The following is a 115,343-nucleotide window of genomic DNA, read 5'->3' as shown; positions in this document are numbered from 1 at the left end:
TGCCAATTACCAGCCCGGCCATCTGACCGCGGTGGGCGCCGCGTTCCGCGGTCCGGATCATCAGTGGTATGGCCTCAATATCAGCTTCCCACACAAGCCAAGTGAGAAAAGCCGCGATGTAGCGCGGTATGCGCCGCTGTTGCTCGACCTCATCGCGAAGATCCGTGCGGCCTGCGGCATCAGGGACGATGGAGCATAGTGGATGCTCCGGAGACAACGGGCTTTGGGTTGCGGGGCGCCAGAGGATCACCTGTTGAACCCCCATCGAGACGTCAGGGCGCTCGGGCATCCGGCAACGAGCCATCCCTCTGGTAGGCGAAGGCGTCGACAGGGCAATGGCGCAGGACATCCAACGACTGGTCGAAAACGAACCCGGCATTGTGCGGGCCGGGCGGCCCCTCGCGATGTATCTCGGGCCGGACGAAGGCCTCGTTACGTTGGATGTGGAGTTCGAAAAGGATACGGATTCGCACGATATCGCGCACACCGTGGAGCGCACCGAACATGCCATCAGATGCTCGCACCCAACGGTCAAGCGAATCCATATTGAAACCAGGCGCCTGGCGATGATCACACATCAGGTAAAAGACGCGTCATAACGTGAGGCAATGCGCCCGGTGGAAGCAGCAGAACGCGTGTGGTCTTCGCGTGTATCCTAGTGCCGACGAAACAACGTTTCGGAGCACAGTGATGGTCTACCCTATCGGACCCAAGGTGGCCGACATCGACGACGATGTTGGCGTTCAGTTTGACTATTTGATTGCAGGTACCAGCCAGGCTTTCCTGGTGACGCGCCAGGCGTTGGAAGACCATTTCAAGCTTGATGTTGCCGGGCTCGGCGGGGACCAGCGCGACGCGGCGCTACATGAGGCGTTCCTGGAGGGCTGGCAACGGATACGAAACGTGGCTGCCCGGCGAAGCGGAATGCCGAATGATGGCCGCATTATTCTGGACACCGGCGATTTTTGAATTTCCTTGGCGCCCGGATGTGAACCTCGCGCCGGCATCTTTTTCATAAGCTCAAAAAAGAACCCGCCACTGTGGGGCAGGGCGGGCTGGTAGCAGTTCTGGGCGGGCGCGCACGGAGGACTCCAATTGCGACGCCCAAACCAAGGGTAATGAACGGCCCACGATTTGCCCATCGGCCAAATGGTTCACGCTTTTGGATGGTGGCGTTATCTCGCACCGACGCATATCGAGACAGCCCTGATCTCCATCAAAAAGTGATTGAAAAGTAACAATTGGTGGGCGTGCTGTTGGCGTTTCAATTAGAAACCCAGCAAAAACAGGCACTTATTACGAGGCCTGGCATTCCGTCAAACGCAGCCAGCATTCAGCAGCACCCCCAATTCGGGTACAGACAAGGCGGTCGTAGCGGCGAATAAAAAGGCAATTAACCGCCGATATCCTGCCTCACCATCCCATTATTGTGGCTCATGAGGCATGTTTTGTGCCTGTGGGCTGGCTTGCAGGGCGTTCACGAGGTCGGGCTGAATTCCTTTCTGCATACCTATCCGACTTTTGGATGGCATCCGAGACAGCGCCTCCGTTCGTTAACTGGGCGCCGCCTCACCATTGCCTTAGTTATGTCCAAAATATTGATCTCGGCCGAGCAGGCTACCCGATTGCTTCCACGCCGCAGGAAGATTCACACCTTTGTCCGCGTGTTTGGTTGGATGGGCGGCTATGTTGACCGCGAACGTCTGCGCAAGGTGTTCAGCGCTGCGAGCAGCGTGGAGCTGTCTGCTGAAGCCGCATGTTTTGATCATCTTCTGGTTGTGCGGCTCGATGGCGCAAGAACATATATCGAGACGAATCCCAAGGCCGTCGCCAAGCTTGGCCTGTTGCCGCGCGCATCCGCTTAAGCCTGTCTGATCTCTTCCTGGGATCGCCGCGCACTCCCTCCTGTCGCTGTAGTGACTGCCATTTCCTGACAACAGGGAATCATGCCTGGCGGGCCGGCAAGGATTGCGCAAATCCGCTAACAGGTTTTGTCATGTTGCCCCAGGATGGGAGCTGGCATGACTTTCTCATGCCCGATGCGGTCGTCTACGGGTCTGTGGCAATGGCGCGGGCGTTAGCCATCCGCGCCAAATGGATGACGCAAACTGTCATGCATTGCCATGCCGTCCCCCGATCGACAGCCAAGGAATGGCAGCATGCCGACGCCGTCAGGGCGGACGCGTGTGGCGGGCGAACTGTTGGCGCCGGCGGCAGGCTTGGGCTTTGGTTTGGGCTTTGGCTTAGCCTACGCTTGCCCGCGCCGCTGCCAGGCAATCCAGGCGGCGTCCCGCAGCAGTCCTGAAGTTTTCGAGTTCTTCCCTTTTTTGATTTTGGCGCTCATTTCTCTGGAGGAAAACCGATGTCGCCCGCCAATCTTCATTCCCAACCGACAAAATCTGTCAGTCGCATTCAGTCTGCGCCGTTACCAGCGTGGATCTCGGATCGAATGGCTACCCATTTCGTCGACAGAATGGAAAAGCTCTGGGGAGGCGATCATCTGCTGCACGGTCGCGTCCCGGGGCCAGACGCCTTGCACCTGAGCAGTAATGACTATCTATGCCTGCTGGGAGAATCGGCGCTGATGCAGACGCAGGCGCGGGCGCTACTGGACGAGGCGCCGGAGCTGCTGATGTCTTCGGTGTTCCGGCACGGCGACACGCCGCAACAGCAAGTCGAACGAAAACTCGCCAATCTGATGCAGGCCGAAGATGGCCTGATCGCCCAGTCAGGATGGGCGGCCAACGTCGGATTGGTGCAGTGTATTGCAGGGCCAGGGGTACCGGTCTATATCGATATGAACGGTCATGCCTCGCTGTGGGAAGGCATCAGTGCGGCGGGGGCACAGGCGGTGCCGGTGCGCCACAACGACTTCGCCCATGCCGCACGCCAGATCGAGCGTCTGGGGCCAGGCGTCATCATGGTGGATTCCGTCTACAGCACCACTGGCAGCGTGGCGCCCCTGGAAGCGTATGTCCAGATGGCGGAAGCGACGGGCAGCGTGTTGGTGGTCGATGAGTCACATTCCCTGGGCACGCACGGGCCGGCAGGCGGTGGGCTCGTTCCCGCGCTAGGGCTGTCCGAGCGCGTACACTTCCGGACGGCGTCGCTGGCCAAGGCCTTCGCCGGCCGTGCGGGGTTCGTGGCCTGTTCGACCAGATTCAAGGATTTCTTTGCGGTAGAGGCGCGTCCGGCGATTTTCAGTTCCGGGCTTCTGCGCCATGAAATCGCCTGGTTCGACGCCGCGACGGATTTCATCGCGCGCGCAGACGATCGCAGGGAGCGCCTGCATGCCATCACCCGGACCACTCGGGCGGCAATCACCGAACTGGGCTACAACATCAGCGACGGCAGCGAGCAGATTATCGGGCTGGAGGCAGGCACGGAACCCCAGGTCATGGTTCTGCGCAACGCATTGCAACGGCATGGCATCTTTGGTGCCGTTTTCTGCTCGCCTGCTACCCCCAAGAATAGGGCATTGATGCGCCTTACACTGCATGCGAAACTCAACCCCTCCGACATTGACCGGCTGATCGACGTTCTCGCGAAGATTCGAGACGAGGTCAGCCTGGCGGAGTGGTCGTCAACGCGCCGTGCGCATCGCGGCCATACCCGTTCACCAGGCAGCACAGCGCCGTAATCTTCCAGGAGTCAGAAGCTCGAGATGGAAGCCACGCAAGAGCAAACAGGAGACGAATCGTTGTGGGTTCGACTCGTCAAGGATGCCCGGCGTGCCGTATTTGAGACGGCCTCCAGGACCACGTTGCTCGACGAGGAAACCGTCGTGCGCCTGCGTCGCATCCAGATGGTGGGCGCGCTCGGGGTTATCGGCCACCCGCTTTACTACGTCATCTGGTCCTATGTCTTCCCCCAGGCTTACGAAAACCTGTGGCTCCGGCTGATTTGCACCGCGCTGTTCGTGCCGCTGCTGTTCGCATCCGCGCTGTCGCACAAGCGATGGCTCCCGACCTATGCGCTATTTGCCATCACCGTCGGGATGCCGTTCGCTTTCATCTTCTTCTACCTGGAGAACAATGGTTCTCTGGTCTGGGCAGAGTCGGTCATCATCGCCGTGGTGGTCCTGTACCACTTCAGTTCGGCGTTCGCGACGATAGCCTTGCTTTCGGGAGCGGCCGGCGCATTTGCATTGTTTGTGGTGGCCGGTCACTCCATCGCAGGCATTCCCTGGCAACCGTTGCTTTTGCAACTGCCGATCATTACGTTCGTCATTGCCGTGCTCGTCGTGATCAAGCTGGATCGCCAGTTGCTGGTCGAAGAAAAGCGGCGGGGGATGGCTGTGGCCTTGGCAACGGTCGCGCACGAACTGCGCACGCCGCTGATGAGTCTGACGATGACCGCAGCGGGACTCAAAAGCAGGTTGCCGGCGGCGCTGGACCCGCAGGCAGCGCATCGGGAGGGGCTTTTGCAGGCCATTGGCCGCTTGCAGGCCGATCTCGCGCATGTCAGCAGCAGCATCGATTTGCTGGTGGCAAACTCCAAGGACCCGAAGGCGGCCAAGCAGGAGGTGTTCGACCTGGTGCACTCGGTTCGCGAGAGTATCGGCCGGTTTCCGTTCGAACCTGCGCATCAGGATATGGTCACGATCGATGCGTCGGCACCCCTGCACGTGCTGGGTAACGCCCAACTGTTCGAATTGGTAATCACCAATCTGACCAAGAATGCGCTCGAGGCAATCAAACGGGCGGGCAAGGGCAAGATTCTGATCCGGTGCGAGATGCGGGGCAGCGATGTTTATGTCCTTTTCCGGGATACCGGGCCAGGTGTCCCGGCGCACGTACTGGCTCGCATGTTCCAGCCGTTCTTTTCCTATCCCGCGCACCGGGGAACTGGTATCGGCCTGGCTTTTTGCAGGGACGTCCTGCGCAGTTGGGGCGCTTCGATTTCCTGCCGATCCGTGGAGCATGAGTTCACGGAATTTGAGCTTCAGTTCCCGAAGCACAAGGCTTGACGCCGGCAGCACCCCGAGCCTGACGGGCGATGGTCATTTTGCTATCGGCGGACGGTCGCCGCTGCATCCCGCGCAGAAGCGGGATATCGACGCTGCGTGGCGGATCACATCCATTGATGTGATGCTATAAGCTCATTAGGGTGAGAAAAGGTCTGGCAAACGCTTGCGTTCCAACCACCGGCACGCCATAAGGATCAGGATTTATCCGTATTTTTTGTTGACATTATGGCGAATAACCCCTAGTTTTGGTACATGCCGCCACGTCGCCCTCCAAAACACACTCCCATTCTGGTCAAAGGCTGTCTTGAGCGCCTCGGCCAGCGCCTGATCATTGCCCGGAAACTGCGGGAGATGACTCAGGAGCAGCTCGCCGCACTCTCGGATGTATCCCCCTCAACGCTGAGGGCCCTGGAAGACGGTAGCGACGGCGTTTCCATCGGCAACTTTCTCAAAGTGTTGCAAGGTCTGCAGTTGCTTGAGCAAATGGAGGGATTGCTCGATCCGCGGCTGGATCCCGAAACCGTGAACTTTGCCGAACGGCAAGTCGGCGGACGCTGATGCCGACCGTACCCGTCTGGGCCTGGCTCCCCGGCCACGATTCCCCCTCGCATGTTGCCGAGCTCACGGTCGAGCGCACCGCCAGGTTTAACTACCGAAAAGAGTATCTGGATCACGCGGAGGCCATCCCTCTCGATCCGGTTCAGCTCCGTCTCGTGCGCAGCGCGCGTGGAATTGCCGTATCTGCGGCAGACGGTCTCCCAGGGGTCATCAGGGACGCCAAGCCCGCTGGCTATGGAGCGGACAGGCTGAACGCCCACGCTGGCACGGACCTTGGACCACTCGAACTCCTCGAGCGCGGCGTGCCGGATGGTGTGGGGGCGCTGGAGGTCTGCTCGGACATCGAGCGCAAGCTGGCCTGGATCCCGAAGGAACTGGATGATCTCAAGCCGCTCGCAGAGGCGTTGGATGACATCGCGCCTGCCAGCCGGGCGCTACGGCGGTTGAACGACGATCTCGATACCAGCGCCGGGGGCGAGCGACCCAAGGCGACACTCGTGCACGCTGGCCGTCTATGGTTGGCAAAGATGCAGGACCGAGGCGACCGGGTTGCCATGCCTGCTCGCGAGTTCGTGACCATGACCCTGGCGAATTTGGCGGGGCTCGATGTCGCCCCCGTGGTGCTGCACACTTTCGGTTCTCATCAGGTCTTGCTCGTCGAACGATTCGATCGCACGGGAGATCCCTATCGGCCGCAGCGCCGCCTTTTCGCAAGCGCTCACACGGTGCTCAGACTGCCGCTGGACGCTGTCCGGGGTGATCCGCGCCGCTCGTATCTGAACTTTGGCGATGCCTTGCGGGTCTGGTGCAGGGGCCGCGAGGACCTAAGCCTCCAGCTCGGCGAATTGTGGCGCCGCATGGCGTTCAACGCATTGGTCGGCAATACCGACGATCATCCCCTCAACCACGGCCTGCTGCATGAAGGCAATGCCCAGCGCGGTTGGCGTCTGGCGCCAGCGTTTGATATCACGCCTGTCATGTCCGTTGGCCCGCAACCGCTTGCCGACGGACCCATACTTTCCATGGCCACCAGCGCGGACGGCTCCGCTCGAACTGGTGTGGGGCAGCTGATTGCCGCCGCCAGCCATTTCGGCGTGAGCGCCGAGGTGGCCAGGGAATGGATTCAAGTGACAGCCGGTTTGATCGCAGGCCGCTGGGAGCCGATGCTAAGAGATGCCGCCCGGCCAATCGTCGCGGACGTCGGCATGCACGACCGTCTGATTGCAGACGCTCGTGTGGCTTTCTCGTTTAGTGAGTGGGTTCAAGACAATCTCTGACCTCGCGCCCGGTCTCCCGGCTGATCCGAGTCATCTCTCAACGACAGGCGGCGCACATCCGGCCCGCCGCTACGTCGCCGTGTCCAGCGCTAACCTTGCTCCCGGATAACAACTGAGCCAGAAATTCTCACGACACAGTTTGTGCGATCACAAATGCTATTGTGATAAGAAGGCTTATCTTCATAGCTGCCATTTTTGCGTTAATTTTCCGGGTCTGGCGCCGCAGTGGCACCAGTTCCCGTTGTCGACGGCATTGCCTTTCAGGGAGAAAACGAGCCCGCCGGAATGTCTGTCGTGCGGGCCGTCAGCGTTGACGGGGGCTTGCGCGAGTACTGGCGCGGCGGGGGAGGGGGAGTTGGCCCGATGGGCCTTTGACTTGACCGTGGCGATTCCGAGCACGCTAGCGTTGGCGCGTTGCAGCGACCGTTAGACGGCCGGGGCGGGTGACGCTTAGCGATAGTCACCCAGCACAGTAGCGCGGGTGAATTCCTCGATATTGTCGAGCAGCGCGTCCAGTGCGGTGCCGGATGCGTCGACATCACCGCGCGCGATGGCCGAAGCGACTGCCGCATGTAACTTCGACATGGTCGGCAAGTCAGCGGCCTCCTTGTAGTGCAGATACCAGAAGCGGCGCGACAGGCCGTGCATCAGTCGCATAGAGCCTTCCGCGAATTCGTTGCGGGCTGCCACCAGGCATAGCTCGTTGAATTCGCGATCCGATCGGACAAATGCTACGTCGTCGCCGTTGCGCGACGATTGCTCGAATTCCTTGGCCAGTCGCTTGAAGTGGTCGCGTTGTTCGGGCGTGGCCCGGCGCGCTGCGCTCCGGCAAATCAGGCGCTCCACCTCGCGGCGGGTTTCCAGTAGCCGCAACTGCCGCGCGACATCCATCGGCGCGATCAGCAGGCCACGCTGCGGTAGCACCATCAGCAGATGTTCGCGCGCCAGCCGCTGAATCGCCTCACGGATCGGCGTGCGCCCGATGCCCGTCATTTCGCTAAGTTGCAGCTCCGAGATCGAACTGCCAGGGGCGAGCTTCAGTGTGACGATGGCTTCCTCGATCTGCTCATAGGCGAGATCGGTCAACTTGCCGCGCTGGACCGCGGTTTCTTCGGGTTCCTGTACGGCCGCGGGACGGGATCGGGTAGCGGATTTTGCAGGCATGGCCACGGTTTGAGTGCACGAGGTCTCATTGTATATGAGCTGTAGGCAGCTTCTGTGCATCCTCCATTCCGCGCTTGCACCCTGGGGCAATTCTGCTACTATCCATGTAATATATTAGATGTGTGCGGAGGTGCGGATGACTGATGACGTGCTGGTCTCGGGGCAGGGCCCATTGACGGTGGTAGCGGTGCACGGCATCCAGGGCACTCGCGCGGTGTGGCTGCCATTGGCTGAGCAATTGGCCGGCCAATGCACATTTATCCTGCCTAACTTGCCAGGACGCGCCGGCGCGTCAATGCCTGCCGATCCGCACGAGTGCACGCTGCAGGCCTACGCCGAGGTACTTCGCCGGGTCATCTGCACGCACGTGTCGGGCCCGTTCGTTCTGGCGGGCTGGAGCCTGGGCGTTTCGATCGCGCTTGCCTACCTGGCGCAAGCTCGTGTGACTTCCCTGCCCATGCCTGCCGAACTGGTCCTGGTGTCCGGCACGCCGCAGCTCGATCAGGTGGCGTGGTTCCCGACGGTGTCATCGGAGCCGGCGCTACGCGATGCCATTGCCGCGCGCGAACGGCGACTGGGTCTGCGCGAGGCGGCCGACCATCAAACCGTCGCGTGGACCTGGATGTCGATACGTGACACCGACCAGCGTGCCGAACTGCGCCACGTTACCTGTCCCACGCGGGTCATTCACGGCAGCGCGGACGACGATTGCCCTTTGCATCATGGCGAGGCGCTGGCGAACGGTATCCCGGGCGCCGGGCTTTACGTGTTGCAGGGCGCCGGACATAACGTGCTCACGCAGCAGACCGCCGAGATTGCCGATGCGCTGCGCTTGCACTGGCGCGCCAGCAAATCCATATCGGACAAGACAGCCCCCCCTGGAGACAGCATGAGAATGGAAGATCTGGTGTACTTTTGCGCACCCGCACGGCTGATTGTCGGTCCCGGTAGCCGTGCACAGTTGCCTGCGCTGCTGAACCGGCTGGACTACCGGCGCGGACTGATCGTGACCGATACGTTCTTTACGCAAGCCACGCCGTGGGTTGACGAACTGGTCAATGCTGCGCAGGAACAAGGCGTGGAATTGATGGTGTATGACGGCGGCATGCCGGACCCCACCACGACGCTTTGCGATGCGGCCACGGCATCGGTGCGCGATCGGATGCGTGACCGACCGTTCGATCTGGTGATTGCGCTGGGTGGCGGCAGCAACATCGATCTGGCCAAGGCGCTATGCCTGACCTTACCGGATGGCAGGCCGGTGCGCACGTTCCTGGGACGTATCGATGCGCAGACGCCGATCCTGCCACTGGTGGCCCTGCCGACCACCGCGGGCACAGGTTCGGAGGCCACGCCCGGCGCCATCCTGGTGGACCCGGAAAACGCAACGAAGGTGGCTGTGATGGACAACCGGCTACGCCCGGCCATCGCACTCATCGATCCCGAGTTCACCTATACCTGTCCGCCACGTGTCACCGCCGACGCGGGCATTGATGCGTTGACCCACGCGATCGAGTCATACTTGACGCGCGACTCCGCGGATTTTGATCGCGCGGGCGACCCCGATCCGGGCTATAGCGGGCGCAACGCGCTGACCATGCTGTTCGCGCAGGAGTCGATCCGGCTGTGCAGGCAGTTCCTGATGCGCAGCTACCGCCATGGCGATGACGAGGCGGCGCGCTGCGGCATGAGCTACGCGAGCCTGTTCGCGGCGCTGTCGTATGGCAGCGCAGGGTTGAACGCCGTGCACGGCATCGCCTACGCGGTGGCCGGGTTCACACATCTGTCGCACGGCACGACCAATGCGGTGATGCTGCCGTACGTGCTCGATGCGCTGCGCGATGTTCGCCGCGACGAACTTATAGCGATTGCCAGGCTATTCGGCATCGACACGCCCGATCCCGAAAACGCCGCGGCCCAGCTGCCTGTGGTCATGCGGGATCTGGTGCAGGCGCTCGGCATCCCCACCACGCTCAAGGATTGCCGGATTGCCCAGGACGATCTCGACCAGCTCACCCGCGATGCCTTGGCGGTGGACCGCCTGGCCAAGGCGTTGCCGGTGCCCGACGTGGCCGCGCGATATGCCGCAATCGTGCGCCATGCCTGGGCGGGAACGCTGGCCGCTGAAGCGTCGTTGTCGGCGCCGCGGCGCGCGGCCTAGCGCCCATCCCACCTCAACGTCATCACCGCACCACGTCCAGACACGACCGTCATGCGGTAAACCATTACTTGAACATCAAATATGTACAACTAATATATTACGAAAGCTGTTCCCCAAAACGCGCCGCCAATGAGCGCGTTCAACGATACAGGAGACAACCATGGATATGTCAGGCGCCCTCAAGCTGGAGGCAGGCATTGCCGCCCGGCTGGAACGATTGCCGATGACCGGCTATCAGCGTTCGCTGTTCGGCATCATTGCCACGGCGTGGTTTTTTGATTCGATGGACCTTGGGCTGATGACGTTCGTCCTGGGATCGATCAAGGCCGAATTCGGCCTGACGGCCACACAGGCCGGCATGCTGGCCAGTTCCAGTTTCCTGGGCATGTTCCTCGGCGCCGCCGTGGCGGGGCTGCTGGCTGATCGATTCGGCCGCAAGCCGGTGTTCCAGGTCAGCATGATCTTCTGGGGCGTGGGCAGCCTGATGTGCGGGCTGGCGGACAACGTAACCACGCTGATGCTGTATCGCGTGCTGCTTGGTTTCGGCATGGGCATGGAATTTCCGATCGGATTGTCGATGGTTTCGGAAATCGTGCCGGCCAAGAGTCGCGGCAAGTATGTTGCTGTCCTGGAAGGCTTCTGGCCGATCGGCTTCATTGCGGCGGGTGCGCTGACTTATGCAGTGCTGCCCATGATTGGCTGGCGCGGTATCTTCATGGCGCTGGCCGTGCCGGCGGTGTTCGTGTTCGTGGTGCGCCGTATCGTGCCCGAATCGCCACGCTGGCTGGAGGACGTCGGCCGCAAGCGCGAGGCTGACGCAGTCATGGCCGGCATCGAGCAACGCGTGGAACGGGCGTGGGGTCGCGCGCTGCCCCCGGTGTCGGCGGTGTATCAGGGCACCTCGGCATCGAACCGCAAGGTGCGTTTCATGGAACTGTGGGCAGGGCCTTATGCACGCCGCACGATCATGCTCTGGTCGGTCTGGTTCTTTGCCCTGCTGGGCTATTACGGGCTGACCACCTGGCTGGGTGCACTGCTGCAGCAGGCCGGCTATGCCGTGACCAAATCGGTGCTCTACACGGTCTACATTTCGCTGGCGGGCATTCCGGGCTTCATGTTCTCGGCCTGGCTGCTCGAAAAATGGGGCCGCAAGCCCACCTGTGCGCTGATGCTGTTGGGCAGCGCGGTGGCGGCGTACGCCTACGGCCAGGCGGCCGTGCACAAGGTGCCCGTGGAGCAACTCATTGCCGCCGGGCTGTGCATGCAGTTCTTCCTGTTTGGCATGTGGTCGGTGCTTTATGCCTACACCCCGGAGTTGTATCCCACGCGGTCGCGTGCCACGGGTTCGGGCTTCGCATCCTCGATTGGCCGCATAGGTTCGCTGGCGGGCCCCTACCTGGTGGGCGTGCTGCTGCCGGTGACGGGGCAGGGTGGGGTGTTTACGCTTGGCGCGCTGTCATTCGCGCTGGCCGCCGCCGTCGTGCTGCTGCTCGGGGTGGAAACACGCGGCAAGGCGCTGGAAGAGGTGTCGCGCTAGCCGACCGGACGCGGCCACATGCCGCGATGAACGAACGAGATGGGCGCCCCTGTCGGCACAGGGGTTTTTTTTGAATCGTCGTGCATACATATCCAACTGATATGTTAGTTCGGCAATCCGAATGCATTGTATCGACTCTTGGAGACGCATCATGATGACCGAACGTCAACGCAAGTTCAGGGAGCAGTACAAGGCCGATATCAGCCCCCTATACAACGGCCTGCTGCATATCACCGTGATTTACGGCGTGGGAAGCACGGCGTTGTACTGGGCCATCCAGCAGCTGCACAACGTGACGTGGGAGTGGGCGCTGATACTGCCAGTCTTTCTGGCCGGCAATTTCGTGGAATGGGCAATGCACCGCTACGTCATGCATCGTCGTATCGATGTTTTCGCGTTGCGCGCCATCTATGAGCGCCACACGCGCCAGCATCATCAGTACTTTACCGATCAGGAAGCCACGATCGACACCACGCGCGAATTCCGGATCGTGTTCTTTCCCTGGCGCGTGCTGGCCACGCTGGGCATTGGCGGCGGCGTACTGGGATATGTTGCCTCACAACTCTTCAATATCAACGCGGGCTACTTCGTATTCATCACGATGGTGGCGCAGTACCTGATCTACGAAACGTTTCACTACTGCTGCCACGTGCACGACAACTGGTTCGTGTGCAACATGCCGTTCGTCAACACGATCCGACGCCACCATACCGCCCACCACAACATGGGCATCATGATGAAATACAACATGAACCTGACCTTCCCGATCGCGGACTACCTCATGGGCACATCGGACCTGCGCCGTGGTCTGATCGGCCATCTCTTCAATGGCTACAGCGAAGCACACATCAAGGAAGAACTGAAGCCGATCATCCGTAAATTCCGTACCGATCATTCCAACGTGACGCTCGATGGCCCGGTGCTGGACGAGGATGAACGGCGCGCGATGGCGCTGTAGCCCAAGGGCCAGAAGCCTGGGGCCCCAAAGGCACTAGCCGGCGACAGCCTCCTCGCGCATGCGACGGGCTTCGTCGCGCAGGAATTGCTGGTAATCGTCCAGATCCCCCTCGAAGGGCTCGACGCCGCCCTTGGTGACCAGCCAGAACTCGTCACACACGGCACGCAGCAGGGCCCGGTCATGGCTGACCAGCATCACGGTGCCTTCGAACTCGTTGAGCGCCATCCCGAGCGCTTCACGGGTGGCCAGGTCCAAGTGGTTGGTCGGCTCGTCAAGCAGCAGCAGGTTAGGGCGCTGCCACACGATCATGCACAACACGAGCCGCGCCTTTTCGCCGCCGCTCATCGTGCTGACTGCCTGATGGACCATGTCGCCACTGAAGTTGAAGGTGCCGAGGAAAGTGCGAAGCGATTGTTCCGTGCCACTCTGGCCGGGGGCGCGCATATGCGGCGGCGTATCCTTCGCGAGGCGGATCATGTGCTCCATGGGCGTATCGAGCGGGCGCAGCACGTCGAGTTCCTGCTGTGCGAAGTAGCCGATGTTCAGGCCCTTGCCCTCGCTGATTTCGCCGGCAATCGGCGCCAGCGAATGGGCCACCGTCTTCACCAGCGTGGACTTGCCCTGGCCGTTGGCGCCGAGAATGCCGATGCGCTGCCCGGCCAGCACAGATCGGTTGATGCCACGCACGATGACCGTGGGCGGGGTGCCCGGCGGTGCGTCGGCCGGTGCCGGGTAGCCAAAGCTCGCGTCCAGCATCGACAACAGCGGGTTCGGGATGTTGAGCGGCTCCTTGAACTCGAAGCTGAACTCTGCGTCGGCGAGCACCGGGGCGATCTTCTCCATGCGTTCGAGCGCCTTGACCCGGCTCTGCGCCTGTTTCGCCTTGGAGGCCTTGGCCTTGAAGCGGTCGATGAACGACTGCAGGTGGGCGATTTTTTCCGCCTGCCTGGCCATCGCGGCCTGCTGCAATACGAGTTGCTCGGCGCGCATGTCTTCGAACTTGCTGTAGTTGCCGCCATAACGCACGAGCTTGGCGTTGTCGACGTGCACCGTCACTTGCGTCACCGCGTCGAGGAATTCGCGGTCGTGGCTGATCACGACAAGCGTGCCCTGGTAGCGCTTGAGCCAGGCTTCCAGCCATACCAGTGCGTCAAGGTCCAGGTGGTTGGTCGGCTCGTCGAGCAGCAGCAGATCGGACGGACACATCAGCGCGCGTGCCAGCTGCAGCCGCATGCGCCAGCCACCGGAGAAACTGTTGACCGGCTGGGTAAGCTGCGCTGCACTGAAGCCGAGCCCCAGGATCAGCGCCTGGGCGCGTGCCGGGGCGTCGTGTGCCCCTGCGTCGTGCAGTGCCATGTAGGCGTGGGCCATGCGCATGCCGTCGTCACTGGCCTCTGCGGCGGCAACTTCGGCCTGGGCATCCAGCAACGCCGTGTCCCCCTCGACGACAAAGTCAGTCGCGCTCTGCTCGGTCTCCGGCATTTCCTGAGCGACCTGGCCCATCTTCCATGCAGCGGGAATCGAGAATTCGCCGCTGTCTTCGTGCAGCGTGCCGTTAAGAAGGGCGAAGAAGGACGATTTTCCGGCGCCATTACGGCCGACAAGGCCAATTTTTTCACCGGGGTTGAAGGTTACGGATGCGCGGTCGAGAACGACATTCACACCGCGACGCAGCGTGACATTGCGGATGGAAATCATAGGGAGCTACTTCAGATAGGACGAGCATGATAGCCGACCGCAGGGGGAGAGTCGGCTGGCCGCTGTGCGGGCGCGAGAAAAGGATGGCGTGCAATCGCCTGATTTGGCGATTTCTAGGGCCCGAAACAAGCCTGGCGCGGCCTGAGGGTATGCGCCGGCTGGTCTCTTTGGGAGCGGACGCCGAGTGTGCGGTCCGCGCCGCAATCGATGGCAATGACCTTCGAGGACGTCAGCTGTCCGATTTTTCGCGCACGGCGTTGCGCAGGTGCAGGCGCATGAAATCGGCGGCCGCTTCCTGCTGACCGGCCAGCAGCATGTCGATCAGCGTGAGGTGCTCGCGGCAGCGGCGCTCGGCCTGGTCGCGATCCACCGCCTTGCGGTATTCCATCAACCGGCGCAAACGGTCCAGTCGACGCAGACCTTCGAGGATGAATGCATTGCCTGAGCAGGCGGCAATGGTTTCGTGCAGGCGGCTGTTGGCATCGAACAGCGCGGCAGCCGTTGCCGTGTGGGCGCCACCGTTGGCCAGTGCTTCCTGTTCGGCGCGACAGCGCAGCAGGGCTTCGCGGTCCAGTTCGAAGGTCGGTTCCAGGATGCCTGCTGCTTCAATCAGCAAGCGATAGCGGTAACCCTGCTTGTACGTCTCGGCGGAAGTGAGCACCGGCAGGAACATCCACCCGTGACCGGGCAGCCGTTCCACCCATCCCTCTTGCGTCATGCGGCGCAGGATCGCACCCAACTGGGCGCGGGTGACGCCATATCGGCGCATCAATTCGTTTTCGGTGAAACGGTCAGGGAGTTCTCCGTTGAGCCGCTCCTCCGCAATCCTGAAATAGATCGCCTCGCTGTCGTCAACGGGTGCGGTATCGGGCTCATGACCGTTTGCTGAAACGGTTGGGCCGCCCTCGGCAACCGCGTAGCCCCCGTCGGGATGGGCACTGACCACGGCTTGCGTCGCCAGGCGGCGCAGCGCCTCGCGTACCGGCGAGCGCGATACGCGGAACTGCTCGGCCAACGCTCGCTCGGGCAGGCGGGTGCCCGGCGCCATGCCGGCGGCAGCAATGTACTGGTGAATGTTTGCCGCAAGGACATCGGCGAGTTGGCGGGCCATGTGGGAAAGCGTTTCGAACCGGTTGGCAGATGCTATCACATCCGATGATGGTCTTCTGATGCGCCAAAGTTCCACAGTCTTCCGTCATTCCGAACGGCTTTCCGTGTCTCGTATTCAAGGTCGGTGAGGCCGACATCGGGTAAACCATGGAAATGTCCCCTGATCCCTTGTCGCACAAGGTCAAGCCGGCTTTGTTCAGCACTCATGGTTCTTTGTTGCTGCAAAAAACCCTTTACATGGTTCTTTGAATTTATAAAATGCCATCCATCGCGTCACCGGACGGCGGCGCAACTCACAAGAACAGGAGACAACAGTGCATCGCAGACAAGTGCTTCAGGCTGGCCTTGCGGCCATCGGCGGACTTTCCATTCTTGAAGCCATGGCGGCCGATGCAACTGGTGTGCCCTCACAAGGACCTTCCGTGAACCAGGATCTCGTTAGTCACGTCAGCGCTCCCGCGTTCCAGCCACCTGCAGGGAGCTGTGACTGCCATGTCCATATCTTTGACGGTGCGCGCTTTCCGTTTGCCGCCAGGCGTTCGTACACGCCCGCCGCGGCGCGCGTGGCAGACCTGATCGCGTTCGAACAGCGGATTGGTATCGATCGCATCGTACTGGTGCAGCCGAGCGTCTACGGCTTTGACAATGCGGCGCTGCTGGACGCGCTGGGGCAGCTTGGCGACCGGGCGCGCGGCGTGGCGGTGGTCAATCTGGAGAAGGCTTCGCCAGCTGATCTGCAAGCCATGCACGCCAAGGGCGTGCGGGGTATCCGCCTGAATCTGGAGGTCAGCGGCCAGCGCAACCACGAATTCGCGCTGACGCAGTTGAAACGCGCGGAGCAATTGGTTGGCCCACTCGGCTGGGCAGTGCAGGTCTATGCGGATGTCGATGTGATTGCCGAACTGGCCGCGGATATCGCTGGCCTCAAGGTGCCGGTGGTGCTCGACCACTTTGCCGGTATCAAGACCCACAAGAAGGACGAACAAAAGGCCGCGTTCGCAACGGTGATCGAATTGGTCAAGCGCGGCAATGCCTACGTGAAACTGTCGGCGCCATATCGCGCATCGCGTAGCGCGCCCAATTTTGAAGACGTTACCGAATTTGCCCAAAAAATGGTCGAGGCGCGTCCGGACCGCCTGGTCTGGGCATCCGACTGGCCCCATACGGGCAGTTCGGGCAACCGAAACGGCAATCTCGATCAGGTCGAGCCCTTCCGCAAGGAGGATGCAGGGCGCGCACTGAACCAGTTGGCAAGCTGGGCAAGTGCGCCCGCGCTGCTGCAACGCATCCTTGTCGACAACCCGGCCCGCCTGTACGGCTTTGGCCGCGCGGCGTCCTGACCCCGCATCCACGATTCAGCAGGAGTTTTCCATGACCATCAAGACCCCCTCGGGCGCTGTGCTGCTCAAGCCCGATCAACTGCCCAACTATGACCGTGGCGGTGGCGCCAGCACGACGCCGCTGGTTGGCCGCTCCGTTGGCTCGGAGAGTTTCATCACCGGTTACACCTCGTTTGCCGGCGGCGTCGAGATTCCGTTCCACAGCCACAACTGCCAGGAAAGCGTGGTGCTGGTGGAGGGCGAGGCGATGCTCGATATCGACGGGCTCGAATACCGCCTCAAGCCGTTGGACACGACGTTCATTCCGCCCAACGTCCCGCATCGCTTTCGCAACCTGTCGAAGACGGCGCCGATGAAGATCCTCTGGATCTACGCGACGACCGACGCCACGCGCACCCTGGTCGATAGCGGCGAAACACGCCCCGTATCGGCCGAACACCAGACCCCCAAGGCTTAATCCAGAGTTTCCATCATGCGCATTCTTGTTCTCCCGGGCGACGGCATCGGCCCCGAAATCGTTGCTGCCTCCATCGATGTCCTGAAACAGGCCGACCAGGCCTTCGATCTGGGACTGCAGTTCGACTATGAAGAGGTAGGTTTCACCAGCCTTGAAAAGCACGGCACCACGCTGCGCCAGGAAGTACTGGACAAGGCGACCTCATACGACGGTGTGATCCTGGGCACCCAGTCGCACGCGGACTATCCGGCGCCGGACAAGGGCGGGCGCAACATCTCGGCCGCGTTCCGTTGCGACCTGGACCTGTACGCCAATGTACGTCCGTCCCGCTCGCGCGAGTTCCTTGGCAAAGGCGCGAAGAATATGGACCTCGTCATCATGCGTGAGGCGACCGAGGGGTTCTATCCGGATCGCAATATGTACGAGGGCTGGGGCGAGATGATGCCGTCGAAGGACATGGCGATCTCGGTGCGCAAGATCACGGCGCATTGCTCGGAGCGCATTGCCCGCCGTTCGTTCGAACTGGCGATGAAGCGCAAGAAGCATGTGACGGCGATCCACAAGGCCAACAGCTTCCATATGACGGACGGCCTGTTCCTGCGCGAAGTGCGCAAGGTGGCTGCCGAATTCCCCGAGGTGAAGTTCGATGACCTGCTGGTCGATGCGTCGACCGCGTACCTGGTACGCGACCCGTCACGCTTCGATGTGATCGTGGCGACGAATTTCTACGGCGACATCCTGTCGGACCTGGCCAGCGAACTGTCGGGCAGCCTTGGTCTGGGCGGCTCGGTGATGGCGGGCGACAACCTTTGCTGCGCGCAGGCCCAGCACGGTTCGGCGCCGGATATCCAGGGCCAGGACAAGGCCAACCCGACGTCGATGATCCTGTCCGTCGCCATGCTTGCGCAATGGCTGGGCGAGCACCGTGCCAAGCCGAACTTCGTTGCAGCCGCTGCGGCCATCGATGCGGCCGTTGACAAGGTGCTGGCTAACCCCGCCACGCGTACCGCGGACCTGGGCGGCACGATGGGCTGTGCCGCCTTCGGCAAGGCCGTCGCCGGGAGCATCGCGAAAGCCTGATTTCCGTCTCGCCACGGTGCGGTTCGGCACGACTGCCGCCGCGCCGTCCCAAACCAAGAAGAACATCCGGAGACAGCATGCACCCACTCAAGTCATGGCTGGCGGTGACGCTCGCCAGTATGTCGCTCATCGGCGGTGCCAGTGCCAGTGGCGGATATCCGTCGAAGCCGGTCAGCATCATCGTGCCGTTCGCGCCGGGAGGCGGCAGCGACAACGTGTCGCGCTATATCGCCACGCGCCTCTCGGAGAAGACCAGGGCCCAGTTCCTGATCGACAACCGCCCCGGGGCCGGCACCAATATCGGCAACGAAGCGGCGGCGCGCGCAGCACCGGATGGCCAGACGCTACTGTTCGGCCAGGTCGCGTTGTCGATCAATCCGTTCGTCTACAAAAGACTGCGCTACGACACCGAGAAGGACTTCGTGCCCGTGGTGCAGATTGCCACGTCCCCGACCGTGCTGGTTGTGACGAAGCGTTTCCCAGAGCAGGAACTGACGGGCGTCATCCGGTACATCAAGGCCAATCCAGGCAAGGTCAACTTCGCCTCGGGCGGCAAGGGGACCTCGGTGCATCTGGCGGGTGAGCTGTTCCGCAGCATGATCAATGCGGAGATGATCCATGTCCCTTACAAGGGCAGTGGCCCGGCAGTCACCGATCTCATTGGCGGCCAGGTCCAGATGATGTTTGATACCGCAGCGTCGGCACTCCCCCAACTCAAGGGCGGCAAGCTGCGCGCCATTGCTGTCACTGGCTCCCATCGCGTGCCGGAACTGCCCGACGTGCCGACGTTTGCCGAAGCCGGCCTGGCCGGCTTCGATGCTCCGGCGTGGTACGGGTTGCTGGCACCTGCCGGTACGCCGAAACCGGTGATCCAGTTCCTGAACGCGCAGGTCAACGACATCCTCAAGGAGCCAGCGACGAAGCAGCGGCTGGCCCAGCTTGGCGCGGAGCCTGCCGGCGGGTCGCCCGAAGATCTCGCCCGCTTCATGCGTGCCGAGTCGGCCAGATGGTCGACCGTAGTGAAGGCTGCGAACGTAGCAGCCGACTAGCCAAACTCTCAACCCTCTGTCGCATCGGTGCCATCGCGCTGGTGCGCTGCGCCATGGCGGAGTATCCAGCCGCCAAGGGCAGGATTTTGTCTTGAAGAGAAGGACCGTTATGTACTCCCACCCGATGTCGATGGATGCGGATGCGTCGCCCGACGCCGCAAAGCAGGAAGTGCGGCGCCGCGCGATGAGCAAGAACGCCTGGCGCCTGCTGCCGTTGCTGACGCTGGCATTTATCTTCAACTACATCGATCGCACCAGTGTGGGCTTCGCGGCGTTGACGATGAATCAGGATATCGGCCTCACACCGGCCCAGTTCGGATGGGGCGCCGGCATCCTGTTTGCCAGTTATTGCCTGTGCGAAATTCCGAGCAACCTTGCGCTCTACAAGTACGGGGCGCGCCGCTGGCTGGCGCGGATCATGATTACCTGGGGCATCGCGGCGACGGCGACGGCATTGGTACAAGGTCCGACAAGCTTCTATGTGTTGCGCCTGCTGCTCGGCGTGGCCGAGGCCGGCTTCTTTCCCGGCGTGACGTTCTTTCTGGCGTGCTGGTTTCCGGCGCAGTACCGCGTGCGCGTGCTGGCATTTTTCATGCTGGGCGTACCGCTGTCGTCGGTGATTGGCGGCCCGATGTCGAGCCTGCTGCTGCAACTCGACGGGCTGCTCGGCATGCACGGCTGGCAGTGGATGTTCATCGTGCAAGGCCTGCCGGCCGTGTTTATCGGCATCGCCGTGCTGATCCTGCTGCGCGACCATCCGAAGGATGCGCACTGGCTGACCGACGAAGAGCGTAGCGAACTGATCCAGATGCTCGAGGACGAGCCGCGTCAGAAGCCCAAGAAGGCGCTGTTTGGTGCGCTGAAGGATGGCCGCGTCTTGCTGTTGGCCGCCATCCAGTTCGGTTTCGTGCTTGGCTCGTACGGCATCGGCATCTGGCTGCCACTGATCTTGAAGGGTCGTGGCTACAGCACGATTTCCGTGGGCTTTCTCTCGACCATCCCATATATCGCCGCCGTGATTGGCATGCTGATCTGGGCGCGCATCGTGGATCGCAGCGGCAAAACCATCCTGAACCTTGCCCTGGCGTGCGTGCTCGGCGCCGTAGGACTGGCGCTGTCCACGGCGGTCGATGGGTTCACCTGGGAACTGGCTGGTCTCAGTATCGCCATTGTCGCCGTCAGCTCCGCACGGGCGATTTTCTGGACGATCCCGACGCGCTTCCTTACCGGTGTGGCGGCGGCCGGAGGGCTCGCCTTCATCAACTCGATCGGCACACTGGGCGGATTTGCCGGCCCCTACCTGATGGGCTACCTGAAGGAGACGACAGGGCATTTTTCCGCAGGCATCTGGGCATTGGCGCCATCCTGATGGTCTCGGCATCGCTCACCGCATCGCTCACGTTGCTCGTCCGCAAGGACGGAGCCATCTCGAAAACACTTATTCCATAGCTCGGTCTTACGAAGGATAGCCATGTCTCAAACCATTACGACCTACAACCCAAACACCGGTGCCGTCCTGCAAACCTATGAGGGCTGGACTGCCGAGCAGATCGAAACTGCCGTCAGTGTCGGGCATGCCGCAGCGAAGGCGTGGGGTCAGCAGCCGCTGGCCGAACGTATGGCAGCGGTGCGCCGGCTGGCCGATGAATTGCGTCGTCAGGCAAGGCCATTCGCGGAGCTGATGACTGCGGAAATGGGGAAAATCCTGGCGGAGGCCGCCGGGGAGATGGAGAAGTCCGCTGTCACCGCGCTCTACTATGCCGACAACGCTGCCCGTATCCTGGCCGACGAGAAGGCCAGCATCGACGGGGTGGACGCATGGGTCAGCTACGAGCCGATCGGACTGGTGCTGGCGGTGATGCCGTGGAACTTCCCGGTATGGCAGGTCATGCGTTTCGCGATTCCCACGATTGCAGCCGGCAATGGCGTGTTACTGAAGCATTCGCCGAACGTCACGGGCTGCGCGCTGGCGCTGGAGAAGCTGTTTCTCGATGCAGGCCTGCCAAAGCACCTTATCACTACGTTGGTGGTGGCCGAGCCGCAAGTCCCGGCGGTGATCAACGGCCTGATCCAGGACGACCGGATTGCCGCCGTGACACTGACGGGCTCCAATCGTGCGGGTGCAGCGGTTGGCGCGGCGGCAGGGCGCGCATCGAAGCGGTCGGTGCTGGAACTGGGCGGCTCCGACGCCTTCATCGTGCTGGAGGATGCCGACCTCGACAAGGCCGTGGCCGCGGCCGTCAAGGCGCGTTTCAACAACGCCGGCCAGAGCTGCGTCTGCGCCAAGCGCTTCATCGTTGCGGAAGGCATTGCCAAGGCATTTACCGAGCGATTTGTGCTGGCGACCCAGGCGCTGGTCGTAGGCAACCCGAACGATTCGGCCACACAGATGGGCCCGCTGGCGCGTGCCGACCTGCGTGACGCGCTGGACCAGCAGGTGCGTCGGTCGATAGAAGCGGGCGCTGTGCTGCTGGCCGGCGGCAAGGCTGCAGAGGGCCCGGGCAATTTCTATGCGCCGACGGTGCTCGGCAATATGCGGCCCGGCATGGCGGCCTTCGACGAAGAGACCTTTGGCCCGGTGGCTGCCATCGCGGTCGCCAAGGACGATGCGGACGCCGTGCGCCTGGCCAATGCCACGCCGTTCGGGCTATCGGTCAGCGTGTGGTCGGGTTCAAACCAGCGCGCACTGGCCGTGGCCAGGGGCATCAACAGTGGCGCGGCCTTCATCAATGCGATGACAGCATCGGATGCGCGTGTGCCGTTTGGTGGCACGAAGAAGTCGGGGTACGGCCGTGAGCTTGCCGCCGCCGGCATCCGTGAATTCACCAACGCGCGGACCTATTGGTCCGTCGTATCCGCCTGAACGTCTCGGACGTATGCCCTGGACAAACCAGGGCAACTGCCTTGTCCAAGCCTTGACTACCGCCGACAGCCCACTTACCTGCGAGCCATTCGTCTTCCTACGGGATGACTGGCGACGTTGCATCCGGCGTAGCCAGCGTATCGGGTGTATCAGGATTCTGGTGAAACAGCGCCAAGACTTGTCTTCGCAGCCACTTCACGGCTGGGTCCTCGTGATTGCGCGGATGCCATCCCATCGCGAGCTTGTAGTTCTCAGTCGGAAATGGCAGGTCGAAAACATCAACGATCGAAGCAAATGGCAGCATCAACATGCGTGGGAGTGTGCAGACGTAGTCAGAGGTACGTAGTATCTCGGGCACCATCATGACCTGCGGCACGGACAGGACAATATTGCGTTGCCGTCCGTCTCTTTCCAGATAGGCATCCATGTAGCCCCTGAGATTGTTTCGTTCCGGTGTCACCACAACGTGCCGCAGCGCGCAGTAGGCGTCGAGATCGAGCGTGTCGGTGCCGCGAGGATGTGCCTTGCGCTGCGCCATGGCGAAGGGTTCTTCGATCAAGGGCTGGCTACTCAAGCCTTGCGGCACTACCCGGTCGGCATCAATCACCAGGTCGATTTCCGCCTCTTCCATGTGGGTCGCGATGCGTTCCTCATCGGTCACGCTGAATGCAACGCGCACGTTGTCTCCAGCGTTTGCGGCCAGGCGCGCGATCAGTGGCAGGCCAACCACGCTTGTGGCGTTGTCGCTGATCGCCACTTTGAACGTTCGTGCATTTGTGAATGGATCGAAAGTCGGCTCGCTCCGGATGACCGAATCAAGGTTTTTCAGTGCAGAGCGCAGTGGGCCTTGCAATGTCAACGCGCGCGCGGTGGCTGTCATGCCGCGCCCGGTTTGCGACGGAAGCAGCAGCGGGTCATTGAACAACTGCCTGAGCCTGCCAAGTTGCGCCGACAGCGCTGGCTGGCTGATATGAAGCCTGGCGGCCGCTTTCGTCACATTGCACTCGGAAAGCAACGCATCCAGCGAAACCAGCAGATTCAAATCGATTCTGGCGAAGTCCATTAGCTATCCATCTGTCCTATACGACGAATAAAAATAAACGATTTCGCGCATACGTATGCCGGCCTCTATAGTAGGTCAACAACGGATTCGCGGAGATTGGCATGGAAGCGCAAAGAGTTCTGGTGACGGCCGGCGCGTCGGGGATCGGCAGGGAGATTGCCCTGGGTTTCGCGGCGAATGGGGCACAGGTGTTTGTCGTCGACGTCAACGCCGAGGGCCTGGCGGCGCTTGCGCGGGAATCGGCGGCGATCAGAACTGCCGTATGCGACATGTCCAGCCGTGGTGACATCGAGCGCATGGTGCCGGAAGCCGTACAGGTGCTCGGCGGGATCGATGTGCTTGTGAACAACGCTGGTATTTCCGGGCCCACGGCGCCGGTCGAGACATTCGATCCGGACGCGTGGGACGCCGTCATGCGGATCAACCTGGGCGGCACCTTCAATGTCACCCGGCTTGCCATTCCGCACCTCAAACGATCGCGTGCAGGGTCGATCATCGTGATGTCGTCTGTCGCGGGGCGCTTCGGGTACCCCAACCGCAGCGCGTACTCCGTGAGCAAGTGGGGCCTGATTGGCTTTACCAAGACACTCGCACGTGAACTGGGCGAGTTTGGCATTCGCGTGAATGCGATCTTGCCGGGTGCGGTGGCGGGCGAGCGCATCGAGAACGTGCTGGCCGGCCGGGCGCAACTGAGCGGGCGGACGCTGGATGAGGAGCGCAAGGAGGCAATGTCAATCCAGTCGTTGCAGCGGTTTGTCGACCCGCGGGATATCGCCAGGTTGGCCGTCTTTCTGGCGTCGGACGCAGGAAAGTCGATGTCCGGACAGATGCTTCCCATCGACAACGACATGCAGATGGCCTCCTGACCCCGCCCACGCCGGCGACCTTTTCACTCTCAAGGACAAATCATGGCCACATCGCTGCGCGATCAGCTCATTGGCGCCTGGAAACTGGTGTCCTACGTGGAGACGCCCGTTGACGGTTCCGCGCCGTTCCACCCATTTGGCGAGACGCCCCAGGGCATCATCATGTACACGCCAGATGGCTTCATGTCCGCGCAGCTATGTCGCCCGGACCGTGCGCCCTTTGCTTCCGGAGACTGGTTCAACGGGACGCCCGCAGAGTACGAGGCCGAAGCCAGTTCCTACATTGCCTACACCGGGCCATTTCATGTCGATGAAGACAGCCTGACGCTGACGCACTCGATGTTCATCTCGTTGTTTCCAAATTGGGTGGGGCAGACCCAGCCGCGCGTCGTGCGGATCGAGGGCGATCTCCTGAACCTCAGCAGCGCCAGTCCGATACAGTCGTCCGGCAAAACGGTCATGTCATCGCTGCAGTGGAAGCGCGCCACCCGGGCGTGAATCTCGCGACGCGACGATCGACGATTCCTCGGCAGAGATTCCACGAGGCGGCGCAGGCATAGTGACAGCAGACAGGAGGCGGATATGAATCCCCTGGCTCGATTCTCCAACGACAGCACGCTGCTCGCAGAGCTTGAGGCGGTGTACAAGGACCTTCATCAGCACCCGGAATTGTCGATGCAGGAAGTCAGGACCGCCCGGATCGCCGCGGACTTCGTCGAGGCGCTCGGCTACGAAGTGACGCGGGAGATCGGCGTGACCGGGGTTGTCTGCGTGTTACGCAATGGCGAGGGTGCCACGGTCATGCTTCGCGCAGACATGGACGCTCTGCCGATGGAAGAAAATACGGGGCTGCCCTATGCCAGTACCGAACGTGCCGTGGACGAGGATGGCATGGAAGTTGGCGTGGCGCACTCTTGTGGGCACGATTTCCACACGACGTGGCTGATGGGCGTGGCGCAGATCCTGGCAACGCGCAGAGACGCATGGCGCGGCACGGTCGTGCTGGTATTCCAGCCGGGCGAAGAGGTGGCGCGCGGGGCCTCGGCCATGGTCAGGGACTGGGATGACCAGCGCTTTCCAAGGCCAGACATCATTCTTGGCCAGCACGTGATGGTGGGGCCAAGTGGTACCGTCAGCTATCGGCCAGGCGTCATCCTGTCGGCCGGCGACAGCCTGAAAGTGAGACTGTTCGGGCGGGGATCGCATGGGTCGCAGCCGCAGACCTCGATCGATCCCGTGATCATGGCCGCATCGACGACGTTGCGTCTGCAGACCATAGTGTCGCGCGAGATATCGCCGCTGGACAACGCGGTCCTGACCATCGGCTCGCTGCAGGCTGGCACCAAGGAGAACATCATCCCGGACGAGGCAACGATCAAGCTCAACATGCGCACGTTCGACGAAGATGTCCGCGAGTACATGCTGTCGTCGATTCGACGGATCTGTTGCGCCGAATGCGATGCGTCCAACGCCGAGCGGAAACCCGAGTTCACCACGCTCAGCAGCTATCCGCTCACCGAGAACGACGACGGGGCCACGCAAAGGGTGGCGACGGCGTTTGCCGCGGAGTTTGCCGAGCGTGCCTACGAAACCAAACCAGCGTCAGCCAGCGAGGACTTCAGTATTTTTGGCCGGACATGGGGCGTGCCCTACGTGTTCTGGTTTGTCGGTGGCACGGACGCGGACGTCTTTGCCCAGGCAAAACAGGAAAAGCAGATCAACAAACTTCCCAGCAATCATTCGCCAAAGTTCGCCCCTGTCATTCACCCCACGCTTGAAACCGGCCTGCAGGCCATGCTGACAGCCGCCTCGGCCTGGCTGTGCCCGGGGCAAGCGCCGTAATGGAACACAGCCTGTTTGTTGTCGCCGATCTTCTCGGCACCTTCGCGTTTGCGGTAAGTGGCGCAGTCGCTTCCGAACAGCGTCATCTCGATGTGTTCGGCGTGCTGGCGATTGCCTTCGTCACGGCCTGCGGTGGGGGAATCGTCCGGGATGTCTGCCTTGGCGCGCTACCTCCTGCCGGTCTGGCGGATTGGCGCTACCTGGCATGTGCGGCAATGGCGGCGGCGATCGCGATGTGGGCCCGGAAGGTGATCGATCTCATCCGGCATCCGGTCCTGTTCTTCGATTCGCTAGGGCTCGGATTCTTCGCGGTCGTGGGGGCTCACAAGACACTGCAGTTTCACGATAACGTTGAGTTGGCAGCGATGCTGGGCGTGGTGACCGCCGTCGGCGGTGGGGTGCTGAGAGACGTCCTGCTTAACAGGGTGCCGGTGATCTTGCAGAAGGAGATCTACGCGGTCGCTGCGCTTGCGGGCGCTGCGTGCCAGGTGTTCGGCGAAAAAATGGATTGGTCCCTGGCGACGACCCCGTGGTTAGCGACCGCTATCTGCTTTGCCATCCGGGCGCTGGCGTTGCGATATTCCTGGAGCCTTCCCGTGCCAGGAAGGCGGAAAGACGGGGCATAGCCGCCATATTCAGCAATGCCCCAGCAACCCAGTGTGCGCCGCTTCCGACCCTCCTGCGACGCACGGTGCATGGTTGGGAGGCGACCGTTCGCATAGCGCTACGGTCGCCTGCAGGGCCATCGAATTGGTTTTTACAACCGCGGGAACATCGATTCGCCGCATCCCTGTCTACGATTCTGCTACCCGGAGCGATCGGCGCAAGACCTTGCCAACCGTGGACTTCGGCAGGGCCGCCACAAAATCGAAGTCGCGCGGCACCTTGTAGGCGGTCAGTTCGCCGCGGCAGTGTGCCTGCAATGCCGCGGCGCTCAGGGTCGTGTCTGGAGCCGTTACGACGTAGACCTTGAGCGCCTCGCCGGTGGTGGCGTCGGGTACCCCGATGCACGCACATTCGAGCACACCCGGACATGCGCTGACCACCGCCTCGACTTCATTGGGGAACACGTTGAAGCCGGAGACGATCACCATGTCCTTCTTTCTGTCGACGATCCTGAGGAACCCGTCCGGCGTCAGCATGCCGATATCACCGGTCTTGAAGTAGCCGTCGTCGGTGAAGGCGCTGGCGTTGGCGTCCGGGTTGCGCCAGTAGCCTTGCATGACCTGCGGACCCTTGACACAGATTTCACCTGCTTCGCCGTCAGGCACATCGCGGCCGTCATCGTCGATCAGCCTGACGTCAGTGGATGGCAGCGGCAGGCCAGCAGTGCCGTTGTACGCCTGGACAGATGGCGGGTTGAAGGTGACGATCGGGCTGGTTTCAGACAGTCCGTAGCCTTCGCGAATGAAGTTGCCCGTGATCGCCTGCCATTTTTGCGCGGTGGCAGGCATGATGGCGGCGCCGCCGCCCGCACTGAGGCGCAGACGCGAGAAGTCGACTTCGCGGATACGCGGGTGAGCGGCCAGGGCTGCAAACAGGGTGTTGACGCCGGTGATGAAGGTGCAGCGCGACGCCTTGAGAATATCGACAAAGCGGTCCATGTCGCGCGGGTTGCTCACCAGCCAGTTATGCCCGCCGCGCACGAAGACGGAGATGAAATTCACCGTCAGTGCAAAGATGTGATAGAGCGGAATCGCCGTGACGGCGACCTCGTCGCCGGCATCGGGGTCGCCCGGAAAGATGGCCTTGAACTGTGCGACGTTGGCAATCAGGTTCCGATGCGAAAGCGCAGCGCCCTTGGAAACACCCGTGGTCCCGCCTGTGTACTGCAGGAACAGCAGGTCGCTGCCGCGGACTTCAACAGGCTCCAGCCGCAGTTTGCTGCCTTGCGCAATGGCTTGCCCGAAGGGCGTCGCGTTGGGCAGGGGGGCGTGTGTATCGTTTGCGCCCACGGTGACGACCGTCCGTACGCCGCTGGCTGGCAGCGCGCGGGTCAACGTTCCCACCGTGCCGCCTGCCGCGATGATTGTTTCCACGTCGGCGTCGCGGAGTTGGTGCTCCAGTTCGCTGGCGGTGTACATCGGATTGACATTCACCTGGATCGCACCGATCCGTGCGATGGCGATCTGCGCTATCGGGAAGGCCAGGACGTTGGGCAGCATCACGGCAACCCGGTCGCCGGGACGCACACCGGCCACTGACTGCAACCACGCGGCCAAGGCGCGCGATTGCGCGTCGACCTCGGCGTAGGTCATCGTCAAGCCGTCGCAGGTAAATGCGGGCCGCGATGCGTAGGCCTGCATCGCTTCGTCAAGGAGTACGACAAGCGACGGCGCGGCGTCGGCATCGATGGTGGCGGGAATGTCGCCATAGCTGGCGAGCCAGGGTCTTGTCTGCATACTGCGGTAGGAGAGGGCGGGCCGGATGCAACGCGGGTCAGGCGCGCATCCGGCGGCCGGGGTTGCGAGGGAAGCGGTGGGTCAGGGCGTGACGATGTCGAACTGCGGATTGAACTTGTCGAGCATGCCGAGCCATTGCTGTAGTGCGGCGGGATCCCCCTCCACCTTGGCCTGCCCTGCGGCCATGGCGGCAGGCAGCGTGGTCTGGCCAAGCAGCACGCCGATCAGCGTCATGCGCGGCACACTCAGCGTGACCTGGGCGTCCGTCAGCGTGCGATCTGCCTTGTACAGGAAGACCCCGTTCTCGATGCTCAGGCCGTAGCGCTTGCCGGTGTCAGGCTGGATCCAGTTGATCTTCAGGTTCTGGCCTGCCGCCCGTTCGCCGTTCAGGCGCACGGCCAGGAAGTCCAGGAACATCGAATCGCTCATGGCGCGGATCAGGTCGGGGCTGGCAGACTGCGTGCCCTCCAGCTTGGGTACGCCATTGCGCAGTTCGTAGGCGCCCATCAGGTAGGCACTGCGCCAGGATGCGGCTTCGGCCTGGTAGCCAAGCTGTTCGAGCGCATCGGCTTCCAGATCGCGCGCAGCCTGGTTGGCGGGGTCGGCAAACACGACATGCTTCACCACCTGCGCTACCCAGCGATAGTCGCCCTGCGCATACGACTGGCGCGCCTGCGCCAGCACCTTGTCCGCGCCGCCCATGAACTGAACGTAGCGCTTCGCGGAATCCTCCGGCGGCAACGGGTGCAGGTCGGCGGGGTCGCCGCTGTACCAGCCAAGGTAGCGCTGATAGACGGCCTTGCTGTTGTGGTTGACGGTGCCGTAGTAGTCGCGCAGATCCCACTGGCTGGCCAGCGACGGCGGCAGCTTCACCCGTTCGCCGATCTCTGTCATGGTGTAGCCCTGGTTGGCCAGACGCAACGACTGGTCATGGATGTACTTGTAGGCGTCGCGCTGGTTGGCAAGGAATTGCGCAATATTCTCCTGGCCCCATTTCGGCCAGTGGTGCTGGGCAAACAGCACCTCGGTGCGGCTGCCAAAGCGATCGGCGGCTTCATCCAGTGCCTTCCACCACTGGTTGGCGTCCCGCACCTGGGCGCCGCGGATCGTGTACAGGTTGTGCAGGTTGTGGGTGGCGTCCTCGGCGGCGCACAGCGCCTTCCATTGCGGGAAGTACATGAGCATCTCGGACGGCGCCTCGCTGCCCGGTGCCATCTGGAATTCGATCTGCACGCCGTCGATGGTGCGGCGCTCGCCGGTCTTGCTGATGATGTCGGTCGGCGGGATCAACGTCGTCGTACCCAGCGACACGGTCTTGCCAAGGCCGGCGTCTACCTGGCCGCGCGGGCCCTTGGGCAGCAGTGCGCCGAACATGTACTGCGCGCGACGGCTCATCGCGTTGCCGGCGTAGATGTTCTCAGACACGGCTTCTTCCATGAAGCCTTCGGGTGCGTAGATCTTGACCTTGCCGGACTTGACGTCGTCTTCGCTGACGACCCCCTTCACGCCGCCAAAGTGGTCGACGTGGCTGTGCGTGTAGATCACGGCAACGACGGGCTTCTTAGGGCGGAACTTGTAGAACACGTCCGTGGCCGCGCGCGCGGTCTCGGCAGTGAGCAGCGGGTCGATCACGATCAGGCCGGTGTCGCCCTCTATCACGGTGATGTTCGAAAGGTCAAAGCCGCGCACCTGGTAGATGCGATCGGTCACCTTGAACAGACCGTGCTTCAGATTAAGTTGGGCCTGACGCCACAGGCTGGGATTGACGCTTGCTGGCGCGGTATCGTCGCGCAGGAATGCGTAGGCGTCGAGATTCCAGACCACGCGTCCTTGTGCGTTGCGGATTTCACCGCCATCGAGCGTGCCGATCCAGCCGCGCTGCGCATCTTCGAAATCCTGCCTGTTCTGGAAGGGCAACTGTTTGAGGACACCTGCGTTGGCCTCGCGGGTCGGCGCGGTGGCGTCACCAGGGGAAGCTGCCTGGGCGGCCTGGCTGCTCAGCAGGATCAGGGCTGCGGCCAGCACGGCGGACTTGTGGAACATCATGTCTCCAGTCTTCTTTTGGGATTGGGTTGTGTGTGAGGGGCTTGGCGGGACTTAGCGCCAGTCCTGGGCGATCATCTCGGCGCCTTTTTCGCCAATCATGATCGATGGGGCATTGGTGTTGCCGCCAACAAGGGTCGGCATGATCGACGCATCGACTACGCGCAGGTTTTCCATGCCGTGCACGCGAAGGCGATCGTCAACAACCGCCAGGTCGTCGCGGCCCATGCGGCAGGTGCCAACCGGGTGGTAGATGCTGTCGGTACGGCGGCGCAGCAGGGCGATCAGTTCGTCGTCGCTGCGCGCGTGCTTCACATACAGTTCGCGCGGCGCGTAACGCGACATCGGGCCGCTGTTCATGATCTCGCGCGTGAGCTTGTAGCCTTTCAGCAGCGTTTCCACGTCGTGGTCGTCGGCCAGGAAGTTCGGGTCGATGCGCGGCGGAGCCAGCGGGTTGGCCGAGCTCAGGCCAACGGACCCCTTGCTCCGTGGGCGCAGCACGCAGACGTGGGCGCTCATGCCATGCCCAAGATGCTGCTTGCGGTTGTGGTCGTCCACGATGCCGGTCACCCAGTGGATCTGCACATCGGGGCGCGAGAGTGACGGGTCGGTGCGCAGGAAGGCACCGGCTTCGCCGAAATTGCTGGCCAGGATGCCGCTCTGGCTGGCGCGGTACTGGAAGAAGGCGCGCGTCATGGTGGCGGCCCCGCTGAGCGACAGGCCCATCAGCGACTTGTCGTGCGTCTTGAAGGGCAAGATGTAGTCAGGATGGTCGGCCAGGCCCTTGCCAACGCCGGGCAGAGCATGGCGCACGGCGATGCCGTGGGGGCGCAGGTCGGCGGCATCGCCGATGCCCGACAGTTGCAGCAACTGCGGTGACCCGAAGGCACCGGCTGCAACAATCGTTTCGCGGCGAGCCAGCACATCGGTGCTCCGGCCCTTCACGTTCACTTGCACACCCCGCGCCATCTTTCCGTCGATCAGGAGGCTGGTGGCGTGCACGTCGGTCAGTACGGTCAGGTTCTTGCGCGCGCCACGCAGCGGGTGAAGAAAGGCCACCGACGCGCTGCAGCGGCGGCCCTTGCGCGTGGTCAGGTGATAGTGCCCCACACCTTCCTGGTCTGCACCGTTGAAATCGTCGTTGATCTTGTGGCCTGCGGCGCGGCCTGCCTCGATGAAGGCGTGCGTGGCCGGATGCGCGTCGAGCTTGCTGACGGTGAGTTCGCCGCCGGAGCCGTGATAGGTATTGGCGCCGCCGAAATGGTCCTCCGATCGACGGAAGTAGGGCAGCACTTCGGCATAGGACCAGCCCGTGTTGCCCAGCGCGGCCCAGTCGTCGTAGTCGGTGCGATGGCCGCGGATATAGATCATGGCATTGATGCTGCTGCTGCCACCCAGCGTCTTGCCGCGCGGCTGATAGCCCAGGCGGCCGCCCAGTCCCGGCTGCGGCACCGTCTTGAATGCCCAGTTGACATGGCGCGTCGGCAGGATGCCGATGATGCCGGCTGGGGTGTGGATCAGCGGCGAGCGGTCAACCGGGCCCGCTTCGATCAGGCAGACCGTGATGGCAGGGTCTGCGCTCAGGCGATTGGCAAGGACGCAGCCGGCCGATCCGCCGCCTACGATGACGTAGTCGAATTCCATTTTGTTTCTGGGAAGTGGAGGGGGTGTCAGGGGCGGGCGGACAGCCCGTGCTCAATGCGGCCCTGGTGGTGCGGTTTGCGGATGCGGGCTGTGGTGCGATTCGGCTTTCGCCGTGTCGCGAAGAAAGATCCGCAGGGTCAGCCGTTGTACCCAGCTGCCATACGGCGGGTGGAACAGCTCGATCGGAAACCAGCGTCGCTCGGTAAAGACGGCCTTCGCGTGCGACAACTCGCGGAAGCCTTCGGCGCCGTGGTAGTTACCCATGCCCGAAGTGCCTACGCCACCGAAGGGCAGGTCGTGATTCAGCACGTGCCAGCCCCAGTCGTTCACCGTCATGCCGCCCGCGTGCGTGCGCCGCAGCAGCGCCTGTGTCTCGGCCTTGTCATGGCCGAAGTAGTAGAGCGCCAGCGGACGCGTGCCGTGTTGCACGTGCTGGATGGCCTGGTCGAAGGTGCGGTAGGTGAACACGGGCAGGATCGGGCCAAAGATCTCCTCCTGCGCCAGACGCATCTGGGGGGTGACGCCCAGCACCACATGCAGGGGCAGGCGGCGCCCGTCGCCAGGCATGTCGGCGGTCATCACCACGGCGCCGTGCGCACGGGCATCGTCGAGCAAGGCAAGCTGCCGGGCATGGCCGCGCTGATGAATGATGGCTGCGTAGTCTTCGCTGCCCTGCGGGTGCATGCGCCGGGCGGCGTCGATCACGGCGGAAGCAAAGCGCTGCGCGTCTTCCTCGGGCACCAGCGCGTAGTCTGGAGACACGCAGATTTGTCCCGCGTTGACAGTCTTGCCGTGGGCGATACGTCGGGCGGCCGTCGCCAGGTTCGCGCTGCGCGACACGATGGCCGGCGATTTTCCACCCAGTTCCAGGGTGACCGGCGTCAGGTTGTCCGCGGCGGCGCGCATGACTTCGCGGCCCACTGCGGGCGATCCGGTGAAGACGAGATGGTCGAAGGGCAGTGCGGTAAAGCGACGGGCAACGTCATCGGCACCTTCGACCACGCAGACTTCGTCGGCGCGAAACACTTCGGCCAGTAGTGCGCGCAAAGCCGTCGACGTATGCGGCGCGAACTCCGAGGTCTTGATCATGCAGCGATTGCCGGCGGCCAACGCCGTGGCCAACGGGCCCAGCGCCAGGTAGATCGGAAAATTCCAAGGCACCACGATGCCGACCACGCCCTTCGGCTGGTATTCGACACGGGCCGAATTGCCGAGAAACAGCAGTTCCGTATGCCGTCGCGATGGCTTCATCCAGCGCTTCAGTCCGCGCAACAGGTGATTGATGTGCAACACGGATGGCAGCACGTCGACCATCATCGTTTCGGCCTCGGCGCGTGCGCTGAAGTCCGTGCTGGCTGCCGCGGCCATGCGGCCGGCATGGGTCCGGATCGCCGCGCGCAGACGGCGCAGCGCGCCTGCGCGCCGGGCCAGGTCGGGGTAAGGGTGTGTGATGAAAGCGGCGCGCTGCGCCTGTAGCAAGGCCGCCAGCGCGTCGATGTCGCCACCCGCGTCAAGAGACAGATTCGTCGCCATCATTACCCTTTAAATTGAACTGACCGTTCAGTACAATTTCGAGTTTGCGAGTGGGGATGGTGGCTTGTCAAGCGATGTCGGGCCGCCTTAGGGGAAGTCCCGAGGCGGGGCCGGGTCCAAATGACGCCACTGCTACAATGCCCCACCGATTGCATGAGCCGCCCATGACGTCCACATTTCCGGCCTCCGAGGCTCCATCCGTCACCTCTCAGGTTGAGGGCATTCCGTCCGGCCGAATGGCGACGACGAAATACCGCCGTGGCATCGAGACACGCGAGCGCGTGATTGCGCTGGCCAAGAAGCTGATTGCCGAGCACGGCTATACGGAGGTCACGCTAGATCAGATCGCCGCCGTGGCGGCGGTGTCCAAAAGCAGCCTGCTCTGGCATTTCGGCAGCAAGGAACGTCTGCTGGCCGAGGCAGCCATCAGCCTGTTCAAGGAGGTGGAAGAGGCGCTTGAGCTGGAAGACCAGGCAGGCAAGTCGCCATCCGAACGTCTGGACGACATCTTCGAGCGGGTCTCGGAGTACTTCACGCGCAATCCCGAAACCAAGGGCGTGGTGCTGTCGCTGCTGTTTTCGGGCAACGCGCCGCAAAGCGTGCGCGAATACATCCGCGAGGCGTGGGCGGGCCATGTACGGGTGCTGGTCGACAAGCTCGGCACGCCGGAGCGCCCTATGCCGCCAGAGATGGCGCGGGTGATCGTGGCCATCTTTCACGGTTGCTATTGCCACTGGTATGCCAATGGCCAGGCGGAGCCGCTCGCCGACTACATGGCGCCGGCACGTGCGTTGTTGCACGACTGGCTGAGCAAGCCATCGACGCCAACGTCAGGCGCCTGACTGTATTCGATACCAGTCAACCAGGCGCGACCGGAAGCCCCTCCTCATCCAGAAATGGGTTCATGAAAACATTGTGGCGCCTCCGTGGGTCAGATCGGAGCCCACGATACCCGGGCATTGTCGTGGTCAGACGTCTTCGATCGTCGCCTCGATGCGCCCTTCCCGAATGGCTGTGAGGTAGGCGCGGAAATCGCTCCGGTTCTGCGATGCATACTCGGTGGCGAACTCGCAGATGGCGTCGTCGAACGTCTGTCCCGATCCCATGTATCCCGCCATCATTGCCGCGTCGCCAGTTCGCGCATGCGCGCGGGCAAGCGCGTGGGCACACATTCGACCGTACTGCCGGAGCATGCCGCTATCCCAGTCTTCAATGAGGGCGGACATTTTCATGTCCCGCAATTGGCGGATGTAGAAATCCCGGCCATTCCTGCCGCGGGTCCACCCCAGGAACACATCGGTGGCCGCCTGCATCAGGCGTTGCCCGACGATGACGCGCTGGCCGTGGTTGTCGTACTGGCTCTTGCCCGCATAAGGTTCCAGCACAGAAGCGCGAGCCTCCTTGACTTGCAGGAACAACGGGTCGTCGTCTGCTGCCATGAACAAGCATACGGCGCACATTGTGCCCACGCTGCCTACGCCCACGACCTTGATGGCCATATCGAAGAAATGGAAGCGATCGAATAGCACGCGGGTGTGGTCCGCCAGGCTGTCCCGGTAACCAGCAATGGCCTCCTCGTAGCCCGATGACAGTCCGGGCGCCAGATCGTCGGACGGATGGAAAATCAGCGGGGGCTCATCCTTGATTCTTGGCTGTGCTCCCTGCTCCGAGACAAACTTCGGATAGAGATGATCCGGCACCGATTTGCGCCGTTCGGCGGCAATGCGTTCGGCCAGCCGCTTGCGCGTGGCTTCGACCACTTTCGGGTCACCGGTACGATCCTCATATTTGCGCAGATCGATACGGTCGTACCAGACGTCGAGCGCACGCATACCCGCATAGTTGTGCATTCGCTCGCGATATTCCCGCACAGAGTCCGTTGCCACCCGCGCGGCATCGCTCCTGGGTAGTGCGAGATGGTCGGCGGCTATCACGATACTGGCGGTCAGCCGCTTCAAATCCCACTCGAAGGGTGCCGGCAGCGTTTCGTCGAGATCATTGATGTCGAAGATGATATTGCGCTCCGGCGTGGCGAATCCTCCGAAGTTCATCAGATGTGCATCGCCGCAGGATTGCACCCGAATTCCGCTGGAAGGCGTGATGGCCAGGTCTGCGGCCATGATCGCGGCCGCACCGCGATAGAAGGCAAATGGGGAAGCAGACATGCGGCCAAACCGAATTGGCACCAGTTCCAGGATTCGTCCGGCATTCGAAGACTGCAGCAGTGCGACGGGATCCGCGCGGTTCCCGGCGGGCCGCCATCCGGCCTGCGAGGTGCGTGGTATCTGATCCCGCAGCGCGCGGCCTTTTGCGGCGCGCTCGTCAGGCGTCAGGTAAGTGGACGCGGCAGATTCTTCCACCTCGCGCTTCTCGCGCTTCTTGTCGTTTGTCCTGGACATATGGATAGTCCCCTTGTTGTTCTCGCGCGGAAGTCACCCCACGCCGGCTAAACGCCGTCGCACACACCTACGCAGACAGCCGCCACCACCCCAATCGGTAGGCCAACAGCCTGCTTAAGCTTATGAACAACATGGAACAGCGGAGATGAAAAATTTCTCCTGACGTCATTAAGCGCTTTCGAATCGACGTAGTGCCTGATGCGACACAAACCGGCCATCTTTCGAAACAAATAAGAACCGCTAACAGAATCATTCACTTCCATCGGCTTTGGGTAGCTGGAAGTATTCGGGGGAATTCGAGTCTGCAATGCGATGCCAGTGCCGCGCCGGAGATCGCATGCGTGGCGCATGGGCCGCAAGCTGCGGTATTGGGGGAGGCCAGCGGATGAGCAATGTCGTCGCAACGATCAAGCATGAATTCATGGAAATGCTGCCGCCCACCATCTTCTTCCTGGTGGCGCTGCATATCGTCGCGGTGATCCGGGCCTTGATGGTGCGCAGCAGCGGCATCGAACTGGAGACGTCGGCGTCGATCCTGCTTGCAGCGCTGATCCTTGGCAAGGCGGTACTGATTGCGAACATGATGCCGTTCATCAACCGGTTTCCGGACAAGCCGCTGATCTGGAATGTTGGCTGGAAAACGCTGATCTACACGCTGGTGGCGCTGCTCGTGCACTATCTGGAGCGGCTGTACGAATACTGGAAAGAAGCCCCGAGCCTGGCCGCCGCCAATCACACGCTGCTGGTTGAAATGAACTGGCCGCGTTTCTGGGCCATCCAGATCCTGCTGCTGACCCTTATCTTCTCGTACTGCGTTATCGCCGAGATCGTCCGTGTGGTGGGTCGCGAGCGTTTCAGGAAGATGTTCCTCGGACCGCTGCCACAAGGGTCTCGCGCACTCGATTGAACAGGGAAGGCCGCCCGTCGCCGAGCGGCCTGCCACCAACGGCTGTACATCGCTTGGAGTGTATTCATGGCACGCTTACCGGTACTTGGTTTGCTCGCTGTTGCCCTGACGGCCTGCAGTAGCGCACCCCCGTCGCCAGCCAAGGCGCCGGAGAATCCGCCCGCCGCAGCCGTGGCGCCCGCCGCCCCGGCGCCGGCTCCAAAGCCTGACGCCAATGCGGTGGACCCGGCAGCCATCAAGGCATTGCAGGACATGGGCGCGAGCCTGCAATCCCTCAAACAGTTCGAGGTAGGCATCAGCCTGACCGGCGAGCGCGTGCTGCAGGACGGGCAGAAACTGCAGCACACCGCCATCGCGGATCTTGACGTGGTGCGGCCCAACAAATTGCGCGCGACGATGCGCAGCGCCCGTCTGCAGCGTGACCTGATCTACGACGGCAAGACCGTGACGCTCTATCAGCCTGAGCAGAAGTACTACTCGCAGGCCCAGTTCAGCGACAACCTCAACACCCTCGTGGATCGGCTGGGCGAGCGCTATGGCATAGAGGTGCCGTCCGCGGACCTGTTCCTGTGGGGTACGCCCGCCGCCCCGATCGACAACATCGAATCGGCGATGAACGCCGGGCAGGATTTTATCGCTGGCGACCTGTGCGACCACTATGCGTTCAGGCAAGGGCAGTTCGACTGGCAGATCTGGATCTCCACGGGCTCGCGCCCGCTGCCTCGCAAGCTGGTCATTACGAACCGCACTGACGATGCACGCCCACAGTCGGTCACTTACTACAAGTGGAACCTGAATCCGAAGTTCGGCAATGCCACGTTTGCATTCACGCCGCCGGCGGGTGCCAAGGCCGCTGAGTTCGTTCCCCTGAAGTCCCGCTAAGGAGCCCGTGATGACATACGCATTCGGCAAGCTTTCGATGGTTTGCGTGACCGCGCTCGTCCTCGCTGCATCGGGGTGGGTGACGACGGCGGAGGCCCGCCCGGGGGGCGGTGGTCATGCGGGCGGCGGACGCGCCGGGGGTGGAGGTGGCGGTGGCGGACATATGGCGGGTGCGCATGCAGGCGGTGGAGGAGGGGGCGGCGGCGGGCGTCAGGTCAACAACAGCCATGTGGATGCTCGGGCCAACAACGTACGCAGCACCAGCGTCAACAGCGTCAACGCCAACCGCAATGTCAACGTCAATTCGAACCGCAACGTCAATGTGAACGTCGATAACCACGGCGGATGCTGCGGATGGGACAACGACTACCATCCAGTTGCAACGGCTGCGGCTGTCACGGCGACGGTGGCCGTGACGTCGGCAGTGGTCGGCTCGATGGTCCGATCGGTGCCGCCCAATTGTGCGCCCGTGAACTACGGCGGCATGGTCTACCAGCAATGCGGAGGTACCTGGTATCAACCGCAGGGATCGCAGTACGTAGTCGTAAATCCGCCGTACTGAGCTAGATTGGGTCACCAGCGAGACCAACGCGTTTCGCCAAGGAAGACGGCGTCCTGTGAGGATGTATGCACGACTTGATTCGCCATCCCGCCATTCTGTTCGTCGTGCTGTTGCTCTTCATGGGTGGCGCCACGGCAATCGGGGCGCTCGTCTTTCGCCGCATCTGGCCAATTCCCAAGCCGAATCGGGATGACTTCAATATCATCCAGGGCGCTACCTTGACGCTTCTGGCGCTGTTGATCGGGTTCACGTTGTCGATGGCGGTGGGCCGATACGATCAACGGAAGAACCTGGAGGAAGAAGAGGCAAATGCGATTGGCACCGAGTACCTCAGGGCGGAGCTGATGGCGGCCGACGCGTCAACTATCAAGAAACTGCTTGGTCAATACCTCGAACAGCGCATCCACTATTACCAGACGCGCGATCGGGAAAAAGTGCAGGGGATAGAGGAAAAGAGCGCGCGAATCGAAACGGAGATGTGGCGGGTCGTGCGGGACGCCGCTTGCGCCGCTCCCAATCCGATCAGCGCGCTCGCCGTGGCAGGAATGAACGATGTCATCAATTCGCAAGGCTATACCGAGGCAGCCTGGTTAAACCGTATCCCTGTCTCCGCCTGGGGGTTGATGATCATCATCGCGTTCTTCAGCAGCCTGCTGCAGGGATACGGAATACGCGCGGAAGGAACCAAGCTGTTTCTGCTGTTGATCGTGCCATTGACGGTGTCGCTTTCGCTATCCCTGATTGCGGATATCGACAGCCCGCGCGGCGGGCTGATCCGCGTCATTCCGCAGAACCTGTTGAGCCTTCAGAAATCACTGGATTGAATCGAGTTCGTCGCGCAGCATGGTGAATCCGGGCGAGCGCCAGACGTAACGAGTTGTCTTGGACTGGATTTCTAGTCGAATTGCTGATGACATGTTCATCATTTGCCGTGGCGAAAGCGGGAGGCCTTCGAGGTTTATGCCCCACTTTGCGCTACTGCCCGGGGCCATACCACGGAGTCCGCAATGAGCGCAGCATTCGACTGGTTCCAGCACGTACTTCATCTTCATCCAGAAGTCACCTTTTTCCTGGTGCTGGGCCTGGGCTATGCGCTTGGCAAGCTCAAGGTTGGCAGCTTTACGCTGGGCGCTGTCACCGGAACGCTTCTCGCTGGCGTGTTAGTTGGCCAATTGGGGCTCAAGATATCGGGTGAAGTCAAGCAATGCTTCTTCTTGCTCTTCCTGTTTTCCATCGGGTTCCGCACTGGCCCCCAGTTCTTTCGCGGGCTGCGTAGCGATGGCCTGCAACAAGCGTTGCTAGCGGCGATAGTGGCCACGACTGGCCTCGTGGTGGCGTTCGTCGTGAGCAAGCTCTTCGGCTACCAGGCGGGTACCGCGGCGGGCGTGGTGGCCGGATCGCTGACCGAGTCGGCTACCATCGGTACGGCCAGTGATGCCATTTCGCGATTGGCCTTGTCCGAAGCGGATCGCCAGGTCTTGACGAACCAGATCCCTGTTGCCTTCGCTGTTACCTATCTGGTGGGCGTGATCGGCGCGGCGTGGATCCTTGGTCAACTTGCACCGAGGTTGCTTGGCGTGGACCTTCCCGCGGTATGCCGAGACCTGGAGAGCAGTATGGAAGGCAATGCCGCGCAGGCCATTCCGAGCAGGCGGGAGTTCGAGCTTCGCGCCTACAGCGTTGATGAGGGCTCGTCACTGGCGGGCGTGACCATCGCCGACCTGGAAACGGCCATGGGTGGCGAGCGGCTTTTCATAGAACGCCTTCGCCGTGACGGTGTCGTGACGGACGCCACTTCGGAAATTGCCCTGCGCGCAGGGGACACCCTCAGTGTGTCTGGCCGGCGTACCTTATTGGTCGAGCGACTGGAAGGCCCGAATTCTGGATTGCGCGAGATCGATGATCGAGAACTGCTGGACGTGGAAGTGGAGTCGCTGGACGTGGTCATCACATCCAGGGCGATAGACGGCCGCCGGCTTGGCGACCTGGCGCGGGAGGAGGGCGCACGCGGCGTATTCGTGCTGCGCGTGTCGCGTGCGGGCACGCCGCTATTGCTTTCGCCGGAAACCATCCTGAACCGTGGTGATGTCCTTTCGCTGGTGGGCAGCGTAAAAAGCGTGGATGGGGCCGTTGGAAAACTGGGCGTGGCCGACCGGGCAACCAATGCGACGGACATGGTACTGGTATCGCTGGGCATCGTCGCCGGAGCGCTCGTAGGTGTCCCGGCGCTAGCCGTTGGCGGCATCGAGATCGGCTTGTCTCTTAGCGTGGGAGTGCTCCTGGGCGGCCTGGTGTGTGGGTGGCTACGGTCGGTGCAGCCGCGCCTCTTCGGGCGTATTCCGGGACCGACCCTGTGGGTGTTCGAATCCATCGGACTGACCGGCTTCGTTGCCATCGTAGGCTTGAACGCAGGCCCCGACTTCGTCAAAGGTCTGCAATCGAGTGGTCTGTCTCTGGTGCTTGCCGGTGTGGTCACGGTAAGCATTCCTATGCTGACGGGTGTATTCGTCGGACACAAACTCATGAAGATGCATCCTGGCGTCATGCTCGGCGTATGCGCGGGTGCATCGACGGCCACGCCCGCGTTGGCCGCGGTACAGGAGGCCGCAAAAAGCGCGGTGCCGACATTGGGCTATGGCGTTGCCTATGCTGTGGGGAACGTGCTGCTGGCGCTGTGGGGGACAGTGATCGTGGCGCTGGTGTCTTGACGGCAGCGCGGTGCAACAACCGCAGGCGCCCCGGATCGTCAGACGGGGTGCAGCATTCGGCAGCTGAATGCTACGGCCCCGGAGCCGGCCATCCTCCACCAAGACTATTGTCAGGCAAGCCCGAGATCACCGAGGATTGGTAATCCGCCCATTCTTCCTGGGGACGACATGCCGCCACTCCCGGATTCCGCCAATCCATCGCTCCGCGACGAGGTCTTTGCTCTCTGGGACCGGCTGGCCGGGTTCTCCGCAGGCGAAGCCGATGCCGCGCTGACCCATTTACTAACCGCGCTGTGTGGAATGGTCACGGCACAGAATGCCCTGTGGGCTGTCGTTGTGCGACTACCTTCGCTTGCGCGAAAGGACCCCTTGTTCGGCTGGCGTCCACGCCTGGTGCGGCTCCTGCATCCTGTACCCGAGATGGTCGCTTCCGTGCAGGAGCAGTTCGATACGTTATGGTCCGGCAACGTCGATTCGTCACATATCGTGGCCGCTTCGGGGGACGAGCCGTTCCGCGCCAACCTGCTCTTCGAGGCCATGCCCGCCGAATGGTTTGAAGGTGCGCACTATCGCCGCCACTACCTGGAAGTCGGCCACGCCGACAGCATCCAGGTGCGTTGTTCGCTCAACGCTGATGTGCGAATTCATCTCTTCGTGTTTCGCGATCTGCAAGCCCCTCGCTTTTCTGCGCCGGATCTCGAACTTCTGGGCTTCGTGATGCATGGGCTGAAATGGTACTACCGGCAGCAGCTGCTCAGCCACGGCCTGCTTATCGCCGACGCTTCGCTGACGTCAGCCGAGCGAAGGGTACTGCTGGGATTGCTCGATGGTCTGACGGAAAAGCAGATCGCGCAGAAACTCGAGCAGAGTCCGAACACGACTCATGTCCACATCAAGTCAATCTACACAAAATTCAATGTCCGCAATCGCTCGACGCTCACTGCGCTGTGGCTCGGCAAGCTGCGATAACGAACTGTAGAGGCGGTGGAGGAGGATTGCAGCGGCTCGGCTAAGGGGCGAACAGATCCAACCCCGCCAGGGCCAGCGCGCCGCCCAGCGCGATTGCGGCCGTGGAATCCACGAGCATCAGGATGGCACCCGACAGCCAGCAGGCCAAGGTGAAACCAATTGCTGCTTTCATGGTGGCACCTGAATCGTAGATGGGCCGCGACGAGACAAGCTGGCCTCGAACGGAATGACTGCGTCAACAACAGCGCGGAATGCGTCTTCGCCAGGGAGGCATCACTAACATCAAGCCCTGACGCTCTGCCTGGCACCCACCGACGCTGCCAGCCAGATGCCGAGCAGGACGGCAACGAAACTGACAACAAGGCGCGCACTCACCGGCTCCTGCAGGAACAGAACACCGCCGAGCGCTGCTACGGGCGGCACCAGTAGCTGGATCGTGGCCGCGGACATTGCGGGCAGTTTTCGGATTACCGACCCCCACACGGCAAAGCCGAGAGCGGATGTCACGGCGCCTGAGGCCACGGCGAGGGCCACTCCGGCTACGCTCGCGTGGGCGTGGCCGTGAAGCAGCCAACCGAGGACGATGCAGATCGGGGTCGCGCGCAGGAAGTTTCCCGCCGTTGTCGCGAGTGGACTTGGGGCTCGCCTGCCTCGCAAGGTATAGATCCCCCAGGCCACGCCTGCCCCAACCATCATAAGTAGGCCAGAGAGTCGCGGAACGCCGACGCCGGGCGTGGTCAGGTACAGGAGTCCGACAATAGCCAGGAGATAACCAATCAGCGCCAGGGCGTGGAAGCGTTCACCTTTGAGGAGACAGGCAATAAATATCGTCAGTTGTACCGTCCCGAACAACACGAGCGCACCGGAACTGACGCCGAGGGATAGATACGACAATGAGAACAGGATCACGAAGATCCCCAGTGCCGTAGCCGATATCCAGTCAGGGGCAGGACTGGGCTGCCGGGCAGCCCCCGGTCTCAGTTTCGTCACGACCAGCAACGTCGCGGCTCCGGCCAGCAGCCGGATATCGGAGAAAGTCGCTGCGTCGATGTCGTAGTTGAACAGCGCGACGCGGCACAGTAGCGCGTTCGAGGCAAATGCAGCGATCGCAACCGCGCCCTGCAAGGCACAAGCCGGCGTGATTGCACTCGCGTCTGCGGGAGCCAGATAGGCATTCATCGCCCTTCCTTTCTTCAGCATCGCAAGCCTTTGGCCGGCGCATTACGCCGCGCTTCTTGCGTCTGCTGGAGAGTAGGTGGCTCGACAACGCCCGAAAATAACCTGAATAGGTGACCGCGTGCTGGCGCCTGCGAAGGGATCAGGACGGCACACTGCGATCCAGCACTTTACCCGGCACCGGCGCAACATCCGATGGTCGCCGTACAGGGTGGCTAGCGCTTGACCGGTGATCTACCGGTTACTCGTTCGATCAAAACCGATGCCCATCCGCACTCCCGCATTGAATCGGATGCCACCGTGCAATAAAGACCCGCTCCTGTGGACCGAGAACCAGTATCCGTTCGCGACGAAGATTTTTCATAACCCAACGCGTCACGCAGGCCGGCCCAACGCGAAGAAAATGTAATCGTCTGTAAATGTCGCGCACCACGGCCCTCCTTGACGAGTCCAGCGGCGTCGGGCTTTGGTACGATCGCGCTCTTTCCGCCAGCCACCCGCCACCGTGAATAGCCGCTACATATTGTTGTTTCGTGAGTCTTGCGCACGGTGGCTCGCGACACTCAAACCACTGGCCACTATCGCCTTCGCGCAAGCCAGAATCATTCTCCAGAGCGGGCTGCATCGCCTGCGACGGCCAACGCGGCGCGGCATAATCCTGACGCTCGCAGCATTGCCGGCGGTCTTTCTGCTGTACATGCTTGCGCTCGTGCCTTTTACCCCGAGTATCGGCGACATCCGGAAGGCCCGTGTCGATCAGCCGGCCCTGATCGTCTCGGCGGATGGCAAGCTGCTTGATGAATTCAAACCGGTCAATCGCGAGTGGGTGTCGCTCAGGCAGATCTCACCATCCATGGTGGATGCCCTCATCGCAACGGAAGACCGCCGCTTCTACGAGCATCATGGCATCGACTGGAAACGGACCCTGTCGGCCGCGCTGCATACCTTCTCTGGCGACCGGCAAGGTGGATCGACAATCACCCAGCAACTCGCGCGCAATCTGTATCCCGACGGGATCGGGCGCGCGCCAACCCTCACGCGAAAACTGAAGGAAGCGATCACCGCATTCAAGATCGAAGCGGTTTATAGCAAGGATCAGATCCTTGAGACGTACCTGAACACGGTGCCATTTCTGTACAACGCATTTGGCGTGGAGATGGCCGCACGCACCTATTTTGGCAAATCGGCCGGCCAGCTCGATGTGATCGAGAGCGCCACGCTCGTTGGCATGCTGAAGGCAAACAGCACCTACAACCCGATCCTGAATCCGGAGCGTGCTCTGCAGCGGCGGAACACCGTGCTTGGACAAATGAACAGGTATGGGACGCTCAAACCAGATGCTTACAACCAGTTGACTCGACAACCGCTACGCGTTGACTTCGAGATGCAGACCGCCCCGCTCGGCGCCGCACCGCATTTTTCCGCACAGCTGCGCAAATGGCTGATCGCATGGGCAGACCGTAACGGGTACAACATTTATGCAGACGGTCTGGTCGTGCGCACCACCATTGATTCCCGCCTGCAAGCGATGGCGACGCAAGCCTTGGACTGGCAAACGAAGCAATTGCAGTGGATTGCGAGCGGCGCATGGAACGAGCGCACTGGCTGTTGGCCGGGCCGCGACCTGTTCCAGGCATTCATTCGACAGACTCCTGAGTACCGCGCTGCACGGGATGCCGGCCAGTCGGATCCAACTGCACTCAAGAAGCTCGGCACGAACCCGACGTTCGTCCGTGCGTTATGCCGGAGCAAGACGCAGGTCCAGGCGGGCTTTGTCGCGATTGACCCGCGCAACGGCAATATAAAGGCATGGGTAGGCAGTCGAAACTTCAGTGACGTGCCATTTGACCACGTGCAGCAGGCCCGGCGTCAGCCGGGTTCAACTTTCAAACCATTTGTCTACGGCGCAGCCTTCGCAGACGGCGTACGGCCGAGCGATACGATTGTTGACCAGAATGTCGCGATTCCGTTGAACGGGCAGGGTATCTGGCGGCCGACGGATGTTGAGCCAGCGACTAACCGACCTATGACGCTGCGCGACGCGCTCGTATATTCGCGCAATCGCGTCACGGCTCAGCTAATGGAAAGGGAGCGGCCGGAGAAGGTCGCGCGCCTTGCGCGAGCAATGGGCGTGCGTGACAGCCCGCTCGACGCGGTGCCATCCCTCGCGCTTGGTACGAGCCCGGTTACGCTCAAGGAAATGGTTTCGGCGTATGGGACGATTGCAAACCGCGGTGCTTACATGGAACCGCGTATGGTCACGCGCATCGAGCGTCGCGATGGCACGGTGCTGGCCGACTTTCCAAGCGCGCCTCCGGAACAGGCATTGGCCGCCGGCGCAGCGCAAACGCTCGTCGATGTCATGCGCGACGTAGTCAGCCGAGGCACTGGGGCAGATATCCGGCGGCGCTTTGGGATTCGTGCCGATGTGGCCGGCAAGACTGGCACTACGCAGGACAACACGGATAGTTGGTTCATCCTGATGCATCCGCAACTGGTCGCGGGTGCGTGGGTGGGCTTTGACGACGGACGTGTGACGCTTGGCGACTACTGGGGCCAAGGCGCGCATAGTGCGCTACCGATGGTAGGCGCGTTCTACGATATGGCGCTGCGCGCGCGAGTTATCGATCCAGATGCAAGGCTTGGCCCCGAGGTCAGACCGCCCCGTACCGCTCATGCAAGGCAGCATCGGCAATTCCTCTTCTGGAAATTCTGATATGTCCTTGCCTGACCTGACGGCATGACGAGCGGCGGAACTGTAGTCGTTCCTGGAGCAGCATCGGCGCCGCCGCGCGACCGTACCGGACAGGAAAGGCAGGTGGTGGTCCAACCATCTCCAGGAAGACGGGTTTAACCCCTGGCGTCTTGCGGGCAGCCTGACACAGCCGGTCAGAACGCCGTGAATCGCCAGGATTTGTTGATTGCCACACCGTTTCGCGCGCCAGCGAAAGTCGCTGTGTAGGTGCCGGCAGCGATGGGCTGAGTGGGGAGCAGGAACACCACGCCTCGATACAGACCCGCGTCCTCGATGGCCGACGCAACCGAACCGGCCTTCGACTGCACGGGCACGAGGATGCGAGCCGGTACGCGACTGCCACCTGGCCCCGTCAGGATGAAGTTTGAGACCGTCAGTACATCGGATGGCTTTTCAACGTTGACGCGGAACATGATCGGCGGACCGGCTTTGGCCAGATCAGGCGCTGGATTGGGGGTCTCCTCGCCAGGAATGAACACGCCGTAGACATTGGCGTTGTCGGCCGGGTAGTGCGCGCCAGCGCCGGGAGGGAGTTGTTGGCCACCCCATTGGGCGAGGCCGTAACCGCCAGTTCCGGCTGCAGTCACCACGCCAAAGTTGGCGACGCAGTAGTTGTCACGCATGGCGAGACCGATCGTCTCCTGGTTGCTGGTAATCCCTTGCAAGTGGTAAACGGAGTTCGCCATCGCGGCAAGGCAGCGGGCAAGCTCGCCGTTGTAGGCATTCTGTCCGACCCATTGCTGATGCGAGCCGCCTGCGTTGAGCACCTGCAGGTACGGATCGGGGCTGGTGAAGCCGGGATTGCCGGGGACTTCCGTGTGGCTCATCACTGTATTGAGCTTCATGTACTCCAGGTGGTTCTCGGCCGCAGCATCCAGGGCAGCGTCCTGTCGCAAGGCGCCTACGCCCATCGCGACACGAAGGGCGTTGAGCGCATTGAAGAATTCGAAGCGGGGGTCGATTCTGGGGTATGTCGATGTGTGCGCGATCACGGTTTGGGTTGCCGAGGACGGCTTCTTCCCGATGATCGATGCGTGTGCCAGGTGTGAAGCGATGGTTGGAGGGGTTGCGCCAGCACTACCCATGCCGGCGCAGGCCGCGATGAAGGTGGATATCGCGGCGGCTGCAAAAAGGCTCTGCTTCACGTTTTCTTGATGGTTTCAGGTTGTACAAGCGGCGCCATGCATGCTCGAGTGAGCATGGCAAAGCCGCTTCCCGACGCTTAACGTGAAAGGTCATCGATTCGTGGACAGGAACGTGCGCCTTTGGCCCGGCAAGCTGCAGGAAGTGCGCGCGCACGGAACCCGTCATTGAAAGTGTGCAGTCTCAACGTCGCCGAATGGCCGGCCTCTGCCACGGGCGCGTCCTGGCAAGGGCTTGTGGCGGGCGTCATAGGCAACTACCGACCATCCCCGCTTTTTACCTTCCGCAGTCACCATGGGCGTCCCTGATTGACGCCGCTTGTTCGACGTCCATTCCAACTACCTTGAAGACGCGTTGGAATGTTCAGGGTGCGTGACCTTGCGGTGGCGGAGCATAGGGCTTGTAGTTGGCAGGTGGGGCGGTTGGTGGTGCCGCGAGCATCTGGTTGTACACCGGGACTCGGTGTCCACTGACGTACATGCACTGAATGTAGACCGTGTCATATTGATCCTGCGCATTGCCAGCGGAGCCTACGTCGCCGGCAGCGGCAGCCGCTCCGGATGTCGCCGGTGTACTGGAGGCTTGGCCTGAATTCACGCCCCCGATCCGGTGCAGCGCCACTTGCCGACAGTTGTGGTCATCACCAAGAAACTGGTCGAGCGTCTTGTTGGTGCCAGGGAGCACCATCACGCTGGGGCCCGATGGCATCGACGTGCAGGCGACCACAATGAGCGCGGCAGCCATCAGGCCACAAATGGAATACGGCTTCATCAGTACCTCGGCCTCAGGAGGGCGGCCGGGCCGGCTCTGTTTGCCAACCCCCCGGACATTCCTTGACATATGGGTAATAGCCACTGGGCTGGTCGCAGCGGAACCACCACGCATTTGCCGATGCATCATCCGAACCATCGCCCTTTTCGATGTAATGAACCGGGGGCGTGTAGTAACCGGAGTAGGTAGCGGGATACGGCCAGTCCGCATAGGGATATCCCCACCACCAGCCGGGCCAGGCGCCGCCGACGAAAAAGACGGCTGCGTGTCCGTGCCCATGATGAAACCCGTCATGCTGAAAGCCATCGTGGTGAAAGCCACCTTGCATGCTTCCGCCGTGCATACCTCCACTGTGCATACCTGCACCACGACCGCTGGCCAACGCCGGACCGCCAGCGGCCATCGCTGCTCCGGCCACTAGTGCCAAGGCGATTTTGCAGAACCCCCGAGCGTCCATGATGTATCTCCTGCCCGACTATCTGGGTGTCCGACTCACATGATTTCCCCCCCTCGTTTGGCGTTCGGATGGTGCGCCGTTACTGTGTAAACCGATGAAACGCAGAATTTATTCCTTCCTGTGATGGTATGCGGCGCGCGCGATGAGTCGCGCGATCTCAACAACGAACGTAGTGCGCCAAACAGTCCTTCGGACGTTGCTAGGCTCCAGCGCGTTGCACACGCGAAATTCCCGTCGCATACACGGCGTGGCCGATTGCAGGCCCCGATTGCAGGCCCCGATCGCAGGCCCCTGTACTCGGCCCAGATAACAACAACGACACGTGAACACTGCCCACCTGTTGAGCCCCATCCGGAGTGCAAGCCCCAGCAAGGCAAGAAAGGGGCAGAACAGCTTGCTTTGTCACTCGCATTATTCAACCCATTGTTGCGATGCAAGGGAGTCAGAATGGCTATACGCCGACCCCCTATCAGTTGCGCGGGTTGACATGCCTGAACGCCGCCAGGATGGCCAGGTCATAGCTGATTTTCAGTAAGCCGCATGCCAGTAACGGTGCTCCGATCCAGCCTGCTGCCATAAGTGCCCCCGCGAGCACCGGACTGACCGCCGCGGCCAGGCTTCGCGGAACGGCGGTCAGGCTTGCGGCGGCCGTACGCTCGGCCGGCGTCACCACCGCCATCACAAAAGCCGTTCGGGTGGGCACGTCCATTTGCGATAGCGCACTGCGTGCGAGCAATAGCGCCAATGTCAGTGCCAGCGACGGAGCAAATGCCGCTGCAATCAGGAAGGCGCTTGAGGGGATGTGGGTGAAGACCATGGTGTTCAGCAATCCGATCCTCCGTGCGAGCGGCACGGCCGCAAACTGCGAAGCCGTCGTCAGCAATCCCGCCCAGAAGAAGAACTGGCCGGTTGCGCCCGTTGACAGTCCGAACCGCTGCATCAACCAAAGTGAAAGCAGTGCATTGACTACCAGGCCGCCAGCAAACGCATCGACGCTGAACAGCGTTGCCAGACGAAGCACGATCTTGCGAGAGGGGCCCAGTGGAGCGGTCGGCGCGACAGACCGTGGATGAGGCTTGGGAAGTCGAGCATAGAGCGCCCATAACGCAACGCCGGTCAAGGCATAGATGCCAAACATCAAGCGCAGCGCAGTCTGAAAGGACATGCCAGCGTGAACGGATATCCATGCCGGAAGGCCAGCGGCTAGCGCGCCAATGGCTGCGGAGAAGGAACCTGCAAGGCTATATCGAGCAAACAGCGCCGTACGAGCTTCGGGTGTTGCCGCCTCGGAAAGTCGGGCTTGCTCCAGCGGCAGGAACACGCTGACATCGCCAGAGCTCGGATTCAGCGTGCCGACAAAGGCAACGATCAACAGTGGCCAGAGCGATGTCAGGCCAGCAAAGCCCAATCCGGTCGCCGCCATTAGCGCCGCGGCCAGGATCAGCAGACGGCGCTGTGAAAAGCGATTCCCAACAAGTCCGACAAGGATGGTGCCGAGCGCGGAACCAATCAGGGTCACGCTGCTGATCAGCCCGACAGAAAACTGACCAAAGCCAAGGCCCAGCAGGTACGCTGGCAGGAGTACTGCTACATACCCGTCGCATAATCCGCGCAACGCTCGGCCTATAAGAAGTGGCTTCACGCTCGCGTCGATGCCTGGCGGAAGCACAAGGCTGGCGAGCCTCGTACGGACGGTTGCAGGTGCCGACATGCCAGCCTCACCTTGTGCGGGCTATACCCGATCTTCGGCCGTTCACGTGTGAGCTATTTCATGGCTCTATCCGTAATGGTTTGCGAACCGTCGGGTGATTACCTTCGACCCATCCTTCGATACCGCCAACGAGATAGGTCGCATCGAAGCCAACTGCCTCAAGTAGCGCCGCACAGTCCTGACCGACGTGATGACCGTGGACGCAATAGACCGTGACAGGGCGCTTTTCGTCGAGCGTGGCGATCCAGCTTCCAAGTTCGTCGGGATTGCGCCAGATGGCCCCTGCAATCATTTTTTCACTTGCATCGAACGCTGCCTTGCGCCGGACGTCGATCAATTGCGGTGCATCAGCGGATTGCAGGGCTGCGGCGAGTTCCAGCGAGGATGTGGCGTTTGGCATGGGAGCACCTGGTTCGGTTAGTTTCGTACGGAGGTCGCGAAGCGGTTGGCGGCCCGTTGCCAATGGACGTTCTGCATAAATGCGTCCACGTATGCGGCCGCCTTCGCGCCGTAGTCCATGTGGTAGGAGTGCTCATACATATCAAGCGCCAGGATCGGTTTACCCCCGGCCAAGGTATGGGCATGGTCCGAGGCCCATTGATTGATCAGCCGGCCGTCGCGCGGCGAGTAGGTAAGCAACACCCAGCCCGATCCGCCGCCGAGCGCCTTGCCCATCGCGGTGAATTCGGCCTGCCAGCGTTCGATCGAGCCGAAATTACGTTCGATCCCCGTTTTTAGAGCACCGTCCAGCAGACCGCCGTCACCGAGGCTGTCGAAGTACACCTCGTGCAAAATCATGGAATTGGTCGCAATGAGTTCCTCGCGCTTCAGTCCATTGAGCATGAACACGGGGGTAGTCGCCATATCGAGCGCCGCCAGTTCCGCCGTGATGGTGTTCAGTCGCTTGACCGCGCCCCCGTAGTTGTTCTCATAGTGGCTGACGATCAGCTTCTCTGAGAGGCCCGGCAGCGTTTGCGGGTCGCAAGGCAGCGGTTTCATTTCGTAGGTCATAAGGGCCTCCTGTGGCATCTCAGTGATGCACCAACGGATAAGCGACCAGGCCGATCAAGGCTGCTCCGGCAACGATCATGGGTTCGGAGAGCTTCTTGAATTTCAGAAGCAGCGCCACGGTGACAAGGGCCAGCAACGCCGTCGGGATGTCAACGATCGACCGCTTCGCCAGTACGATCACCGCGCCGGTAATTGCGCCAATGGCTGCTGCCGTGACACCGTCCACAAACGCCAGGATGGCGGGTAGTTTTCCGTACTTTTTGAAATACGGTGCCGGCAGAACTGTGAAGAGGTAGCACGGTAGAAAGGTTGCGGCCGCAGCCACGCACGCGCCAGGCAGCCCGGCGACCAGGTAGCCGATGAAGCCAACTGTGATGACAACCGGTCCGGGTGTGATCATGGCGACCGCGACTGCATCGACAAACTGCTTGTCGTTCAGCCAGTGGTGCTCCGTCACCACGCCACCGTACAGGAACGGCACGATGGCAAGGCCCGACCCGAAGACGAAGGCTCCCGCCTTGGCAAAAAACACGCCGATCTGCGAAAGCATGGGCCAATCCAACGTGCTCATCATGCCGCTTGCAGCCGGCAACGGGGTTGCCGCCAGCGCATTCAGCTTGCCCTGGCGCAGCCACTTCGGCGGCGCACGCCAGAGCCAGACGAGAATGCCGGCTGCGAGGAACAGCCACGCCACTTCCGATTCAGTAATGACCGTAACAGCCACCAGCACAAGATAGATGAACCAGAGCAACTTGTCCTTTCCGACGCTCTTTTTGGTCAGCTTGTGCGCGCTGATCGCGATGATGCCAATCACTGCAGCGCCTACGCCATAGAACACCGCCTGCATCCAGGTCAGGCCACCAAAGCGCATGTACGCCCAACCGAGTGCCAGCACCATTAGAAATGACGGCAGCACGAAGGCGACGCCGACGAGCGTCGCGCCAACGATGCGATAGTGGACGTATCCCAGGTATATCGCCAGTTGAGCGGCTAGCGGTCCCGGCGCCAGTTGCGCCAGGGCAAGGCCTTCCTTGTAGTCGGCATCTGTGATCCACTGCTTTGCCTCGACGAGGTCGCGGTGCATGTAGCCGGCAAGCGCCACAGGACCGCCAAAGCCGAAGGTGCCAAGCCGCAGGAAATACATCACCAGTTGGCTCAGCGTATAAGTGGGAGCGCTGTGTACCGAACCTGCTGCGGTGGTTTCGGGTGATTGGGGCGCGTTCATCTTGTCTGTGTATTCGTCTGGAGCTCTGTGGATTGGCAACGACTAGCGCTTGCGCGCGCTTGAGAAGTGCGTATATAGCGAGTCGAGGACGTAGCCGACTTCATCCAGCAGTGCGTCGTCGTTAGGGAGGCGATCCCGTGCACCAGCCAGCATGGCCTCGAAACCACTGGCTTCTGCAACGGGTGTGCCGCCGACATCCAGCACATGGATCATCTGGCCGAGGCGGGCAAGCCCTTTGTCCTCGTCGAGTCCGAAGCTGGCCAGTAGCACCTCAAACGAAACGCGGTCGCCCATGTGTGTGAAGGTCGCGCCATCAAAGTCGAATCCGAGCGCGTCGTCCGGGCACTGACGGATATCTTCGAGCCAGAGAAACGCAGCATGAGGATCGATAAAGCGCCGGATCAACCAGGCGCAGGCAACACGGTCCACCCATAGATGCCGACGGGTCGCCCACTGGCGCCCTTGGTACTGGGTAGGGTCACGCCGCGGAATATGGCCGGCGACTCCGTGCGGCTCGCCCGGCGAAAGCATGATGTCGATCGCGGCATTAAAGTCGCGCCACTGCGCTTCAGCACGGACGGACGCCTCGTTAGGGAAAAAATCGATCTTGCGGATAGCGTCGATGACTCGACCGTGCCGGCGTGCCACGCGCAGCAGCTCAGCCTCATCCGCATCGGACAATGTTGAACGGGCGCTGGATAGTTCGGCCATCCATTCGGCATATTCGGTCGACCGGTCGAACAGCGCGCGATACTCCGCCTCCTGCCGGTCGTCAGCGGCCTGTACGGACAGCATCCAGACCTTGCCATCCTCACTGGCCGCATCTGTGGCCAGTGCCTGCAAAGGTGCTCGCAGTCCTGGCAGATTGGGGAGTAGATAGGCCCCGTCGCGCAGTGCTGTGGCTCCAAGCGCCTTGATGCCGCGCCAGAATCGCATGCGAGCAGTGGAGGCAGATGTTGGCAGGCTAACGACAAGCAATAGCCAGGCAGTCTCGGGGGGAGATGGAAGAGCGTTCATGCAGCCAGCTTAGCGGGCTGTATTCACTACTTCAATGTTGTAGCGATCTCTACAAAGTACGTGAGACGTTGCTTTTCCCACCACATAAAGTTGCTCATGAGGCATATCGCATTGGTCGTGGTGGGAGATCTTCTGGTCGGCGGGTGCTACATCGGGGGCGGCAACGACCGCGCGGCCGTCGGGCGATACGGGCTCAATATCGATGCGGTCCGGAGCATCGTATTTTCTGCGAATGGTGGCGACGACGTGGAGGAGGTGATGGATCGGTTGGCACGCTTTCCGATCAGCGTGCCAACCCGCGCGACTATCGAGACTCGGTCGAAGCGTTGCGCAGTTTGCCCGTCGGCGCAGATTTTGGAAACGTAAGAATGAACCGCGTTTTGCCGGCGGATGATTCGGCCAGGATGTTGCCGCCATGGGCGTCCAATATGGCCTTGGTGATTGACAACCCCAATCCCGTGGATTCCGCGCCTTCGCGCGCTCTGGACTTGTCGGCACGAAAGAATCTGTCAAAAAGGTGTGGAAGGGCGTCCGGACTGATCGCCTCGCCCTCGTTCTCGATCAGGATGACGGTTGCGTTGGAACCTTCGGAGGTTCTCACCAAGATCTGCTTGCCGCGTGGTGTGTACCGAATGGCGTTGGAGAGTATGTTGCTTAACGCGCGGCGCAGCATCAAGCGATCGCCAACGATACTTCCCATCCCTTCTGCGAGCAGCTTGATCCCCTTGTCTTCGGCCAGCGCATCGTAGAAATCAAAGAGCGCCCGTACTTCGTCGTCGACCCGGATCACATCTTCATTCGGCAGGGTGATGCCGTGTTCCATCTTGGCCAGATCGAGCATGTCCGACACCATCCTGCCCAAGCGCTGCAACTCTTCGGCATTCGATGCCAGCACTTCCCGGTACTTGACGTTCTCTCGCGGCAGGGACAACACAACTTGTGTTTGTGTCAGAAGATTGGTGATCGGCGTGCGTAGTTCGTGGGCAAGGTCAGACGAGAATTCAGAAAGCCTTTGAAAGGCTGCCTGCAGGCGCTCCAGCATGGCATTCAATGTTGCCGCGAGATCGCCCATTTCGACGGGGACAGTATCGACGGGCATCCGCGCGTCCAGTTTGTTTGCTGTCACACCGCTGGCACGCGACGCCATCATGCGCAATGGCAATAACCCGCGCCTGGCGACCCCCCAGCCCATCAGGCCACTGGCAATCACGGCCATGGCGACGTACAGGCCGAGAGACTGGCGAAAGGCGTGCATGAAGTGTGCGTGGATCTCGGTGTCCTGCCCTACGACGACAGTCAGTGGACTGAGTGCGGAGCCGGGCAACGCCAGCTGGGCTTTCAAGCCGCGGTACCCCCTGTCGTTTTGGTGCCAAGTGAAGGTCTGGTCCCCCGGGGCATCCCGACCCATCGCGCCTTGTGCGTTGTGGAAGTCAAAACCTTCGGTCGCATACAGGATGTTGCCGTCGGCGGTACGTACCTGAGCGACGAAGCCGGGGTGGTGACCCACCATTTCGCTTAGGCGCCCCTGCAGTTGCTCGCCTGGCGTGTCACGCGAGACCTTTTCAATCAAGCGGACGTTGTCCCGGAGGTTCATGTAGTCCTCGGTAGCGAAATGCCTGTCCATCGCCAGCCAAATCAGGCTACCCAAGCCAAGAAGGACAACTGCAGACGAGAGCGAGAACAGGATGGTCAATCGCATCGTCAACGACAGACGATGTGTCATGCTCGTCCCTCGTCTGGTTCCTCCAGCACGTAACCCATGCCGCGCACCGTCTGAAGTAGCTTCACTTCGAATTCGTCGTCGATCTTTGCCCGCAGTCTGCGGATGGCGACGTCGATGACATTGCTGTCGCTGTCAAAGTTCATGTCCCAAACTTGCGAGGCGATCAGAGACCTGGGTAGCACCTCGCCGCGCCGGCGTGCGAACAGCTCCAGCAAGGAAAATTCCTTGCTCGTAAGCACGATGCGCCTGCCGGCGCGCGTGGCCCGGCGGCGCGTCAGATCCAGAACCAGATCGCCTACGTGGACGCGCTCCATGGCGAGCTGTACGTTGCCGCGGCGCAGCAGGGTGCGGACCCTGGCAAGAAGCTCGGAGAAGGCAAAGGGCTTCACCAGGTAATCGTCGGCACCCAGTTCGAGGCCTTTGACGCGGTCCAGAACGCTGTCACGGGCGGTAAGAAACAGTATGGGCACCGAGTTCTTGGCAGCGCGGATGGATTGCAGGATGCGCCAGCCGTCCAGGTCGGGCAGCATGACGTCGAGGATGATCAGGTCGTAAGCTTCGCTCGTGGCCAGGTGCCTACCATCGACGCCATTGCGCACCAAGTCGACCACGAAACCCGCTTCGGTCAGGCCCTGGCGCAGGTATTCGCCAGTCTTCAGCTCGTCTTCCACGACCAGCAACTTCATTCCAAATCTCCCTGTGGTGGGCTTTGAGTCCTCCCAAGGCACTCAACGGCGGAAGTCTACCGACACCGCCGCGTACATGACAGCAACCTTACCGGAATGTAATGTTCGAGTCAGTTGGTGGTGAGTCCGGGCTCGCTATTCTGCACATCATGGTTGCCGACCCAAGCGGCATGATGACAGCGAGAAAAAGGGAATAATCAATGCGACGCGACAGATCGCCACGCCTAATACTGCCAAGTCTTCCGCGCCGCCGCTTCGTGCAAGGACTGGCCGCCGGCGGCGTCGTTGCCGGGCTATCCGGCGTGGGATTGCCGGTTTGGGCTCAAGCACCTGAGCGCGCTGCGGAAGCCGCGTTGGGGCGTGCACCCGTCCTGAGCGGAACCGACTTTGACCTGGTGATCGGAGAGTCAGTCGTCAACTACACTGGCTCGCCGCGCATTGCCACCACCGTCAACGGCATGCTGCCCGGACCAACACTGCGTTGGCGTCAGGGCGACACCGTCACGATCCGGGTAACGAACCGGTTGCGCGAGCCTACGTCCATCCACTGGCACGGCATCATTCTTCCTTTCGAAATGGACGGGGTGCCTGGCATCAGCTTTTCGGGTATCCCGCCCGGTGAGACGTTCACCTATCGATTCAAGGTGGCGCAGTCGGGAAGCTACTGGTACCACTCTCACTCGGGCTTCCAGGAAATGACGGGCGTCTACGGAGGCTTGATCGTCGATCCGGCTTCTGGCCTGGATGGCGTTCAGACCGACAGCGACCACACGGTGCTGCTATCGGACTGGACTGACGAAGATCCAATGCGCGTTCTGTCCAAGTTAAAAGTCCAGAGCGATTACTACAACTACAACCAACCAACGGTCATTGACTTCTTTCGCGATGTCTCGTCGGATGGCCTGAAAAAAGCGCTGGCCAAGCGGCAAATGTGGAACGAAATGCGGATGAATCCGACCGACCTGGCGGATCTGTCTGGTGCAACCCTGACGTACCTGACCAACGGCATCACGCCCGCTGGCAATTGGACTGGGCTGTTCAAAGCTGGCGAAAAAGTGCGGTTGCGCTTCATAAACGGTTCGGGCAATACGTTCTACGACGTGCGGATTCCTGGCCTGAAGCTGAAAGTCTTCCAGGTGGATGGGCAGAACATCGAAACGGTGACGGTTGACGAGTTCCGCTTCGGTCCGGGTGAGACGTGCGACGTCGTGGTCGAGCCAAGAGACGACGTTTATACGATCTTTGCGCAGTCGATGGACCGCACCGGCTATGCGCGCGGCACGCTGGCGGTCCGTCCCGGCCTTTCTGCACCCGTGCCGAGCCCGGATGCCGTGGAGTGGCTGAGCATGACGGACATGATGGGTAGCATGGGCGGTGGCACGGGCACTGCGGCGATGGAAAGCATGAGCCATGGTACCCATGGAGGCCACGGCGGGCACTCCGCTGTCAGCCCCACGAGCAAGAGCGGCACGTCGTCGCTGAAGATACCGAGCACCGTGGCGCGCCACGCCCGGACCGAATACGACGCCAAGACCGACATGAGAGTCGATATGGCACGTACCAACCTCGACGATCCCGGCATCGGCCTGCGCAACAATGGCCGACGGGTCCTGACGCTTGCCGATCAGCACACGATCGGCGGCCCGATGGACATGCGGGGGGCTGGGCGCGAAGTCGAGTTGCACCTGACTGGCAATATGGAGCGGTACTCCTGGTCCATCGATGGCGTCGAGTATGGGAAATCCACGCCCATTCACTTCCGGCATGGCGAACGGCTAAGGGTCATCCTGCACAACGACACGATGATGACCCATCCCATGCATCTGCATGGCATGTGGAGCGAACTGGAATCGCCAGACGGCACCTTTCTTGCCCGGCGCCACACCATCGCCGTGCAACCGGCACAGAGAATCAGCTTCCTTGTCACCGCGGATGCGTTGGGCAGATGGGCCTGGCATTGTCACCTCATGTTGCATATGGATGCGGGCATGTTCCGCGAGGTGGTGGTCGCATGATCTTCAGAAGAAAAACAATGAGTTCTTCATTGACCACGCTCGCCGCCGCATTGATCGCATCGGCGATGTTTACCGGGGCACGGGCCCAGACAACCAAGTCGCCTGACGACGGTATGGACACCATGCAGGGCACGGATCACGGGCAGATGCAGGGTATGGACCACGGTCAGATGGAGGGCATGGACCACGGCCAGGTGCAGGGCATGGACCACGGCTCGATGCAGGGTATGGACCACGGCTCGATGCGTATGCAGGGCGGCAGCGCCCCGGCTGACGCGCGCGACCCGAACGGCTATTCGGACGGGTATCAGCTTGGCGCGGGCAAATACGCGCTCGGCCCGCATCGGTCTCTGCACATGGCAGACGAACATATCTTCGGGTCGGTGCTAGTGGACAGACTGGAGTGGACGCACGGGAACGGTAGCAACGCAACCGCGTACGAAGCTCAGGCCTGGATCGGCAGCAGCTTTGACAAGTTTGTCATCAAGGCCGAAGGCGATCTGGTGAAAGGGCGTTTTTCGGAGGCGCGCACGGAGTTGCTATGGGGCCATGCCGTCGCTACCTACTGGGATACCCAGTTAGGCATTCGGAACGATGCCGGATATGGACGTCCGGCGCGCAATTGGCTGGCCTTTGGTGTTCAGGGGCTGGCGCCATACTGGTTCGAAGTCGATGCCACGGGCTATGTGGGCGCGGAAGGGCGTACAGCCCTCCGGTTTTCCGCGGAGTACGAGATGCTGATCACGCAGCGCCTGATTCTGCAGCCGCGCGTGGAGGCGAACTTGTACGGCAAGAATGATCCCGAAACCGGAAACGGCAGTGGGCTCTCGAACGGCACCGTCGGTCTGCGCCTGCGCTATGAATTCAGCCGCCAGTTCGCGCCGTACATCGGCGTCGAGCGCTACCAGACGTTCGGCAGCGCCGCAGACATGGTGCGTGCCTCAGGCGGGCGCAGCGGAGAAACTCGATTTGTCGCAGGCGTCCGCATGTGGTTCTGAGTGCGCCTGCTTTTCCATCTACCAATCTTTGTATTTTCAAGCCAAGAGAAGACCTGTCATGCAAGCGCCCCTTTCCCTGATCCGTATCACCGTGGCTTTCGCTGCTGTCATCGTGAGTGCGGCCGCTCTCGCACATCCGAAACTGCTGTCCTCGACGCCGGCGGACAAGGCGGAGCTGACTAGCGCACCGCAGAGAATCGAACTTGATTTCTCGGAGAATCTGGTCACTCAGTTCTCCGGAGCGAAACTGACGATGATTGGTATGCCGGGTATGGCTGACCATGCACCAATGAAGATCGCCAGCGATGTTTCCGGTAGCAGCGATCCGAAGGTCATGGTGATTACGCCATTGCGACCGTTGCAGCCAGGCACCTATCGTGTTGAGTGGCGCGCGGTGTCCTCTGACACGCATCCGATCAACGGCAATATTTCGTTCACGGTCAAGTGACGCGATGGACTGGGTTACCGTTGCAGTCCGTTTTTCGCTCTATCTTGACCTGACCCTATTGTTTGGTATCCCTCTGTTCTGCACGTACGCATTGAATCGGGAGGAGAGGGCGTCGCGCCTCGGGACGACGCTTGTGATAGTCAGCGGGACCGCCGCAGCTCTGGGGATTGTGCTGTCCCTTGCAAGTATGGCCGTAATGGCAAAGGCAATGACCGGTGCCGATTCCTACTCGGAGCTGCAAAGCCATGTGTTCGAGATGATGGTGACCGGAACTGACTTCGGCGCCGCCTGGTCTGTGCGATTGGTTGCCTTGTTGCTCGTCATCCTGGCGGCCACCACGACTTCACGGTTTTCCCGCTTGCGCCTTCCCGTGCTTACGCTGGCCGGCGCCGTTGCACTGTCGACGCTGGCGTGGGGCGGTCACGGCGCGATGGACGAAGGCCCGCGGCGATACGCTCATCTGACTTCCGACATTGCTCATTTACTGGCAGCCGGTGCTTGGGTGGGCGCGCTTTCTGTGTTTATCGTACTCTCGCGGGCCACAGCAACGCGAGCCCATGTCGAACGGCTCAGCCGCACTACAGAGGGTTTTGCCCGTGTTGGCACAACCATCGTCGCCACGCTGACCGTTACGGGCGTAGCCAACTATTGGCTGATCGCGGGCCCCGTTCTGCCAGAGCTTAAGCCGAATTCGTACGGCGGATTGTTGGTCATCAAGCTGGTGCTCTTCGGTGTCATGCTTCTCTTGGCGGCAGCCAACCGGTTCCGTTTGAGCCCGCGGGTCGCGCTCGCGGCGCGGAACGGAGATTACGCCGATGCCGTCTGTGTCCTTCGAGGAAGTTTGCTTCTTGAGTCACTCGCAGCAACCTTGATCCTGGGGCTCGTAGCGTCGCTTGGTGTCCTATCTCCTGCCGGAGCCTAGTAAAGGAAATGAGCAAGACGCTGGACCGCGCACAGCATTGACGAGTACGTTGTTCCGTGCTGCTTCGCCGCACGTAAATCGGCTGCCCAATACCAACCGCTGTTCGGGCGCGGCCAGTTCGAGGTGTTTTCGTCCAGACCCAAACGCCGTTGCAAACGAAATATGACGACATACTCGCCGCCTCTCCCAGTCGCTATGCTTATTGCATCCAGCACGCTGACGTCCTCCGCCCATTGCTATCTGGTGCGCGCCAGCGTCGCGACGCACTGGACCTCAGGGCCACCGATGTCCTGCGCCAGGGCGAAGACGAAGCAGCCGCACACCGCGAACCGCGCCACCCCCAGAGTGCTCAAGCGGAAACCTGTGCACCCTTCGCTAGCCTGCGGCCCTAGACTGGTCAGGGATGAAGCCGCCCTATAAGCGATTGCGCTGATCTTTTGGCCTCAGTGGCCGGGGGCTCTTGGCAATTGGCATGCCGAGCGGCGGAGCAATCGTGAGCACTCTTGTCGCGGGGAAGGGAAATGACGCAAAAGTAGGCACGGTAGGGCAAGCCGTTACGGGGTGCTGAATGCTGACCTTCGTGATGCCGAAGCCGATCGCCAGAATCCTTAGAATTTGACTTCGACAAGGACTCTTGCCGACGGCGGATTCAACCGGTCGATGCAACACCTAGAATCTGTGTGAGCAGTGGAGGTGTTGCAAATGAAGCAGAGGCCGAGGATCTATTATTCCGAGACGCAGAAGGCACTCATGTGGGATCGCTGGCGCAAGGGTGACACGATCCATGAGATCGCCAGGCTATTTGATCGCGGGCACTCTTCAGTCCAGAGGATCTTGTCGGACGCGGGAGGCATTCGACCAGCACAACGCCATCGCGCCGCGCGAGCGTTGACGTTTGCCGAGCGTGAGGAGATATCGCGCTCGCTGGCGTTAGGGCTTTCGATTCGGGCCATTGCATCGCGGCTGAATCGCGCTCCGTCTACCATTAGCCGTGAGCTCGAGCGCAATGGCGGGCGGCAGAGCTATCGCGCGAGCCAGGCCGACGCACTGGCCTGGGAGCGAGCGCGTCGTCCGAAGCTTTGTAAGCTTGTCAGGAACCGGGTGCTGGCGCGGGTCGTCGCCGGCAAGCTGAGGCTGCAGTGGTCCCCCGAGCAGATTGCGGGCTGGCTCAAGCATGTCTATGCGGTCAACAAGGACTACCAGGTGTCACACGAGGCGATCTATCGTAGCCTTTACATTCAGGCGCGTGGCGCTTTGAAGAAGGAGTTGCTGGAGCATTTGCGGCGCTCGAGAGTCATGCGTCGGTCGCGCCAGTACACAATGAAGACTGAGGGACGCACCAACATCGCGGACGCCGTCTCGATCAGTGAACGTCCTGCCACGGCCGAAGATCGTGCGATACCAGGGCACTGGGAGGGCGACCTGCTATTCGGCGACGCTAACAGCCAAATCGCAACGCTGGTTGAACGCCAGAGCCGGTTCGTGATGCTGGTGAAGACGGCTGGCAAGGATTCTGAGGCCGTGGTCAATGCGCTGATCAAGCACGTCAGGAAGCTGCCGCAGGAGCTCTACAAATCGCTGACCTGGGATCGGGGCACAGAAATGGCCGGGCACAAGCGCTTCACTGTGGCGACAAATATTCAAGTCTATTTCTGCGACCCTCAGCATCCCTGGCAACGCGGTTCGAATGAAAACATGAATGGACTGCTGAGGCAGTATTTTCCGAAGGGCACCAACCTCTCAGCATATTCGCAAGCGAAACTCAACGCCGTAGCCCGGCGACTAAACGAGCGCCCTCGCAAGACGTTGAACTTCGATACGCCGGCTGAAAGGTTTCACCAGTACGTTGCATCGACCGGTTGAATCCGCAACCCTTAGCGGACCGTCGCTCCCGCGACAGTGATCGTTACAGTTTCTGATCTGATACAGTCGCGAAAAAGTAAACTGCCTAAAGCAAGATGCCTATTCGGACGAACGTCGTTTCCAAGGTGGTCGAAGCCATTCTGCATCGTAAAACTGCCTTTATCACACGAATCGGAATCGATGGTAACGATGGGGCGGGAAAAACAACCTTCGCAGGTATTCTTGGCGAAGCACTTGTCGCGCGAGGACTGCCCGTTATAAGAAGCTCAGTGGATGGCTTTCACAATCCTAAAGTCATACGATATCGCTCAGGACGAATGTCGCCGATAGGCTTTTACGCTGATTCTTATGACTATGTCAGGCTAAAAGATCTGCTCCTGGACCCGCTTAGTCCTGGAGGTGCGGGGCTGTACCGCCCGGCGGCGTTCGACCACTATTCTGATTCAGCCGTCGATGGCGATATGCGGCAGGCCAATCCGGGCGATATTTTGATATTCGATGGCATATTCTTACACCGCCCCGAGTTGCGAGACTATTGGGATCTGTCGATCTATCTAGACGTTCAGTTTGCCCAGTCGATCCCGCGGCTTGCAGCCCGCGATGGGGGACCTTCGGATCTCGGCGCTCCTTTGAATCGTCGATATATCGAGGGCCAGCAGCACTACATTCGCGAGTGCGATCCGGCGCGTTGTGCATCCATCGTTATCGACAACTCTGATCCAGAGTATCCGAGAATAACGCGAGGGTTCGGCGAATGACGCCGTAGACCTCGCACAGTCCACCAGGTTCCTGTCCGGACGACGGCTTTTGGCCGGGTTGAGGCAGTGCCACCGACAACTCGCTCGCCTGAAATCGGTCGTTGAGCGACAGCGGACGAGATCTCGGCTATTCAACTTGGACGGCGAGGTCGACCGACCGCTACTGGCAGCCGGCTTCTGTCGAAATTTCCCCAGCTTTGAACTGCGTGTTCAACCCAGCAAAGGGTTGCGTCCTGACACGCGACGGCGGCAATGCTGGAATACCGCCGATCCAAAACAGCGTCCATCTATTTTGGGAGAGTGGTCCCGATGAGCAGGTAGACGGCACTTGCTACTAGTGCGTCGCGGCGTAGGTGGTCGTTACAAAAATGGGCAGAATTCCCGCGCCGACGGAAGCCGATGACATTGGTGAGAGCGCGCCATCGGCGCCAATCGTGAACTGAGAAACGGAGCCGCCCCCATAGTTGGCCACATAGGCATACTTGCCGGACGGATCCACGTTGACGGAAATCGGGACATTGCCGACACTGACTCTGACCGTAGCCATTGGCGCGAGCGCACCGTCGACGCCAATCGTGTACTGCGAAACGGCATTGTCCCCTTCGTTTACCACATAGGCATACTTGCCAGTTGTATCCACAGCAATGGATTTCGGGTTGACACCGGTACTGACAGTGGCTGTTGTCATAGGCGAGAGCGCGCCGTCGGCGCCAATCGTGTACTGCGAAATGTTGTTCGAATTCTGGTTTGCTACATAAACATACTTGCCAGTCGGATCCGCGGTAATGAACTCAGGCATAGTGCCGGTATTGACACTGGCCGTAGCCATCGGCGAAAGCGCGCCGTCGGCACCGATGGTGAACTGTGAAACGGTGTTATTCGAGTAGCAGGCTGCGTAGGCATACTTGCCAGACGGATCCACGACTACTGAATTCGAGTTGCCACTGATGTTGACACTGGCTGTTGCCATGGGCGAGAGCGCGCCGTCGGCACCAATCGTGTACTGCGAAATGCTGCGACTTACCTGGTTCGTCACATAGGCATACTTGCCAGACGGATCCACGGTCACGGAAACCGGGGCTGCGCCGGTGCCGACACTTGCCGTCGCCATCGGCGAGAGCGCACCGTCGGCGCCAATCGTGTACTGCGAAACCGTGTTGTCCAAAGTGTTTGCCACGTAGGCATACTTGCCAGCCCGATCCACGACGACGGAGGACGGATAGTTGCCAGCGTTGACACCGGCAGTAGCCATTGGCGTGAGTGCGCCATCGGCACCAATCGTGTATTGCGAGATGGTGTCGGCCCCCTGATTTACGACATAGGCATAAGCGATACGCATGCACGTCACGCTGATGCTGGAAACGTTGCTGGCAACGATCGTGCCGGAGTCGTTGGATACGGTGCAGGTCTGCCCTTGCGGCTGCGTACCGACACTGACTGCGTATCCGCTGCCCGAAGCGATGGCAGTTGAAAAGCCAAACGTGCCATTGGCATTGACGGTCAACGTGTCTCCACCCTTGTTCAGCAGCGTTACCTGTGTGCCACTGATCAGGCCAGCGATTGTGCCGCCCACCGAATACGTTGCAACTGGACCCGCCGGGGCTGGGCCGCCAGCCACTGGAGGAGGGGGCGATGCGGGGGTGGCGGGCGTCTCGCTACCGCCGTCTCCGCCGCAAGCAGCCAGGACCGCACACAGGGAGAAGCCCAGCAGGCCTGTGCGCCAATGGGCAGTGCATGCCCTGGCAAGTCGACTTATCGCTCGCATCGCTCTTATTCCTTTTTATCTTGTTTGCCGACCGGTGCAGTGCACGCCGGCATGGACCCGACCCGAAACCATTGAAAAATCGCCGACCCCCGTGGCGGTTGCGCGCGATTCTAACAAGACATGAGGATTGCCGCGTCCCCTGTTCGAGGGACAAATCCCGTCCTGCGTCCGCACTCGCCGAGCTTTTTGGGCGGCAATGCAACGTTGAGCGAGCGAAGTCCAAAGTTGCGCGAATCTCGATATCTGCGGCAAGGCTTCTGCGCTTTGGATCAGACGGGGTTGATGCGGGGATATTGCCGCCGCTAGCCCGCCGGCAGCCATCGACCCTTAGCGGTCTTCCATGGGTTCAGTTGTTCGGCGCAACTGTGGTCGACTTCCAATCGGCCAGTTCCGCATCTACTGCCGCCACCAGTTTCTCCAGATTCCTGGGGATAGGCTCATCGACATATGCCTGTGCAACTTGAAATGGATCGAGCATAGGCAGGTCGTTGCCGAGGCCGGTGAATCGTCCAACAACATAGCGGCCAAAATACCGTGATTCCGGGACCTCGTTCACGTACCAGCAGCCGCCATACTTCTGGACAAAATACTCACCAATGAAGTAGCTCATCCGGGTAAGAAGCCATAGCCGGTCTTCGGCGTTCGTAACCGTCATGGACCGCAGAGCGTTACCCAGTAGCGGAGCGAACTGGCCGGCATGACGCAGAACTTCATGTGCGGGACTGATGCCCATTTTTCCCACAAAGTCGACAAGGACCGGCATCAGCTCCACGTAGAACTGTTGGAACCCTGCTTTACGACTTTCCAGATTGACTTGAGATGTCATGACCCGTCCCATGCTTGCAGGAGCACGTTGAAGTACTTGGAGGCAGGTATTGTCGCCGATATTTCCACTGCTCGGGACTGGCCGCTACTGGCCGTCCTCGGACGACTGCGCCAAGTTGGCTGAAGGACCGCTGGCAGGACCTGGCTCCGTCCCACCTGATCAGCGCCGCTCACTGGATCCCGACACGCAACTGGGTGGTGAGCGTCCAGTAGACGTCAAGGTCCGCCACCTCCAGATTGCTTACGTCGTCCTTCCCGCCCAGAAACAAGGGCGTCCTATAGCCTATGCACTGCGTGGCTTCGGGAATGCTCCCGCCAAGATCAAGCCAAGCGTCATAAAATGTGGCAGCAAGTGCGGCATCCTTATATTCGATCAGCTCGCGGTCGTGGAAGCTCTTAATGGTGCAAGGGATCTCTAGCGCTTCCCCTGTGCCGGGCTCCAGCATTAGCACCATCGGCTCCCCTCTGTCGAGCCTGCCGGCGTCAGCGGCGAAAACGCGGCCGAGCCAGTCAGTAGAAAACGGCAGGACTCGTCTTGCCAAGAACGGGAATCCCGCGTCGACCAGCATCTTCACTTTCGGAACGTCTGTGAGTCGCAGAACCCGATAGAGTCCCCGCTCAAACGTGCATCCACCAAATCGCGCGGCAAGATGCTGGCCTGGCTCAGGTGATGGGCCAATGTCTGGCAGACGATCGCTGCGATCACGCCGAAAGGCATTCTCGAAAATCTCAAACACTATCGATCTCGCTGGGAAACTGTCACGCACGGGCCCATCAATGGCTACCGGAATATGCGCATCACCATGGGTGGTGTGAACAATACCACTACACAACGGGGCAGAGTACCGTATGGCCGCTCATGGCCGACCTCGGCCGAGCCGTTGGCCGCCGTTATGGCCGGTAGCTTCTGATCGACCCATCTCCGCGCTCGGGTTGGACGGCACGACGGTCCCTTGACAGAGTAGCGAAGCGGCGTTCTGCGTGCACCCTTCTGTTTCAAGGAAACGGCGCGCTCAAAACCCGGTCCCCCCGCATAATGTTTGCGTCGGGCGGCTATGCTGAGAACTCCTTTGCTCGCGCCAAGACCGCGCACGGAGGTCGTCAGGCGTCACGGCCGGCTTGATATGTGATTCATTGGGCTCGAAGCGTCCGAGTTCGAAGAACAGAGAGCCAAAGGCGGATCTGCTTGTGGGTGTCGCTGCTGACCTCGGCTAGCCATGACAATTCATGGCGATCCGAAGCAACGCAGCAAAAACATTTGATGCCGGACCGTTTGCCCCGCCGAGAAGGAGCCTTGGCAGCGTAGCCCAGGCGGCCCGCTAGCGCTAGCGCGGCGGCGAAGGCGACATCGTTGCATCCGGTCCAGAAAGCACATCGCGCGGCTTTCGGTCACGGGGAAGAATCGAACAAGATAAGCTGCGCCCGCATTGCGGGCTAGCCGCCGCCGAACGCTTTCGCCTACAGTTAGAGCATTCATTGGAGACGTACGTGGATGCACTGAACACGTCGCTGGCGCGCCTTAGCGATCACGCCCTCAAGTGTGCAGACGCGCTGTCGGCCGTGGCTGCGGCCGCCTCGGATCCTCAGATGAGGGCAGTGCTTACGCACCGCGCCAATATGCAACGCCTGGCTTCGATCGAACTGGCCGCCCGGGCCGGTGCCGCCGGCGACGACAAGGGCGCCGGCGCGGCGGGCCGCACCCGCGATTCGCCATATTTGTCACCCCCCGCCGAATCCGGCGAACTGCCTCTGCTGCGCCATGCCATCCAGAAGGCCGGCCGCGCAGCGGCAGCCTATGGCGCGTTGCTCCGAGAGCCGCTCGCCGATGCGCAATTGCGTCTGGTACTGACCCACTACTACCGGGGCGCGACTGAACTACAGCGGCTTTTGGAACAGCGTGCAATGGAGTTGAGCCCGGTGCGGTCAGGGGCCGGGGCACGCCGCTTGGTGCCGCCCGTGAATTAGTTGACGATTCGAGCCCAGGCAATCACGGCGCTCGCGGCGCGCACCCTGTTCCTTTTCCGGCTGATATGCCGGATCACCGGCGAATGGCGTGCACGAGCCTCGATTTTCTTTCGCCCAAGAGGCGTGGTGCCATCCCGATTTGGCGCTCGCGTCCGGCAGCTTCCGTCTGGCGCTCACGTCTTGGGCCACCACCCTAGACTGCTGCGCAACTCAGGCCGGCCGCCGGGACGCAGCCATTGCACTCGGAATGCGGGCGTACCAGGCGCTTGCAATCCAGGCATTTCCGTTAAGCGATCACGGCGTGCGTGCCTACCCCGGAAGCATAGGTGATAAAAAGCCGCGGCAGGGACGCCGCGGCTGAACGAATTAGGATTAAGGTACTGTTTCCAGCGGGGTGGTACTCGTCGATTTGCGTCCTGAGACGAAGCCCCTGTTCGCGGTAGGTGACAGTCCTAGATCGAAAACCCTATGCCCCGGCCGTAGCCCCTCGGGTTCCTTGGCGTTGCTCACGATGGCATCACGGGCGGCGCATACTTGATGTCCAGCTTGTCCGCACACCGTACCAGTTCAGCCAACGAATCGATTTCCAGTTTGCTCATCACGTTGGCGCGATGGACTTTGACGGTCTTCTCGACAATGCCGAGAAAATTGGCTACCTGTTTATTCCGGAGTCCGGTCGTAACCATTGCCATCACCTCGATTTCACGCGGAGTCAGACGCCGCATTCTCTGATCGAGCGCGGCTCGCATATCTCTGTCAACGATCCGTTGCGCGGCCAACTCGAGGGCGCGGGTTACCGCCTGGACGAGACGCTGCTCGGGAACCGGCTTTTCCAGAAAGTCCACCGCGCCGGCCCGCATCGAATCCACGGTTTGGCTCACGTTCGCACAGCCGGTAAGCATGATGAACGGAACGTAAGAAGGGAGCTGTGTTTGTAGCTGGTATCCGTTGATTCCTGGAAGGACCATATCGGCAACGAGACAAGCCGGTCCCAGGATGGCAGCCACGCACGGTAAGCACTCTTCTGCGGAAGGGAAGGCTTTCGCCACAAATCCCTTTGCGTGCAACAATCGGCACAGCGCCCGACGAATGCTGTCATCGTCATCCACCACAAGCACGGTTCCGGTCATGGCGAGCCTCGTAAATCTACACATGTCTGTGTGATCACATTACGCGGAGCCGATGGCCCAAACAAGTAGCTTTGAACTGTCACAAAAACTTTCATCGCGGCCTTCGAACTTTTTAGATGGCCGCGCTTGCAACAGAAGGGCTACCGCGAATAATCGATTCGACGTTTGGCGCTTACTCAACGCCGGACGCTCGCGCTACGCGAAGACATTTAGATAGTAGTTTGGCGACGTAACTGGGGGGCGCACGGAAGCGACGATCGAAGGGTTCCGTAGACCGTAACGCGACTGGTTGTCACCACGCTCAGCCCGGCTGGCGGCCGGTGTTTGGATAGCCATTTCGAACGGGCTTTTGTACCTCAATCGGGAATGTGAAAGTCAACCGCCAGGGAAATGGCGGAATGGCCAACGCCTTGAGCGTTGGCCGCGAGCGCCGTCGCAATTCACAACGATGCCGTGAACCTGACCCGTTCTGGCACTCGTCCGAATATTAAAAGAAGGCTGAGCGGTGTCAACGAAGCGGCCGTTTGAGACAGGGATATCGGTTTCAAAAAAGCAGACCCCGCCAGGACGCGCCCCATCAAGTTAGGCAGTGATGAGTTGGCAGCCTCTCAGAATGCGATGCAGCAGACATAGCGTCCTTCAGCGTCGCGCCGCGCACCTCGCCACTTACGCCTCCTTCCGGCATGCTTAGAACATCCATGCCGCGCAACAGTGTTTTCCAACGCCGTACTTTATCTGCGCGGTCGGCTGCGGTAAAAACACCTCCTCGTACTCGCGAAAGACGACCCTAGTTTCGTCCCGGTCTTGGACACCAAACCTCGCTCTCACTGGCTGCCAACGCTTTGCCGCACGCTGGCAGGACTACCGCTGCCCGTGCTGCACGCCACCGGCCGTGCGCTCGGCCGTCTCGTCTACGCCTTGCCCGGCCGATATCGGCAACGCCTGCAGGAGAATGCCGCGCAGGCCGGCTACCCGGATGCCGGCTTCGCGCGCCGCGCGGCCGCAGAAGCCGGCGCCATGATCCTCGAGACCTGTCGCATCTGGTTTCGCAACGACGACAGCATCACGCGCGTGATCTGCGACGACTGGGACGTAATCGACACCGCCCGCGCCGAGGGTAAGGGCATCTTGTTCCTGACCCCACACCTGGGCAGTTTCGAGATCACGGCACGCTACGTTGCCAGGCGGATGCCGCTCACTGTGATGTTCCGCACGCCCCGCAAGGAATATCTGCGAGCGCTGATGGCCAGCGCGCGCTCCACCTCTGATCTGACCGCCGTTCCAGCCTCGTCGCAAGGCGTGCGCGCCTTCATGCGGGCGCTGCGTCAAGGCGGCGCGGTGGGCTTGCTGCCCGACCAAGCACCGAGCCTTGGCGAGGGCGTGTGGGTACCCTTTTTTGGCCGGCAGGCATTCACCATGACACTGCCGGGGAAACTGGCGGCGCAGGTCAAAGTGGCGGTGATCCTCGCGTCGGGCGAGCGCCTGCCACGCGGGCGCGGATGGCGTCTGCATCTGGTACGGCTTCCCGGAGACATGCCCGATGATCCCGCAGCGCAAGCCACCCTGATAAACGGTGCGATGGAAACGCTGATCCGGCGGTTTCCGGAACAATACCTCTGGAGCTACAACCGCTACAAGACGCCTCCCGGCGCCCCTGCTCGGCCGGCCGAGTGAGGGCGCAGCTATACAGCGGCGTGTTACGCTGACCCGATTGGTTGGCGAAACCCGGTTCGGCGCCCAAATCTCGCGGCCCGTCGCGCGGGTGGTACTTCAATCAGCTTCTTAGCCCGTTCGCGATTTCGGCAAAACGATATGGCTTATATGCAAACGGAAACGCGGTGATCGTTCCATGCTCGCGACGCGGCGCGGCCAGTGGATGGCCCGAGGTGTCCATCGTGCCCCGGCCGAAGGAGTGTTTTGAGGAAGACGTCATTACGGCAAAACCCATGTCAGTTGAGTCGCCGCCGCGCCTTCCTGCATCGGAACTGTGACCGGCTCCGGGAAAACGGCAGTTCGTGGCTGTCGCACTGCCATCCTGCGTGTACGCCAGCTCCGACCCGAAAAATCCGCTTACCACCCCATTCACGTCCAGCGCGCAGTAGCCTTGCTGCAGGAGGCCTACAAGGATCACCGGCGTGCGATCGGAAATGGCACGTCTCTGCGGGTGGCCGTCCGGACACTTGCAGGTATCTTACTGGGCGACATCGCCTATGCTGGAGGCACGGAGGATCGCACGCTCGGGGATGAGAACTGCTCGGGCTATGGCATCCAGCGCGGTCGAGCACACGTCAGTTCGCGGCGCGCGGCTCGGCCACGGACGATCTGCTGGCGTGTCTCACGGATGCGACGCCAAGCCACGGCCGTTTGCCTGCCTCAGGCGCCTTTGGATACACTCAATCTGGAGCCGGGCCCAAGACCGTCTAGATTCGCTCTGCCCGACGCCCCGGCGCCGGGCCTTTCTGGCGAGGAGTCGCCATCCACCAACATGCGTCATGAAAATAGTGCTCGAAGCGCCGACCGGCGAGGGCAATAGCGACGACCCAGAAATGGTACTGGGGCAACTGGAAAAGCATCGATAGACTCGTGACACACGGAAACAAGCGTTCAGTGCGAGCCTACGGGCGGGTTGCGGGCGTAGTTGAAGGGCTGCAAAATTGGCACGTTATAGACATTGACCCCTATGACATTCCCGATGCCCGCGCACAATTCGTGTGCGGGTTTTTTTGTCCCTGCAATAGCCAAAGCCACCAAAGCCCTCCCAAGCCGACCTTGTGGTTTCAAACTCGTGCGTTGTCTCCACGTGGTCGGTAACCTCGCGCAATGTGGAAAACGCACATCGACGTTCCAGCGTGGTGCCACCAGGCGTTGCTGGGTGTCCTTGCGAGGTCGTGGAAGTTCACAAAAACTCTGCATTCAATGCGAGGGCCCGTACCGTACTTTGAGAGGCTTAACGAGTAACTCGCGTGTCAACAGGTACGAAACCTGTTCGCCCTCCGTGGTCCCGAACGTTTGTCGCAATAGGGTCGGCATCTGGCGGATCTCAGCACGCCACTTGAGGATTTGCGGTGCGTTCGCAAAATCTCTGCGCTCGCTTCCTTGCGCTGGAATATGGGGATCCGGGTGCAAGTCGACTCTCGCGAGGGCGTTACCTGAGGCCGGGAGACTATTGCAGGACGCTGATTTTTATCTTGTCGAGCAATACATCGACCTCGAAAAACTCGTGTAACACCTCGTTCTCGACGTCGACGAGGTACGCGCCATCTGCCAACTGTCGGCATGACCGCATGAGTCCAAGCCGTTTCAGGCTAACCAACGCGAGCTTTAGCTCCTTTACCTCGCGTGACGTCGCTTCGAGCACAAGTTTCATAGTTTCGTCCGTTCTCGTCTTAGCGCGTTTTCGCAGGAAACATCCCGATCGGGTTGGGTCTTTCAGACCAGAGGCTGTCGCGGGCAGATTACCCCCCCGATGGCAGGGTGCACATGAGCGGGTCACCCTGACACCCCTGGCGCGCGTGGCACTGGATCGTTATCTGCAGGAGCGGGGCCTGCCCGTTACCCATGCCCGCTGGGAGCCGGCCACGCCTGTGATCGGCAGCCTGGACGGCACAACTGCAGGCATCAGGCCGCTACGGCTGTGGGAGGTCATGCGCCGGTTCTTCGCCCTCGCGGCCGATGTCATTGGGGATGACCATCCGGCCCTGGCCGAAAAGCTTCGGCGAGCTACGCCCCACTGGATGCGGCACACTCACGCGACCCACGCGCTAGCCAAGGGGGTCGAACTGAGCGCTGTGCGCGACAACCTGCGCCACGCCTCAATTTCGACCACCTCGATCTACCTGCACACCGACGACGTCAAGCGGGCGCGGCAGTTCGGACAGGCGTTCATGGCTTGAGTAAACCTTATTCCATCACAGAATAAGGCGAGACGAAGTCATAACCTGAACGCTTATGATAGCGGATTGGCGTATCTTGGCCAGACCCCTAGTCAACGCAAAGTTCCAGCAACTCCAATGTCCCAGCGGGGATGACTGGAGCATCGAGCACGTGGCGCGTGACCAAACGATTGGTGAACGCGGCGAGCACGTCCAGCCCATCATCGTCTCGCTTCTGCAAGAAGGCCGCGAGAAACTCCGCCTTGACAACTTCCAGACCGAAACACGGCGCCGTGCGAGCCAACAGGTCACCCAGCGCGTCATTCCAACCGATCAGACCGGTGGTGCGAGCACGCCGCCGATCCGCCCGCCCCGACGGGTTCATGCGAAATGCCGTCCATTCGACCAGGCCCCCAATAAGCGCGAGTGCAAGCGGCGCTGCCTCATCGAATGAGCACCACTTTTCAACCGGAAAATTCTTGAGGTGTTTCTCCGCATGCTGCGGATCAAACAGCGGATCCGGATCGGTCCATCCGTCATCATCGCCACGGCCGGTGGAAGGCGCTTGTCTATGAGCCCCCGCTTTCACCGGAGACGATTCAGCGTGGGGAGGCAGCAGGGGTGTACTTGCTCCAGAGCAGCTTCTTGGCGTGGGCGATGAAATCGTTGCAAGCCTTCGCCCTCGCCCCAGACAGGACGTTGACGGATGCGGTTGCGCTTGCTCGCCCCCTCGACCACCCGACGCTCTTTGTCGAGCGTCTGGATGTCGAAGATCATACGCCCCAAAGCATGGTTGCGGCCGTCGCTGCGTGTGTCATCTGCTTCGGTGATGACGCATCCGAGGACTACGAATGGGCGATGAGTGTATTGGCGCGGATTGAGGGGATGAAGGAGCCCGCTGGTTTTTTCTACGGCTCGAAGATCGCTTGGCATCCCATGCTGCGATTGATCGTCGCTTTGCTTCACTTGCGACGAACAGATCCGTCTGACCTCGAACCAGCGCGACGGTTAGTCGGGCTGACGGCTCACCCGCACCAAGAATCCGCAGACCTCGCCTTCTCTGCACTACTTGCCGACCCTGACGCCCATGTCTCATGGGCTGCGGCTCAACTGATACTGGAAAAGGCGTGCCGCCACCGTCTTGCCGTACATGGGGACGGCGAGCTGGACTTCCGCCGGGCAGAAGCGGCAACGAAAGCTGCGCTTGACCAAGCCCTCGCAAGACTCGAATCCGGGCAGTTCAACCCATTTGCTTCGCTGCCACCGGCTTGGGTTAAGGCAGCGCCGGATTCCGGCGAAGAGGAGGATGCTGCCATCAATGTACAGCGTCGCCGTGCCGGTAGCGTCCAAGGTGATTGACTCGAACGGGCTTCACTATGCAACCGTGAAAAAAGAAGTCGTCCTGCGACGTACGGAAAAAGGGCGCACCGAGATCGTCGTAAAGTTCCTGGAATCCACAAGGGATTTTCGTGTCTTGACAATTCAGGCCTTCAATGGCCAGACAGGCGCACCCCAGAAAACCCATTTTTCGTTTTCCGGCGACGAGATTCCCAAATTACTTGCGTTCTTTGAGAACATTGCGTCCGTCGAGTTTCCGAACCAGGATAGAGTCAACATCACGGACACTGATCTGAGGCGACTTATCTTATCCAAGGAACAAGCAGTAAGTTTGGTTCACGATAATCAGGACGTCTTCGCAGAGGTCATCCGCCAAGAAATTACGAAGGAAGATGTCGTCGCTCTCGGTTATCGCAAGCGGCAAGTTGCCACGTTTTCGAAGTTACTCAGCGAGCCGTCCTACTTCGAACAAGTGAAGGTGGCAAAAAACTTTAGGGGAGCCGAAGCTCTATGGCAGAGATTTTTCGAACGAAATCGATGGATCTTCGGCTACGGCCTCAGCTACTTTTTCGTATCAGGGTTCGACAATAGAAAGCTGGAGCAAGTCGTCCAGGGCCACGACTTGATCAACCGTGGAAAGCGGGCCGACGCCCTGATGAAGACGCGAGGCATCATTAGTTCGCTCTGCTTTGTAGAGATCAAAACGCATACGACAAAACTTGTCGATTCGACGCAATACCGCCCAGGGTGTTGGGCTCCATCGAAGGAGCTCTCGGGTGCGGTTGATCTGCATTACCACCCCGGCTAGCGCCGCTTTCGGTGATCCAAGTCGAGGCCGATTGGGGATCCGCCAGGAATTGGCGATACCGAGCAGCAGATCAGCTTCCTTTAGATAGCGTTTGCGTGCGTCTGTCGGGCTGTAGACATAATTGCCCAGCCATTGCGAAACCATTTCGAAGTTGGCCTCGCCTGAATCCGTCAGCGCATTGCGTCGCCGAGTTGGCCCCGAAGTCAGACCGCGTCTAGTCCACTTTCGTGCGGTCCGCAGCGAGCGGACATTCAACACCTAGACAAATGACAAAAAGGCATACACAAGAGGGCTAGTCAGTGGCACATCACAGAATGAACTGCACAAATGGACAATGTGCTGCCTGTAAGTCCTCTAACGTAAAGTTAGCGACCTCTGCCAAGGCAAGAGCCCAGACTTTTCAACAGTTTCAGGCCAATCTGGCGTACTTTCCGTTTTTGGGGGCACAACTCAAAGATGCCAAGACAAGATGGCGACGATGGAAAGTTGCCGACAAAAAATAGTGACGCTATCTACGCTCGAATTCCGAGTGTGGACGGCGGGAACCGCACCGGCGACGAATGCTAAGCACGGAGAAGCACGACTCCCAACGTTGGCGGCAAGAGAGGCGAAGCCTTGCTGCAAAAAAGGAAACTCACCTGCTGGTCCACTTAAGGCGGCACCTCGAGTTCGTGCGCGTAGGCGGGCACGTCAGGCGATGGCCCGCCGCAATCTCGGTCTAGTTCGATGACGTGGTACGACCCAGTCGCGAAGCGCTACAGATCGCAGAGGCCAGCGCGGTGCCCCCATCGGAGGTATGCATCGGGATGCCGATTTTTGCACGAATGCTGCCATCGACGTGCTGGACCGGTGTCACGCGCTGCGCGAAGCAATGTGGCCGCAATAGCCTGCCGGGAGCCGACCGTGACTGTCTCCCAGCGACTGTTCGAAGAACGATTAGTCTTGAAGCTCCAATTTTTCGAGCACGTGCTTAGCCAAATCCTTGTTTCTGCCTCGTCCGTCGAGGAGGTCTAGATAGAAGATGAACGGGCTTGCGAAATTCTCATGGTAGTCCCGGCAAGAATCGCGGAACAGCAAGCTGGTGCCGTCGCGTTCGACAATGGTAACGTTCGCACCCTTATCGGCCGGTGTAAGGCCAATCTTGCGTGCAAGCTCTTCGGTGCGTCCCAATGGAACGATGATCTCCGCGGAATCCACCCTTGTAAGCAAGGGAGCGTAGATGTTTGCTGCGACAGCACCGGTGAATGCCCATTCGAACGAGACACCGGCCTTTTCAATCTGGTACGTGAGGTGATCAGGTAGCAAATTGGGCGGCTCACAGAACGCGTACCAGCGGGTTCGCTTTTCCTTGCGCTTCGTCCATTCCATTTCCCATGCCTCGAGGAGTTGCTTTGGTTTCGTAAGCCGGCGCCGAAGCGTACGGCCAGTGCCACTTGACTCGCACCACTCGCGACGCTCAAGTTCCTGAAGCGCTAGGGAGCAGGTATAGGACGACGTCCCGGACATCTCAGCGAGTTGGGTGCCGGTCGTCCACTTGTTCCGATTGACTAAAAGGGCGTGCACGACCATCTCCCTGGATTCGGTAAACAGCGACGTGACTTCCTTCTTTACTGACGGTAGGTCTGGCCGCTCAATGTTGACTAGCCAGTTGCGCCAACCGAAACGCAGATTTCCGTTACGCTCGAAATAGCCGATTCCGTGATTGCGAAGCTGCCGTCTGGCCCCAGGGCTAAGTGCTTCGGCAGCGACCAGGAGGATCAAATCCAGCGGAAGCTTCGAAGCAAGTTTGCATTCAGAGAGTTTCCATAACGCGCCTTGTATATCGCGCGGATACGCAAACCGCAGTGTTACCACAGCGACCTCTACCAACTCGCCATCGATATCTACTTCAAGTACCAAATCCGCGTTTGGGCTACTCGTGGGTCTCGGGTTTATGCGAAGGATGCTGACCCGCTCGTCCGTGGCCTCAGACAAAGCTACGCCTAGTTCATTAGCAATCGCCGTCTCAAATGCGGCACGGGCCTTTGCCTTGGGCTTTCTATTGGTCTTGTCCATGGGACCTCTTCATAGGAAATTTTCGAGAATCCTGTTCCCCGCGGACGACTCATCATAAGACGGGCTTGGCACGATATCGGGCAGGTCACGCCCAGGGTCAGTCATAGCATGGGACCGCCGTCTGCAGATGTTCTGATTGCGCCAGGCCATGTGGAGACTCGAAAGTGCGTGTTTGTGATGCAGGCCTACCAGGCGTCCCCTTGATTCCCGTGCAGTTTACCGGGGTAGCCACCCCTAGCATCCACGCGGGTTTCCGGGCAGCGGCCCACAGGATAGTCATGTAAATCAATGGGTTACTGACTCATGATTTTGGCTACCGGAAGTTACGCATGAGGCATGTATGCGGCGTCTCATTGCGTCTCAGCCTTCTTGCCGCTAATCTCGGCGGTCCGTCTACCGCTCGGGAGAAAGCGCGATGGATCACTGGCAACTGGCGTATCTCGGCATGCGACAGATGCCGCGCGAGCTCAGCGAGTTCGAGCTCGCCACCTTCTTCACTTTCTCCCCCAAGGAACGCGCCCTGATCGACGCGCGGCGCAGTCACCTGTATCGGCTCGCCTGTGCCGTCCATATCGGCTTTGTCCGTATGACGGGGCGCACCCTTGACGCCTCCAAGCAGGTGCCGAAATTTCTCTGGGCATATGTGGGCGCCCAACTCGGCATCACCCCGCCGGATATGGGCACACTGAGCGCCCTATATGACGGACGCACCGACACGCTGGTGGACCATCAGATGCTCGCCTATCAGGCCCTCGGTTTCAGCCCGATGGCAGAGCATCAGCGCCGCTACGTGACGCGTTGGCTCAAGGAGCGATTGGCGGGACAACCCAATCGCAGTAACATGCTGCACGAGCTGAAGCGGTGGCTGTACGAGCATCGTGTTCTGATTCCGCATGATCGTGCGCTGAAACGCCTCATCAGCCAGGCAGTGGAGATCTCGGAGGCGTCATTGACCGATGCGTTGGTGCTCGCCTATGGCGAGGCACCGCTTGATGCATGGAGTGCCATGCTACCTCGCCCGGAAGGCAATCAAGCAAGCCTGCAGCAATGGCTGTGGGCGGTTCCGTTGCGCAGTTCCACGCATCAAATGGGGGAACTGTTTGACAAGATCGAGCGACTGTACAAGTTGGGGATCCAACATCGCTGGCCGGCGGTCTGCAATGAGGCGGTGGTGAGGCACTATGCGCGTCGTTGCGCCAATCGACCGCCCTCGGTCAGCAAACGCGTGGTGCAACAATCCCGCCGCCTGGAGTCCGCTTGCTTCTTGCGCTATGCCTTGTGTGCTGCCACGGACCAGATGTCGTCCATGCTGCGCCACTGGATTCGCAAATCTGTCAATGACGCCGGCCGGCTCATTGACGTTGGCCGACCGGATCCAGACGTCAGGCTGCGAGAATTTGCTGTTGCCGTCAAAGGGCTCATCGCCGATGAAACGCTTACACGCGAAGCGCTCTGCCAACAATTGGATGCGCTGGCAGACGCCGCAACCAGCCAGCAGCATCTGCGAAGCCGTGCTGGCATGATCCGCGAGCAACTGCTGTTGCGGCATCGGCTTGCCAGAGCATTGCTGGCAAGGTTGGTCGGGTTGCCATTCGCCACGCAGTCCGCCCATCCAGCGGTAGAGGCGATGGAGATCTTACGCAATCTCTATGCGCGAAGGGCCGACTGGCTACCCCATCGGGTGACTGTGCGTTTCGGGCGAGCCTGGCAGCCAATACTGGAGGGACAGGACCGTAAGCGAGCGCTGGCCGCCTTCGAATGGGGAACGCTGTTTGCTCTGCGGGTTGCGCTACGAAATGGCTCAGTATTCCTCGATCACAGCTTTGCCTTCCGCAGCCAGGCAACCATGCTGATCTCCAGCCAGGATTGGCAGGCGCGGCGCAACCACTTCTATGGGCATCTCAAACTGCCGCAGGACGCAAGAACATTCTTAGAACCTGTGGTCGCGCACCTGGATGCAGGGCTCACTCGCCTGCGCGATGCGGCCGTGCGGGGCGAGTTGAAGATCGATAGTGCCATCCATGTCGATCCACTCAAGGCGAAGCGACCCGAGGCTTCGGTAGAGGCCCTGCGGCGTGCGCTGTTTGACCGGCATCCAGACGGACAATTGCCCGAGATCCTTCTGGAAATCGACAGCCACACCCATTTCAGTTGGCTATTGCTGGGCAGAGAGCCATATTCCCGCGGGGAGTTGCTCATGGTCTACGCCGCAGTGCTTGCCCATGGGACCTCGATGTCTGCCGCGGACATTGCCCGCATGGTGCCGGAACTGTCATCAAGCGCGATTCGCCAGATGATGCAACGTATCGCGGACGAGCGGAAACTGCGAAAGGCTGCTGATGCGGTGCTTGCCTTCATGCATCAACATCCCATTGCCCGGCATTGGGGGCGCGTCGAGTTGGCGTCATCAGACATGATGTCCCTGGAGACGACGCGCTCGGTCTGGCAAGCGCGGGCTGACCCGCGTCGGCGCACCGCGTCGATTGGGATGTACACACACGTTCGCGACCGGTGGGGCATCTTCTACGACCAGCCGATCCTCCTGAATGAGAGACAAGCCGGCGCGGCCATCGAGGGCGTGATTCGCCAAAATGGCGGGGAAGACGTGACGCAGCTCGCCGTAGATACCCACGGCTACACCGACTTCGCCATGAGTCTGTCACGTCTGCTCGGCTTCGATCTCTGCCCGCGGCTTTCTCATCTGCGTGATCGCCGATTGCATGTCCCCAAAGGCTATGCAATTCCGCCAGAATTGGCCAAGGTAGCGGATGCGGATGTCCGTCTCGTGTTGATCGAACTTGCCTGGGACGAACTGGTTCGGATTGCGGCGTCGGTCCAGACCGGTCAATGCACGGCGGTGCAGGCATTGACACGTTTCGGCGCGGCGGCAAGGGGCCAACACGTGTATGAGGCGGGGGTGCACCTGGGAAGGCTATTCCGTACGATCTTCCTCGTCGATTATTTCACCAACACCGCGTTCCGCCAGGAGATGCAGCATGCCCTGAATCGCGGCGAAGCCGTGCATACCGTCCAGCGGGCCATCCACTACGGAAAAATCCCCCTGGAGTTGGCTCGGCACGACGCATCGCTGGCTGCCGTCTCGTCTTCGTTGACGCTGCTGACCAATGCCGTGATGGCCTGGAACACGCTGCACATGCAGCACGCTTTGGAGGCGATAGAGGCGATCGGTGGTGAATCCATGCGTGCCGAGGACCTGCGCCAGATCGCGCCGACTCGGCTGGAAGGCATCAACTTACGCGGCACTTTTGACTTCCCCATCGCGCGCTACGCTCACCGACTGCTGCCGAGCGCGACGAGTATGCAGAGCTCGCCGGCGACATGGCATACGGCATGATTCGCGCGCAGCCCCGCGATGGTGCGCAGCCACGGCGAGGAGATGGCAGCGTTGGCCGCACTGACTGCGCGTCTTGACGTCCAGCGCTACTGACGAACCATCTCACGCAACTCGGCGTCGTTGGCACGACAGTCTGAAATGCGCCAGATTTGGCACCCGCAGGACGGCAACCGGGAAGTTCGCAACCGCGCAAGACATTGATCTATAAGAGAAATCAAGGCCAGACCGCCAGATTTTGCGGGGAAAGTACGCAAGCAGCCAGGCATCGGCGAACTATCAATGGTCTGAGGTGCTCTGGACGGTGCGGCACAACCCAATCGCTCGATATGGCTAGCCTGCTTCTCAACGCCAATCGAAACTTGCAGATTAGGTGATTCCTGATCGCCGAAGGTTACGAGGACGTTTGGCAGTAGAGGCCAGTGGCGCTCTAACCGCTGTTCCTGGCCCGGTCTCGGCCCTCGGTCTACCTGGGCAGGGGCTTGCCGGCGTCAGAGGCGACTACCGACCCAACTCAGCCGCTGGAATTTATTGCCTGAGCGGCCGATAAGAAACTGATAGCAGCCTCCCGACATGCACCGAACAACGCCATCTTGGGTCGAACAGTTATCCACGTCTCCCGTCTTCCGCGTCGACCAATGAAGGGGGGCTTCGGTTCATAGGGGCCGAGAATAGGAGCCGACCCGCCTGTCCGCCCACACGCCATGCGGCCCGAGCGCTACCAGCCCATCGTTGCTCCCTGTTGTGTGGTGATCCCAGCTTGTCCGCGTGTAGTTGAGACGCATGTTGTGTGACGGCGAATCGCAGCTCAACATGGCGATGGCAGATCCTTATTTGCTGAAATGAGAAGTTTGATTTCTCGTTCTACGCCTTCAGCGCCTCGATGAGGGCGCGCAATCCAGCACTTTGATGCTTGCGACTCGGAAAGTATAGGAACAAGCCGTCTTCAACTGGACACCAGTCTTGCAGGCAACGCACGAGCCGACCGTCGTGCAGATACGATGCCGCGCGCTGTTCCCAGACGTAAGCAAGCCCGAGTCCGCGCGCGGCGGCGTCAATCATCAGTTCCTGGTTATCGAGCGTGAGCGGACCATCCACATCCACCGCGATCGATTCTCCATGCTTCTCGAATGTCCAATGAAGCATCGTGCCACTCGGGAAGGCGTAGCGAATGCAGACGTGTTCGTGCAACCCGTGGGGTGTCACCGGCATTGTTCGGCCCGCGAAGTACGCTGGCGCGCCGACGACGGCAAAGCGCAGATTGGAGCGAATTCGCACGGCAACCATATCTTGTGACAACCGCTCGCCAAATCGAATGCCCGCGTCGAAACCTTCTTCGACAATATCGACGCGCCTGTCCGTCGCGACAATCTCTAGCCGTAGGCCGGGATTAGTCTTCAACAGCGTCTCGACGGTCTCGCCGAGTACAAACGGCGCGAACGTATTGGGCACATTGAGCCTTACCGTGCCGAACGGCGTATCGCGCCAGGAATTGAGGGCATCCACGGCTGCTCCGATATCCGCGAAAGCTGGATCCAGCTTTGCGAATAGCATTTGCCCGGCGTCCGTCAGGGAGACGTTGCGTGTGGTTCGATGAAATAGGCGCACGCCTACCCGCAATTCGAGATTGCGTACGGCATGGCTGACGGCAGACGCCGATGTCCCTCGCTCGACCGCTGCCTTGCGGAAGCTCCGATGCGTGGCGACGGCGGCAAAAGCGGCAAGTTCAGCTAACTCGCTGTTCTCGATCATTGATGAATGTCATTCAGCACTGAATGAAGGATTGGGTATCTTATCCGATCAATGAATCGTGTTCACAATCCCAGTTCTTCTCACCCCGTATATAGCGAGTACACGCATGGGAGGTACATAGCATGGTTTGGATCGGACGCGAGCTGCGCTCCACGATTGAGAAAGACGGCAAGCTTGTGCTGTCGCTCGAAAGTATCGAAGTGGGAGCGCCCGGTGACAACGAACTTGTGGTGCGTGTGGAAGCCACACCCATCAATCCTAGTGACAGCGGGCTGTTGCTTGGCCCTGCGGATCTTTCGTGTATCAACGCGTCGGACGAGCATAGCGGGACGCGGTTGACGCTCACCGTGCCGCCCGCCCGGCTTGGCGCCGTGTCCGGCCGAATCGGGCAATCACTGTCCATCGGCAACGAAGGAGCGGGCACGGTTGTCGCAGCGGGAAAGAATGTTGTCAGGCTCATGGGTACGCGGGTCGGCATGTATGGCGGCGGCATGTACGCCGACTACCGCAGGATCGACATCCGCGACGTCATTCCTTTACCGGAGGGTGCCAGTGCTGTCGAGGGCGCATCAATGTTCATCAACCCTCTCACCGCCCTCGGCTTCATCGAGACCGCCCGTCGTGAGGGGCACAAGGCCATCGTTCACGCGCCGGCCGCATCTAATCTCGGGCAGATGTTGCAACGCATCTGCCTGGCTGATGGCATCCCGCTTGTCAATATCGTGCGCTCCGGCGAGCAGGCCGCGCTGATGCGGAGCATCGGTGCGACGCACGTGCTGAACAACAAGGACGAAGACTTCACCGCACGCCTGACTGATGCAGTAGCGGAAACAGGCGCCACCATCGCGTTCGATGCGATTGGTGGTGGAGCGCTCGGCGTCGATATTCTGCGCGCTATGGAACGTGCCGCCGGAAGCAAGCACGGCACTTACAACCGATATGGCTCGGATGTCTTCAAGCAACTCTATGTGTACGGCAGTCTCGACAACGCCCCGACCTTGCTCGATCGGGCCGGGCTTGGCTACGCGTGGGGCGTATCTGCGTGGCTGATCTTCCATTACTTGCGCAGGGCAAGCCCCGAGACAATGCCGCGGCTTCGGCAGCGTGTGGCGGACGAACTGACCACCACCTTTGCCAGCAACTACACGCGAACCATCGGTCTGGCCGAGGTGCTGCAGCCCGACGTACTGCGCGCATTCGATCGCAAGGCGACAGGCGAAAAATTTCTGATCGATCCCAGCCGGGGTTGATTTCTTGGTGCTTGCGCCAGTCGCATTCCCTCTGTGGAGAAAATATGTCTACTTCAGTGAAAATCGTGCGCTTTCATGCAACGGGCGGTGCGGAAGTGCTGCGTATCGACGAGTTGCCATTGCCTGAGCCGGGTCCGGGTGAGGCGCGTCTGCGTGTCAAGGCCATCGGTCTGAATCGTGCGGAAGTCATGTTCCGCGAAGGTCAGTATTTTCTTACCCCCAATCTACCCTCGAACATCGGCTACGAAGCATCGGGAATTGTCGAGGCCGTGGGGGAGGGCGTTGACCCCGCCATCCTTGGCCAGGTGCGATCCACAATGCCGGCGTTTTTGATGAATGCTTATGGGGTCTACGGTGAAGCCGCCATCGTGCCCGTCACCGCGCTGGCCGCCTATCCTGAGCGCCTTTCCTTCGAGGAAGGAACGAGCATCTGGATGCAGTACATCACGGCCTACGGCGCCATCGTCCACAACGGGCGCCTTGCGAAGGGCGACCATGTTGTGCTGACCGCTGCCACCAGTTCGGTGGGCATCGCTGCGATCCAGGTCTCCAAGGCGGAAGGCGGCATCGTGATTGCGACGACGCGTGGCGCAGACAAGCGCGATGAACTGCTGGCGGCGGGCGCCGATCACGTCATCGTAACTGATGAAGAAAATGACATCGCGAGCCGAATCATGGAGATCTCCGGTGGCATTGGCGCAAAGATCATCTTCGATGCGGTCGCGGGGCCCGGCATTCTCGACCTGGCCAGAGCCACTGCGGCAGATGCACTCATCATGGTCTACGGTACCTTGTCCCCCGAGCCCACGCCGTTTCCGGTGTTCGAGGCTTGGGGGCAAGGCGCGCAGGGTCGGCCCTTTCGCATGATGGGCTATACGATGTTTTCGATCACGGGAGACCCGGAGGCGCTGGCGCACGCCCAGCGCTACATCTACGAAAAACTTGACAGCGGACACATCAAGCCGCGCATCGATCGCGTGTTTCCGCTATCGCAAATCGTGGACGCGCATCGATATATGGAAAGGGGCCAACAGGTCGGCAAGATTGTCGTTGCGGTCTAAGTTAGCGCTTTTCCTCCCCCCTTCGGAGGCCTTAAAGTGTGATGAGAAAGTAATCGAAAATCGTTTTCGGTGGCGTTTCATCGCGGACATATCGAATTTCCCTCTGCATGGTACTATGGCATAACGAAATCGTTTTCGATAAGGATCGTCAATTTTAGGAGCCAGAACATGAGCTTTCGTACCATCAACCCGGCCACGGGCCAGTTTGTGAAGGAGTTTCCGCTGCAGTCCGACTCGGAGGTCTTTGCGGCGCTGGATACGGCGGACAAGCGTTACCGCGAGGACTGGAAATTCCGGCCGGTAGCCGAGCGGGCGGGCATCGTGGCGCGAGCCGCGCAGATCCTGCGAGAGAAGCGTGACGAGTACGTCGGGTACGCGACCGTGGAAATGGGCAAGGTGACCCGCTTCGGCCACATGGAAGTAGATCTCGTGGCCGATATCCTCGACTATTACGCGAGGAACGCCGAGAAATTCCTTGCCCCGCAGGCGCTGCCGGGTGAACCCGGCGCGTCCCTGGTGTCCGAGCCGATTGGCGTCCTTCTTGCCATTGAGCCGTGGAATTTCCCGTACTACCAACTGGCCCGCGTGGCCGCGCCCCAGTTGATTGCCGGCAACGTGGTGCTGATGAAGCATGCCGAAAGCGTGCCGCAATGCGCGCTGGCTTTCGCTCGGCTGTTCGAGGAAGCTGGAGCACCCAAGGGCGTCTACACCAACTTGTTCTGCAGCATCGACCAGATCGGCAAGCTGATCGACGATTTTCGGGTGCGCGGCGTTGCGCTGACCGGCAGCGAGCGTGCCGGGACGTCAGTTGGCGAGCGCGCCGGCCGCAATCTCAAGAAGGCCATTCTCGAACTTGGTGGCAGTGATCCGGCACTGATCCTGGAAGGCGCGTCGCTCGAACACGCCGTCGAGCAGACGGTGATGGGCCGCACGTTCAATTCGGGCCAGGGCTGCGTCAATATCAAGCGCGTGATCGTGGTGGGCAAGGATCGTGGCGCGAAGATGCTTGCTGCGCTGAAGGAGCGATTTGCCGCGATCAAGGTGGGCGATCCTACGGACGAATCGACCCTGCTTGGCCCGCTTTCGAGCGCGCGCGCGCTGGAGGGATTGCTCAAGCAGATCAGCGACGCCCAGATGGCAGGCGCGCAGATCGTTCACGGCGGTAATCGCGTCGACCGTCCCGGGTTCTATCTCGAGCCTACGATCATCACCGGTATCACGAAGGACAATCCGCTGTATTACCAAGAAGCTTTTGGCCCGGTGCTGTCCTTCTATGTTGTGGATAGCGAGGAAGAAGCCATCCAGCTCGCGAACGACAGCAAATACGGCCTGGGCGCGTTCGTCTTCGATGTCGATACCGATCATGCCACGGCAGTCGCCGGGCGGATCGAAGCCGGCATGGTCTATATCAACTCCTGCTTTGCCGACTCACCGGCGCTGCCGTTCGGCGGGGTCAAGAACTCTGGCTTTGGGCGTGAGCTGGCCGAGCTAGGTATCGGCGAATTTCTCAATCGCAAGCTGATTCGCGTCGCCTAAGGAGAACGGCCGTGGAGGCCTGTCGTGTGGCACCGCGGCCCATTTCGCAGGAAACCATCGCATCGAGCACATTGCGGGGGATTGGCCAATAATCGAACAACATCCGCTGTGTAGGGCGGCGCAAGCGTATGACCGCATGAAGAGCAGGAAGGCACGCTTCAACATCGTCCTCAGACCGGATCGCTAAATATCAAGTGGGAAAACTATCATGCAGGAAAGAAAAGGTGGCTGCCTGTGCGGGGTAGTCCGTTATGTGCTGAAGGGCGAGCCGCAAGCTGCGGCGATCTGCCATTGCAGGCACTGCCAGAAGCAGAGCGGCAGCCTGTTTTCCATCAACCTCTTTGTGGCCGAGGCCGACTACACGCAGCAGGGGGAGACGAAGTTCTTTGAAGACGTTGGCGATAGCGGGCAACCTTCCTATCGGCATTTCTGCGACAACTGCGGATCGGCCATTTTCACGAAGGTGTCGATTATGCCCGGCGTGGTGCTGGTGAAGGCGGGCACGCTCGATAGCCTAGAGGGCGTTCAGCCGCCGCAAACCGAGATCTACACGGCACGGTCGGTGCCGTGGCTTGCGCCGGTCGAAGGGGCCAGCAGGTTCCCGCTAAGCCCCTGATGCCGCCGCTTCAGCTACCGGTATAGATGGCTTCGCGGCGCTCGGAAAAGGCCGCGATGCCCTCGTGCGAGTCGCGCGTCAGCAGCAGTTGCCGCTGAAGCGCGGCTTCTTCATGCAACGAGTCTTCCAGCCCCGTGTCGTAGCCAGCGAGCACCGCGCGGCGCGCCGCGACGACAGCTAGCGGGCCATTGGCGGCGATCTGGCGCGCAATCGCCAGCGCCGCCTGTTCCAGTGAATCGGCTGGCACGAGTTCCGTGACCAGCCCGTGATTCAGGGCGAAGGTCGCGTCAAAGGTGTCGCCAGTCAGGATCATCCGCATGGCCACGCCCAGCCCGGCAACCTTGGCCAGCCGTTGGGTGCCGCCGCCACCGGGCAGGATTCCCAGGCGTACCTCGGGCAACCCGAAGCGCGCGTTTGGCGTGGCGATGCGGATATCGCACGCCAGCGCCAGTTCAAGGCCTCCTGCCACACAATGACCGTCGATTGCGGCAATCGTCGGCTTGACGACGTCGTGCGCTCCGGTCATTCCACCGAAACTGATGATCGATGTGGGCGTCGCGCTGGCCGCGATCTCGCGCCGGTACGGCAGGTAGTCGCCGATATCCGCGCCGGTGCAGAAGGCGCGTCCTCCCGTGCCGGACAGAATGGCTACGCGTAGCTGAGGATCCTCGTTATAGCGCTGCCAGGCGTTGGCCAACGCCTGGTCGTGTGCAACATCCAGCGCGTTGTGCCGATCGGGACGGTTGATGGCGATACGGGCTATGGTGTTGTCGATGACATGGAAGTCGATGGACATGGCTTGGGTTCCGCAGAATGCATGGTTGAGGTGGAAGGGCCCGCTCAGCGCGGCCCGCCTGGAATGGGTATGACGACGCCGCGTTCAAGCCACGCGAGCAGACCGTTCATCGCGACGCCAATCACGGCCACGACAAACAGCACCGCGAACACGGCCGGAGCGTCGAAGTCGCGTTGGGCGGAAAGCAGCGTGCGGCCGATGCCCGGTTGTGTGGCCAGCATCTCCACGAGCATGGTGACGATGATCGCCAACGGCATTGCAACGCGCAGCCCGGCAATCACGGCCGGCATGAGGGATGGCGCGTAGATGTTTCTCAGCCGGCTCCAGCGTGAGAGCCGCAGGGTACGGCCCGTGTTGACGAGTGTGGGGTGCATGGTCCGCGTCGCTTGCTGGACACTGAGCAGCACCGGCCAGAGGGTCGCGAGTGCCACAACCGATACGGCCATGCCTGCGCTGCTGCCCACCAGCAGCATCGCGACGGGCACAATGGTCGGGGGCGGGATTGATCGCAGGAACTCAAGTGTGGGGGCTACGGTGTCCGAGGCGGCTCGCCGAACGCCGAGCGTCGCGCCGATGATGGTGCCGGTCACACCGGCCACCAGCACCGAGAGCAGCACGGTCGTCAGTGTGGCCATCACGGCCGATGGCAATTCGCCCGTCGCCGTCATCGCGGCACCCTGTGCCAGCCAGGCTTGTGGCGGTGGCGCGACCAGGGAATCCGGATCGCCGAGCGCCGCCCACGCGCACAGGAGCGCCGCCGGCACGACAAGGCCCGCCAACGATTGAGTCAACTTGTTCATGGGACGGCTCCTTCAGGGTATTTGGGCCAGGCCTGGCAGCAGGCGCCGGATGGCCAGGTCAAGGGCCTGGTTGGCGCACACGCCAAGCAGCCCGATTGCCACCAGATAGGCGAAGGTCTCGCTCGCGCGCATGGCTTCCTGCGCGCTGACCAGACCCCATCCGAGGCCAGCCGGGTTGCCCACCATTTCCGCCACGACACTGACGACGAGGCACAAGCTGAAGCTGAGCCTCGCGCCGACGACGATGTGCCGGAACGCCGCCGGCGTGACCACGCAACGCCATGCGTGCCATCGGCCCAGATGCAGGGTGGCCGCCACCTCGAAGATCCTGGGGTGAAGGCGTTCGATGCCAGCGCGACTGTTCAGGATGAGCGGCCAGATGCTGGCGAACACCGTCACCGTGATTTCTGTCTTCCACGAAAACCCGAATACCAGCACGGCCAGTGGAATGAGCGCGACAGCCGGCAGTGGCCTGAGCAGTTCGATCGACAGCGACAGCGCGGCGCGCAGCGCAGGGCTGTAGCCCAGTGCGACGCCAAGCGGAATGCCGACCAGCAGGCACACAGCCCAGCTTGCCAGCGCGGCCGCAAAGGTGTGGGCGGCATCGGCCAGCAGCCGGCCGTCGACGACGGCATCGAGCAGGCCGTGCGCGATCTGCACGGGAGTCGGCAGGATGTACACTCCGGGGTACGCTAGGGCGGCCCATTGCCAGGTTGCGACCACCGCGAGCGGCAATAGCCATGCAAACGATCGGGATAGCGGGGTCATCGGGCAGCTCCATGCAGGCGTTCCAGCAAGGTGTGCCGTGCATGCAGGTAGGCGGGCATTTCCTTGGTGGCGATTTGGTCGCGCGTGGCGGGAAGGTCGGGACAGATCTCGGAGGCGATCCGCCCGGGCGAGCCGGCAAGCAGCACCACGCGGTCGGCCAGGTAGATGGCCTCGTCCACGTCATGGGTGATGAAAACGATGGTGGCGCCCGTGCTGGCCTGTATGTTGCGCAATTCGTCCTGCAACTTTGACTTGGTCATGGCATCTAGCGCGCCGAAGGGCTCGTCCATCAGGAGGACTTTGGGCTCCAGCGCCAGGGCGCGGGCGATCTGCAAGCGTTGCTGCATGCCGCCAGAGAGCTTCGCGGGGTACTCGCGCTCCACGTGCTTGAGGCCGACCAGCTTGAGCGCGGTGTCGATGCGTGCCTCGCGCTCCGCGCCGGACAGCGTGGCCTCGATGCCAAGCGCAACGTTGCCCCGCACGGTGCGCCAGGGCAACAGCGCATTGCCATAGTCCTGGAAAACGGTGACGACGCCTTCCGGCGGGCCTGCGAACGGCTTGCCTTCGTAAAGGATGGCGCCTTCGGTGGGCGCGCAAAAGCCGCCCAGCGCGCGCAACAGCGTGGTCTTGCCCGTGCCGGACCCGCCCACCATGCATAGGAACTCCTGCCGGCCGATCTCCAGGTCGATGCCCTGCAGTACGACCTTGTCACCGGTGGCGGCGGCGAGCCGGATTTCCGCGGCTGCGCAGTGAAAAACAGATCTGTTCATGGCTGGCTGTCGGAAAGAGTGGAGCCGGTGGCACTGGGGGTCTGGCGGATGGCGCCCACTGAGGCCGAGGCCTTGGTCCAGGTGTCGATGTCACTGTCGCTGATTCGCGTTGTGTAGGCGGGCAGGCGAACCTTGCCCGCGACCGCCTCGGGCAGCCGCGTCCACTTCATCAACACGGCACGGGCGGCCTTGTCTTCCTTGCCGATGTACGCAATCGCGTCATCGAGCGCGGCACGCCACGCGCCGACGGCGTCGCGGTGGTTCCTCGCCCATGGGCCGTCCGCCATCCAGCAGGTCAGAATCACGGGATCGCCAACCGACAGCATGGGATTGCCCAGGCTTTTGACGGGACTCTTCATCGGCGCGGACGCAAAGGGTTCGACGATTTCTGCGGCAGCAACGCGACCTGCAGCCAGTTGGTCGCCCATGTTGGCGAAAGCCATCTCCTGGAACGCGACGTCCTTGGGGTCGATGCCGTGCTGGCGCAACGCGTTCAAGGTGGCAACGTGGATCACACCGTTGAGCGAAGGCGTGGCCACGACCTGGCCCTTCAGGTCGGCAATGCTGCGCACAGGGCCATTGGCATTGGCAACCAGGCGCATTTGGGGGTTTTGCGACAGTTCCTGTGTGTTGCCTGCGATGCCCACGACGTCGAGCTTGCGCAACCGCGCCTTGATGATGTCGATGGGCGTGCAACCCGATACGTCGAACTGGCGGCCGAGCGCGCCCAGCACTGTCGAAACGTTCTGAACAGTCGTAATCTCGACATCGAGTCCATGTGCCTGGAACAGGCCCTTGTCCTTGGCAATCCACAATGGCAGCCATGCGGCCGACACCACAGAAGCCACCCTCACACGCGTGGGCGGAGCTTGACTCGCGCGCACCATGTGTGGGGCGGCTGTCGCCGTCAATATCAGCCCGCAGGCAAGCAGTCGAAAGGGGGATGGCATGGCAGTCTCCTTGAAGTAGTCGGGACTGTACCGAAAACGTTATCGTTAGCGGGAGTCCGTACTTTCCCTGATCTACGCGAGCTTTGTATTGACTGTGTCCGCCTAGCGACATACTGTAGCATCAACTAAACCGAAAACGTTTTCGGAAACGATAAGGAGAAGGTGATGAGACGTATGGATTTGGTATGTGCGGTTGCAATGTGCCTGGCAGGAAGCGCGGGCGCGCAGACGGCGTGGCCGACCAAACCGGTCCGCCTAGTTGTGCCGTATGCGGCAGGCGGACCCGTGGACAACCTGGCCCGCGCCCTGTCTGTGCAACTGTCCACGCTGTGGGGTCAGCCGGTGGTCGTCGACAATCGGCCAGGTGGCAACGAAGTGATTGGCGCGGCTGCAGTGGCCAAGGCGGCGGGCGACGGCTACACGCTGTTACTGGCCACCGATGCGGCTGCGACGCTGAATCCTTACGTGTTCACGAAGTTGCCTTACGACCCCGTCAAGGAACTGGCGCCGATTACGCGCGTGGCCATGGCCAACATGGCGGTTGCCGTCTCGAACTCGCTACCCGTGACCGACCTGCGCGGTTTCGTGGCTTATGCAAAGGCGCACCCGGGGCAGATCAGCTATGGCTCGGCCGGCATCGGCAATGTCACCCACCTGTCCTTGGCCTGGTTCGCAAAGGAGAATGGCATCGAGATGGTCCATGTGCCGTACAAGGGGTTGGCCCCAGCGCTGCAGGATGTGATGGCCGGCACGATTCAGGTGACCATCGGCGCAGGGTCCGTGGTGGGGCCGTTTGCGCAAGGCGGCAAGGTTAAGGCTCTCGCCATCAGCGGAAAGCACCGGGCTTCGATCCTGCCCAACGTGCCGACGTTCGCCGAGGCGGGCTTCCCGAAGTTCGATGCGAGCTTCCCATTTAGCCTGCTGGCGCCTGGCAACACGCCCGAGTCCCTGCGGCAGAAGATCTATGCAGACGTGAAGAAAGTGGTCATGACCGATCAGTTCCGGACCGAGAATCTGGAAAAATACGCGCTGGACCCGGTGCTCGACTCGCCTCAGGAGTTTGCCAAGACGCTGGTCAAGGACCGCGCGCGCGCTGCGGAAAAGGTGAAGGCTTCGGGCGCGCAGCTCGATTAGCGGGCAGGACCAACAGACCGACACGCATTCACTGCGGCGCATGTCTCCGGAGCCTGGAGGCATGCGCCGTTTCGACACTTGCAACACAGACATGCCCATGGAAGACGACGTCTACTTCTTTCGCCCCGAGGCCGGCCATGGCCTGCCGCACGATCCTTTCAAGGCCATCGTCGCGCCCCGCATCATTGGCTGGATATCGAGCCTCGACGGTGCGGGGAATCCCAATCTCGCGCCCTACAGCTTCTGCTCGGCCGTGTGTTCCAACCCCTATGTCATCGCGTTTTCCAGCGAAGGCTACAAGGACAGCGTCCGAAACATCGAGGCCACGCGCGAATTCGCCTGGAATTTCGTCAGCCGGGAACTGGCCGAGCCGATGAATGCCACGTCTGAACCGGTGGCGCATGGCGTGGACGAATTCCGGCTGGCTGGCATCGAGTCGGCGCCAGGGCGTGCGATCCTGGTGCCGCACGTGGCGGCGTCTCCTGCCGTGATGGAATGCCGGCTGCTCAGCGTGACGGAGCTCAAGGACCTGAACGGCGTGTCCACCGACCACTGGGTTGTTTTCGGTCAGGTCGTGGGTGTCCATATCCGGCGGGAATATTTGCGTGATGGCCAGTTCGATACGTTTCTTGCCGATCCGGTACTGCGCGCAGGATATCGGGCGGACTATATGCACGGCGGCAAGCGATTAGAGCTCTATCGGCCCTACTGATCGCAATCCGGCAGGCAAGAGGGAAAGGCTCACGGTTTCATGACGGTGAGCCTTTTCTTTTTGGGGCAAAGCTAAGCGGGTGGTGCGCGTAGCTGACCGCTGGGGGCAGCGGTCAGCGTGCGCGCTTCAACTGTGCCAGGTGTCGTGCGTGGCGATGGCGGACGGTCCATACCACGGCCCGCAGCACCGAGACGCGCGATGTCCGCAACGCCTCGGTGCATCCTTCCAGCACCGAGGCATCGGGAAATATGCGCAATTCCGCCGCGCTTCCCAGTGCGACGGCAATCTCGGACAATGATTGGGAGGCAATTGCATTGCGGAGCAGGCGGTCAAGACGCTGCTGGACCGCCTGCTCCAGATCGCCTTCGCGACGCGCCTGCGCGGTGACATCCTTCACGCAGGCGCGTATCCGATGCAGCAGTTCGCTGGTCGACAGTGCGTCTCCTGCGAGGGGGCGAGGGGCGTTGTGCATATGCATGCCCTCCTGCACTGTGAGCGGGAAGCGGATGCCGGCGTTCAGCTTTCGTCCGCCGGCCGCAGGTGCGCACCGGCTTCGTGCTCGATCCGCAGGTACAGCGTTTCGGCCATGGGCTGGCGCATCTCCTCGAGGATATGGCCGACCAGGCCTACCGAGCGGGCTGCTACCGCGAGGCCGCGGCAGATCTTCCATGGGATCCCCATTTCGGAGGCCACCGCTGCCATGGCACCGGTGACGTTGACGGGGAGCGCGCGGCCAGCTTGCCGTTCGGCTTCGCTGCCCAGGGCCTCCATCAGCCGGATATAGGGGCCGTCGAATCCCGTCTCCTTGGCTACCTTGAACAGTGCTGGCGTGCGGGGGTCGATCGGTTTGTGGAACGGATGGCCGATGCCCGGAATGATTTCCTTGCGGCTGCGATAGCCGGCGACGATGTTGCCGGCGAGCGCCCCAATGTCGATACCTTCGTCGTTGCCGTCGGGCAGCGATTCCTGCAGCAGGCGGGCGGCATTGTCGAGGGACCCCACGAATACCGACCCGAGCCCGAGCAGCCCTGCCGCGACGGCGGCCTGAACCGACTCGGGCGCACCGCAGTACGTCATGCGGGTGGCAAGGGACGATGGTGTGATGCCGTGTTCGACGAGGATCACCATCATGGCGTTGAACATGCGCAACTCGTTATTTACGGGCAGTCGACCGAAAATCTGGAGAAACGCCATCTGCCCAAAATCGAGCTTTCCCACGATATCCTCGCAAAGATCGAGACCGTGGATGACCACGCGTTTCGGCGTGGCCCAGGCGATGTCGGAGCGGATTTCCTTTTGTTTCATGATGTCTTCCTCCTGGATTCCTGCTGGGTTGGTTCGGTTTGAAGGTGGTCCTTGGCGAGATCGCGCAGCACGTGCTTTAGGATCTTGACGCCGTTCGGGCCGTCGACTTGCGGGAAGCGTTCCAGCGCGACGATGCGCCGCGGCATCTTGAAGCCGGCGATTCCGCGCTTGCAGAAGTCGAGCAACTCGGCTTCGCTGGCGTGGCCATCGCCAGCGCGGATAAAGGCCACGGCTACATCCCCTTCGCCTTCCTGATGCACGCCCACCACCTGTGCGGCAGCCACGGCAGGGTGGGTGACCAGGAACTCCTCGATCTCGGCGGGGTCGACAAGGTAGCCGCGCAGACGTAGCGTGTCCTTGAGTCGCGAGAGGTACTGGAACGCGTTGCCGTCGGCGCGCGCGAGATCGCCGGTACGCAGCCACCCATCGGCGGTGAATGCATCGGCAGTGGCCGCAGGATTGTTCAGGTACCCAGCCGTGATGTTGTAGCCGCGCAGTTGCAGCTCGCCTTGCTCGCCTTCGGGGACTTGTTCGCCGGTGGCCGGGTCGGCAATGCGAAACGCAATGTCCGGCGAAACGGGGCAGCCGCCGGCCATGCGCCTTTCTTCGGCTTCCGCTTCGGCGTTCCGCATCGCAGCCAGGGCGAAACACTCCGACATGCCATAGAGCGCCGTGAGCGGTACTCGCCATCCATCCCACGCTTTTCGGATAATGCTGCCCCCGAGGCCCGCGAATTCGGCGAAACCTCCACGACGCCATCGGCTCAGATTACAGCCCGGCACGTTGAGGACCATGTCGAGCATGGCGTCGGAGCCGTAGAAATGCGTGACATGGTGTCGGGCCATGGCTTCGGCAGCGGCCTGCGGCTTGAATACGGGCAGGAATACGCACGCAGCGCCGGCCGCAAGCGATGCCAGGGCAACGGTGAATCCCATGACTCCGTACAGCGGCAACGCGCACAGCGTGGCATCGCCGGGGCGCATATCCGTCGCCTTGGCTACGTTGAAGGCGTGAGTTACGATGCCCGCTTGGCTATGCATGGCGAGCTTCGGCTTGCCCGTGGTACCAGAAGTACTGAAAGTGCACCAAGGGTCAGACCCGGACCCGTCCATCGTTTCGAGAGGCGCAAAGGTACTCCACATAAACACATCGCTGACGGGCACATCGACGACATGCTTTAGGGAACTGACGGAGAGCTGGATGGCTGACGCCGCTTCGATATAGTCAAAATCGAGGAAACGCGTTGGCACCACCAGCATGCGCGCCTGCGCGGTATTAACGACATGCAGGGCTTCGGACGTGCGCAGGCGCGTGCTGACCGGAACTATGAGCACGCCCAGTTGTGCGGCGCCGAACAGCAATTGCAGCCAGACGGCGCCATCGGGCAGCCAGACCGCCACCGTGTCGCCCCGGCGCAGGCCCATCTCCTGGAGAAAGCTGGCCGCGCGTTGCGATGCAACCTTAAGTTCGAGCCGGCTGACGGACTTGTCGCCTTGGTGGAATGCCGGAAGTTGGGGTGCGTAACTATCAAGGATTTGCTGAGGCATGGCGACGTTCCTCACTGCGCCAGCGCAGCACGTGCGATCTGCAGGCGCTGCATTTCGGACGTGCCCTCGCCAATGCGGAACGCTCGCGCATCGCGATAAAAGCGCTCGACTGGAAGCTCGCACATATAGCCCATCCCGCCAAAGATCTGCAGCACGCGGTCACTGACACGGCAGCCCATCTCGCTGGCAAACAACTTGGCGCGCGATGCGGCGATACGCGCGCTGGGGTCGCCCGCCTCGACCAGTTCGGCCGCACGACCGATCAACAGGCGTGCGGCTTCGATATCGACATCGTTGTCAGCGATCATGAACTGGATGCCCTGGTGTTGGCCGATGGGGCTACCGAAAGCCTTACGTTCGTTGGCGTATTCGCACGCCATGGCCTGCGCGCGTGATGCCAGGCCCAGCGAGCGGCTGGCTGACAGCAGCCGGTCCTGGTTGATCGAACTCATCATGCCGAGGAAGCCTGTGTTTGGCGCGCCAAGCACGTCGGCATCGGGCACGAAGCAGTCTTCGAGAGTAAAGCCGTTCAGGTGGTAGCCCCGCCAGCCCATCTTCTTGTACCGCGTCATGCCGACTACCCCAGGATTGCCCTGGCGCACGATGAAAGTACCGAAGCGGTCCTTGAGTGATGCCGCCGGGTCCGTCACGGCCAGGACGATGATGTAGTCGGCCGTTTCGGCATGCGAGATGAAATGCTTGCTGCCGTTGAGCTGCCATCCGCCGGACACCTTGATGGCCCGAGTCTTCAACCCGCCAAGGTCGGAGCCGGAATTTGGCTCGGTCAACGCATAGGTGATGGTCTTCTTGCCTGCGAGGACGTCGGGTAGGAACGTCTCGCGTTGCGTGGCATCGACTTGCGTCAGTTGCAGTGGTAGGTGCCCGAAGACCTCGCTCAACGGCACGGAGGTGTAGGTCAGTTCTTCCAGAATCGCCACCTTGGCTGCCGCTGAAAGGCCCGGTCCTCCGGCGGATTCGGGAAGGTTGAATCCGTACAGACCGAGTTCGGCCACTTCGGCACGCAGGCGCGCCAGCAACGCTGTATCGACGTCGTCGTCGGTCTCGATTTGCTGTTCGAGTGGCACCAGCCGCTGGCGCACGAAGCGGCGGGCTGTCTCGCGAATCATCGACAGTTCTGTGTCTTGGGTAGAGTGATGCATGAGTTGCTCCTCGGTGAATTTTTACTAAGATCCGCTCTCTCATCGAAAACGTTTTCGAGAAGAGTAGGGGTTGCTTGATCGTAAGTCAAGGGTAAGGCGGGGAGTCAGGGTGAAAACGGTTTCGAAACAGGTAGTCGGGGGCGTGTCGGTGAGCGATAATGGCGCGCAAAGCACCCTAGGGAATGCAATTGGACATCAAGGAATTTGCCGCCCATCTGAAACTGTCTGTGAGCACCGTCTCCAAGGCCATCAACGGACGTGCGGACGTGAGCCGCGAAACGCGCGAGCGTGTACTGAAAGCCGCGGCCGAGCTTGGTTTCAGCCCCGATCCGGCCGGACGGCGCCTGCGCCGTCAATCATCGGACACGATTGGCTTTGTTATCTCGGCGCCGCAGACGCAGTTCGCGCATCCGTTCTTCCTGAACATGCTTGCCGGCATTGACGAGGCGTTGGACGGCACGAACTTCCAAGTCATCATCGCTTCGGGCCGAACCGTGGAGACGGAAATCGAAGTCTTCAGGCGCCTGGTCGAACGGCAACGTGTGGATGCACTGCTCTTCGGCCGTACCCGTCGCCAGGACGAACGCATTGAATACCTGCTCGAAAAGGACGTCCCGTTTGTAGCCTACGGGCGCAGCGACAGTTCTCAGGACTTCCCGTTTGTGGACATTGACCACACCGTCGTAGGCCGGGACGGGTGTGCGCGCTTTATCGCTTTGGGTCACCGGCGCATTGCGCTCATCCATTCGCCCGAATTTTTGATGTTCAGCCACTACGAGCGGCTTGGCTATGAGCAGGCGCTACGAGCTGCCGGTATCGAGATCGATCTGGCACTGTGTGTGGAAGAGGCCATGACCGAGGAGGGTGGCTTGCGAGCGGCCCGCCAGCTCCTGGCCCTGCCAAATCCGCCTACGGCTTTCGTCTGCGGGCATGACATGGTGGCCGTTGGCGCCATGCGGGCTATCGCGGAAGCGGGCAAGGTACCTGGCCAGGACATAGGGGTGATTGGCGGAGACGACCATCCCGTGGGCAGGTTGATCACACCCGCGCTGACCACTTTCTCGGCGGAAACCCACCGCGTCGGCAGGCGCATGGTCGAGATGCTGCTGGCCCGCCTGCAGGGCGCCGACTCCCGGAGCTTGCAAGAAGTCTGGTCTCCGGGATTAATACTGCGCTCGTCTGACGGCCCTCCAAGAGCGCGTTGATGCCCTGAGAATCAGCGTTCGGCGGGCAAGCGTTGGCTTGCGCTCTCGAAGCCCGCGTGCTACCTTATTTCGAAAACGTTTTCGAACGTTCACTACTAATTGAAAAGGAGGCGCTGAAGTGATTAAAGAGGCGTGTGGCATAGAGGGCTTGCTTGGGCGGTTTTCCTGCCGCCTGAAGCTGCGCAACTCGGATACAGACCAATTCCGGCACATCAACAATGCGGCCATTGCAACGCTGCTGGAAGAGGCGCGAATGGCCATCTTCAAAGAGGATGGCTTGAGCGGCTGCATGCAGGACAAGCACGTCGTCGTCGCGCATCTCGCAATCGACTTTATCGCCGAGATCTTCTACCCGGGGGAGATCGAAGTACGGACTATGCCAGTGAGCACGGGTAATACGTCGTTCGAACTGGCGCAGGCGCTTTATGCAGGCGAAAAGCTGTGTGCGCGGGCCAGTGCAACGTGTGTGTTGATGGACTCGAGTTTGAGCCGCCCGACGACCCTTCCCCAGCGCCTCCGTCAGCATCTGGCACCGCCCGTGCCGGTGTCGTGCGGCGGCTTAGGCCGATCACGAACTGGAGTGACGATGTGAAGAACTTTCAGACCTTGGACCTGGCACTTCGCGACGGCATAGGGCTCATCACACTGAACGACGTATCGCGCCGCAACGCGCTATCGCGGAGCATGGTTAGCGAGATGATGGATGCCATTGACCTGAGCAGGACTCTCGGCGCACGTGCGCTTGTCATTGCCGCGCATGGATCGACTTTCTGTGCTGGCGCGAACATCGACGATCTCCGCGATGGCTGGATGGAGCGTGCTGATCCAAAGAGCGATCCGGCCTTGCTGTTTCAGAAACTCGTGCAGGATGACCGCATTGTCGTGGCGGCAGTGCAGGGGCCCGCGGTGGGCGGAGGTTTCGAGTTGACGCTCGCGTGCGATCTCGTTGTTGCGGAGGATAACGCGTGGTTCGCGTTGCCCGAAGTCTCGCGGGGCGTCATTCCCAACACCGGTCTGGCTTTACTTCCCGCGATCGTCGGTACGCGGCAGGCGCTTCACCTCGTGCTGACAGGGAAGCGTTTGTCCGCCGCCGAAGCATTGCACTGTGGAATCGTCAATGAACTGGCGGGCAGTGGCAAGGCAGCGGATCAGGCTGTCGAGCTTGCGAAACGGATCGTATCCAATGCCCCGCCCGGAGCGCTGCGCGCAGCGAAGCGCCATTTGCATGCGCATTGGACCTATGACTGGGAGCGTGTCATCGGCTCCGTAACGGATGTGCCTCGGGCGGAATGGCAAGAAGGTTTGGATGCCTTTACGGAGAAGCGCCCGACGGAATTCGATCGGCTATGGCAACAAGCCCATCACGGAGATTAAGAATCATGCTGGAATACGTCAATGACTCGCGTGCGCCACTGCCCCGCGGCCACTACTCACAGGCTGTGAAGGCGAATGGATTCGTGTTCGTTTCGGGCCAGCTACCCGTTCTACCCGGCGACGACCTGAGGATTCCGCCTGGTCTGGATGCTCAGATCATGCAGGTGTTCGAGAATCTGAAGAACGTGTTGCTGGCGTCGGGCAGCTCCTTGCAGCAATTGGTCAGCGTGCAGATCTTCATTGCGGACATCGGCAACTGGCCGCGCGTAAATGAACTGTATGCCCATATCCTCGGCGATGGGACAGCGCCGGCGAGAACCGTCGTGCCATGTCAGCAGCTTCACTATGGGGCTGATCTCGAAGTGAACGCCGTTGCGCTGGTTAATCGCGTGTGAGCTGAAAATGGTGCTCCGTGACAGGAGCTTTGGCCGTTCTTCTAGAGAGAGTGGCCTTTTTTTTCGGTCGAAGGGTCCCGTCTTTGGTCTCTCGTCCAGGGAAGACCGAAGTTTGCTGTTGTTCGGCCATTCATGCCGGAGGAGCGGATGGCGGCTAATGGCCGCACGCGGCTGCGGTCATAAGGGCTGCCGCCGCCGGGACCGATCGCAGGCATTGACGCCAGAGCACGAACGACGCCCTCCCGGCTGCGCGCCGTGCTGCAAAATAGCTCCGGCCGGCTTCCTCATAGTACGGTGCCAACCCCGCTACCCACGGTGCCTGGGCTTCATCTTCCACATCGGGCGGCATGTGGGCGCGCGTGACGTGTACTCGCTTTGCTCAGTTCTTGATAAGTATGGTTATCATGTACCGCAAAAACAGCGCAGAGTGATTTATGAGGCTCTCGGTTGACCCGTCACCCCAACTGGGGGATGTGCCGCACGCCGCGCGCTGCTACAGTCCCGCGCAAGCTGCCCCGACGAGGGCGCCACCGGCCACGCGCCTGCGAAGGGAAGCGCGGCCCTTTCTATATAGATACGGGTTGGGTCCATGTTTCCACACGCTCTTGCCGGCGCGCGCGCTGCCGGCCTCGCCTTGCTCACCGCGGCGCTGCTCGCCGCCTGCGGTTCCGACGACAGTCCCCCGACATCAGCCGCCACGCCGGCGGCCTCGCGGCTGGTGGTCGACACGGGCAGCGCCGCGCCGGTGGCCGGCGGCACGTTGACTCTGAAGGCGATCTTGCTGGCGGCCGACGGCATCGAGCTGAAAGGCGCCAGCTTTGCGTGGACGTCCTCCGATCCAACCGTGGCTACCGTGGTGTCCGCCTCGGACAAGGCGCCGGCTGCGGTGTCGGCGTCGGTCGTGGCACCCGTCGGCACCTACGCGACGGTGCAGACCCTGGCCGCCGGCGCGGCCGACATCACGGCCACCGCGACGCTCGCCGACGGCAGCCGCATCACCAGCGTCACGCACCTGGTGGTCCAGGCTGCGCCTGCCAAGTCGTACACCCTCGTGCTGAGTCCAGCCACCGTTGCCGTGACCGCGGGCGGCGCGGCGCAGACCGTGACGGTGGCCGTGCGGCGGTCGGACGGCGTGGACGGGGTAGCGGATCTCACCCACTGGTCGTGGACCAGCGATGACGCGAGCTTCGTGGCGACGCCGGCCGCCGACGGCCGCAGTGCCCAGGTGACGAGTCCGAACTCAGCCACTGCGGCCGGCGCCGCGACACTGACCGCCTGCGCCGACGCCCCGGCCGGGGGCCGACTCTGCGCGAACGCTGCGCTGACGCGCAATGCCGCGCTGCCACCGACCTATACGGTAGGCGGCACGGTGTCGGGCCTCGCGACGGGCAAGAGCCTCCAGCTCGCGGACACCAATGGCGACTCCCAGGTGATCAGCGCCGATGGCGGATTCACCCTGCCCACGCCGCGGCAGGCTGCCTCTGCCTATGCCGTGACTGTGGCCGCGCAGCCGGCCGGGCAAACCTGCACAGTGGCGAATGGCGCCGGCGTAGTGGCCGCCGCAAACGTAGCGAGCATCGCAATTACCTGCGTGCAAGCGCAATTCGTGGTGGTGCCCAACCGGGCGGACAGGACGATCTCGGTGTATCGCGTGAATCCGCTGAATGGTGCGCTGGCCGCGGTGCCGGGTAGTCCGTTCCCGTCCGGCGGCCAGGTCAATGACATAGCGTTCTTGCCTTCTGGGCTTGGCGCATTCGCGGTCATGGTGGATTCAAGCACGATCGTGGGCTTTCAGCTGGATCCCACCTCCGGTGCACTGAGCGCAGTAGCGGGGGCGGTTCCGGCCGGCGGGGCACCGCAAGCGGTCACGATGCATCCTTCCGGCCAGTCGCTGTTTGTTGGCGCCGGTACCGGCATACAGGCTTACACCATTGCGCCAGGCACATTCAATCTCACAAGCACTGTGAGTGTATGGAACGCGGACGGAACCGGCCAGACCAGAGGCGTGGCAGTATCGCCAAACGGCAAATTCCTCTATGGCGCGAATGCGCGAGCCGACCAGGTGCTATGGGTCACTACTGACGAAAAAGGGGCCATTTCTTCTTTTCCAGACTTCTTTCCTGCGGGTGGCTCTGGGTCGAATCGCCTGACCGTTGCGCCCAATAGCGGCCATTTGTACGTGGCGAACTTCGGGACGAACACGATCGGCGTTGCGACGCTCGATGCGAGTGGGAATGCCAGTGGCGTGGCGAGTTTTCCGTCGAACACGGCCACGCCGGTGGACGTTGCGATCACGCCTTCGGGGAATTTTGTGTATGTGTTGGGGACCGCCAGCAACTCCATCGCAGGCTTTCGGCTGGATCCCACCTCATCGGACGGCCTGCCGGTCGCCGTGCTTCCTACGACAGCGGCGGGCGTAAATGGTCAGCGTCTGAGCATCGATCCCACGGGGCGTTATCTTTACACCCCGTCAATCACGGGCGCTCTGTACGGTTTCCAAATCAATGGTGCGACGGGCGCCCTGACGCCGGTTCCAGGCAGCCCCTTTGCCACGGGCAGCGTCAATACAGCCGTCGTCATCGTCGAGCCCAAGCCGTAAGAAAAAAAGCGGGCCAACCGGCCCGCTTGCATTGCAGGTGGCTCACTCCGAGGCGCACGGCATATTCCTCGTCGGTGAGCTTTTCCGTTTCACGACTGTGACAGAGACCCAGAGACGTCGCTTGCTGAGAAAGCGCTGCTTCTTTCAATGCATGGGAGTAGTCGCGTGTTTGCAGCTCGTCATTGATAAGAAAGATTATCAAGAAAAGTTACTGAGTTTTGTCTCACAGTTAGTGGGTCAAATTGTCAAAGTTAATGGGACAGCGGCACGCGCCTCCAGGGTGCCCCAGGCCGCAGGGCAGGCCGGCGCTGCAACCGGTCTCAGTAGCCAACTGCTATGCGGGGAAGTGAGCCGGCGGCCTGTCGGGCTAATAGAGGTTCAGCCACCGCGCCCGGTCTTCATCGCTGGGAAGGTCCAGGAACTGGCGGGCAAGCCTCGGCGCGAGGGAGGTCTGGGGGATTTCGAGGCCACACGGCCCGCGAACGATGATGATGACCGCGTCACGGATCGTCTCCTTGGCTGCGCAGCAGTTGCTCGGTAGCCCAGAGCACATCGGCTGTCCGCTGCGCCTGGATCCACATGAGGCGCTCCGTTGCGATACCCCAGTTGGAGAAGGCGTGGACTTGCGGCGTATGCGGCGGAGCGATGAGCGCGATCGGCCGGTTGGGCGTCCGCAATAATGCCGGCCGCAACAGACTTAGCTCGCCGATCCCGGGCTGTTGCACAAGCATCTCGAACAGCGAACCGAGAGGCCATCCTCCACCCGGCAATTCCGCCGCGAGGGAAGTGTCGCCGGGGGGCAGGGTGCGTGACGAACCCCGTGCCAGTTGAGCGGCACGCCAAAGAGTTATTCCCCCCGACTCCGAATACATAGTTGTGTCCAGGGCACCAGCAATGCAACGCGCCCGTTCTTCGGGGGTGCGTAACTGCTGTCCGGCTGTGGCAGTCCTAGTCACGATCAGGCTCCAGTAATACTGTATAAATATACAGGTATTTTAGCCCGATATCCCAGCTAAGGAGAGTGACAGGCGCTTGACGACCCCGAACTGCCGTTCAGACTTGCCCGCTGAAACGGCCGCTTCCAGAGAGCAACCGCCGTTCGTCATCGCGGGTAAACGGCCTGGCTCATCAGCGGCTGGGCAGACGCCTACTACTTCTCGGCGGTACTGATAGTGTTTTCGGTCGGGCCATCCGCTGCGCACCGCAATCGCGCTGCCGCCGTTCGGGCAGAAGGCAGGCGCCCCTGGGCCCTGTTCGGCTTCATGCAAATGGGCTGCGCGGCCGCGCCATGGAGTTGTCTCTGCGCAGGTTGTGCCTGCCTATTTGGCCTCCTTTATCGTTCCGGCGGCCAGCTTGTCGCTGTCGCCGCTGGTGTTCTGGCGATCGGCCTGTCGCTGAATGCCAGAAGTGCGCCGGTCATGCGAAGAAGTGCTTGCTGTTGTGGACACGCTCAGTGACGCGAGGATCGCGTCGCGGCAAACCGCCAGGATTTCGTCGGCCAGCGGCGAGTCGTCCGGACAGGCCCGCGACATGACGATGGCGCCCACCGCGTGCGCCAGTGTGTCGAGGGACCGAGCTCGCACCCGACCCGGATCGGCTCCGTCCGAAACTGTGTCCTCGGGCCTCAGCGCAGCCAGCAGGCTCTCAATGCCAGCCGCGAACGCTGTCCGAACCTCTTCTGGCTGACGCGCGGCGTCCCCGCCTAGTGCGGCCATCGTGCAACCGGTTGCGCGGTTGTCGCGGTGCTCGCGCGACAGGTAATGCTGCACGAACTCTGGCGCGTTTACACCCGCGCTCAGTGCCGCCGTCTGCGCGATGCCGCAGGCCGCCGATTCCGCCATCAAATCGGCCTTGGAGCGGAACTGTCTATAAAAGCCGCCGTGGGTGAAGCCGGCGGCGGCCATCAGATCGGCAACGCCAACCCCGTCGTAGCCACGTTCCCGAAACACCTTCGACGCCGTCGCGACGACGTGCTCCCGGTTGGCCTGTGCCTGTGCCTTGGTGATCTTCATTTCCTGACCACGGTGGGTTCATGTCTGCGAAGGCCTCATTGTACATTGATGTTAATCGTCATCAAAACATTGACAGTTAAGATTATGAACGTCATCATTGAATATGTTCCAACACCGGAGGCTGCACAACATGACCGACAAGACGCTTTTCGAGCCCTACACCCTTGGGCGCCTGACACTCGCCAATCGTTTTGTCATGGCACCGCTGACACGCAATCGCGCAGGCGCGGGGCTGGTGCCTAGCGAACTGGCCGCCACCTACTACGCCCAGCGCGCCTCGGCCGGCCTGATCATCACGGAGGCCACTCAGGTGTCGGCCCAGGCTCAGGGCTATCAGGACACCCCGGGCCTGTACACGCCCGAGCAAATCGCCGGCTGGCGCAAGGTCACCGAGGCTGTGCATGCCAAGGGGGGACGCATCTTCGCGCAACTCTGGCACGTCGGCCGTGTTTCGCACGTCGATGTCCAGCCTGACGGCGCTGCACCGGTCGCGCCTTCGGCCATCCGCGCGGCCACGAAGACCTTTGTCAACAACGGTTTTGTCGATGTGTCGCAGCCGCGTGCCCTCGAACTCAACGAACTGCCGGGCATCGTTGGCGACTTTCGTCAAGCCGCGGCCAATGCAATGGCCGCAGGCTTCGACGGAGTGGAGATCCACGGTGCCAACGGCTATCTGCTGGAGCAGTTCATCAAAGATGGGGCCAACCAGCGCACTGACGCCTACGGCGGCACGATCGAGAACCGTGCGCGCCTGTTGTTGGAAGTCGTCGCGGCAGTGGTGGCAGAAATCGGCGCCGACCGAACTGGTGTGCGCATCTCGCCCGTGTCACCGGCAAATGGCATTTCGAGCAGCGACCCTCAGCCGCAGTACGACTACATCGCCGGGCAGCTCAGCGCGCTGGGCATCGTCTACCTGCACGTGGTCGAGGGCGCGACCGGTGGCCCGCGCGATGTCGCACCATTTGACTACGATGCGCTGCGCCGCCGCTTCAGGCAAACCTACCTGGCCAACAATGGCTACGACCTGGAACTGGCCACCACCACGCTCAACGAGGGCAAGGCAGACTTGTTCGCCTTCGGCCGTGCCTTCATCAGCAACCCCGACCTGGTGGAGCGCCTGAAGACGGGCGCCCCGTTGGCACAGCCCGACTTCGCCACGCTTTATGGTGGCGGCGCCACGGGCTACACCGATTACCCGTCCATCACCGCCTGACGCGCGCTGCTTGTCCGCGTCCTAATCGTCTTGATAGGAAAATACCCATGACCACGCTTCCGACTGTTCTCGTCACCGGCGCCTCCTCCGGCATCGGCGCCACCTACGCTGAGCGCTTTGCCCGCCGCGGCCACGACCTTGTGCTGGTTGCTCGCGACAAGGCGCGCCTCGATACGCTGGCCGCGCGACTGCGTGAAGAAAGTGGGGTGGCCGTGGAAGTGCTGCAGGCCGACCTCACCCAGCCTGCCGACCTTGCCGAGGTCGAGACTCGTCTGCGCGAAGATGCACGTATAGGCATCCTGATCAACAACGCGGGGATGGCTCAACCAGGCGGCTTCTTGCAGCAGACTGCAGAGGGCATCGAACGTCTGATCGCGCTCAACACCACGGCGCTTACGCGGCTTGCAGCGGCGGCCGCTCCACGCTTCGTGGAATCGGGTACCGGCGCAATCGTCAACATCGGCTCCGTGGTAGGTTTCGCGCCAGAGTTCGGCATGTCGATCTACGGCGCCACCAAGGCGTTTGTGCTGTTCCTGTCGCAGGGATTGAACCTGGAGTTGTCGCCAAGCGGCGTCTATGTGCAGGCGGTGCTGCCGGCAGCGACCCGCACTGAAATTTGGGGGCGCGCCGGCATCGACGTCAATACGCTTCCCGAGGTGATGGAAGTCGGCGAACTGGTTGATGCGGCACTGGTCGGCTTCGATCGCCGCGAACTCGTGACTATCCCGCCGCTTCACGTGGCGGCGCGCTGGGACGCATTGGATGGCGCACGTCAAGGGCTCATGTCGGACATTGGGCAAGCCCAGGCGGCTGAACGGTATCGGCCGAAAGCGTGACCGCCACAATAACTGGGGCGCCCGACGAGAATCGACCATGACCTTCAAAACGCTGCAGGCGTCTTATATCCACGCTCAGACCAAATTCGTAACGGCCGGCGGAACCACGTTCGCTTATCGCGAACTGGGACAGCATGGCGGTACCCCGCTGGTCCTGCTCAACCACTGGGGCGCCGTGCTGGACAACTTCGACCCGCGCATCGTAGATGGCCTGGCTCGTGAGCATCACGTTGTTGCCATCGACTATCGCGGAATCGGGCTGTCAGGCGGCACCGCGCCGGTGACCGTCGACGAGATGGCACGCGACACTATCGCGGTGATCCACGCAATGGGTTTCGATCAAGTAAATCTGCTCGGCTTTTCGCTTGGCGGTTTCGTGGCACAGGACGTGGCCGTGAAGGCGCCAGCCCTGGTGCGAAAACTCATCCTAACCGGCACGGGTCCCGCGGGTGGTCAGGGCATTGATCGTGTCGGTGCGGTGTCGTGGCCGCTGATACTCAAGGGCCTGCTGACGCTACGCGACCCCAAGACCTATCTCTTCTTCACCGCTACCGCCAACGGCCGGCAGGCGGCAAGCGCCTTCCTGAAAAGACTGAAGGAGCGCCGCGCCGATCGCGACAGGGGACCGACACCTCGCGCGTTCTCGCGCCAGCTCAAGGCGATCAAGGCTTGGGGCCAGCAGGTGCCGCAGGATCTCGCCGGCCTGCGCATGCCGGTCCTGATCGCCAATGGCGACAGCGACGTCATGGTGCCTACGACGCTGAGTCGCGACATGGCCCGCCGCATTCCCCAGGCGCAGCTAGTCATTTACGAGGACGCCGGGCACGGTGGCATCTTTCAATACCACGCCGACTTCGTGTCGACGGCGCTGGCGTTCTTGGCAACACCCCGATTGGAATTAGAGCAACATGAAAGCACTCACATTTAAACGCTATGGCAAGTCACCTGAGATCGGATTCGCAGACATTCCGCGCCCCACGTTAAAGGCTGATGAGTTGCTGGTGCAGGTCCACGCGGCGGGATTGAACCCAATCGACAACATGATTCCGGCGGGAACGTTCAAACCTGTCCTGAAGTTTGAATTACCGGCCACGCTGGGCAGCGATGTTGCCGGCGTGGTGGTTGAGGTTGGCAGCAACGTGACTCGTTTCAAGCCGGGCGATGCCGTTTTTGCCAGCCTCTTCGATCTGGGCAGAGGCTCGATCGCGGAATTCGCGGCGGTGCCGGAAAGCGTTGCTGCACTGAAGCCGGGTAAGCTCGACTTTGTGCAGGCCGCCTCCGTTCCGATGGTCGGCCTCACCTCGTGGCAAGCATTGAAGGAGCGCGCAAATGTTCGAGCTGGCCAGAAGGTATTCATCCCTGCGGGGGCAGGCGGTATCGGCACGTTCGCGATCCAACTGGCAAAGTACCTCGGCGCCAGAGTAGGAACGACCACCAGCACGGGCAATGTTCCACTGGTCACCAAGCTGGGGGCAGACGAAGTGGTTGATTATAAGAAGGAGGAATTCGAAAAAGTGCTGCGCGACTACGACGTGGTGCTCGGTACTCTGCGGGGCGATGCGATCGAGAAAGCCGTCGGCATTCTCAAACCAGGGAGCAAGATTGTCTCACTCATCGGTCCCTTGGACGCCGCCTTCGCACGCGCACGACGCCTGAACTTTCTTTTGGCGTTCGTGTTCGGCTTGATGAGCCGAAAAATCATGCGGCTTGCAAGAAAGCAGGCCGTCACTTACTCGTTTCTATTCGTGCGTCCCGACGGTGCCCAACTCGCCGAAATTGGAGGGCTCCTCGAGTCCGAGCACATTCGTCCAGTGATCGACAAGGTTTTTCCATTCGAGCAAGCGAAGGAAGCGCTTGAATACCTGGCCCAGGGACGCGCGAAAGGCAAAGTCGTCGTGAAGATCAAGTGAGCGGCCGAACGGTCGACTGTGCAGGAGCTTGCCCTCGCGATTGAAGAGGCGGGTGACTAGGTTTAGTCTCATAGAGAACCGGATAGCCGGTCAAGGGCAGCGCCGACGCCCGAATGTCCGAGCAAAAGCGAGAGCGAATGACGCTTGTTGGCTGTGGATTCAACCGGTCACCGCGCGTGCTACAGAAAACCCGGGGTGGTCACAAAGCAGCCGTTTGATTTCGTTCAGCTTCGCCGATTTCGGTAGCCTCCCTGCCGTGAACCGTTGTGGCCGGAAGTATCATCTTTGCGCACTTGCGCATCGACGATTTTTCGATTCCGCTATAAGAGAACGAGCAAAACGGTATTAGACGCACGCCAACGACGCTCCATATACTCCTCTCACCACCTTGATGTGGCGCGGCAGGCCTTAAAGGCCGCCGACGGATACAAACCAGGAGACAAGCGTGATCCAGAAATACGACCTCTACATCAATGGCCGCGCCCGCGGCCCGAAAAGCGGGCGAATGCTGCAAAGCATCAATCCATTTACTTCCGAGGTCTGGGCTGAAATTCCCGACGCCGGTGCCGAGGATGTGGCGGACGCCGTCACAGCGGCAAACCAGGCTTTCCGAGACGTGTGGCGTGACCTGCCCGGTATTCGTCGCGCAGAACTGATGTTGCGACTGGCGTCGCTGATTGAGAGCCAGGCAGACCGCATCTCCAGGATCGAGAGCACTGACAATGGCAAGATCGTGCGGGAAACGCGCCCGCAAATGGTCTGGGTGGGTCGCCAGCTTCGCTACTTCGCAGGGTACGCGGACAAGCTGTTCGGGCAGCATATTCCGTTGGACCAGCCGAACACACTCGACTACCTGTCAATGGAGCCGTTCGGGGTGGTGGCACTGATCACCGCCTGGAATTCCCCACTCGCCCTGTTGGCGAACAAACTTGCCCCTGCCTTGGCTGCCGGAAATTGCGTGGTGGTAAAGCCTTCTGAACATGCGTCGGCCTCTACGCTCGAGTTCGCCGCGCTGGTCGAAGAAGCTGGCTTTCCGCCTGGCGTGTTCAATGTGGTGACTGGCGGTGCGGAAACGGGCCGCGCCTTGGTGCAGCACCCAGGCGTCGCGCTGGTCAGCTTCACGGGCAGCCCCGGTGTCGGACGTGAAATCGCCGCGATGGCGGGGCGTCGTCTGATTCCCGTCAAGCTGGAACTCGGCGGCAAGTCGCCCAACATCATCTTCGATGACGCTGACCTGGACAAGGCCGTCGTAGGGGCATTGGCCGGCATCTTCGGTGCCACTGGCCAAACCTGCGTGGCCGGGTCGCGACTGCTTGTGCAAAGTGGCGTGGTAGACCGCGTGGTGTCGCGCCTGGCGGAACGCGCGCAGCAGATTCGAATGGGCGACCCGCTCAATCCCACGACGGAGATGGGGACGGTTGCAAACGAGCCGCAGTTTCGCCGCATCCTGAACGCCATTGAGCAGGCGAAGGACGCTGGCGCGCGGCTAGTCACCGGCGGCAAGCGCGCGCAAGGCGAGGGGCTGGGCGAAGGGTACTTCATAGAGCCGACAATCTTTGCGGACGTCGACAACGGCAGTCATCTGGCACAGGAGGAAATCTTCGGCCCGGTGCTCGCCGTGATCCCCTTTGAAACGGAAGAAGAGGCGGTGCGACTGGCCAACGACAGCCCCTACGGGCTGGCAGCTGGGATTTGGTCGCGAGATCTAGCGCGCGTGATGCGGGTCACCCGTCAGATGCAATGCGGGTCGGTCTGGGTTAACACTTACCGTGCTATCGCGGCCCAAGTGCCATTCGGCGGGTTTAAGGAGTCCGGAATTGGGCGAGAGCGTGGCGAAGCGGGGTTGCGGGAATACCTCACGACCCGCAACGTCATGATTGATTTCTCCGACGACGTGCGCGATCCGTTTGCGATCCGCACTTGAGCCACCACCGCTGAGGAGAACGTCATGGCTATCAAGCAGAATGACTCCGGCGTGCCGGCACCACGCCGCATCACACGCCGCCGTGCGCTGGCGATGTGCGGCGGTGCATTGACCCTGCTGGCGGGGACGGCACCGTTTGCGTCCCGTGCTTCCAATGGTAGCTATCCGTCGGGCCCAGTACGGTTGGTCGTGCCGTTCCCGCCTGGTGGGTCAGTCGATACGGTTGCACGGACTATCGGTCCCCAACTTCAGGAGCAACTCGGCCAACCGGTTGTTATCGAGAACCGGCCAGGCGCCAGCAGCGTGATCGGCGCACAGTACGTCAAGCACGCGAAGTCCGATGGCTACACGATACTGCTCAACGCGTCCTTGCAGGTCGCCAACCCGATGTTGCTAAGCACTGCAACGTACGATCCGATGAAGGACTTTGTACCCATCACCGGTATCGGCGCGCAGCCGCAATTGGTCCTGGTGCGTGCTGATGGCCCATACAAGACGCTGGCGGATCTGCTAAACGATGCACGCAAACGGCCGCGTGAACTGCAGTGGGCCATTGCGGCGTTCGGCGCGGCAGGCCACCTTGCCTGCGAACTGCTTAACGTGGAAGCAAAGGTCCAGATGCCCGTCGTGCCATACAAGGGTGGTGCGCCGGCGCTGGTTGATCTGATGGGCGGACACGTCTCCGCCATGATTGAGCCGATGGCGTCCGCCTATCCGCACGTGAAAGCCGGACGGCTGCGCGCGCTGGCGGTGACCAGCGACAAGCGACTGCCGTCGCTGCCGGATCTCCCCACCGTAGCCGAGAGCGGCTTTCCCGGATTTGACATGCCGAGCTGGTACGGGCTGTGGGCGCCCGCAGGGACTCCGGATTCTGTTGTCGATCGCCTTTACCGCGAAATGCAAAAGGCGGTGCAGGCCCCCGCAGTGGCGAACAAGCTTGCCAGCATTGCATTTATACCGCGCGCGTCGTCGCCAAGTGACTTCACACGCTACACGGCCAGCGAGTTATCGAAATACCGCACGCTGATCGCGCAGGCGAATATCAAAGCCGACCAGTAACCGGACCAATCACCGAACAGTCACCGAAAAGACAGCCAGCTAACGCTGATCTCCAATCCGAAGGGAGCAGTAACATGAGTCAAGCAACGATCCTGGGCTTTATTGGCTTGGGCGTGATGGGCGAGCCGATGTGCACGAATCTTGTGCGTAAGTCGGGAGCGACGGTCCATGTGTTCGACATGGCGGGTGATGCCATGGCGCGCGTCGTAGAAAAGGGGGGAATTGCGCAGGCCTCAGCGGCAGCCGTGGGCGAGACCTCTGACATTGTCTTCCTGTCGTTGCCGTCCATCGTCGAAGTGGAGGCGGTCACGGCGCAGCTGGTCGCCGCACCGAAGCGCCCGCGCTTGATTGTTGATATGAGCACCAGCGACGTGGCACGTACACGTGCGCTAGCGGCAAAGCTCAAGGAGGCGGGCATCGCTTACGTCGACGCCCCGGTGGCCCGTACCAAACAGGCGGCCATTGACGGGACGCTGCTCATCAGCGTTGGTGGGACGGCGGAAGACGTTGCAACGGTACGCCCCTACCTCGCGTGCATGGGGTCAGACGTTCTGCACTGCGGCGGCATCGGCAGCGGACAGTTGGTGAAGATCCTTAACAACATGATGGTCTTCATGACCGTCAACGCTTTGTCGGAAGTGCTGACGATTGGGCGACGCGCCGGGATGGATGGCGAGGCGCTGTTCGAACTGTTGTCTCAAGGGTCTGCAGACAGCTTCGTATTGCGTAACCACGGCATGAAGTCGCTGGCTCGCGATCAGTTTCCGGAGAAAACCTTTCCGATGACATATGCGATCAAGGATGCCCGTCTTGCGTTGTCACTTGCCGATGCCGCAGACTTCCGGCCGCATATCGCGCAGTACACGTACGATCTGATGTGTCGCGCGAGCGAAGCAGGTCTCGCGCAGAACTACCACCCGGCGATGATCCAGTTAGTGGATGGTCGCATTAGTCCAGTGGCGCCGACACCCGACTGACGATCACCTGGGTTCGCCAACGGCGGCCGATGCGTGCGCATCGGCCTTTTTTTCTTCCAAGGGCTTTGGCATCAGGCGAGGTAGAACTTCCTCGACAATGCGACGCGTAAGATCAGTCGCATGTTTTTCGCTCCAGATAACCTCCATGTGCACCTTCCCCGCAGTCGGCGGCAAGTCGCGAAAACGGACGCCTGGATAGCCGCTCGAGGCATAGGATCTCGGCACCAAGGCAACACCAAAACCAAGCCGTACCATCTGGAAGATGGTGAGCGGATTGCGAGCCTTGTGCTTAAAGTTCGGGCTGAAGCCCGCCTCATAGCACGAGGCAACGATTGCGTCGTAGACAGCGGGTCCATGCTCGCGCGACAACGTGACCATCGGCTCATCGGCTAAATTTGCCAGGCAGAATTCCGGCCTCGAGGCCAGCGGATGCGCCTCGGGCAGGACGGCCATGTAGGTGTCGTGATGCAAGGGAATATGCATGAGCTTGTCCCGGTCAGGTCGGACGTGTACGAAGCCGATATCCAGAAGGCCGTGCGAGACCGCGGAGACCTGATCCTGGGATTGCATGTCGGCTACGGAAACGTCTACGCCAGGAAAGGCCGCTTTGACTTGGGCCAGGAACCGGGGAAGGAGATCGAAGAGGGCCGAGGTCGCGACGCCCAGGCGCAAGGTGCCGACATCGCTTTGCGCCGCCCGTACGGTGGCGTCGACAGCGGTAAGCATTTGCCCCAAAAGCAGGCGGCTTTCCCGGAGAAAAACGGCGCCGGCGTCGGTCAGTTTGACCTCGCGGCGCGTGCGGTTAAACAGGGTGACGCCCAGTTCTTCTTCCAGCAGCTTGATGTGCTGTGAGAGCGGTGGCTGCGACATGTGTAGCCGCTCGGCGGCCCGGCTGAAACTGAGTTCCTCCGCCACCATGACGAAGTAGCGGAGCTGCTTCATGTCCATGACAAATCGCCCTCTATCGTGAATACCGGCCTCATTTGGCGGGAGTGCGAGTTGATCTGTCAATCCGGGAATACTTGGCGTGGCGGCGCCAGGCCTGCCACGCCCGGTTCTTCGACAAGTACTTAGCGACGGCCGAGCACGCGTGCCACGTCGCGCACCAGCGTTTCCTGACCTGCAGACAGCAACGTTTCCAGCGTCGCTTGGACTTCGGCCTTAGGCAGTGTCAGCGCCGCATTGGCGCGGAATTTTTCGACGATGGCTTCCAGGTTCAGCGCGCGTTCGCCGCTGCCGAGATTGACCGGTACGCTGCGGCGTTCGGTCCTGTCGCTCCCAAGTCGAACACTGACGGTACCCGAGAAGTACTTCGGAAATGCCGTGTCGCGTTCCACGATGCATTGCACCTTGTCGGCGACGGCAAGGATCTCCGGGTCAGCGAGGCTTGCATCGTCGAGCTCTGCCAGTGTGAAGCGGCCCCGTACCAGGCAGGCGGCCACCACGAACTGGACACTGAATTTCGCCTCGTAGTCAGAGCGCGGCACCTTCTTGGCAGCGGCGGGCTCGGCCACAATTGGCAAGGTCGGTGCAGGTAACTCGCAAACAATGGCTTCGATCTTGCGTAGATCGGTGACCTGCGCCCGCAGGCTAAGGGCGGCCTCCGCACACCCGTGGATAAAATGGCAGACCGGGAATGGCTTGATGGCGGTATCCATCAAGGTCCATTGCTTGCCAAGGTCCTGAATGACGGATTCCGTATCGACCTCGCCGGCACGTTCCTGCATATGGGTGTCGAACAACCCAAACTTGCCTTCATAGGGACGGTCCGGGCCGTGGAAGCCGGCGCGCGCCATCTGCGCGGCCGTGATACCGGCCAGTGCGCCCCAGCCGGGGTGCATACGCTTGGTCCAGGCGCCGTTTTCGAGAAATACCTGAACGCCCGCAGACGTGCTCGCGGCAATCCCCTGCGCCGATACCAGTTGGTCTTCAGAGAGCCCTAGTAGCTTGCCCGCGATGACCGCGCTGCTGAAATGCGAGACGAGGCCGGTCGCATGAAAGCCTCCATGGTGGAATCCGCCCTTGACGGCACGTCCCAGCCGGATGGCGGTCTCCATGCCGGCTGCATACGCGGCGATCAAATCCCCCCACGTCGCGTTGGTGGCCTCTGCAATCGCCAGCGCAGCGGGCAAGCAGGCGACCGTCGGATGGACGATGCTGCCCGGATGGGTGTCGTCGAAGTCCAGGCCGTGGATCAGGTAACCGTTAGCGAGCGCCGCATCGCGTGGTTGCAGGCGATCGCCGCCACCAATAACGGTACCTTCTCCTGGTGCGCCCGCCGCGGCAATGCCAGCGAGCGCGGGAGCGGCAAACGCGAAGTGGCGAGAAGCAAAGGCAAGCCCAATGGCGTCAAGGATCTGGTGGGTAGACTTGCGCCACACATCGTCGGGCAGCGTGGCCGTTGATAGCTGACGCGTGAAGCGGGCCAGTCCTCGTGCAAGATTAGCGGACGGGGGATGAAGACGTGCAGTATGTTCCATGGTTTTTTGTGATTTCGGCTCAGTCCTGCACGCCGGCAGGAGTCGGTTCGCAATGCAATTGGGCGATGGCGATCGGGGCACTCTCCACAAGTGGATAGCGCTTGAGTACCAGCGGATCGTGCCCAGGAATAAAGTGGTCGGGTGAACTCGCTGCCTTCACGAGACGCTTGTGGCCCTCAAGCATGCCGGCGACGTCGACCACCACAGGGAAAGGAATTCTGCGGGTCAGATTGGCATAGTAATGTGCCGCATCAGAGGCCAGTACGACCCAGCCGCGCGCCGTGTGCACACGTACCGCCTGCAAGCCCTTGGTATGGCCGCCGACGCGAATGAGTTCCACGCCTGGCGCCAGCGAGTCGTCGCCGTCATGGAAGCACACGCGTTCGTCATAGACGCGGTGCACGAAGTCGCAGACGTCTTCCACCGCAAAGGCCCGCCGTAGCGACGGCTCGCACATGCAACGGCCTGTAGCATAGGCAGCTTCGTCATCCTGTATATGGAACACGGCGTTGGGGAGCTTGTCGAGATTTCCTGCATGATCCCAGTGCAAATGGGTCAGCACGACATCATGCACGTCTTCCGGCTGGACATCCAGGTGGCGAAGGGCCTCGATCGGGCAGACGTCTAGCGGGCGCTTGCGGTGCTGTGCACTGCGCTCGCCAAATCCAGTGTCCACAAGGATTGTTGTCTCGCCATGTCGTACCAGCCAGACAAAAAAATCCATGTCAACAACGCCATCATGCTCATCACGGAAAATGAAATTCTCGGCAATGCGTCGCTGCATCGTGGCGAAGCGCACCGCGTAAACCTCGTACTGCGGAAGGCTGGTCGCCACGGCGTTGTTGGACGAAACAGTGGTGGTCATGTTGCGTGAACTCCATGAGTGGGTGCGGCGCCAAGGTAGGCCTGTTGAACAAAGTCGTCGGCCAGGAGTTCCTGGCCGGTGCCGGTTCGTACGACGGCGCCTTGCTCCAATACATAGGCACGGTGAGACAGACGAAGCGCAAGCCGGGCGTTCTGCTCTACCAGGACGATTGACAGTCCGGTGTCGCGATTGAGCGCTTCGATGGCGTGGGCGATCTCGGCAATGATCTTGGGGGCCAGGCCCAGCGACGGCTCATCGAGCAACAGGAGCTTTGGTTGGGCCATCAGCGCGCGACCAATCGCCACCATCTGCTGTTCGCCGCCGGAAAGCGAGCCGGCCATCTGTCGGCGCCGTTCGGCCACGCGCGGGAACAAGGTATAGACTTGGTCAAGCGTCCGTCGGCGAGCGTCTGCATTGCGCACGGTGTGTGCTCCAATTTGCAGGTTCTCCAGTACGGACATGCGGGGAAATAGCCGTCGGCCCTCCGGAGACAGCGCAATGCCACGC

100 protein-coding genes and 4 pseudogenes (2 of these 104 cut by a window edge) are annotated in these 115,343 nt (G+C 61.3%); 61 read left to right on the top strand and 43 right to left on the bottom strand.

The features are described from left to right. From ACOABP_RS30790 to ACOABP_RS30755, 8 genes are all read left to right on the top strand, one after another. A protein-coding gene (locus ACOABP_RS30790) for an IclR family transcriptional regulator (protein WP_474230897.1) crosses the window boundary here: on the top strand, positions 1-199 show its 3' end. 539 nt of this gene lie to the left of the window's left edge; the window shows 199 of its 738 coding nt (coding positions 540-738); its start codon lies beyond the left edge, outside the window; the stop codon is at positions 197-199. Positions 200-335: 136 nt separating this feature from the next. Further along, on the top strand, positions 336-599 hold the full coding sequence (locus ACOABP_RS30785) for a hypothetical protein (protein ID WP_474230896.1): 264 nt from the start codon (positions 336-338) through the stop codon (positions 597-599). A gap of 91 nt (positions 600-690) precedes the next feature. Next, positions 691-969, top strand: a complete 279-nt coding sequence (locus ACOABP_RS30780) for a hypothetical protein (RefSeq protein ID WP_066731387.1) — start codon at positions 691-693, stop codon at positions 967-969. Positions 970-1,586: 617 nt separating this feature from the next. Continuing rightward, positions 1,587-1,865: a hypothetical protein gene (locus ACOABP_RS30775; protein ID WP_474230894.1), complete on the top strand. Its 279-nt coding sequence runs from the start codon at positions 1,587-1,589 to the stop codon at positions 1,863-1,865. A 497-nt stretch (positions 1,866-2,362) separates the two neighbouring features. Then, positions 2,363-3,640: an alpha-hydroxyketone-type quorum-sensing autoinducer synthase gene (gene cqsA / locus ACOABP_RS30770; protein WP_474230893.1), complete on the top strand. Its 1,278-nt coding sequence runs from the start codon at positions 2,363-2,365 to the stop codon at positions 3,638-3,640. A gap of 24 nt (positions 3,641-3,664) precedes the next feature. Next, positions 3,665-4,969 (top strand): sensor histidine kinase, encoded by a 1,305-nt coding sequence (locus ACOABP_RS30765; RefSeq protein ID WP_474230891.1) that lies wholly within the window; start codon positions 3,665-3,667, stop codon positions 4,967-4,969. Positions 4,970-5,221: 252 nt separating this feature from the next. Next, on the top strand, positions 5,222-5,527 hold the full coding sequence (locus tag ACOABP_RS30760; RefSeq protein ID WP_231906779.1) for a helix-turn-helix transcriptional regulator: 306 nt from the start codon (positions 5,222-5,224) through the stop codon (positions 5,525-5,527). Then, entirely contained in the window at positions 5,527-6,804 is a 1,278-nt protein-coding gene (locus ACOABP_RS30755) for a type II toxin-antitoxin system HipA family toxin (RefSeq protein ID WP_474230889.1), read from the top strand. Before ACOABP_RS30760 ends, ACOABP_RS30755 begins: the two co-directional genes overlap by 1 nt. 450 nt (positions 6,805-7,254) lie before the next feature. On the opposite strand, the gene ACOABP_RS30750 is transcribed toward ACOABP_RS30755, so the two are convergent. After that, positions 7,255-7,968 carry a GntR family transcriptional regulator gene (locus tag ACOABP_RS30750; protein ID WP_474231375.1) on the bottom strand — a complete coding sequence of 238 codons (714 nt, stop codon included), beginning with the start codon at positions 7,966-7,968 and terminating at the stop codon, positions 7,255-7,257. A gap of 118 nt (positions 7,969-8,086) precedes the next feature. Between ACOABP_RS30750 and ACOABP_RS30745 the strand changes: the two are divergent. The 4 genes and pseudogenes from ACOABP_RS30745 to ACOABP_RS30730 all read left to right on the top strand — a co-directional run. After that, positions 8,087-8,782: pseudogene (locus ACOABP_RS30745) on the top strand (alpha/beta fold hydrolase); the annotation flags it as partial. A gap of 75 nt (positions 8,783-8,857) precedes the next feature. Continuing rightward, complete coding sequence (locus ACOABP_RS30740) at positions 8,858-10,129, top strand: iron-containing alcohol dehydrogenase (RefSeq protein ID WP_474231374.1); 1,272 nt, start codon at positions 8,858-8,860, stop codon at positions 10,127-10,129. Positions 10,130-10,289: 160 nt separating this feature from the next. Then, positions 10,290-11,666 (top strand): MFS transporter, encoded by a 1,377-nt coding sequence (locus ACOABP_RS30735; protein ID WP_474230888.1) that lies wholly within the window; start codon positions 10,290-10,292, stop codon positions 11,664-11,666. 151 nt (positions 11,667-11,817) lie between these two features. Beyond that, a complete protein-coding gene (locus tag ACOABP_RS30730; RefSeq protein WP_474230886.1) occupies positions 11,818-12,624 on the top strand; it encodes a sterol desaturase family protein in 807 nt (268 codons plus the stop codon). Positions 12,625-12,657: 33 nt separating this feature from the next. Here the strand turns inward: ACOABP_RS30730 and ACOABP_RS30725 are convergent, their stop codons facing one another. Beyond that, positions 12,658-14,322, bottom strand: coding sequence for an ABC-F family ATP-binding cassette domain-containing protein (locus tag ACOABP_RS30725; RefSeq protein WP_474230885.1), 1,665 nt, complete (start codon positions 14,320-14,322; stop codon positions 12,658-12,660). Between the two features lie 229 nt (positions 14,323-14,551). Beyond that, a complete protein-coding gene (locus ACOABP_RS30720; protein WP_474230884.1) occupies positions 14,552-15,508 on the bottom strand; it encodes a GntR family transcriptional regulator in 957 nt (318 codons plus the stop codon). Positions 15,509-15,854: 346 nt separating this feature from the next. Between ACOABP_RS30720 and ACOABP_RS30715 the strand changes: the two genes are divergently transcribed. The 6 genes and pseudogenes from ACOABP_RS30715 to ACOABP_RS30690 all read left to right on the top strand — a co-directional run bounded on the left by ACOABP_RS30715 (position 15,855) and on the right by ACOABP_RS30690 (position 22,221). Further along, positions 15,855-16,772, top strand: coding sequence for an amidohydrolase family protein (locus ACOABP_RS30715; RefSeq protein ID WP_474230883.1), 918 nt, complete (start codon positions 15,855-15,857; stop codon positions 16,770-16,772). Positions 16,773-16,803: 31 nt separating this feature from the next. Continuing rightward, positions 16,804-17,229, top strand: a complete 426-nt coding sequence (locus tag ACOABP_RS30710; RefSeq protein ID WP_474230882.1) for a cupin domain-containing protein — start codon at positions 16,804-16,806, stop codon at positions 17,227-17,229. Positions 17,230-17,244: 15 nt separating this feature from the next. Beyond that, positions 17,245-18,309, top strand: coding sequence for an isocitrate/isopropylmalate dehydrogenase family protein (locus ACOABP_RS30705; protein WP_474230880.1), 1,065 nt, complete (start codon positions 17,245-17,247; stop codon positions 18,307-18,309). Between the two features lie 77 nt (positions 18,310-18,386). Beyond that, positions 18,387-19,358 (top strand): Bug family tripartite tricarboxylate transporter substrate binding protein, encoded by a 972-nt coding sequence (locus ACOABP_RS30700; RefSeq protein WP_474230879.1) that lies wholly within the window; start codon positions 18,387-18,389, stop codon positions 19,356-19,358. A 109-nt stretch (positions 19,359-19,467) separates the two neighbouring features. Further along, positions 19,468-20,807: pseudogene (locus tag ACOABP_RS30695) on the top strand (MFS transporter). Positions 20,808-20,829: 22 nt separating this feature from the next. Then, positions 20,830-22,221, top strand: coding sequence for an aldehyde dehydrogenase family protein (locus ACOABP_RS30690; RefSeq protein WP_474230877.1), 1,392 nt, complete (start codon positions 20,830-20,832; stop codon positions 22,219-22,221). A gap of 97 nt (positions 22,222-22,318) precedes the next feature. Here ACOABP_RS30690 and ACOABP_RS30685 read toward each other — a convergent pair whose 3' ends face one another. Further along, a complete protein-coding gene (locus ACOABP_RS30685) occupies positions 22,319-23,284 on the bottom strand; it encodes a LysR family transcriptional regulator (RefSeq protein ID WP_474230876.1) in 966 nt (321 codons plus the stop codon). A gap of 101 nt (positions 23,285-23,385) precedes the next feature. Here ACOABP_RS30685 and ACOABP_RS30680 point away from each other — a divergent pair, with 101 nt between their 5' ends. The 4 genes from ACOABP_RS30680 to ACOABP_RS30665 all read left to right on the top strand — a co-directional run bounded on the left by ACOABP_RS30680 (position 23,386) and on the right by ACOABP_RS30665 (position 26,618). Further along, positions 23,386-24,150 (top strand): SDR family oxidoreductase, encoded by a 765-nt coding sequence (locus tag ACOABP_RS30680; RefSeq protein WP_474230874.1) that lies wholly within the window; start codon positions 23,386-23,388, stop codon positions 24,148-24,150. Positions 24,151-24,189: 39 nt separating this feature from the next. Then, positions 24,190-24,648 carry a lipocalin-like domain-containing protein gene (locus tag ACOABP_RS30675; protein ID WP_474231372.1) on the top strand — a complete coding sequence of 153 codons (459 nt, stop codon included), beginning with the start codon at positions 24,190-24,192 and terminating at the stop codon, positions 24,646-24,648. A gap of 84 nt (positions 24,649-24,732) precedes the next feature. Beyond that, the gene (locus ACOABP_RS30670) at positions 24,733-25,992 is read left to right on the top strand and encodes a M20 family metallopeptidase (protein WP_474230873.1); all 1,260 of its coding nucleotides are present in this window, start codon (positions 24,733-24,735) and stop codon (positions 25,990-25,992) included. Beyond that, the gene (locus tag ACOABP_RS30665; RefSeq protein ID WP_474230872.1) at positions 25,992-26,618 is read left to right on the top strand and encodes a trimeric intracellular cation channel family protein; all 627 of its coding nucleotides are present in this window, start codon (positions 25,992-25,994) and stop codon (positions 26,616-26,618) included. Before ACOABP_RS30670 ends, ACOABP_RS30665 begins: the two co-directional genes overlap by 1 nt. Positions 26,619-26,786: 168 nt before the next feature. Here ACOABP_RS30665 and ACOABP_RS30660 read toward each other — a convergent pair whose 3' ends face one another. The 4 genes from ACOABP_RS30660 to ACOABP_RS30645 form a co-directional block, all read right to left on the bottom strand. Then, positions 26,787-28,394, bottom strand: a complete 1,608-nt coding sequence (locus ACOABP_RS30660) for an AMP-binding protein (protein ID WP_474230871.1) — start codon at positions 28,392-28,394, stop codon at positions 26,787-26,789. An 81-nt stretch (positions 28,395-28,475) separates the two neighbouring features. Then, a complete protein-coding gene (locus tag ACOABP_RS30655; protein ID WP_474231371.1) occupies positions 28,476-30,437 on the bottom strand; it encodes an alkyl/aryl-sulfatase in 1,962 nt (653 codons plus the stop codon). A gap of 54 nt (positions 30,438-30,491) precedes the next feature. Next, positions 30,492-32,081 (bottom strand): GMC family oxidoreductase, encoded by a 1,590-nt coding sequence (locus ACOABP_RS30650; RefSeq protein WP_474230869.1) that lies wholly within the window; start codon positions 32,079-32,081, stop codon positions 30,492-30,494. 51 nt (positions 32,082-32,132) lie between these two features. Further along, on the bottom strand, positions 32,133-33,617 hold the full coding sequence (locus tag ACOABP_RS30645) for a coniferyl aldehyde dehydrogenase (protein ID WP_474230868.1): 1,485 nt from the start codon (positions 33,615-33,617) through the stop codon (positions 32,133-32,135). A 233-nt stretch (positions 33,618-33,850) separates the two neighbouring features. Here ACOABP_RS30645 and ACOABP_RS30640 point away from each other — a divergent pair, with 233 nt between their 5' ends. Then, the gene (locus ACOABP_RS30640) at positions 33,851-34,456 is read left to right on the top strand and encodes a TetR/AcrR family transcriptional regulator (protein ID WP_474230867.1); all 606 of its coding nucleotides are present in this window, start codon (positions 33,851-33,853) and stop codon (positions 34,454-34,456) included. Between the two features lie 126 nt (positions 34,457-34,582). On the opposite strand, the gene ACOABP_RS30635 is transcribed toward ACOABP_RS30640, so the two are convergent. Then, positions 34,583-36,013, bottom strand: coding sequence for a DUF2252 domain-containing protein (locus ACOABP_RS30635; RefSeq protein WP_474230866.1), 1,431 nt, complete (start codon positions 36,011-36,013; stop codon positions 34,583-34,585). Positions 36,014-36,398: 385 nt separating this feature from the next. Between ACOABP_RS30635 and ACOABP_RS30630 the strand changes: the two genes are divergently transcribed. The 6 genes from ACOABP_RS30630 (at position 36,399) to ACOABP_RS30605 (ending at position 42,041) form a co-directional block, all read left to right on the top strand. Beyond that, on the top strand, positions 36,399-36,920 hold the full coding sequence (locus ACOABP_RS30630) for a hypothetical protein (protein ID WP_474230864.1): 522 nt from the start codon (positions 36,399-36,401) through the stop codon (positions 36,918-36,920). 66 nt (positions 36,921-36,986) lie between these two features. Then, positions 36,987-37,802 carry a DUF2092 domain-containing protein gene (locus ACOABP_RS30625; RefSeq protein WP_474230863.1) on the top strand — a complete coding sequence of 272 codons (816 nt, stop codon included), beginning with the start codon at positions 36,987-36,989 and terminating at the stop codon, positions 37,800-37,802. Between the two features lie 10 nt (positions 37,803-37,812). Beyond that, positions 37,813-38,364: a hypothetical protein gene (locus tag ACOABP_RS30620; protein WP_474230862.1), complete on the top strand. Its 552-nt coding sequence runs from the start codon at positions 37,813-37,815 to the stop codon at positions 38,362-38,364. 65 nt (positions 38,365-38,429) lie between these two features. Next, the gene (locus tag ACOABP_RS30615; RefSeq protein ID WP_474230861.1) at positions 38,430-39,188 is read left to right on the top strand and encodes a bestrophin-like domain; all 759 of its coding nucleotides are present in this window, start codon (positions 38,430-38,432) and stop codon (positions 39,186-39,188) included. A 183-nt stretch (positions 39,189-39,371) separates the two neighbouring features. Beyond that, complete coding sequence (gene aspT, locus ACOABP_RS30610) at positions 39,372-41,072, top strand: aspartate-alanine antiporter (protein WP_474230860.1); 1,701 nt, start codon at positions 39,372-39,374, stop codon at positions 41,070-41,072. Positions 41,073-41,240: 168 nt separating this feature from the next. Further along, a complete protein-coding gene (locus ACOABP_RS30605) occupies positions 41,241-42,041 on the top strand; it encodes a helix-turn-helix transcriptional regulator (RefSeq protein ID WP_474230859.1) in 801 nt (266 codons plus the stop codon). Positions 42,042-42,081: 40 nt separating this feature from the next. On the opposite strand, the gene ACOABP_RS30600 is transcribed toward ACOABP_RS30605, so the two are convergent. Both ACOABP_RS30600 and ACOABP_RS30595 read right to left on the bottom strand, forming a co-directional pair. Beyond that, entirely contained in the window at positions 42,082-42,213 is a 132-nt protein-coding gene (locus ACOABP_RS30600) for a hypothetical protein (protein WP_474230858.1), read from the bottom strand. Positions 42,214-42,323: 110 nt separating this feature from the next. Then, positions 42,324-43,220: a DMT family transporter gene (locus ACOABP_RS30595; protein ID WP_474230856.1), complete on the bottom strand. Its 897-nt coding sequence runs from the start codon at positions 43,218-43,220 to the stop codon at positions 42,324-42,326. Between the two features lie 568 nt (positions 43,221-43,788). Here ACOABP_RS30595 and ACOABP_RS30590 point away from each other — a divergent pair. After that, a complete protein-coding gene (locus tag ACOABP_RS30590) occupies positions 43,789-45,933 on the top strand; it encodes a penicillin-binding protein 1A (RefSeq protein WP_474231370.1) in 2,145 nt (714 codons plus the stop codon). Between the two features lie 173 nt (positions 45,934-46,106). Here the strand turns inward: ACOABP_RS30590 and ACOABP_RS30585 are convergent, their stop codons facing one another. The 7 genes from ACOABP_RS30585 to ACOABP_RS30555 all read right to left on the bottom strand — a co-directional run bounded on the left by ACOABP_RS30585 (position 46,107) and on the right by ACOABP_RS30555 (position 53,307). Further along, positions 46,107-47,117 carry a CAP domain-containing protein gene (locus ACOABP_RS30585; protein ID WP_474230855.1) on the bottom strand — a complete coding sequence of 337 codons (1,011 nt, stop codon included), beginning with the start codon at positions 47,115-47,117 and terminating at the stop codon, positions 46,107-46,109. Positions 47,118-47,478: 361 nt separating this feature from the next. Further along, on the bottom strand, positions 47,479-47,886 hold the full coding sequence (locus ACOABP_RS30580; RefSeq protein ID WP_474230854.1) for a glycine zipper family protein: 408 nt from the start codon (positions 47,884-47,886) through the stop codon (positions 47,479-47,481). 926 nt (positions 47,887-48,812) lie between these two features. Continuing rightward, positions 48,813-50,054: an MFS transporter gene (locus ACOABP_RS30575; protein WP_474230853.1), complete on the bottom strand. Its 1,242-nt coding sequence runs from the start codon at positions 50,052-50,054 to the stop codon at positions 48,813-48,815. A gap of 58 nt (positions 50,055-50,112) precedes the next feature. Further along, on the bottom strand, positions 50,113-50,454 hold the full coding sequence (gene chrE, locus ACOABP_RS30570) for a rhodanese family chromate resistance protein ChrE (RefSeq protein WP_474230852.1): 342 nt from the start codon (positions 50,452-50,454) through the stop codon (positions 50,113-50,115). Positions 50,455-50,471: 17 nt separating this feature from the next. Further along, positions 50,472-51,065: a superoxide dismutase gene (locus ACOABP_RS30565; protein ID WP_474230851.1), complete on the bottom strand. Its 594-nt coding sequence runs from the start codon at positions 51,063-51,065 to the stop codon at positions 50,472-50,474. 19 nt (positions 51,066-51,084) lie between these two features. Next, positions 51,085-52,290, bottom strand: coding sequence for a chromate transporter (locus ACOABP_RS30560; protein ID WP_474230850.1), 1,206 nt, complete (start codon positions 52,288-52,290; stop codon positions 51,085-51,087). Between the two features lie 42 nt (positions 52,291-52,332). After that, positions 52,333-53,307 (bottom strand): chromate resistance protein ChrB domain-containing protein, encoded by a 975-nt coding sequence (locus ACOABP_RS30555; RefSeq protein WP_474230849.1) that lies wholly within the window; start codon positions 53,305-53,307, stop codon positions 52,333-52,335. 132 nt (positions 53,308-53,439) lie between these two features. Here ACOABP_RS30555 and ACOABP_RS30550 point away from each other — a divergent pair. Further along, positions 53,440-53,666, top strand: a pseudogene (locus ACOABP_RS30550) (hypothetical protein); the annotation flags it as partial. Here the strand turns inward: ACOABP_RS30550 and ACOABP_RS30545 are convergent. Beyond that, on the bottom strand, positions 53,612-55,030 hold the full coding sequence (locus ACOABP_RS30545) for a heavy metal sensor histidine kinase (protein WP_474230847.1): 1,419 nt from the start codon (positions 55,028-55,030) through the stop codon (positions 53,612-53,614). The pseudogene ACOABP_RS30550 and the gene ACOABP_RS30545 overlap by 55 nt on opposite strands. Next, positions 55,027-55,716, bottom strand: coding sequence for a heavy metal response regulator transcription factor (locus ACOABP_RS30540; RefSeq protein ID WP_474230846.1), 690 nt, complete (start codon positions 55,714-55,716; stop codon positions 55,027-55,029). The genes ACOABP_RS30545 and ACOABP_RS30540 overlap by 4 nt, the downstream gene beginning before the upstream one ends. A gap of 200 nt (positions 55,717-55,916) precedes the next feature. Between ACOABP_RS30540 and ACOABP_RS30535 the strand changes: the two genes are divergently transcribed. The 6 genes from ACOABP_RS30535 (at position 55,917) to ACOABP_RS30510 (ending at position 62,720) form a co-directional block, all read left to right on the top strand. Further along, positions 55,917-57,731: a copper resistance system multicopper oxidase gene (locus tag ACOABP_RS30535; protein WP_474230845.1), complete on the top strand. Its 1,815-nt coding sequence runs from the start codon at positions 55,917-55,919 to the stop codon at positions 57,729-57,731. Positions 57,732-57,748: 17 nt separating this feature from the next. Continuing rightward, complete coding sequence (locus ACOABP_RS30530) at positions 57,749-58,729, top strand: copper resistance protein B (RefSeq protein ID WP_474230843.1); 981 nt, start codon at positions 57,749-57,751, stop codon at positions 58,727-58,729. 58 nt (positions 58,730-58,787) lie between these two features. Then, positions 58,788-59,177 carry a copper homeostasis periplasmic binding protein CopC gene (gene copC, locus ACOABP_RS30525; protein ID WP_474230841.1) on the top strand — a complete coding sequence of 130 codons (390 nt, stop codon included), beginning with the start codon at positions 58,788-58,790 and terminating at the stop codon, positions 59,175-59,177. Between the two features lie 4 nt (positions 59,178-59,181). Beyond that, positions 59,182-60,099: a copper homeostasis membrane protein CopD gene (copD, locus tag ACOABP_RS30520; RefSeq protein ID WP_474230840.1), complete on the top strand. Its 918-nt coding sequence runs from the start codon at positions 59,182-59,184 to the stop codon at positions 60,097-60,099. Positions 60,100-60,801: 702 nt separating this feature from the next. After that, positions 60,802-61,962, top strand: coding sequence for an IS30 family transposase (locus ACOABP_RS30515; RefSeq protein ID WP_474230838.1), 1,161 nt, complete (start codon positions 60,802-60,804; stop codon positions 61,960-61,962). 125 nt (positions 61,963-62,087) lie between these two features. Continuing rightward, the gene (locus ACOABP_RS30510; RefSeq protein WP_474230837.1) at positions 62,088-62,720 is read left to right on the top strand and encodes a nucleoside/nucleotide kinase family protein; all 633 of its coding nucleotides are present in this window, start codon (positions 62,088-62,090) and stop codon (positions 62,718-62,720) included. 334 nt (positions 62,721-63,054) lie between these two features. Here ACOABP_RS30510 and ACOABP_RS30505 read toward each other — a convergent pair whose 3' ends face one another. The 3 genes from ACOABP_RS30505 to ACOABP_RS30495 form a co-directional block, all read right to left on the bottom strand. Continuing rightward, positions 63,055-64,224, bottom strand: a complete 1,170-nt coding sequence (locus tag ACOABP_RS30505; RefSeq protein WP_474230836.1) for a lactonase family protein — start codon at positions 64,222-64,224, stop codon at positions 63,055-63,057. 607 nt (positions 64,225-64,831) lie between these two features. Continuing rightward, entirely contained in the window at positions 64,832-65,311 is a 480-nt protein-coding gene (locus tag ACOABP_RS30500) for a hypothetical protein (protein WP_474230835.1), read from the bottom strand. 169 nt (positions 65,312-65,480) lie between these two features. Next, entirely contained in the window at positions 65,481-65,879 is a 399-nt protein-coding gene (locus ACOABP_RS30495) for a T6SS immunity protein Tdi1 domain-containing protein (RefSeq protein WP_474230833.1), read from the bottom strand. 919 nt (positions 65,880-66,798) lie between these two features. On the opposite strand from ACOABP_RS30495, the gene ACOABP_RS30490 reads away from it, so the two are divergent. Then, entirely contained in the window at positions 66,799-67,275 is a 477-nt protein-coding gene (locus ACOABP_RS30490; protein WP_474230832.1) for a hypothetical protein, read from the top strand. 506 nt (positions 67,276-67,781) lie between these two features. Here ACOABP_RS30490 and ACOABP_RS30485 read toward each other — a convergent pair. Next, complete coding sequence (locus tag ACOABP_RS30485; RefSeq protein ID WP_474230830.1) at positions 67,782-68,405, bottom strand: response regulator transcription factor; 624 nt, start codon at positions 68,403-68,405, stop codon at positions 67,782-67,784. Between the two features lie 831 nt (positions 68,406-69,236). On the opposite strand from ACOABP_RS30485, the gene ACOABP_RS30480 reads away from it, so the two are divergent. Continuing rightward, positions 69,237-70,079, top strand: coding sequence for a lysophospholipid acyltransferase family protein (locus ACOABP_RS30480; protein WP_474231369.1), 843 nt, complete (start codon positions 69,237-69,239; stop codon positions 70,077-70,079). A 1,489-nt stretch (positions 70,080-71,568) separates the two neighbouring features. Here ACOABP_RS30480 and ACOABP_RS30475 read toward each other — a convergent pair. Beyond that, positions 71,569-71,772 (bottom strand): hypothetical protein, encoded by a 204-nt coding sequence (locus tag ACOABP_RS30475; protein WP_474231402.1) that lies wholly within the window; start codon positions 71,770-71,772, stop codon positions 71,569-71,571. Positions 71,773-71,893: 121 nt separating this feature from the next. Between ACOABP_RS30475 and ACOABP_RS30470 the strand changes: the two are divergent. Continuing rightward, positions 71,894-72,298 (top strand): annotated as a pseudogene (locus ACOABP_RS30470) (tyrosine-type recombinase/integrase); the annotation flags it as partial. Between the two features lie 88 nt (positions 72,299-72,386). Here the strand turns inward: ACOABP_RS30470 and ACOABP_RS30465 are convergent. After that, positions 72,387-72,866, bottom strand: a complete 480-nt coding sequence (locus tag ACOABP_RS30465; protein ID WP_474230828.1) for a hypothetical protein — start codon at positions 72,864-72,866, stop codon at positions 72,387-72,389. A gap of 68 nt (positions 72,867-72,934) precedes the next feature. Here ACOABP_RS30465 and ACOABP_RS30460 point away from each other — a divergent pair, with 68 nt between their 5' ends. After that, positions 72,935-73,636 carry a hypothetical protein gene (locus ACOABP_RS30460; RefSeq protein ID WP_474230827.1) on the top strand — a complete coding sequence of 234 codons (702 nt, stop codon included), beginning with the start codon at positions 72,935-72,937 and terminating at the stop codon, positions 73,634-73,636. After that, positions 73,596-74,423 carry a Shedu immune nuclease family protein gene (locus ACOABP_RS30455; RefSeq protein WP_474230825.1) on the top strand — a complete coding sequence of 276 codons (828 nt, stop codon included), beginning with the start codon at positions 73,596-73,598 and terminating at the stop codon, positions 74,421-74,423. Before ACOABP_RS30460 ends, ACOABP_RS30455 begins: the two co-directional genes overlap by 41 nt. Positions 74,424-75,359: 936 nt before the next feature. Here the strand turns inward: ACOABP_RS30455 and ACOABP_RS30450 are convergent. Beyond that, the gene (locus ACOABP_RS30450; protein ID WP_474230824.1) at positions 75,360-76,478 is read right to left on the bottom strand and encodes a type IV toxin-antitoxin system AbiEi family antitoxin; all 1,119 of its coding nucleotides are present in this window, start codon (positions 76,476-76,478) and stop codon (positions 75,360-75,362) included. Positions 76,479-76,893: 415 nt separating this feature from the next. Between ACOABP_RS30450 and ACOABP_RS30445 the strand changes: the two genes are divergently transcribed. Further along, positions 76,894-79,833: a Tn3 family transposase gene (locus ACOABP_RS30445; protein ID WP_474230823.1), complete on the top strand. Its 2,940-nt coding sequence runs from the start codon at positions 76,894-76,896 to the stop codon at positions 79,831-79,833. A gap of 861 nt (positions 79,834-80,694) precedes the next feature. Here ACOABP_RS30445 and ACOABP_RS30440 read toward each other — a convergent pair. Beyond that, the gene (locus ACOABP_RS30440; protein ID WP_474231368.1) at positions 80,695-81,579 is read right to left on the bottom strand and encodes a LysR family transcriptional regulator; all 885 of its coding nucleotides are present in this window, start codon (positions 81,577-81,579) and stop codon (positions 80,695-80,697) included. A gap of 125 nt (positions 81,580-81,704) precedes the next feature. Between ACOABP_RS30440 and ACOABP_RS30435 the strand changes: the two genes are divergently transcribed. The 4 genes from ACOABP_RS30435 (at position 81,705) to ACOABP_RS30420 (ending at position 86,045) form a co-directional block, all read left to right on the top strand. After that, positions 81,705-82,832, top strand: a complete 1,128-nt coding sequence (locus tag ACOABP_RS30435; RefSeq protein WP_474230822.1) for an MDR/zinc-dependent alcohol dehydrogenase-like family protein — start codon at positions 81,705-81,707, stop codon at positions 82,830-82,832. 44 nt (positions 82,833-82,876) lie between these two features. Beyond that, the gene (locus ACOABP_RS30430; RefSeq protein ID WP_474230821.1) at positions 82,877-83,893 is read left to right on the top strand and encodes a zinc-dependent alcohol dehydrogenase family protein; all 1,017 of its coding nucleotides are present in this window, start codon (positions 82,877-82,879) and stop codon (positions 83,891-83,893) included. A gap of 168 nt (positions 83,894-84,061) precedes the next feature. After that, positions 84,062-85,429: an aldehyde dehydrogenase family protein gene (locus ACOABP_RS30425; RefSeq protein WP_474231366.1), complete on the top strand. Its 1,368-nt coding sequence runs from the start codon at positions 84,062-84,064 to the stop codon at positions 85,427-85,429. Between the two features lie 208 nt (positions 85,430-85,637). Further along, on the top strand, positions 85,638-86,045 hold the full coding sequence (locus ACOABP_RS30420; protein ID WP_474230819.1) for a GFA family protein: 408 nt from the start codon (positions 85,638-85,640) through the stop codon (positions 86,043-86,045). A gap of 10 nt (positions 86,046-86,055) precedes the next feature. Here the strand turns inward: ACOABP_RS30420 and ACOABP_RS30415 are convergent, their stop codons facing one another. From ACOABP_RS30415 to ACOABP_RS30395, 5 genes are all read right to left on the bottom strand, one after another. Further along, the gene (locus ACOABP_RS30415; RefSeq protein ID WP_474230818.1) at positions 86,056-86,841 is read right to left on the bottom strand and encodes an enoyl-CoA hydratase/isomerase family protein; all 786 of its coding nucleotides are present in this window, start codon (positions 86,839-86,841) and stop codon (positions 86,056-86,058) included. A 44-nt stretch (positions 86,842-86,885) separates the two neighbouring features. After that, complete coding sequence (locus tag ACOABP_RS30410; RefSeq protein WP_474230817.1) at positions 86,886-87,641, bottom strand: ABC transporter permease; 756 nt, start codon at positions 87,639-87,641, stop codon at positions 86,886-86,888. A gap of 12 nt (positions 87,642-87,653) precedes the next feature. After that, the gene (locus ACOABP_RS30405) at positions 87,654-88,301 is read right to left on the bottom strand and encodes an ABC transporter permease (protein WP_474230815.1); all 648 of its coding nucleotides are present in this window, start codon (positions 88,299-88,301) and stop codon (positions 87,654-87,656) included. A 104-nt stretch (positions 88,302-88,405) separates the two neighbouring features. Further along, entirely contained in the window at positions 88,406-89,179 is a 774-nt protein-coding gene (locus ACOABP_RS30400) for an ABC transporter ATP-binding protein (RefSeq protein ID WP_474230813.1), read from the bottom strand. Next, positions 89,176-90,129, bottom strand: a complete 954-nt coding sequence (locus tag ACOABP_RS30395; protein WP_474230812.1) for an ABC transporter substrate-binding protein — start codon at positions 90,127-90,129, stop codon at positions 89,176-89,178. The genes ACOABP_RS30400 and ACOABP_RS30395 overlap by 4 nt, the downstream gene beginning before the upstream one ends. A 285-nt stretch (positions 90,130-90,414) precedes the next feature. On the opposite strand from ACOABP_RS30395, the gene ACOABP_RS30390 reads away from it, so the two are divergent. Both ACOABP_RS30390 and ACOABP_RS30385 read left to right on the top strand, forming a co-directional pair. Next, positions 90,415-91,263, top strand: coding sequence for a Bug family tripartite tricarboxylate transporter substrate binding protein (locus ACOABP_RS30390; RefSeq protein ID WP_474230811.1), 849 nt, complete (start codon positions 90,415-90,417; stop codon positions 91,261-91,263). Between the two features lie 97 nt (positions 91,264-91,360). Beyond that, entirely contained in the window at positions 91,361-91,975 is a 615-nt protein-coding gene (locus ACOABP_RS30385) for a flavin reductase family protein (protein ID WP_474231364.1), read from the top strand. Positions 91,976-92,087: 112 nt separating this feature from the next. On the opposite strand, the gene ACOABP_RS30380 is transcribed toward ACOABP_RS30385, so the two are convergent. From ACOABP_RS30380 to ACOABP_RS30365, 4 genes are read right to left on the bottom strand one after another with little or no spacing between them, the layout of a single operon-like run. Next, positions 92,088-92,447: a hypothetical protein gene (locus ACOABP_RS30380; RefSeq protein WP_474230810.1), complete on the bottom strand. Its 360-nt coding sequence runs from the start codon at positions 92,445-92,447 to the stop codon at positions 92,088-92,090. Between the two features lie 44 nt (positions 92,448-92,491). Beyond that, positions 92,492-93,280: a citryl-CoA lyase gene (locus tag ACOABP_RS30375; protein ID WP_474230808.1), complete on the bottom strand. Its 789-nt coding sequence runs from the start codon at positions 93,278-93,280 to the stop codon at positions 92,492-92,494. Beyond that, the gene (locus tag ACOABP_RS30370) at positions 93,277-94,827 is read right to left on the bottom strand and encodes an AMP-binding protein (RefSeq protein WP_474230806.1); all 1,551 of its coding nucleotides are present in this window, start codon (positions 94,825-94,827) and stop codon (positions 93,277-93,279) included. The genes ACOABP_RS30375 and ACOABP_RS30370 overlap by 4 nt, the downstream gene beginning before the upstream one ends. An 11-nt stretch (positions 94,828-94,838) precedes the next feature. Continuing rightward, entirely contained in the window at positions 94,839-95,987 is a 1,149-nt protein-coding gene (locus ACOABP_RS30365; RefSeq protein WP_474230805.1) for an acyl-CoA dehydrogenase family protein, read from the bottom strand. A 188-nt stretch (positions 95,988-96,175) separates the two neighbouring features. On the opposite strand from ACOABP_RS30365, the gene ACOABP_RS30360 reads away from it, so the two are divergent. The 5 genes from ACOABP_RS30360 (at position 96,176) to ACOABP_RS30340 (ending at position 101,560) form a co-directional block, all read left to right on the top strand. Then, on the top strand, positions 96,176-97,192 hold the full coding sequence (locus ACOABP_RS30360; RefSeq protein ID WP_474230803.1) for a LacI family DNA-binding transcriptional regulator: 1,017 nt from the start codon (positions 96,176-96,178) through the stop codon (positions 97,190-97,192). Positions 97,193-97,310: 118 nt separating this feature from the next. Beyond that, positions 97,311-97,784 carry an acyl-CoA thioesterase gene (locus tag ACOABP_RS30355; protein ID WP_474230801.1) on the top strand — a complete coding sequence of 158 codons (474 nt, stop codon included), beginning with the start codon at positions 97,311-97,313 and terminating at the stop codon, positions 97,782-97,784. Continuing rightward, positions 97,781-98,566, top strand: coding sequence for an enoyl-CoA hydratase/isomerase family protein (locus ACOABP_RS30350; RefSeq protein ID WP_474230800.1), 786 nt, complete (start codon positions 97,781-97,783; stop codon positions 98,564-98,566). Before ACOABP_RS30355 ends, ACOABP_RS30350 begins: the two co-directional genes overlap by 4 nt. Before the next feature lie 5 nt (positions 98,567-98,571). Next, positions 98,572-98,961 carry a RidA family protein gene (locus tag ACOABP_RS30345; RefSeq protein WP_474230799.1) on the top strand — a complete coding sequence of 130 codons (390 nt, stop codon included), beginning with the start codon at positions 98,572-98,574 and terminating at the stop codon, positions 98,959-98,961. A 589-nt stretch (positions 98,962-99,550) separates the two neighbouring features. Continuing rightward, positions 99,551-101,560, top strand: a complete 2,010-nt coding sequence (locus tag ACOABP_RS30340; RefSeq protein ID WP_474230798.1) for a lactonase family protein — start codon at positions 99,551-99,553, stop codon at positions 101,558-101,560. A 500-nt stretch (positions 101,561-102,060) separates the two neighbouring features. On the opposite strand, the gene ACOABP_RS30335 is transcribed toward ACOABP_RS30340, so the two are convergent. Beyond that, a complete protein-coding gene (locus ACOABP_RS30335) occupies positions 102,061-102,291 on the bottom strand; it encodes a hypothetical protein (protein WP_474230796.1) in 231 nt (76 codons plus the stop codon). A 588-nt stretch (positions 102,292-102,879) separates the two neighbouring features. Then, positions 102,880-103,572, bottom strand: a complete 693-nt coding sequence (locus ACOABP_RS30330) for a TetR/AcrR family transcriptional regulator (RefSeq protein ID WP_474230794.1) — start codon at positions 103,570-103,572, stop codon at positions 102,880-102,882. A gap of 130 nt (positions 103,573-103,702) precedes the next feature. Here ACOABP_RS30330 and ACOABP_RS30325 point away from each other — a divergent pair, with 130 nt between their 5' ends. From ACOABP_RS30325 to ACOABP_RS30295, 7 genes are all read left to right on the top strand, one after another. Then, positions 103,703-104,785 (top strand): alkene reductase, encoded by a 1,083-nt coding sequence (locus ACOABP_RS30325; RefSeq protein WP_474230793.1) that lies wholly within the window; start codon positions 103,703-103,705, stop codon positions 104,783-104,785. 47 nt (positions 104,786-104,832) lie between these two features. Further along, complete coding sequence (locus ACOABP_RS30320; protein ID WP_474230791.1) at positions 104,833-105,621, top strand: SDR family NAD(P)-dependent oxidoreductase; 789 nt, start codon at positions 104,833-104,835, stop codon at positions 105,619-105,621. Between the two features lie 37 nt (positions 105,622-105,658). Continuing rightward, positions 105,659-106,549, top strand: coding sequence for an alpha/beta fold hydrolase (locus ACOABP_RS30315; RefSeq protein WP_474230789.1), 891 nt, complete (start codon positions 105,659-105,661; stop codon positions 106,547-106,549). Continuing rightward, positions 106,530-107,531: an NADP-dependent oxidoreductase gene (locus ACOABP_RS30310; protein WP_474230787.1), complete on the top strand. Its 1,002-nt coding sequence runs from the start codon at positions 106,530-106,532 to the stop codon at positions 107,529-107,531. The genes ACOABP_RS30315 and ACOABP_RS30310 overlap by 20 nt, the downstream gene beginning before the upstream one ends. A gap of 505 nt (positions 107,532-108,036) precedes the next feature. Continuing rightward, positions 108,037-109,455, top strand: a complete 1,419-nt coding sequence (locus tag ACOABP_RS30305; RefSeq protein WP_474231363.1) for an aldehyde dehydrogenase — start codon at positions 108,037-108,039, stop codon at positions 109,453-109,455. Between the two features lie 24 nt (positions 109,456-109,479). Continuing rightward, a complete protein-coding gene (locus tag ACOABP_RS30300; protein ID WP_474230785.1) occupies positions 109,480-110,514 on the top strand; it encodes a Bug family tripartite tricarboxylate transporter substrate binding protein in 1,035 nt (344 codons plus the stop codon). 74 nt (positions 110,515-110,588) lie between these two features. Continuing rightward, positions 110,589-111,491 (top strand): NAD(P)-dependent oxidoreductase, encoded by a 903-nt coding sequence (locus tag ACOABP_RS30295; protein ID WP_474230783.1) that lies wholly within the window; start codon positions 110,589-110,591, stop codon positions 111,489-111,491. 3 nt (positions 111,492-111,494) lie between these two features. Here ACOABP_RS30295 and ACOABP_RS30290 read toward each other — a convergent pair whose 3' ends face one another. From ACOABP_RS30290 to ACOABP_RS30275, 4 genes are all read right to left on the bottom strand, one after another. Further along, positions 111,495-112,439 (bottom strand): LysR family transcriptional regulator, encoded by a 945-nt coding sequence (locus ACOABP_RS30290; RefSeq protein ID WP_474230781.1) that lies wholly within the window; start codon positions 112,437-112,439, stop codon positions 111,495-111,497. Between the two features lie 122 nt (positions 112,440-112,561). Continuing rightward, positions 112,562-113,971 carry an MmgE/PrpD family protein gene (locus ACOABP_RS30285; RefSeq protein WP_474230780.1) on the bottom strand — a complete coding sequence of 470 codons (1,410 nt, stop codon included), beginning with the start codon at positions 113,969-113,971 and terminating at the stop codon, positions 112,562-112,564. Positions 113,972-113,990: 19 nt separating this feature from the next. Further along, positions 113,991-114,836: an N-acyl homoserine lactonase family protein gene (locus ACOABP_RS30280; RefSeq protein WP_474230779.1), complete on the bottom strand. Its 846-nt coding sequence runs from the start codon at positions 114,834-114,836 to the stop codon at positions 113,991-113,993. Next, positions 114,833-115,343: the 3' portion of an ABC transporter ATP-binding protein gene (locus ACOABP_RS30275; protein WP_474230778.1), read on the bottom strand. Its footprint extends 230 nt past the window's final position; the window shows 511 of its 741 coding nt (coding positions 231-741); its start codon lies off the right edge, out of view; its stop codon occupies positions 114,833-114,835. Before ACOABP_RS30275 ends, ACOABP_RS30280 begins: the two co-directional genes overlap by 4 nt.

It is taken from the genome of Cupriavidus sp. HE11 (genome assembly GCF_056097175.1).
The sequence above is the reverse complement of the archived record's forward strand: the minus strand, read 5'-3'. Positions and strand labels throughout refer to the sequence as shown.

Bases quoted from the DNA above. Each gene is read 5' to 3' on its own strand.
- ACOABP_RS30785 (WP_474230896.1), top strand. From the start codon at position 336: ATGGCGCAGGACATCCAACGACTGGTCGAAAACGAACCCGGCATTGTG.
- ACOABP_RS30780 (WP_066731387.1), top strand. From the start codon at position 691: ATGGTCTACCCTATCGGACCCAAGGTGGCCGACATCGACGACGATGTT.
- ACOABP_RS30775 (WP_474230894.1), top strand. From the start codon at position 1,587: ATGTCCAAAATATTGATCTCGGCCGAGCAGGCTACCCGATTGCTTCCA.
- cqsA (WP_474230893.1), top strand. From the start codon at position 2,363: ATGTCGCCCGCCAATCTTCATTCCCAACCGACAAAATCTGTCAGTCGC.
- ACOABP_RS30765 (WP_474230891.1), top strand. From the start codon at position 3,665: ATGGAAGCCACGCAAGAGCAAACAGGAGACGAATCGTTGTGGGTTCGA.
- ACOABP_RS30760 (WP_231906779.1), top strand. From the start codon at position 5,222: ATGCCGCCACGTCGCCCTCCAAAACACACTCCCATTCTGGTCAAAGGC.
- ACOABP_RS30755 (WP_474230889.1), top strand. From the start codon at position 5,527: ATGCCGACCGTACCCGTCTGGGCCTGGCTCCCCGGCCACGATTCCCCC.
- ACOABP_RS30750 (WP_474231375.1), bottom strand. From the start codon at position 7,968: ATGCCTGCAAAATCCGCTACCCGATCCCGTCCCGCGGCCGTACAGGAA.
- ACOABP_RS30740 (WP_474231374.1), top strand. From the start codon at position 8,858: ATGAGAATGGAAGATCTGGTGTACTTTTGCGCACCCGCACGGCTGATT.
- ACOABP_RS30735 (WP_474230888.1), top strand. From the start codon at position 10,290: ATGGATATGTCAGGCGCCCTCAAGCTGGAGGCAGGCATTGCCGCCCGG.
- ACOABP_RS30730 (WP_474230886.1), top strand. From the start codon at position 11,818: ATGATGACCGAACGTCAACGCAAGTTCAGGGAGCAGTACAAGGCCGAT.
- ACOABP_RS30725 (WP_474230885.1), bottom strand. From the start codon at position 14,322: ATGATTTCCATCCGCAATGTCACGCTGCGTCGCGGTGTGAATGTCGTT.
- ACOABP_RS30710 (WP_474230882.1), top strand. From the start codon at position 16,804: ATGACCATCAAGACCCCCTCGGGCGCTGTGCTGCTCAAGCCCGATCAA.
- ACOABP_RS30705 (WP_474230880.1), top strand. From the start codon at position 17,245: ATGCGCATTCTTGTTCTCCCGGGCGACGGCATCGGCCCCGAAATCGTT.
- ACOABP_RS30700 (WP_474230879.1), top strand. From the start codon at position 18,387: ATGCACCCACTCAAGTCATGGCTGGCGGTGACGCTCGCCAGTATGTCG.
- ACOABP_RS30690 (WP_474230877.1), top strand. From the start codon at position 20,830: ATGTCTCAAACCATTACGACCTACAACCCAAACACCGGTGCCGTCCTG.
- ACOABP_RS30685 (WP_474230876.1), bottom strand. From the start codon at position 23,284: ATGGACTTCGCCAGAATCGATTTGAATCTGCTGGTTTCGCTGGATGCG.
- ACOABP_RS30680 (WP_474230874.1), top strand. From the start codon at position 23,386: ATGGAAGCGCAAAGAGTTCTGGTGACGGCCGGCGCGTCGGGGATCGGC.
- ACOABP_RS30670 (WP_474230873.1), top strand. From the start codon at position 24,733: ATGAATCCCCTGGCTCGATTCTCCAACGACAGCACGCTGCTCGCAGAG.
- ACOABP_RS30665 (WP_474230872.1), top strand. From the start codon at position 25,992: ATGGAACACAGCCTGTTTGTTGTCGCCGATCTTCTCGGCACCTTCGCG.
- ACOABP_RS30660 (WP_474230871.1), bottom strand. From the start codon at position 28,394: ATGCAGACAAGACCCTGGCTCGCCAGCTATGGCGACATTCCCGCCACC.
- ACOABP_RS30655 (WP_474231371.1), bottom strand. From the start codon at position 30,437: ATGTTCCACAAGTCCGCCGTGCTGGCCGCAGCCCTGATCCTGCTGAGC.
- ACOABP_RS30650 (WP_474230869.1), bottom strand. From the start codon at position 32,081: ATGGAATTCGACTACGTCATCGTAGGCGGCGGATCGGCCGGCTGCGTC.
- ACOABP_RS30645 (WP_474230868.1), bottom strand. From the start codon at position 33,617: ATGATGGCGACGAATCTGTCTCTTGACGCGGGTGGCGACATCGACGCG.
- ACOABP_RS30640 (WP_474230867.1), top strand. From the start codon at position 33,851: ATGGCGACGACGAAATACCGCCGTGGCATCGAGACACGCGAGCGCGTG.
- ACOABP_RS30635 (WP_474230866.1), bottom strand. From the start codon at position 36,013: ATGTCCAGGACAAACGACAAGAAGCGCGAGAAGCGCGAGGTGGAAGAA.
- ACOABP_RS30630 (WP_474230864.1), top strand. From the start codon at position 36,399: ATGAGCAATGTCGTCGCAACGATCAAGCATGAATTCATGGAAATGCTG.
- ACOABP_RS30625 (WP_474230863.1), top strand. From the start codon at position 36,987: ATGGCACGCTTACCGGTACTTGGTTTGCTCGCTGTTGCCCTGACGGCC.
- ACOABP_RS30620 (WP_474230862.1), top strand. From the start codon at position 37,813: ATGACATACGCATTCGGCAAGCTTTCGATGGTTTGCGTGACCGCGCTC.
- ACOABP_RS30615 (WP_474230861.1), top strand. From the start codon at position 38,430: ATGCACGACTTGATTCGCCATCCCGCCATTCTGTTCGTCGTGCTGTTG.
- aspT (WP_474230860.1), top strand. From the start codon at position 39,372: ATGAGCGCAGCATTCGACTGGTTCCAGCACGTACTTCATCTTCATCCA.
- ACOABP_RS30605 (WP_474230859.1), top strand. From the start codon at position 41,241: ATGCCGCCACTCCCGGATTCCGCCAATCCATCGCTCCGCGACGAGGTC.
- ACOABP_RS30600 (WP_474230858.1), bottom strand. From the start codon at position 42,213: ATGAAAGCAGCAATTGGTTTCACCTTGGCCTGCTGGCTGTCGGGTGCC.
- ACOABP_RS30595 (WP_474230856.1), bottom strand. From the start codon at position 43,220: ATGAATGCCTATCTGGCTCCCGCAGACGCGAGTGCAATCACGCCGGCT.
- ACOABP_RS30580 (WP_474230854.1), bottom strand. From the start codon at position 47,886: ATGAAGCCGTATTCCATTTGTGGCCTGATGGCTGCCGCGCTCATTGTG.
- ACOABP_RS30575 (WP_474230853.1), bottom strand. From the start codon at position 50,054: ATGTCGGCACCTGCAACCGTCCGTACGAGGCTCGCCAGCCTTGTGCTT.
- chrE (WP_474230852.1), bottom strand. From the start codon at position 50,454: ATGCCAAACGCCACATCCTCGCTGGAACTCGCCGCAGCCCTGCAATCC.
- ACOABP_RS30565 (WP_474230851.1), bottom strand. From the start codon at position 51,065: ATGACCTACGAAATGAAACCGCTGCCTTGCGACCCGCAAACGCTGCCG.
- ACOABP_RS30560 (WP_474230850.1), bottom strand. From the start codon at position 52,290: ATGAACGCGCCCCAATCACCCGAAACCACCGCAGCAGGTTCGGTACAC.
- ACOABP_RS30555 (WP_474230849.1), bottom strand. From the start codon at position 53,307: ATGAACGCTCTTCCATCTCCCCCCGAGACTGCCTGGCTATTGCTTGTC.
- ACOABP_RS30545 (WP_474230847.1), bottom strand. From the start codon at position 55,030: ATGACACATCGTCTGTCGTTGACGATGCGATTGACCATCCTGTTCTCG.
- ACOABP_RS30540 (WP_474230846.1), bottom strand. From the start codon at position 55,716: ATGAAGTTGCTGGTCGTGGAAGACGAGCTGAAGACTGGCGAATACCTG.
- ACOABP_RS30535 (WP_474230845.1), top strand. From the start codon at position 55,917: ATGCGACGCGACAGATCGCCACGCCTAATACTGCCAAGTCTTCCGCGC.
- ACOABP_RS30530 (WP_474230843.1), top strand. From the start codon at position 57,749: ATGAGTTCTTCATTGACCACGCTCGCCGCCGCATTGATCGCATCGGCG.
- copC (WP_474230841.1), top strand. From the start codon at position 58,788: ATGCAAGCGCCCCTTTCCCTGATCCGTATCACCGTGGCTTTCGCTGCT.
- copD (WP_474230840.1), top strand. From the start codon at position 59,182: ATGGACTGGGTTACCGTTGCAGTCCGTTTTTCGCTCTATCTTGACCTG.
- ACOABP_RS30515 (WP_474230838.1), top strand. From the start codon at position 60,802: ATGAAGCAGAGGCCGAGGATCTATTATTCCGAGACGCAGAAGGCACTC.
- ACOABP_RS30500 (WP_474230835.1), bottom strand. From the start codon at position 65,311: ATGACATCTCAAGTCAATCTGGAAAGTCGTAAAGCAGGGTTCCAACAG.
- ACOABP_RS30495 (WP_474230833.1), bottom strand. From the start codon at position 65,879: ATGCTGGTCGACGCGGGATTCCCGTTCTTGGCAAGACGAGTCCTGCCG.
- ACOABP_RS30485 (WP_474230830.1), bottom strand. From the start codon at position 68,405: ATGACCGGAACCGTGCTTGTGGTGGATGACGATGACAGCATTCGTCGG.
- ACOABP_RS30475 (WP_474231402.1), bottom strand. From the start codon at position 71,772: ATGAAACTTGTGCTCGAAGCGACGTCACGCGAGGTAAAGGAGCTAAAG.
- ACOABP_RS30460 (WP_474230827.1), top strand. From the start codon at position 72,935: ATGAAATCGTTGCAAGCCTTCGCCCTCGCCCCAGACAGGACGTTGACG.
- ACOABP_RS30455 (WP_474230825.1), top strand. From the start codon at position 73,596: ATGTACAGCGTCGCCGTGCCGGTAGCGTCCAAGGTGATTGACTCGAAC.
- ACOABP_RS30450 (WP_474230824.1), bottom strand. From the start codon at position 76,478: ATGGACAAGACCAATAGAAAGCCCAAGGCAAAGGCCCGTGCCGCATTT.
- ACOABP_RS30445 (WP_474230823.1), top strand. From the start codon at position 76,894: ATGGATCACTGGCAACTGGCGTATCTCGGCATGCGACAGATGCCGCGC.
- ACOABP_RS30435 (WP_474230822.1), top strand. From the start codon at position 81,705: ATGGTTTGGATCGGACGCGAGCTGCGCTCCACGATTGAGAAAGACGGC.
- ACOABP_RS30430 (WP_474230821.1), top strand. From the start codon at position 82,877: ATGTCTACTTCAGTGAAAATCGTGCGCTTTCATGCAACGGGCGGTGCG.
- ACOABP_RS30425 (WP_474231366.1), top strand. From the start codon at position 84,062: ATGAGCTTTCGTACCATCAACCCGGCCACGGGCCAGTTTGTGAAGGAG.
- ACOABP_RS30420 (WP_474230819.1), top strand. From the start codon at position 85,638: ATGCAGGAAAGAAAAGGTGGCTGCCTGTGCGGGGTAGTCCGTTATGTG.
- ACOABP_RS30415 (WP_474230818.1), bottom strand. From the start codon at position 86,841: ATGTCCATCGACTTCCATGTCATCGACAACACCATAGCCCGTATCGCC.
- ACOABP_RS30410 (WP_474230817.1), bottom strand. From the start codon at position 87,641: ATGAACAAGTTGACTCAATCGTTGGCGGGCCTTGTCGTGCCGGCGGCG.
- ACOABP_RS30400 (WP_474230813.1), bottom strand. From the start codon at position 89,179: ATGAACAGATCTGTTTTTCACTGCGCAGCCGCGGAAATCCGGCTCGCC.
- ACOABP_RS30395 (WP_474230812.1), bottom strand. From the start codon at position 90,129: ATGCCATCCCCCTTTCGACTGCTTGCCTGCGGGCTGATATTGACGGCG.
- ACOABP_RS30385 (WP_474231364.1), top strand. From the start codon at position 91,361: ATGGAAGACGACGTCTACTTCTTTCGCCCCGAGGCCGGCCATGGCCTG.
- ACOABP_RS30380 (WP_474230810.1), bottom strand. From the start codon at position 92,447: ATGCACAACGCCCCTCGCCCCCTCGCAGGAGACGCACTGTCGACCAGC.
- ACOABP_RS30375 (WP_474230808.1), bottom strand. From the start codon at position 93,280: ATGAAACAAAAGGAAATCCGCTCCGACATCGCCTGGGCCACGCCGAAA.
- ACOABP_RS30370 (WP_474230806.1), bottom strand. From the start codon at position 94,827: ATGCCTCAGCAAATCCTTGATAGTTACGCACCCCAACTTCCGGCATTC.
- ACOABP_RS30365 (WP_474230805.1), bottom strand. From the start codon at position 95,987: ATGCATCACTCTACCCAAGACACAGAACTGTCGATGATTCGCGAGACA.
- ACOABP_RS30345 (WP_474230799.1), top strand. From the start codon at position 98,572: ATGCTGGAATACGTCAATGACTCGCGTGCGCCACTGCCCCGCGGCCAC.
- ACOABP_RS30340 (WP_474230798.1), top strand. From the start codon at position 99,551: ATGTTTCCACACGCTCTTGCCGGCGCGCGCGCTGCCGGCCTCGCCTTG.
- ACOABP_RS30335 (WP_474230796.1), bottom strand. From the start codon at position 102,291: ATGCTTGTGCAACAGCCCGGGATCGGCGAGCTAAGTCTGTTGCGGCCG.
- ACOABP_RS30330 (WP_474230794.1), bottom strand. From the start codon at position 103,572: ATGAAGATCACCAAGGCACAGGCACAGGCCAACCGGGAGCACGTCGTC.
- ACOABP_RS30325 (WP_474230793.1), top strand. From the start codon at position 103,703: ATGACCGACAAGACGCTTTTCGAGCCCTACACCCTTGGGCGCCTGACA.
- ACOABP_RS30320 (WP_474230791.1), top strand. From the start codon at position 104,833: ATGACCACGCTTCCGACTGTTCTCGTCACCGGCGCCTCCTCCGGCATC.
- ACOABP_RS30315 (WP_474230789.1), top strand. From the start codon at position 105,659: ATGACCTTCAAAACGCTGCAGGCGTCTTATATCCACGCTCAGACCAAA.
- ACOABP_RS30310 (WP_474230787.1), top strand. From the start codon at position 106,530: ATGAAAGCACTCACATTTAAACGCTATGGCAAGTCACCTGAGATCGGA.
- ACOABP_RS30305 (WP_474231363.1), top strand. From the start codon at position 108,037: ATGCTGCAAAGCATCAATCCATTTACTTCCGAGGTCTGGGCTGAAATT.
- ACOABP_RS30300 (WP_474230785.1), top strand. From the start codon at position 109,480: ATGGCTATCAAGCAGAATGACTCCGGCGTGCCGGCACCACGCCGCATC.
- ACOABP_RS30295 (WP_474230783.1), top strand. From the start codon at position 110,589: ATGAGTCAAGCAACGATCCTGGGCTTTATTGGCTTGGGCGTGATGGGC.
- ACOABP_RS30290 (WP_474230781.1), bottom strand. From the start codon at position 112,439: ATGGACATGAAGCAGCTCCGCTACTTCGTCATGGTGGCGGAGGAACTC.
- ACOABP_RS30285 (WP_474230780.1), bottom strand. From the start codon at position 113,971: ATGGAACATACTGCACGTCTTCATCCCCCGTCCGCTAATCTTGCACGA.
- ACOABP_RS30280 (WP_474230779.1), bottom strand. From the start codon at position 114,836: ATGACCACCACTGTTTCGTCCAACAACGCCGTGGCGACCAGCCTTCCG.